This window comes from Colwellia sp. SU-HH00943, from assembly GCF_057546125.1.
In genome coordinates this window covers 1-115,343 of sequence record NZ_BAAJLW010000002.1, presented here as the reverse complement: position 1 = coordinate 115,343, position 115,343 = coordinate 1, and the positions used below count along the sequence as shown (strand labels likewise).

Sequence of the window (115,343 nt, the reverse complement as noted above, 5' to 3'; positions counted from 1 at the left end):
TAGTAGAAAGCTTCATAACAATCTCAAAATAAACTTATTTTTTATAGGGTTATTTTATCAAATTAAGCGGTAAATAAAAATGCATTAGACGTAAAATTAAGACCAACCATCTCACTTTCTGGGCACTATTCATTGCTCTAATGTACTCACTTTATAAGCATAAAAAAGGCGATAACATTACTGTTATCGCCTGCTATTTGTTCAATCAATATTGGTGATTATTAATGGTTTTCACTGACCATATTCACCGTATATTTTGGAATTTCTACCACCAAATCTTCGTCAGCAATAATTGCCTGACAACTAAGGCGAGACTCTGGCTCTAAACCCCACGCCTTATCAAGCATATCATCTTCTAACTCATCACTTTCTTCTATCGAGTCGAAGCCTTCACGGATAATGACATGACATGTTGTACAAGCACATACTTTTTCACAGGCATGCTCTAAATCAATATCATTTTTTAAAATAGTATTTAAAACACTTTCACCTGTATCAGCATCTAATACTGCACCTTCAGGGCATAACTCTTCGTGAGGTAGTACAATAATTTTAGGCATTTTTTAATCTCTGTTTAATTTACAATTTTTCAACTGACTGACCGCTTAATGCTTTATTGATAGAACTATCCATACGGCGCTCTGCAAATACAGCAGTTGCTTGGTCAAGCTTTTCAATTGCCGCTTCAATGGCATCAGCATCTTCACCTTGACTAATATCAGCCAAGGATTTTATTACAATTTCTATTGCAACTCTCTCATCACTACTTAGTAAGTGATGATCTAACGAAAGAGCTGCCTGAATAGACTCAATAACACGGGCCGCTTCAACTTGCTGCTCTTTTAGCATACGCGCATCAATATCAGCTTTAGCATTACTCATCGAGTCTTTTAACATTTGGGCAATTTTCGTATCGTCTAAACCAAAAGATGGCTTCACTTCGATGCTAGATTCAACACCCGATGACTTTTCCATGGCTGATACTGACAGCAAACCGTCAGCATCAACTTTGAAGGTTACACGTATATGTGCCGCACCAGCTGTCATTGCAGGAATACCACGCAATTCAAAGCGTGCTAAAGAGCGACAATCATCCACTAATTCACGTTCTCCTTGCAATACATGTACTGCCATTGCAGTTTGACCATCTTTAAAGGTAGTGAACTCTTGTGCCTTGGCCACAGGGATAGTGGTATTTCGCGGAATAACTTTTTCCACCAAACCGCCCATAGTTTCTAAACCTAGCGAAAGAGGGATCACATCAAGCAAAAGCATATCACTTTCTGGCTTATTGCCAGCAAGGATATCTGCTTGAATCGCAGCTCCTATAGCAACAACTTTATCAGGATCTATCGAGGTTAATGGGGTTTTATTAAAGAATTTCTCAACTTCACTACGCACTAGTGGTACACGTGTTGAGCCGCCTACCATCACTACTTCAATTACTTCATCAACACTGATGTTGGCATCTTTTAAACTACGACGACAAGCACGTAAGGTCTTTTTCACTAGTGATAAAATCAAGCCGTCAAAAGTTTCTTTATTTAAAGAGCTAGTCCAAGCTTTATCATCCGCTAAAGTGAGAGAAACATCGACGCTATCTTGGGTAGTTAATTGCTCTTTTGCATGACAAGCTTGCGCCATCAATTGACGTTCAAGCGCAGGGGATAAAGGACGTGTTAATTGTGCTTGCTCAACTAAATAATCAACCAGAGCTACATCGAAATCATCACCACCAAGCGCTGAGTCACCGCCTGTAGCAAGCACTTCAAAGACACCTTTATTAAGTCGTAATATTGAAATATCAAATGTACCGCCACCTAAATCATAAATGGCAATGACCCCTTCCTGACCAGAATCTAAGCCATAAGCTACTGCTGCAGCGGTAGGTTCATTAAGCAAACGTAAAACATTCACACCTGCTAGTTTTGCTGCATCTTTTGTACTTTGTCTTTGAGCATCATCAAAATGCGCAGGAACAGTCACCACAACACCAGTAAGCTCACCACCTAACGCTTCTTCAGCGCGTTGATTCAAACTTTTCAAAATTTCAGCTGAGACTTGTACTGGGTTAATTTTACCTTGGCGGGTGACTATTTCAGGATGGTTTTCATCACCACAAAATTGGTAAGGTAAAGAGGGGTACTTGCTTTGAATATCACTTAAAGAGCGACCAATTAAACGTTTAGCTGAAACCACCGTATTTTCGGCATCATTAATACTCAGCGCTTTAGCCTCATCACCAACAAGGATATTATTTTCTTGAAAAGAGACGATAGAAGGTAAAATATCATGCCCTTGATGATCTGGTAAGGTTGTCGCTACGCCACTTTGCACACTGGCAATTAATGAATTAGTGGTGCCTAAATCAATACCTGCGGCAAGTCTATGTTCATGAGGGACTGTACTTTGCCCAGGTTCTGCTATTTGTAAAAGTGCCATTGTTAATTATGTTCGTTTGTTAAGGTAATATGTGCGATCAAAATATCGCCTACTTTCGCTATTAAATGTTTTAGTCATCAAACAAGCTATCTTCAAGACGCTCAACTTCAACATTCAATTTTTGATAAAACTTCAATTTACGCAAATTATCGCATGCCAGTGAATTCGCTGCTGCATTATTTTCAAGCATTTGATTTTGCAATAAGTTAAAATGTTGTTGGTATTCACGGCTAAGCACCTGTTGAGCATTATCTAAGGCTTCATCTACATCTGCCGCTGACTTTACCTCTTCCAACATCTCACGCAACTCCATCTGTCTCATTAAGAAGCTATTATCACCAAAGGTATGTTGCTCATTGGGCAAATCAACACCACGCAAGGTCAGTATATATTCAGCACGCTTTAAGGGCTGTTTCAAAGTTTGATAAGCATCATTAATTTCTGCTGATTTTTGTACAGCGACAAGTTGTTCTTGACTTGAAGCATGTGCAAATTTATCTGGGTGTACAGCTTTTTGTAGGTTTTGATATGTTTGCGAAAGTTGATTTAAATCGACATCAAAAGAGACTTTAATGTCGAATAGTTGGAAGTAATTCACTTTGTTACCTAAAGAATCATTGTGCTAAAACATAAGGTTAATTACAGGTTTTTCTACTTAGCTCAAAGCTAGTTTGTTGTGATGCAAGGCGAAAGCACGGAGTTAACTTTAATCAATGAATACTTTCAACGATGCATTTGGACAAAATAGCAAAGAAATAGATTGAAAAATTATACGTTAAAGGACTCACCACAACCACATTCACCTTTGGCGTTAGGGTTAGTGAATTTAAAACCTTCGTTCAAACCTTCTTTAACAAAATCAAGTTCAATACCATCAAGGTATACTAAACTTTTAGTATCTATAATGATTTTTACGTTTTCGATATCGAAAACATTATCATCTTCATTCAAGTCATCAACAAACTCGAGTACATAAGCCAACCCAGAACAGCCTGTAGTTTTAATACCTAAACGTAAACCAAGGCCTTTGCCTCGGTTTAACATAAAAGATTTTACACGCTCTGTTGCCGCTGGCGTCATGGTTACTGACATACTACTTATTCCCGTTTTCTTTAAGTACTATGGCGATTAACCATTTTTACTTTTATAGTCTTCGATAGCTGCTTTGATAGCATCTTCAGCTAAAATTGAACAATGAATTTTAACTGGTGGTAATGCTAGTTCTTCTGCGATAGCCGTATTTTTAATTTCGCCAGCTTCATCAATTGACTTGCCTTTAACCCACTCGGTTACTAAAGAGCTTGACGCGATGGCGGAGCCACAACCGTAAGTTTTAAACTTAGCATCTTCAATGATGCCTTCATCAGATATTTTTAATTGTAATTTCATTACATCACCACAAGCTGGTGCTCCAACCATACCTGTTGCTACGGATGGATCTTCTTTATCCATAGAGCCAACATTGCGAGGGTTTTCATAATGATCGATTACTTTTTCACTATAAGCCATTTTTCTCTCTCCTAACTGTCACTGATGGCAGAGCCTAGTGTCCAGCCCATTCAATTGAGTCTAAATCGATACCGTCTTTGAACATTTCCCAAAGCGGTGACATGTCACGTAAGTGACCGATAGATTTTTGTATAATTTCAATCGCATAATCTATTTCTTCAGTCGTAGTAAAACGACCAAAACTAAAGCGAATTGAGCTATGTGCCATTTCGTCATTAAGGCCTAATGCTCTTAATACATATGAAGGTTCTAAACTAGCTGAAGTACAAGCACTACCTGAAGATACTGCAAGATCCTTAAGTGCCATAATCAACGATTCGCCTTCAACAAAGTTAAAGCTTACGTTTAAATTACCTGCATAGCGCTTATCAAAATCACCGTTAACAAACACTTGTTCCATGTTGTTTAAACCAGCCCATAATCGATCACGCATGGCTGTTACATGTTCAAGATCTTGTGCCATTTCTTCTTTAGCAATACGACACGCTTCACCCATACCGACAATTTGATGTGTTGCAAGTGTACCTGAACGCATTCCACGCTCATGACCACCACCGTGCATTTGAGCTTCAAGGCGGATACGTGGTTTACGGCGCACATATAATGCTCCAATACCTTTAGGTCCATACATTTTATGTGCAGAAATAGACAATAAATCGACTTTCAAGTGCTGCAAATCAATGTTAATTTTTCCTGCACTTTGTGCGGCATCAACATGGAAAATGATTTTTCTTGCGCGACACATTTCACCAATTTCGCTGATATCTTGAATAACACCCACTTCATTATTTACATGCATGATGCTGACAAGAATAGTATCGTCACGCATTGCTGCTTCAAGTTTATTCAGGTCAATTAAGCCATTATCTTCTGGATCAAGGTAAGTAACTTCAAACCCTTGTCTTTCTAATTCACGACAGGTATCTAATACTGCTTTATGCTCTGTTTTACAGGTAATAATATGCTTACCTTTTTTACTGTAAAAATTGGCCGCGCCTTTAATGGCTAAATTATCTGATTCAGTTGCGCCTGATGTGAAAACAATTTCACGAGGATCAGCATTAATTAAATCTGCGATCTGATTACGAGCTATATCTACAGCTTCTTCGGCCTGCCAGCCGAACTTATGCGAACGTGATGCTGGGTTACCAAAATGACCGTCTGTAGTCATAAATTGTACCATTTTATCTGCAACACGCTTATCAACTGGGGTAGTAGCTGAATAATCAAAATAAATAGGAAGCTTCATTTGCTCTCTTTCTCCACTTATACGAATTCTTTTAAATCTTCTAAAACTAATAATTTACATATTAATTGGAATAATAGTTTCTAACGTTGGCTCTTTCTTAGTCGAAATATAATTTTCATCTTGTCGTTTAGAGACCGTTTTCACATCATTTTTTGCAACCAATTCTGCCAAAGTAATGTTCTGCAAAAACTCTTCTATACGTTGACTTAACCCTTCCCATAACGAGTGAGTTAAGCATTGTTCTCCACCTTGGCAATTCCCCTTACCTTGGCATTTAGTGGCATCAACACTTTCATTGACGGCACTGATAACATCCGCTACCGCGATTTGTGCTGAGCATTTACCTAAACGGTACCCACCACCAGGGCCTCGAATACTGATCACTAAGCCATTTTTACGCAGTTTGGAGAATAACTGTTCTAAATAGGATAAAGATATTTCCTGTCGTTCTGAAATATCAGCTAGAGATACAGGGCCGTACGCTGCGTGAATGGTAACATCAAGCATTGCTGTAACGGCATAACGCCCTTTAGAAGTTAGTTTCATAGGTTGCTCTTTTGCACATTCAATTAATATATTGCTTAACTAATAATGTTATCAATCGCGTAAAATAGTTGCTTAACAGCAAATTTGGGCGCAATTTTACATAACCTTAAAATTTAATCAAGTATATACCCGAGTAATATACTCAAGTATTATATACTAAGAACTGAAAAGCGAAAAGCAATAGTTGACTATTTTAGTCAACTATTGCTTTTTTTAAATGTACTCTTGCTTTATTTAGCTAAGTTAGATTTCAGGATCAAAGCTTTCTACTTTACTTTCGCGGCGTTTAGCGGCAGCTATTTCATCTTCAACAAACTCACCTACTCTCAACTCTGGTAAACCTTTAGGGCAAACATCACCACCTAGGCTATTTACCTCTTTGCATAAATTGTCAACTCTGTCGTCCATTAAATGCATATGATCGAGCAAACGGCCAATAGCTTTAGCCACAGGATCAGGGTTATCAGCCGATACGGCATAGGCATCAAAGCCAAATTTTTTCGCGGCTTTATCACGTGATTCTTTATCTTCATGGCCGTTAAGTTGCTCACCAGAATCAGAATCTAACAATGAATTACCATTACTATTTTTAGTATTTACAATACGGGCAGGTATACCAACTGCGGTAGCATTTTCTGGCAGGTCTTTAACAACAACAGAATTTGAGCCAACCTTCCCTCCTTTACCGATAGTGATTGGGCCAAGTACTTGTGCGCCGGCACCAATAACAACATTATCTTCAAGAGTAGGGTGTCGCTTACCGGCATTCCAACTTGTTCCGCCTAACGTTACTCCGTGATATAAGGTAACGTCATCACCAATTTCAGCTGTTTCACCAATAACAACGCCCATGCCATGATCGATAAAAAAGCGTCTACCTAATTTAGCGCCAGGGTGAATTTCAACCCCGGTTAACCAACGAGAAAAGGTGGAAAAAATGCGTGCTAACAGCTTCCAATTTGCACGCCATAAGCGATTGCTTAATCTATGAACCCAAATAGCATGTAACCCGGGGTAATTTAGCAATACTTCAAAAGTAGTGCGTGCTGCGGGGTCTCGGTCAAAAACACTGTTAATGTCTTCTTTCATGCGGGTAAACATATTTTTTCCTTTCTTACTGCTTTAATATAATTAGTTCTTTTTTGCGGCTCTTTCTATTGAAGCCAAGATGCCACGCATCATTTTAATTTCTTTTACATCGGGACGAGCACGATTGTATAAGCGTCGTAGTTTGGTCATCACCAACCCAGGGTGTTTATCGCCAATAAACCCTGTTGCTTTCAGAGCATCTTCAAAATGCTGATAAAAACGCTCAGTTTCTTCTGTTACTGGATACTGCTCTTCATCATCACTTTCATTGTTAACCGCTTTTTTACCGATATAGTTTCCATTACCTGTACTGTGTTCTTGATCTTTTTCATCTAAAGATAATAAATAGCTAGTACGCACTTCATAACTTAATGTTTGTACTGCCATAGCTAAATTAAGTGAACTGTACTCAGGGTTAGCAGGTATTTGTACATGAAAATGACACAGCTGTAATTCATCATTAGTTAAACCACTACTTTCTCTGCCAAACACAAGTGCCACAGGGTAATCATTAGCTTCTTCGATCATTTTTTCGCCACAACCTCTAGGCTCCAACATTGGCCAGGGTAGTGTTCGTGAACGTGCACTTGTACCAACAACTAAGCCACAATCACTAATTGCTTCACTTAAGGTTTTAACCACTTTAATATTGGCTAAAACATCTGTTGCTCCCGCAGCCAATGCCTGCGCTTGTCCATTAGGCATTTCAATTGGATCAACTAATATCAGTTGGCTTAATCCCATGGTTTTCATTGCACGTGCAGCACTACCAATATTGCGGCAGTCTGAGGTGTTTACTAATACAATACGTACTTGATCTAATAAATTACTTTGCTTTGAATCCGACATTTTTACTCTTTGCTTTTATTTAGCTAATACATGACTATGACAGCCCATTTCTCTGTCCGAGATTCTATCATAGAAGATTACTGCTGTACTGGTTAAAAAGCACGATAAATCACTAAACAAAGTTTGCTTAACTTAGTTTATTTTTCTATATAAAAGCATAGAGATTAAAATCACCTTTTAAGATGCGCATACTTTTTAAGCAATTTATTTAATATCTATATCGCCAACGCTGTTAAATTTTGCTATAATCCGCGCGCTTGAATTTTGGAGACTCTTTATCGTCATTATTCGGCATCGTTCTTTTAAAAGCCATTTACAAATAGGTACTCTATTATGCATCCCATGCTAAATATTGCCGTGCGCGCTGCGCGCAATGCAGGAAAAGTTATTATTCGCTCTTTTGAGCAACTTGATAAAGTAGAAGTTGAATCTAAAGGTTCAAACGACTTCGTAACCAGTGTTGACACTGCTGCTGAACAAGCAATTATTGAAACTATTCGTAAATCATACCCTGAACACACTATTGTGGGAGAAGAAACAGGTGTATTAACTGGCTCAGAAGACGATTTCCAATGGGTTATCGATCCACTTGATGGCACAACCAATTTCATAAAAGGCATTCCTCACTTTGCCGTTTCTATTGCATTAAAAGTAAAAGGCAAGCTCGATCAAGCCGTCATATTTGATCCTATACGTGGCGAGCTTTTCACGGCAAGCCGTGGTAAAGGCGCACAACTCAATGGCATGCGCATTCGTGTAAAAGCGCATAAAGACTTATCTGGCACTGTATTAGCCACAGGCTTTCCATTTAAACACAGACAACATACCAAAGCTTATATGGCTATGTTAACGTCGATATTTGAAAAAACGTCCGATTTACGCCGTGCAGGCTCAGCAGCACTTGACTTAGCTTATGTCGCTTCTGGCAGAATTGATGGATTTTTTGAAATTGGCTTAAAACCTTGGGATACAGCAGCAGGCGAGTTATTAGTAATTGAAGCAGGTGGTTTAGTAACTGACTTTGTTGGTGGTCACGGACACGTAAAATCAGGTAATATTGTTGCAAGTAGCACACGTTTACAAAAAGAAATTTTAAAAAACATTCGCCCACATTTGGGTGAAGCGTTAAGTAAGTAACGTGTATAAGTTATAATTTTAAAAAAGCGCCTTATGGCGCTTTTTTTGCTTTAATAGTCATTCAAATTAATACTCTTATTAAGTTCACCTTTAAATATAGTTAGTGCAATCATGAATATTTCTCAGTATATCCCTCCTCAACATAAACAATCTTTTAACGCTGGCGAAGTAGCTCTAGTCGGTGCAGGGCCTGGCGATCCTGACTTATTAACTTTGCAAGCATTTCGATTTATTCAACAAGCTGAAGTAGTTATTTATGACCGCCTTGTTAGCGCTGAAATAATGGCAATGCTACCTCAAAGCTGTGAATTAATTTATGTTGGTAAAAAACAAGCAGATCATCGAGTTCCGCAAGAAGGTATTAACCAGCTACTCGTTGATTATGCAAAACAAAATAAGAGAGTTTTGCGCTTAAAAGGTGGTGATCCCTTTGTTTTTGGTCGAGGTGGAGAGGAAGCGCAGTTTTTATTAACTCATGGGGTTTCATGCCATATTGTACCTGGCATGACAGCAGCTTCAGCTTGCTCTAGTTATGCGGGGATTCCGTTAACCCATAGGCAAGTCGCACAATCTTGCACGCTTATCACTGGTAATGTGCAAGATAATGGTGCATTAGACTTACCTTGGCAAACCCTCAATGATAAAAAACAAACTGTCGTTTTTTATATGGGTATAAAAAGCCTTCCTATTATTACCGAGCAATTAATTCAGGCTGGCCGTAGTGGAATGACCCCTGCCGCTTTAATTCGTAAAGGCACCCATAGTGACCAACAGGTTATCAAAGGTACACTTGATAACTTGAGTGAGTTGGTTAAAAAACACAATATTAAGCCGCCAAGCTTAATTATTATTGGCGAGGTAGTGAATACATTTTCTTCAAACGCTTTACTCAATTTAGGTTATTTAACACCCGACAACAACTAAAACTGACGATAAAAAAAGCACCAAAGTTACAATTAAGTAAATAAAAGTTATAAAATTGTAATAAAAAGCTAGAAAATTCAATCCTTTTTTCGTACAGTATTTAAACGTTAATAAGACTTTGGTCTATTAAGGTTTAGCGAGTAAAAGGATGTTGTGTAATTTTATCACCCTTAGATAATTTTGTAGTTGCAGCTTTAACAGACTTAAATTATGTAGTAACCATCTGCCAAAGAGCAGAGAGAATATAATAATAAGATAGTTAGTCATGGCTGCCCAACTGAGTGAAGATTTATCACAATTTAGAACGATCATTCTAAGTTTAATTACTTATGCAACTCATCCTAAATTAAATACTTTAATAGAAAAACTCACCCCAAAACTTGCTGATTCAAAGCGATTTCTAATAAAAATGGAGATCAAACGCTTAGCAAAGCCTTGCTCCTTAATCATGGATTTCCGCGCCTATTTCGATAATTGCGAACCTGTTGAACACCAAAACGTTTGTCACTATCTCGATAAAATATCCAAAACCTTGTTTCTAGATAGCGTTAAAAAAAACAATGGCCTGTTTAGTTTACATATTTATAATGAGTTAAATGAAAAAGCTAAGTTACGACATCGCGCCATAGTCAATGCAGAAAAAGAAGCTAACGCACATAGCAAAATAGCCATTGAAGAAGTTCAACAAGTTAGTTTAGTGAATAATGAGTTTTTTAATGAGCCACAAGTAAAAGCTAAATCCAAATGTCGTCTATTCACTTATGATCCCTTAGGTATGTCAAGAAAGGGTCGATTAGAAGTGGGCATTGAAGTCACTCCCCTTGATGTAAATGCGAGCAGTTGTGTTATTAAAGCTCCGCTACATGCCGTAGCAAATACTAACAGCCAAGTATTTTTATGGTTTTACGATCATGACTCTATTTTAGATTTTCAAGAAGACATTATTCTCGAATATACGATTGAAGCCCATAAGAAACCGCAATCAGGAAAGTGTAGCCACTATCTACTAAAACTAAGTCAAATGTCAGAGAGTAAAATGGTCAGTGCATTGAATGACTTATTAGCTAAAAGACTTCAACTACTTAACCAATCCCAAAGTAAGCAAATCCAACCTTTAATCGCTTCGATTAATGCTAAGTGTCATGAACAATACTTACTCAGTAATACGCTAGATATTCCTATGCTATGCGCTAAGTTCCAATCGGGTTGGCGACCATCCATCAGTTTACAAACGCCTAGCAACCTAGATACTTGGCAATTTTTTAACGATGAAAATAACTATGCGCCCCTAACGCGTTTATTTGGCAGCAAAAATATACAAGAAGCGATAAATAACGAGCAAGCCTTTGATGACTATGCTTATGTTTTAAAGCACCAATACCTTGAAGGTGCTGAAACTAAACAACAGTTTGTGATAATTTGGCAAAGCCAGCTTGAAAATGATTATGGGGCCAGTAATTATTTAAGCAAATATATTCTCACAGGTAATTATCGCTATTTCCGTTTAAGAATTTTGACAATAAACGCCCATCAAGATGCTTATGTACCTAGTGCTTTACCTGACTATGTAAGCCCAGCAATGGCTATTTTAAATCGTCCTCACAATAAGCAAACCGCGAGCTTATTAAAAGCGAGTACTCAACTAGCTATTTTAACCGATGTTACTGAGCTCAATGAAGTATTAGCTTTACCTGAAATTCTTTCAAGTCAGCATTCTCAAGAACAGCATCAACTAAAACTCAACTGCCCTGATAAATTTACCTTGCCTAAGTCATCTCGTAAATCGACCATGGAAATAGTGTCAATTAACAATGAAGATTTACGCTCAGAAGATAGGTTTGAATATGAAATAGATTTAACGTTAACTAAAAATAACAATCAAATCATTAACATAAAGGGTAAAAGTAAAAACATTTCTACTTGCGGTATGTTAGTTGAGTTAGCACAGCCAATAAAATTGAAAGCTGGGGCAGACCTTCGCTTCAAAATGGACATACCTTACCGAGGGAAGTTACTGACAATGCCTAATCAAGCATATCAGCTTTTAGGTTGCACGGATGATCGTCTGCTACGCTTAGCGATTAATGGCCAAGAAAATAAACATGCTGCTTGCCAAGCGTTACGTGAATTTATTTACCACAATATGGATAACCTGCCCTATTGTGGTTTTGAGCAAGATAGCATTTATGGCTTACAAAAAGCTATGCGAAATGTTTATGCAAATAACCACTTATCCGTACCGTTTTTTATCCATCAAGACAAACGACAATGGCATATTAGTTCAGTGGCCATGAATCAACATACACAAATTAAGCCCTTTAACGATGAAGATGTTTGTGCAAAATTTTTACTATTAAAAATGGTAGAGCAAGAAAAATTCCGCAATTACTGTCTATCGTTACTTAACAAAGTTTCAGAAACTAATCCGGTGGAAGTTTTTTATATTTTAACTATTCCTCGAAAATCTCAAACCAGTGATACCTTTACTTTTTGGTTTAGTGATATCAAACAGTTACAAAAAAATGGCAAATTGAACAATGCCTTAGAAAAAATACGCATGATCAAAAAACCTAGCATATTGCGTGTACAATTATCTAAACCGAGTAAAATAGTCGATAAGTATTTTCGTGACGAATTAAATTACTTAGAGCAAATATCATCAGACAGTGCACAAGAACTCACTAATGCCATGTCATTAATGACTGGTATAGGTGAAATAACAGATCACACTGAACAAGTGCTACAGTTATTCGACAACTTCATTGTTAAACAAGAGCTTGCCAATACCGGCTAAGCCCACCGCTTAGTTATTATTGTTAACTGGCTTAGCACTATTAGAAGGTGACTTAGCGCGACGCGGTTTCTTTTTTTTTGCAAATGGCTTAGCGTTACTATTATTTTTCGACTGCGTTTTATGACTCTTAGATAAATGCTGGCCATCTTTATGTTCAACTTTATTTTGCTTAGGCTGCTTAATTTTTTTTGGCTTTTTAGGTTTTAAAGGCCTTAACTGGCGAGATTCCCCTAATTCGTTTACTGGAATAAACTTATCTAGTACTTTTCGCTCAATGTGTTGTTGAATAACATGCTCAATATCCCACAATAGCTTTAATTCATCAGCACAAACCAATGAAACCGCTTGACCACTATTGCCTGCTCGGGCAGTTCTTCCTATACGGTGAACATAATCTTCAGGGACATTGGGTAAGTCAAAATTAACAACATTGGGGAGTAAATCTATATCAATGCCGCGAGCAGCTATGTCTGTAGCCACTAAAACCTGTACCTCACCCTCTTTAAAAGCAGCTAGAGCTTTGGTTCGCGCACCTTGGCTTTTATTACCATGAATTGCTGCCGCAGTTAGGCCTTCAGACTCTAAAAAGCGGGTAAGTTTGTTGGCGCCATGTTTGGTTTTAGTGAACACCAATACTTGTCGCCACGCATTTTCTTTGATTAAGTAAGACAAAACCGTAGGTTTACGTTTTTTATCCACGGCTGTAAGCCATTGACTTACCTTCTCGGCAGTAGAGTTTTCAGGATTAACCGATATTTCTAAAGGTTTATGTACTAAGCCTTTAGCTAAAGCACGAATATCAGGGGAGAATGTCGCAGAAAAAAGTAGATTTTGACGCTGCTTAGGCAACAAGGCGATAATTTTTTTTATGTCTCGAATAAAGCCCATATCAAGCATACGATCTGCTTCATCAAGAATTAACACTTCAAGCTGAGAAAACTTCACGGCATTTTGATTATATAAATCCATTAAACGCCCAGGAGTAGCAACCAACACATCCACTCCTTGGCGTAAACGCATCATTTGCGGGTTAATTTTTACTCCACCAAACACCACGGTTGAACGCAAATTCAAATATTTTCCGTAATTTTCAATGCTATCACTAACCTGTGCAGCAAGCTCTCTTGTAGGGGTTAACACAAGTGCTCGTACATTATTAGCGCCAACCTTAACGCCTTTATTACTCATTAAACGCTGCAATAAAGGTAAAGTAAAGCCTGCCGTTTTCCCCGTACCCGTTTGTGCTGCTGCCATCACGTCTTTTCCAGAGATAACCGCTGGAATAGCCTGCGCCTGAATCGGAGATGGTGTCTCATAACCTTGATCACGCACTGCTTTTAATAATGACTCAGATAAACCAAGATCGATAAAATTGACCGTTTCGGTACTCATAGATAATCTCTTGAAGTGAAGCTTCAGTTAGTAGGTTAAAGTTACCTTATTAAGTAACCAATGATGAACAACAAGTTTAGTACTCGTAAAGGCGTGCAGCATACAGTAAGGCAAGGTAAATTGGTATAAGTGTAATGTAAAAATTTAGCTATTTCACAGGCAAATAAAAAGGCAGTGAGGATTCCCTTACTGCCTTTGATATATTTTTATACCTTGTGATTATTTTTGTATAGTAATTTACAATGTCATTACTGCGCTTCAAAAATAGCTTCAATAGATAAGTTTTGTTGGCTTAAAATATCACGTAAACGTTTCAGTGCTTCCACTTGAATTTGGCGAACTCGTTCTCTTGTTAAACCAATTTCATAACCAACATCTTCTAAAGTAGCGGCTTCATAGCCCATTAAGCCAAAGCGTCTAGCTAACACTTCTCGCTGCTTTGAATTCAATTCGTTAAGCCAATTAATAATATTGTTACTCATATCATCAGCTTGTAAGTCACCTTCAGGACCAGCGCTTTTATCATCAGCAATCACATCAAGTAAAACTTTATCTGAATCTCCAGCAAATGGGGTATCAACAGAAGCGATACGTTCATTTAAACGCAGCATCTTATTTACATCAGCAACAGGTCTATCTAGCGATTTTGCGATTTCTTCAGCGCTTGGCTCATGATCAAGTTTTTGAATAAGCTCTCGTGAAGCGCGTAAATAAATATTTAATTCTTTAACAACGTGGATAGGTAGGCGGATGGTACGAGTTTGATTCATTATCGCTCGTTCGATAGTTTGACGGATCCACCATGTTGCATAGGTTGAAAAACGGAACCCTCTTTCAGGATCAAATTTTTCTACAGCGCGGATTAACCCTAAGTTGCCTTCTTCTATAAGGTCAAGCAAGGGAAGGCCTCTATTGTTATAGCGCCTAGCAATTTTAACAACTAAACGTAAATTGCTCTCAATCATACGTTTTCTTGCTGCCTCATCTCCCTTTAAGGCCAACCGTGAAAAATAAACTTCTTCTTCTGCACTCAACAAAGGCGAAAAACCAATTTCGCTTAAATAAATTTGAGTTGCATCTAAATTCAGTGATGCTTCTTCCTTTTCATTCAGTACTGCAGTTTGTTGTTTTTCTTTTACCATGCTGCTCTCCCGTCTAATACGTAGCAAAGTTAAATTAAGTATTAAATATTCACACTATCTCCAGGTTAATTAATTATTGGAACGGTATTATTGATGAGAAAACTCACTTTAATACACTTGTTATTTTTTCGGTAAATACTTCAATGGGTCAATAGACTTTCCACGAAAGCGAACTTCAAAGTGAAGCATGACTCTTTGCGCGTCAGTATCTCCCATTTTTGCAATGACATCACCAGTATTAACATATTGCTGTTCTTTAACTAGTATTGTGTCATTGTGAGCATAAGCACTAAGGTAATCATCATTATGACTAATTATGATTAACTTACCGTATCCTCGTAAAGCACTACCCGCATATACAACTTTACCACTTGCTGCAGCGCTAATTTTAGTGCCGCGTTTCCCTATGATATTTATCCCTTTATTTCCGTAAACTTTAGAAGAAAACCCTTCAGTAATTCTGCCTTTAACAGGCCATTGCCAACGACTAATTTTTTGAGAAAAATCTTTCTTTGGTAAGCCACTTTGTAATGTTTTCTTTTTAGTTACATTTTTACCATACTCTTGCTTTTTTGTAGATGCAAGTGCCTTTTGTGAAGATTTTTTACTGGTCTGATTAGAGCTTTTAATCTGGTTTTTACTAGAGTGCTTATTATTACTAGCGTTCGCTTTTTTTGAGGAGTTTTTTGCAACTAAAATTAATTTTTGATTGGGATAAATATTATAAGGAGGTGAAATATTATTCAATTTAGCTATTTGGTGTACATCTGAATTGGCTCGCCAAGAAATGGAGTATAGGGTTTCTCCGGCTTTCACTATGTACTCACTGCCATCAATACTATTTTTCACCCGATCTTTTAAGGGTGTACTGCCATAAACACTAACCACAGGTGCAGGCTTATCCCTTGATGAACAAGCAAAAAGGCTTAAACATAGCAACATACAAGATATTAAACGAACAAGTATTCTAGGTAAGTTACCAAGTTTAGTATTAGCCAAACATTTAAACCTCATCACTACAGCCAACGCTCCATGTTAACGTAAAGCAAAATACGCAATAACAATTAAAACGACTAATCCCCAACCTAATACATCAACCCATTGACGTAGTTTTTTCTCCATTGCACTACCACCCCATTGAATTAAGCCTGCAACCAAGAAAAACCGCATACCTCTACCAATAGCTGAAGCTAAGAGGAATGGCACAAAAGCCATATGTAAGAAACCAGCACTAACCGTAAATATTTTATAGGGAATCGGGGAAAATCCGGCAATAAATACCACCCATACCCCCCACTCACTAAACCAAGCCATAGCTGTATCAAAACGTTCTTGATAACCAAACTCAGTGATTAAAGGCTGTATCCATGGCTCAAACATCAAATAGCCAAGCAGGTAACCAACGACACCACCTGCGATAGAGGCAATAGTCGTTAAGCTAGCTAACCGCCATGCTTTTTCAGGTTTTGCTAACACCATAGGCGCTAATAAAACATCAGGTGGAATGGGGAAAAAGACTGATTCAGCAAACGTAATAAGTGCAAGCATTCTTGGCGCAAACTTGTGCTCAGCCCACTTTAGTGTCCAATCATAAATGGCAGAAAACAATTTCATTACAACAACTCTCCTGGTACCAAAGGTACAAATCTAACAGCTTCCACTTGCTTTTCATTAAAACTATCACCCTGTCGAGTTATTATTTTAAGAATTTGTGTTTGTTCACCAACCGGAATGACTAATCGGCCGCCATCATTGAGTTGTTCTAATAGTGCTTGCGGTACACTTGCTGCGCCTGCAGTGACAATAATGGCATCAAAAGGCGCTTTGCTTGCCCATCCTTGCCAGCCGTCGCCATGTTTCATTTTTATATTGTGTAAGTCCATGGCTCTTAAACAGCGTTTGGCTTGAAACTGTAATGATTTAATACGCTCAACTGAAAATACGGTCTCTGTTAACTGCGCCAAAATAGAAGTTTGATAACCAGAGCCTGTGCCAATTTCCAGAATACTTTCTGGGCGACCATCTGCAAGCAATAGCTCAGACATTTTAGCTACGATATAAGGTTGAGAGATAGTTTGTCCCTGCCCGATAGGTAAAGCCGTATTATCATAGGCTTTATGCGCTAAAATTTCGGGAATAAATATATGGCGCGGTGAATTAGCAATGGCCTGTAAAACCTGAGGATTGGTTATTCCTTCAGCTTGTAGCTTTTGTGCTAATAATTCGCCACTGCGCTTTGACTTTCCTGCAGCGCGATTATTATTTGTGTGAGTGATCATAACGTTACTTTATTTATCCATTCTTTCATATTATTTATACTGCTATGAGCGGTCATATCGACTGTTAACGGAGTTACCGATACATAGTTATTAGCAACGGCATGAAAATCAGTGCCTTCACCACCATCAAGCTCTTGCCCTAGAGTTCCGTACCAATAAATATCTCGCTGCCAAGGATCTTGCATCTTTTTCATCATTTCAGCTTTATGACGATGCCCAAGGCGAGTTACCTTGATACCTTTGATATCAGCTATGGGAACATCGGGTACATTAATATTCAAAATTTGATCCACCGCGAGTGGATGCTTTTGAATATGTTTAATGAGGTTAGCTGTAATAGTTGCAGCCGTTTGGTAATATTTTTCATGTTTACCTAATAAGGAAACTGCAATCGCTGGAATACCCATATGTCTGCCTTCCGTAGCGGCTGCCACTGTACCAGAATATAGGGTGTCATTTCCTAGGTTTGGCCCTTTATTTATTCCGGCGACAACTAGATCTGGTGGTGATGTAACTAGCTGACTAATACCTAAGTGAACTGAGTCAGTTGGTGTACCATTTACAGAAATAAACCCGTTTTCTAAAGTTTGTGCTCTTAGAGGGTTAAGTAATGTTAATGAATTACTTGCGCCACTGCAGTTTCTGTCAGGAGCGACTACAGTCACACTAAAGTGTTTAGCTAACTCTTGATAGAGAACACTGATCCCCAAAGCGTGCACACCATCATCATTACTTAATAAAATATTCATTAATGTGCCTGCTCTGTGGTTACTGATTCTTTAATATCTACACGTTTCGTGCAATCTTGATAGTCAATAAGCTCACGTAAAACGGTAGTCGCATACGCGCCTGCGGCTAAGGTAAAACTAACTTTAACCTTGGCTAAGTTATTATTGTTTAATGCTTCATCCTCAGCATTGCTATCAGTCAACACTTCAATATCTGCATCGTTAATAACTAATCGAATTCGGCGACGTTCCTGTTTTAAGCCGAATCGTGGTAAGCCTTGTGAGAATTCACTGTGGTTATTAGCTACACTCTGCTCTAATTCATTTGGCTTGGCTGTAGTCATTAACTCACCGGATCCCCACATGCTGGCGGTAATATCAACATCTTTTTCAATTAAGCGTTGTTTAAGCGTGTCATCAATGTCATCGAGATGGAAAACAGATTGAGTGCCAGCAAGCATTAACACATCGCCTACTTGCAGTTGAGAAAAAAGGTTGTTTTGAATGCGTTCGCTAATAATATCATTAAAAATGACAGATCGAGCTGCCGACAAATACATGCCACGCTTTTTTTTATCTTTTACTTTAGTACCTGAAAATAACGACAAAGCTTGTGCTATATTACCGCCATCAATACCAAAACGTTGCTCACCAAAATAATTAGGCACCCCAAGCTCAACAATTTTTTGCCAGCGCTCATACAAGCTTTTAAGCTGAGTAACATCACGTAAAATCAACTCAAATCGATTACCCGTTAACGCACCTGTGCGCAGTTTTTTATTATGTCGTTTATATTCTAGTACCTCAACGCCTTCAATCGTTAAGTCACTTAAGTCATAGACTTGCTTACCGGGGACATGAACGCCAAACCACTGTTCGGTAACGGCAAACCTATCTTTTAAACCAGCATAAGAGATCAACGACTCTTTTACTTTAAAATACTTAGCAAGTTCACGGGCAACAAAAACCGTATTCGCGCCAGTTTTACGAATATAAATATACAAATGTTCACCTTCTCCACAAGGAGAAAATGGTAGCTGTTCAAATACTTTAAAATCGCTTACTTGGCTTCTTAATAAGCCAGTAGATTTGGGTTTTCCATGTAAAAAACTAAGTACGGGTAACATTATTCTCTCTTAACAATCCAAATTGAGGCCAACAAAAATATCAACTAGGCATTTTGTACTTCATGCAACGGCGGCATAGCCGGAGCACTTGGTGTAAGTAGCACAACACTGTGTACTGAAATACCCTCTTGTCGACCAACATACCCTAACTTCTCAGTGGTAGTCGCTTTTACATTAACTTGCTCTATATCACAGTTTAAATCTTCAGATAAACACGCTCTCATAGCGAGCAAGTGAGGTGAAATTTTAGGCGCTTGAGCAACAATAGTTATATCTGCATTGCCTAACTGAAAGCCCTTTTCTGCCATTAACCTTACAACATGGCGCAATAAAATACGGCTAGATATATTCTCATATTCTGCCTCCGTATCTGGGAAATGATTACCAATATCCCCCAAACATAACGCTCCTAAGATGGCATCACAAAGTGCATGAATAGCCACATCCCCATCTGAATGGGCAACAAATCCATGCTCAAAAGGTATAGCAATACCCGCTAACACTATAGGTCCTGAGCCTCCAAATTTGTGAACGTCAAAGCCATGTCCTATACGCATATTTTATCCTTAGGTTGTTCTTGTTGATTTAAATAAAAAGTTGCTAACGCTAAATCTTCCGGGCGAGTAATTTTTATATTTTCTCGGGAAGCTGAAATCAATTGACTAGGTAAACCTGCTTGCTCAATAGCTGACGATTCATCGGTAATTGCCAAACCTTTAGATTGCGCTTGCTCAATGGCTTGTTTTAATTCATGGGTCTTATACATTTGCGGGGTTAATGCATGCCATAACTGGCTTCGATCCACCGTTTTAGCAACGAGTGTTTTCCTTTTATCTTGGCTAGCTTGCTTAATAGTATCCACCACAGGTGCAGCCAGTAAGCCGCCAATATTGGTTTGCAAACATTGTTCAATAAGTAAATCAATATCGTAATGACTCAAACAAGGGCGAGCAGCATCATGAACCAACACCCAGGGGAAAGTATGGCTATTGACAGCATTTAAACCATTTAATACTGAGTCAACCCGTTCAGCGCCTCCTGATACTCTAATAATATCAGGGTTATTCACTAAGCTTGTTGTTGCAAAGTAACTATCATCTTCGCTTAAGGCGAGAATAACTTTGCTTATTCTGGGGTGGCTGAGCAGGCGGTTGACTGTAATAGCTAAAATTGTCTCACCGTGAATTTTTAAATATTGTTTAGGGCAGTCAGCCAACATACGTTTACCAACACCTGCCGCAGGCACAATAACAACAAACTGTTGCTCGGAATCTGACACGCTTATCGCTCCCCATTAGGTGACAAAGCAGCAGAAGCAGTATCATCGAGAGTTTTATCTTTATTTGGAATAAGCCTAAAAAAAGTTTCGTTTTCTTTAATCATCCCTAACTCATTTCGAGCACGCTCCTCAATAGCTTCACTACCAAGCTTTAAATCATCGGTATCTGCGTATAATAATTTATTGCGTTGTTTAAGTTTTTCATTGGCAATTTGCTGACGGCTTACTTCGTCTTGTAGCGAATAATAGTCAGGCACACTATTTTTACCGAACCACAGTCGATATTGTAAGAGTGATAATAAAACCAGCAAAAGCGCTGTGAATGCCCGCATATGAATTAGAAAAAACAAAAGTGTGATTAATTAGCACCATTATATAAAGCTAACAGCAAGAGTAAATGTTTATATAAGTAAACTCACTTAAAATAACTACTCATAATAAGAATAAGTTTTTCAACAGTCGTCTGCAGTTTTTACACATTGCATAAAATATCTCTATTGATAAGATACTTATCTTTTAAAACAATAATATGCGGCACTTAAAAGGACTTTGCATGTATAAACAATTATCTTTCTCAATTATTATTGCTCTTATACTTTGGGTTCCTAACTTTCAGCTCTTTGCTTTTTACGACTCTGACAAACAACTCCCTTGTTTTGCCAAAGAAGTGACAGAAGCGAATGAAGTTCAAAGAGCAACAGTAATTGAGAGAGTTAAACCTATATACCCAATCAACGCAGCTAGAAATGGACAAGAAGGCTGGGTAAAATTAAGCTTTGTTATCAATGAAGATGGGAGTGTTGGTCATCCTATAATTGAAGACTCTTCAGGAATTAAATCTTTCGAAACAGCAGCGGAACGCGCAGTAAAATCTTGGCGCTATAACCCAGCTACAAGAAATGGTGAAACCATTCAACAATGTAGAAATAGCGTACAGTTAAATTTTCGAATGAATACAAAAAGCAAAGGAGCTTCACGAAAATTTGTTAGGCAATATAAGAAAACCACCAACTTTATTATTGATGAAAAATTACCTGAAGCAAAAGAGTCTTTAGATAAGCTGGCTCAAGAACCTAAACAAAACTTTTATGAAGATCGCTTTTTCTTCAGCCTCAGCGCTAGTTATTATCAAGCTACTGGTGATTATCAAAAAGAGTTTAGCAATTTAAAAAAACTTATCCCTCAAGGGAAACATTATTTACCTAAAAACTCTTATAGCCAATCTGTGGCGAGAGCTTTTCAATTGGCAACATCAAACAACCTACTTTCTAGTGCTTTGTATTATTACAACGATTTAAAGAAGTTTGATGAAGATAGTAAATACGTTGAACAACTTCTTCCTTATGTTGAACAAATAAAGGCTATTATTGATAGCTCAGAGCATATTTTTATTGCTGCACAAATTAATGAACGTTCACAATGGCATCACTACCTTGCAAGAAAAAGTTTCACTTTTACAAGTCTTGATGGAGAATTAGACTCAGTCGATATACGTTGTGCCAATCACTTTTCTACTCACAAAATAGAGCCAAGTAAAGAATGGAAGATACCTAAAACTTGGGGAAAATGTCAGCTATTTATCAAAGGCGAACAAGGTGCAAAATTTAACCTAGTTGAATTAGCAAACAAGCCAGTTTAACGACTTCCTATATTGGATAAACTAACTCAAGGTTTTATGAAAGTGTTTCCAATCAATGACACAAGACAGTAATAATTCTCGCAATGATGGAATAATAGGTCTTAACTTTTTATTATGTTGAGAGCTCTGCCAGCGATGCCCTGCACAGGCAGCAAGCATGACTTTTTTATTCGGTTTAAGTAGCCGTCTCTCGTTAACCTCATTCTCAGGGTTTTCTGTACTTTTTGTAAGTTCAGTAGTATTAGGGACTAATGAAAACCAGCCTGATTTATTTGTTCTCAAGCGCTTTTTCTCAATATCTATTCTATCAATGCAATCTAAAACGATATGATCACCAACCAAAATGGGCACAACTAACCCTAATAGAGGTTTACCTTCTTTCTCTAATAATTGTGTATACCAAGTAAAGACCGTTTCATCTTCTTCACCGGTAAGCGGTAATTGCCCAGATTGTTTGGCCGACCAAGTGGCATTTTGCACATCTAATGTCAGGGGGGAATTACCTTGCTCATTGACTTGCGTCATTAAATTAGCCGTTTTAGTAATATAATAAGACAAGCTTTTCAATTGCCCTTGCACTCCTTGCGCTGTTGCAATATCTGCATTGGCGATCAAATGTAATTCACGCTCGTAGAGTGCATTGCACACTTCGGCATAATCATTACTATTTTTATTGTGTTGCCACAAAGATGATTGAGTCACAGGGATTATAAATCAAGAACTTACTAACTATATAAGGTTAAGCATACTTGATTGTGGTGAAAAGATAAAATTTCCCATAAAAAAACCGACACAATAATGTATCGGTTTTTCAAGTAAGACAAAATTACTTACATCAATAGAGGCTTATTGGCCTTTAACTTCACTTAAACCATTAAAGATAGCTTTATCGCCTAAATATTCTTCAATACGTAATAATTGGTTATATTTAGAAACGCGGTCTGAACGACATAAAGAGCCTGTTTTAATTTGACCAGCAGCAGTACCTACCGCTAAATCAGCAATAGTAGCATCTTCAGTTTCACCACTACGATGAGAAATTACAGCTGTAAAGCCAGCATCTTTAGCCATTTTAATTGCTGCTAATGTTTCAGTTAATGAACCAATTTGGTTAAATTTAATTAAAATTGAGTTACCAATACCTTGCTCAATACCACGCGCTAAAATTTTAGTATTCGTTACAAATAAATCATCACCAACAATTTGTACTTTGTCGCCGATTAATTTTGTTTGGTAAGCAAAACCATCCCAATCAGACTCATCTAAGCCATCTTCAATTGAAACAATTGGGTATTCTTCACAAAGTGTTGCTAAGAAGTCAGAAAATTCATTAGCAGTAAATTGCTTACCTTCACCAGTAAGATCATAAATACCTTTGTCGCTATCGTAGAATTCAGAAGCAGCACAATCCATCGCTAAAGTTACATCTGTACCTAGTGTGTAGCCAGCAGCTTCAACAGCTTCTTTAATAACAGCAAGTGCGTCAGCATTAGAGGCTAAATCAGGGGCAAAACCACCTTCATCACCAACAGCTGTATTTAACCCTTTGCTTGATAATACTTTTTTCAAGGCATGAAAGATTTCAGCGCCCATTCGTAAGGCTTCACTAAAGCTTTTAGCGCCTACTGGCTGAATCATAAACTCTTGAATATCAACGTTATTGTCAGCATGTTCACCACCATTAATGATATTCATCATAGGTAATGGCAGGCTATAAACACCTGAAGTACCATTTAAATCACTGATATGTTCAAATAATTGAACGCCTTTCGCTGCAGCTGCTGCTTTAGCTACCGCTAATGAAACAGCTAAAATAGCATTTGCACCGAAGTTCTCCTTGTTTTCAGTGCCATCTAAATCAATCATGATTTGATCAATGTTCGCTTGCTCTAAGGCATCTTTTCCAAGAAGCGCTGGAGCAATGCTGTCTTTAATGGCTGCAACGGCTTTTAATACGCCTTTACCTAAGTAGCGTGACTTGTCGCCATCACGTAATTCAAGTGCTTCGCGAGAACCAGTAGATGCACCTGATGGAGCAGCTGCACGTCCCCAAGCACCTGATTCTAAATATACATCAGCTTCAACAGTTGGGTTGCCACGAGAATCCATGATCTCACGTGCTAAAATTTTACTAATCTTTGACATTATCTTTCCTTTACAAACTTTAAAATTAATTTTTAAGTATTCTTAAAAAACAAAGCCGCAACACAATGGCTCCGGCTTATTATTCGTTATGAGTTAGCTTGTTTGCTGTTTTTGATATTCAAAAGAAGCAGCAACAAAGCTTTCAAATAGTGGGTGACCATCACGAGGAGTCGAATTAAACTCGGGATGGAACTGCCCAGCAATAAACCATGGGTGATCTGCAATTTCTATCACCTCAACTAAACTTTTATCTGTAGATAAACCCGAGAAGGTTAGTCCGGCTTGGCCTAATTGTTCACGGTAGTTATTATTTACCTCAAAACGGTGGCGGTGTCTTTCATTAATTGTTTCACTGCCGTATACGTCACATACCTTGGTTCCTTTCAAAAGGTGACACAATTGTGAGCCTAAACGCATAGTTCCACCTAAGTCAGAGTCACTATTTCGATACTCAATTTGTCCTTCTTCATCTAACCATTCACTGATCAAACCTACAACAGGATGTGGCGTTGCTTCGTTAAACTCTGTACTGTGCGCGTCTGTTAAACCGGCAACATTTCGAGCAAACTCAATTAGCGCAACCTGCATACCTAAACAGATACCTAAATAAGGCACTTTATTTTCGCGAGCGTACTGTGCAGTTAAAATTTTACCTTCAACACCGCGCTCACCAAAACCGCCAGGCACAAGAATTGCGTCTAAATCTTTTAATATATCAGTACCTTTAACTTCAATATCTTGCGAATCTACATATTGAATATTAATGGTTAACTGATTTTTTAGTCCAGCATGCTTTAGTGCTTCATTAACTGATTTATAAGCATCGGGTAATTCAATATATTTACCAACCATACCTATGGTTATTTCACCTTTAGGGTTGGCTTCACGATAAAGCACTTCTTCCCATTCAGTTAAATCGGCTTCTGGAACCTCTAAACCAAAACGCTTGACAACTAATTCATCTGCGCCTTGAGATTTTAACAAGGCTGGAATTTTATAAATACTGTCAACATCACGCATTGAGACAACAGCTTTTTCTTCCACATTACAAAACAAGGCAATTTTCGCACGTTCTCCCGTAGGAATAAGTCGGTCTGAACGGCACACTAAAATGTCTGGGAAGATACCAATAGAGCGTAAATCTTTTACTGAGTGTTGTGTTGGCTTGGTTTTAATTTCACCTGACGCTGCTAAATAAGGCACAAGCGTTAAGTGCATAAACATAGCACGCTCACGACCAACCTCAGTGGCTAATTGTCGAATAGCTTCTAAGAAAGGTTGTGACTCAATATCACCCACAGTGCCACCGACTTCTACCATAGCAACATCGTAACCTTCAGCACCTTCAATAACGCGACGCTTGATGTCGTTAGTGATATGAGGAATAACCTGAATAGTTGCCCCTAAGAATTCACCTTTACGCTCTCTCGCTAAAATATCTTGATATATTTTGCCTGTGGTAAAGTTATTACGTTTAGTCATTTTGGTACGAATAAAACGCTCATAGTGACCTAAATCTAAATCGGTTTCAGCGCCATCTTCAGTGACAAATACTTCACCATGTTGTATCGGACTCATAGTGCCGGGATCAACATTAATATAAGGGTCAAGTTTCAGCATGGTTACTTTTAAACCACGAGCTTCAAGAATTGCTGCTAATGAAGCTGCGGCAATACCTTTACCAAGAGACGAAACCACGCCGCCAGTAACAAAAATATATCTAGTTGTCATGTCTACACCGATGTAAAGAAAACAGAAATTTTGTGCTTTTTTATCATTACCGAATTGAATGACTCATTTATCGCCAGCAATTGTTTTCAACTGTAGTCAAAAAACAACCAAAAAACGAATAAAAGATAAGGTAAATTTAAATAAAGCAGGACGGGAAAGTATTATACTGAAAAGCATCGCTAACAACAATAACTACAAGCGATCCAATAATAGAAATAACTATTTTTTTATTATTAGTAAATCGTTATTATAAAGAATTATTCTCCACAGAAAGTAGCTTATGACAAATCAATTAGACAATGTTTTATCAGCCATTGATGAGATAAACAGCCAAGACATTAATGTCACGGTAGATAACGGTACAGAGCACCCTAAAGAATTAATTTATGGTCAGCGTATGACTGCTTGTTTGTTGCAATATTGGCCGCAAGCTAATGAGTTATTACAAATAGCTGTGCGCGCTCAACATATAAAACGTTGGTATTTAAAACGTGCAGAATTTCCAGAAGGTAAAGCAGGTTATTACCAGTGGCGAATTGCACTAGGTAAATTTCATGCGGAGTTAACGGCTGAAATAATGCTTGAACATGGTTACCAGCAAGAACAAGCAGAGCAAGTAGCCAGTATTATTCGCAAAGAGAATTTAAAAAGTAACTCGGATAGCCAAACACTAGAAGATGTCGCTTGTTTAGTATTTCTTATTTATTATTTTGATGAGTTTGCAAGCCAGTACTTAGCACAAGACAATGAAGCCAAAATTATCCGCATAGTGCAGCTAACCTGGAAGAAAATGTCTAGTGACGCTCATGACATTGCCTTATCGTTAACATTGCCAGATCATTTAGCTGCCATCGTTGGCAAAGCATTAAGTTAACTGTGTTTTCCATACATTTTAAAATGTACAAGCCTTAAGATTAGCAAAGTACTGGATTCTTATTATTATGATGATTAAGAAAAGCCTCTAACTCTAGCGGCGGAATAGCTTTACTAAAGTAATAACCTTGCGCAATGTCACAGCCCATTTTTTTGAGTAACTCAAAGTGGGCTTTGGTTTCAACACCTTCTGCGACCACTTCCATGTTTAATTCATGTCCTAAAACGATACATGTTTTAACAATTGCCCTAGCCTCTTTATCTTCTAATATCGAACCGACAAAGCTTTGATCAACTTTCAATTCTGTAAACGGTATTTTATGTAATTGTGATAAAGAAGAGTAACCAGTACCAAAATCATCAATAGACAAACCGAAACCTTTTAACCTTAACCGCGTTAAAATATCTAATGCAGTAACTAACTCTCCCATTAAGGCACTTTCTGTCACTTCTAAAGTGAGCATGGTAGGCGTAATTCTATTTTCCGCTAACAAAGCCGTAATTTGCTCCGGTAAAGACAGACTGGTAATGTTGTCGGCAGAAACATTAACTGATATTCGAATTTTATACCCTTTTCGGCTCCAAACATGCTCTTGTTCAACAGCTTGTCTTAAAATTTCATTGGTTAAGATGCCCATCCAGCCATTTGTTTCAGCAATACCAATAAACATGTCTGGAAACACTAAGCCTCTTGTTGGGTGCTGCCATCGAACCAGCGCCTCACAGGCATAACAGTTACCATCAAGTATATTAATTTGAGGTTGGTAAAATAACACTAACTGCCTTTCTTTGATTGCGACAAGCAGTTCTTCAGGGCATATATCGTAACAGTGAATATTAGGACTAGGTTGCTTATGTTTCTTTTCTCTACTGGATAGAATGTTTGCATAGTATTTTAATAAAATTTGCTGGAAGGCTTTCAATTGGATGGGTTTAGTAATAGTGCGAATAATATTTAAATTATGCACTTTGCCGAGCTTTTGCGCCGAGCGTAAAACGCCTTTATCGTGGCCGCTGATTAAAATAATATCTGGCGCATTTTCCATAGATGCCAATCGACGCATAACTTCAATACCGTCCATTTCCGGCATATGTAAATCAAGTACCAGAAGGCTATTTTCTTCAAAATTAGTTATCTGTTCAAAAAATGCTTTACCGTGAGAAAATGCGATGCAGTTGAGGCCTGTACTTTCGATCATTTCCTGAATTAAAACGAGCATATCCTCATTATCATCAAGCAAATAAACCTTTTTTAATGACATTTTCAACACTCCTTATCAATAAAATGATCAGTATCCTATTTAAGGTTTACCTAATAACTAAGCTATTTACATCACTAAATTTGCAACTTCATCGCTTGGTTATGATACCAATTGAATTAAACATTCGAACATTCAGTGAGAATTAATTTAGCTTGTGCTAACTTCCCTGACACAGCGCTGAATTGGTCAAATTATTATTTCACTTGATACTAAACCAAAGTGTAGAAGCATTTTTATATTTTTCCATGTTAAATAGTGATTTAAGCCTTTTAAGCAAGGGAGAGAGGATTCTTTGTGGGTAAAGTCGTTAGACTTTCTGACAAGTTCACTTGCTAAGCGGTAAGCGCCATAAAAAAATAAATGGCCCAGTCACTAATAAAACAACTAACAAAGTTAGCCAAATATTTTGAAGTAAATAGCCTGACCAGGCAACCGACAAAATAATAGTAAGTAAAGCAACCCTTTTAGCTTTCCTTGGAATACTGCGGTGTTGCTGCCAATCGTGAATTAATGGCCCAAAAGTTTTATTGTTAAGTAGTTTTTTCTGTAATCGAGGCGAGGATTTAGCAAAACAGGCTGTGGCCATTATTAAAAATACAGTGGTGGGTAATATAGGCAAAATTGCACCTAAAATAGCCAAACCAACACAAAATACCCCCGCCGCCTTCCATAAAAAAATTTTAACCTTACTGCGTGTCGAAACAGGCAATGGGCACTCATCTAAAACGACGCTAGGCTTTGCTATTGATTGTTGGTTTTGAGTCACCTTGCCTCCTTAATTTTCCCTGTCTAGGTTAACTTGGCTGATACTTTTACTTTGTTATTAGTATCTCTACTTTTTCTGATCAACGCCGTATCACTTTGCGTTTTATTATTTTTAATCAGTGATTTAGCTAATCTGTCGTACAACAAAACATTGACTGATGCAGCCAAATTCATACAGCCTACAGTTGGTACGTAAACCACGTCATCAGCATTATTAATAACTTTTTGGCTAATCGTGCCATCTTCTGGGCCAAAAATATAAACCGCATGTTCTGGGTGCTGAAAGTGCGGCAAAGGTAGAGCACCTTCAATTAAGTCTACACAAATAACTTTAGTTGTTTGTGGCATATTTTCCAGTTGTTCTTTAACCTTTTCAAAATTATCAACCGCAAATAAAGGAATATTATCTCGCGCTTTTTTTGTATCAGTATTTAATTTTGTTCCACTGTGCTTTGCTGCCTGAGCATAGCGATTACCAGTATAAATAACCTGATCAACTTCATAACAGCCCGCGGCACGCATCACAGCTCCAACGTTACTTGGGCTTTTAGGGTTTGTTAGTGCAATAGTCACTTTTTTAGATGAATTATCTTTTATGCTGTTCAATTTAATCACGCCTTTCTAAAAATAAGTCGTCAATGAACAATGTTGTAGCACTATTACTTTTCAAGGGATTTTACCTGTTGCCAATATTGTTCTAATTGCGCTAAATCATGTTCTGTAAAACTTTTACCTGATGAAGCCACTTTTTCCTCCACTCCATGAAAACGTTTAGTGAACTTTTGATTAGCTTGACGCAATAAAGTTTCAGGATCTTGCTTAGCATGTCTACACAAGTTCACTACGGCAAACATTAAGTCGCCTAACTCTTCACCTAAAGCATCTTGGTTAATTTCTGCAGCATCTAACTCTTCTTTGACTTCAACAACTTCTTCCTCAATTTTTGCAAAAACATCATGGATATTATGCCAATCAAATCCGACATGAGCGCAGCGTTTTTGAATTTTCGCCGCTTGAGACAAGGCAGGAAGGTTTTTTGGAATATCCGCAAGAATACTCAGGTTTTCTTGATTGTTCTTTGCTTGACGTTCTTTGGCTTTTTCATTTTCCCAGTTAGCTTTAATTTGCGCATCAGATCGTAAATCAGCATCAGCAAAGACATGAGGATGTCGTCGAATAAGCTTTTCACATACCGCTTCAATGACAGTATCAAAATCAAACAGTTGTTGTTCTTCACCTAGCTGGCTATAGAAAATGATTTGAAACAATAAATCACCAAGCTCTTTATTCAACTCAGTGAAATCTTGTTGCTCAATCGCATCAACAACTTCATAAGCTTCTTCAATTGTGTGAGGCACAATTGAGGCAAAATTTTGTTTAATATCCCAAGGGCAACCAGTTTGAGGATCTCTCAGCTTGGACATAATCCAACGCAGTTTTTCAATGGAAGCTTTCTCGTTTAACATTGCTTTCTCTTTGATTTATTTAAACTTATAGTGTTAAGTGTTATAAACGTTTCACTTCAATCACATCATCTAATTGACGTAGTTTATCCAAAACTCTGGCTAATAAGGCACTACTCATGACTTCCATTTTCACTACCATACTCATGGTTTGCTTTGCTTTATCGGAGTGACTCTCAATACCAACAATACTAATTTTTTCATTCGCGATGATGGTGGATATATCACGAAATAAGCCTTGTCTATCACTGGCAATAATTTGCGTGCTGGCTTGATAACTTTGCTTATCGTCAATCCCCCACTGTACATCAACCTGCCTTTCAGGTTGTTGGTGTAAAGCGTTTGCTAGCTGTTCACAATCTTGCCTGTGTACTGAGATACCGCGCCCTTGGGTAATGAAGCCTTGAATTTCATCGCCAGGTACAGGAGAGCAACACTTCGCCATATGAGTCATCAAATTACCAACACCTGAAACGGTAATACCGTTAGCATCTGATGACTGTTTTTTTTCTACCGATGGTTGTCTAATTAAACTTTGCGGATCAATTTCTTCAACAGGTTTAAACTTACCGTCAAGCTGAACAAAATAATTAACCACCTGCTGTAAACGCGCATTTCCAGAGCCTATTGCCGCATATAAGTCATCAATACTTTTCACATTAAACCGCTCTGCCGCAGTTTTGAAATCAGCTTGGCTAAGTGTCATGTGGGTTAATTTGGCTAATTCCGCATCGAGTTGCTCTTTACCTAAAACAAGATGTTTATCTCTATCTTGTAATTTAAAGAAATGCTGAACTTTCGCTCTTGCTCTTGATGAATGAATATAATTTAAATTGGGGTTTAACCAATCACGACTTGGATTGGGCTGTTTGCTGGTTAATATCTCAATTTGATCCCCTGTTTGTAGCCTATGAGTGAAAGGCACAATTTTGCCAAAGATTTTAGCTCCAATACAGCAATGGCCAACATTAGAGTGAATATAATAAGCGAAATCTAGTGGTGTAGACCCCATAGGTAAATCAATAACATCGCCACTTGGCGTGAAGACATAAATACGATCTTCAAAGACTTGGCTACGCAATTCATCAAGTAATGCACCACTTTCTGAAACATCATCTTGCCATTGTAATATTTTTCTTAACCAGCCCACTTTTTCATCAAAACTCGTTGATTTATCTTGGCCTTTACCCGTAGCAGAGCCTTCTTTATAACGCCAGTGAGCAGCAACGCCAAGCTCTGCATCATCATGCATTTGCTCGGTTCTTATTTGAATTTCAATCGACTTTCCTTCAGGTCCAAGCACAACCGTATGAATTGATTGATAACCGTTTGGCTTAGGTGTGGCTACATAATCAGAGAATTCATTTGCTAAATGACGCCACTGGGTGTGAACAATTCCTAAAGCAGAATAACAATCTTGAATTTGATCAACGACAATACGCACAGCTCTTACATCAAACAATTGCTCAAAATCGAGAGATTTTTGCTGCATTTTTTTCCAAATGCTATAGATGTGTTTGGGTCTTCCATATACAGTGCCTTTAATTTTTAGCGCCTGTAATTCTTGGTTTATATGGCTAACAAAATCATCCATATATTGCTCACGTTCAAGCCGGGTTTCATCAAGCAATTTAGCAATTTTTTTATAGACTTGTGGATGAAGGTAGCGAAAAGAAACATCTTCTAACTCCCACTTTAATTGCCCTATGCCCAAGCGGTTTGCTAAAGGTGCGTAAATACTTGCACTCTCTTTAGCGGCTAAAACTCGGCTTTCTTCATCATTATTTTTTTGACTACGCAAATCGCATAATCGTTCTGCAAGCTTAATCACTACGGCTCTAACGTCTTCAACCATAGTTAATAACATGCGACGTATGTTATCGATATTACCGCTACTAGCTTGACTAGCATTTTGTCCTTTACTTAATTCTTTAATTGCCGCCATTTGCTTAACACCTTGGCAAAGCAATCCAACTTCATGACTAAAGTGCTCACTCAGCAAGTCATTGGTGATAATGTCGTTTTCTAAAAGCGGCGTTAAGAAGGCAGCCACTAACGAGTTTTTATCTAAATTAAGCCCCGATAAAATTTCTACCATTTCCATCGATTTTAACAAGTAGGTTTCCCGCTGCTGAAAATGAACAGCCACAACCTGCCACAATTGCGTTAAAGCTTGATGCTTAGATTCAGATAAAGATAGCTCTTGCAACCATTGCTGAAAATTTATATTAACGACTTGATGTGACTTACGCACCGAAACCATGGGTTTTCCTTGTTCTAACGATAACAACTACAATTTTTATTTAGTAAACAATACCATAGTCTCAACGTGCTTTGTTTGAGAAAAAATATCAACTAAACCAATTTTGACAATTTTATAGCCTTGCGCCAGTAATAATTGACTGTCTCGCGCTAACGTTGCAGCATCACAGCTAACATATAATATTGTCTTTATCGCGAGAGTAATCAGCTGTGATACTGCTTGCTCTGCGCCAGCTCTTGCTGGATCAAGTATTGCTTTTGTATAAGCAATATTTACCCAATTTGCATCCAACCAATGGCTATTTAGGTCGGCCTGATAAAACTGGCAATTATCAAGTTGGTTTTGTACGGCATTTTGCTTGGCTTTATCAACCATTGATTGTACACCTTCAATACCTACAACCTCATTAACTTTTTTTGCTATTGGCAAACTAAAATTTCCTAAGCCACAAAATAAGTCTAATAATTTATCGTCTTCTTCTAGCGTAAGCCAATCAATAGCTTGCGCTACCATAGTTGTATTCACGTGTTGATTTACTTGCATGAAATCATCGTGTGTAAGGGTTATATCAATCTCCTGATTGACGCTATAAGTCAGCGGTTGATAGTCTGCCAATGGCTCAATAGTATTTTTTCCAAAATCGAATAACACTTGCCATTGATGTTCTAGTGCATATTGCTGCCAAAGTTGGCGATCATTTTCATTAAGTGTTCTTAATTGCCTAACGACCAAAGTAAGTAAGGGCTGACAATCTTGTTTTTGAGTACTAACAACTTCAATATGACCAATGGCTTTACTAACAGTTAGCTTAGCTATCAAGGTTTTTAACGTAGGAAAAATATCATTAAATGGCTCAACCAACGTTGGACATGACATGATTGGTACTAACTGGTTTGTGCCCCTTTGACGAAAACCAATGATTGCTTGTGATTTTTTATCAAACTGCACACCAATTCGCGCTTTTCTTCTGTAATGCCAAGGCTGACCTTGAATCGGCTCTTGCCATACCAGCTCATTAAGAATATTACTTTCAATACCCTGCCGAGAAAATAATTCAGATATTTTTTGCTGTTTAAATACAAGTTGCTCTTTATAGTCAAGGTGTTGCAAATCACAACCACCGCACAAATGAAAGTGACGACACTGCACTTTAACCCTGTATTCACTGGGCTTAATAACCTTCAATAGCTTGCCACGAACATATTTGTTTTTTTGCTCAACAAGGCGTGTTTCTACCATTTCATTAGGTAAGCTACCATCAATAAAAATTGATTTTTTTTGGTAACTGCCAACACCACAACCATTAAAGTCAAGTTTATCGATTCGAACCGACAAACTTGCAGTAGATTTGGTTTTCGTTGTTTTTTTAGGGCTGGCCTTAAAAAAGTTTGCCACAGGTGATTTTTCCTTGATTTATAAACTATATATTTAGATGTGCTTATGCCATTATAAGCATTGTTACTATGATTAATATTTACTCAGCACAAATAAGATTTAAATAGTTAATTTATATCGCTATATTAAGTTAATATTTTACACTAATTTCCCCATGGGTTCTCTTATAAAGTAATAGGGACTGTTGACAAATAATGTATAAGATAAGTCTAAAAGACTGGGTGATATTACTCACTATTGTACCTACAACCTTAATTGGTTTTGGTCTTGCCGGGTATTTTTCTTATAGCCGCAACGCTGAAATGGATGAAATATTAAATTTACGCGCCAAAAGTATTATTGAACCATTAGCCGTTGCTGGTAAAGAACCTTTAATCAATAACAACCGTGAAATGCTGCGTCGTATCATTAGCTTTGCTCATCGTAATCAGTCAAGTATCATCAAAAGCATCGCAGTATTTACGCTCGATAACCAAGTCTTTGTCACTAGTGCTTATCATGGTGATACCAACACGATGAGATTAAAAGCAGGAGATAAGCTGCCAAGCCATACACAATCAGAAAACATCAATGACTTTATAATTTATCGTAGCCCGATCATTGATGAATATAGCCCAAACACCAGTCAAAATACTGCAGATAATTCCCCATTAGTACTCGGCTATATTGCCATTCAAGTAGATCAAAGCAATATGCAATTTAGGCAGCAAAGTCAGTATATTATTGCTTTCACCATGGCATTATTAGGTGCAATTCTCAGTAGCATTTTTGCAATGAAGTTAATTTCAAGCGTTTCCAAACCCGTAAATTCGATGGTACAGGCCATTGACAGGATACGTGAAGGTAAGCTTGAAAGCCGTGTAAGTGGCAGATTAATAGGTGAATTAAACTTTCTTAAAAATGGTATTAATACCATGGCACAATCTTTAGGTAATTATCAAAATGAAATGCAAGGAAGTATTGACCAAGCCACGATTGATTTACGCGAAAGTTTAGAACAATTTGAAATACAAAATGTTGAGTTAAGTATCGCCAAGAAAAAAGCGCAAGAAGCCAACAAAATTAAATCAGAATTTCTAGCAAACATGAGCCATGAATTGCGAACACCACTAAATGGCGTTATTGGTTTTACACGACAAGTATTAAAAACACCCTTAAGCGATCCACAGCGCGATTATTTACAAACCATAGATAGATCGGCAAATAACTTACTCGCCATTATCAATGATATTCTTGATTTCTCTAAACTAGAAGCAGGTAAAATGGTCATTGAAAGTATCCCTTTTTCTTTTCGAGAAGCCATTGAAGATAGCTTAGTTTTGCTTGCCCCGAATGCTCATAAAAAACAAATTGAGTTATCAATTAATATTGATCAATCTATTCCCGACTCATTACTCGGCGACGCAATGCGAATTAAGCAAATCATCAGTAATTTAGTTAGTAATGCCATTAAGTTTACTCAACAAGGTTCAGTCACTATTGATATTACTTGTCAAAAAATTAGTGGTAAAAAAGCGACGATAAAAATTACCGTAAAAGATACGGGTATCGGGATGAATAATGAGCAACAACAAACAATATTCAAAGCCTTTACTCAAGCCGACCAAAGTATTACGCGTTTATACGGCGGTACGGGTTTAGGTTTAGTGATTTGTCAGCGCCTTGCTTATGAAATGCAAGGTGAGATTGGCTTTGAAAGTAATACCAATCAAGGTTCCACCTTTTGGTTTGATTTTGAATGTGGTGTCAACGCTCTTTCGCTTAATGATGAACTCGATACACACCAATTAATCAATAAAAGTATTCTCTACTTTGAACCTCACGAGCATACTCGATTATCAACCAGTGCTATTTTAACAAGTTGGAAAATGGCCGTTACCTGTGTTGATAATTTATCTGATTTAAATAAAGCCATTGCGGAGAAAGCATCTCAAAATGAGAGCTTTGAATTTGCACTTATTGGCCATGACAATACTGCTACGGCTTTAAGTGAATTAAAGAAAATCATTGCTAAAATTAAAACAAATGTGGGAAAAATTCACCTTACCATTAATAGCAACTCACCTAGTTTACAAGACGCATTGATTTCTAGTGGCGCGTTAAGTTGCTTGAGTAAACCAGTTACAGCTAAAAAACTTGGCTCTGCACTACTCTCGGAGCAAAAAACCTTACTCGATTCAAACAAAAAAATTCTGCCAATTAAAGTGTTAGCCGTTGATGATAATGAAGCCAACTTAAAGTTGATCAATGCCTTATTATTAGAGCAAGTTGCTGAAGTTACCTTGGCTGAAAATGGTGTCAAAGCCGTAGAATTATGTAAACGAGAAAGCTTCTCGATTATTTTTATGGATATTCAAATGCCTGTAATGGATGGGATCAGCACTTTAAAAGCCATTAAGAGTGAAACCATCAATGATAAAACCCCTATTATTGCAGTTACTGCACACGCCTTAAATGGCGAAAAAGAAAAAATGCAGCAGCAAGGGTTTAATGCTTATATGACTAAACCTATTGATGAAACAATGTTAAGCCATATTATTTATGAGTATTGTGATGTTAATAGTTTCATTGCGCTTGATGACATTACTTTATCGCTAGAAACCAGTGATGAGCAAAAAGCCTATAAAAGTAGCGTAATAGACTGGCCATTGGCGCTGGAACGAACTGGCGGTAAAGTCGGCTTAGCAAAGGAGATGTTCTTAGGATTAATAGATGATTTAGTAGCGACACAGAAAGAAATAAACCTAGCACGTCAGCAAGAAGATAGTGAACTACTTAAACAGTTAATTCATAAACTTAATGGTTCATGCTGTTATACGGGCGTACCAAACTTAAATCAAATATGCCAACAATTAGAAACACAACTAAAAAAAGACGTGTGTTTAGATAATTTAGAGCCTGAATTCTTAGAGCTTTCTGAACATATAGAACAAGTTTTAGACGCTGCGCCTAAAGTACTTGAAGTAATAAATGAGGAAATATCTTAGCTTTAGAGCAGAAGATGATAAGATTATTAATTCTAAATCAGTCTCTAATTTTTATATTTGGGGATGTATTAATATCACCATCTTCAGTTATAACAGCAACACCAGAGCTGCAGGTTAGTACCGCCAAGCTTCGCCCTTGTTCACTTCGAACAAAGGAGAGTTCATAACCAAACTTACCTAAACTACTTGCGGAAAACTTTTGCGCCAATGACAATTTATTCCACCAAATGGACTGTTCAGGCGCAATTTGCCGTCTTTCCAGCATAGGTTTTTCTTGTGCTTGCATTATCGCCACTCCCGCTACAGGACACATTCCTTGTCTGAATTAAAAATAAACAGAGCAATATAAAATTGCAACAACTCTAGAGTAAGTGTAGTACAAAAAACATGCAAAGAAAAAGTAAGATACTAAAAAGTTTTTAACTTGTTCGTAGGTATGAAGGTAACATTATGAAAGCGTTACAAAAGCTGTTGCATAATGTTTTTCATCGGCAAGAGAGATATGCCAATGACTAGCACCTAAAGTCTCAGCAACAACTAAAGCGCGTTCACTAAACTCTAAGATAGGTTGTCCACTTGCTAAAGATGATATAGCAATATGCTGAAAAGAAACACCATCGGCAATTCCGGTGCCTAAAGCCTTCGCCGCGGCTTCTTTTCCAGCCCAACGTTTGGCTAAAAAATTTACCGGGTGACTGGTTTGCTGGTAGTACTGATATTCGTTGGGTGTTAATACCCGCTGAGCTAAACGGTTGCGAGTAGCTTCAGCCATATCCCTGATACGGCTGATTTCAATAATATCAGTACCAATACCAACAACAGGCATATTAAAGTCCGCGCCTTGCTTCAAGCATCAATGTTTTCATATCACGAACGGCCTTGTCTAAGCCATCAATAGCAGCGCGAGCAATTATAGCGTGGCCAATATTCAACTCTATAATCTCTTCAATTGCCGCAATAGGTTTAACATTAAAATAGTTCAAGCCATGGCCTGCGTTAACTTTTAGCCCTATGCTATGCGCATATTTAATACCATCGGTTAAACGCACTAACTCTGCTTGTTGCTCATGCTCTGTGGTTAAATCTGCATAGTGGCCGGTATGAATCTCGATATAGGGAGCACCACTTGCTAGTGCCGCATCAATTTGTGCTTTGTCCGCATCAATAAACAAGCTAACTTGCGTACCAACAGCTGAAATTTGCTCAACAGCCTTTTTAACCTTCGCAAGTTGACCCACAACATCTAGGCCACCTTCAGTCGTTAACTCTTCACGCTTTTCAGGTACTAAGCAACAAAACTCAGGCTTTACTTCACATGCTATGGCAACCATTTCATCAGTTACAGCCATTTCAAAGTTCATACGAGTATGAAGCGTTTGCTTTAGTACATAGATGTCTCTATCTTGAATATGGCGTCTATCTTCACGTAAGTGAACGGTAATACCATCAGCACCAGCATGTTCAGCAACACTAGCCGCATAAACAGGATCAGGGTAATTAGTACCACGGGCTTGGCGCAATGTGGCAATATGATCAACATTAACGCCTAAGAGTATTTCATTCATACTTTTTCTCTTTTTTCTTAAATAATTTTCGGCTATTCAGTGGTTTACCATCTAGTAAATGGTTAATCACCTCACGCATCAATAGTTTAAATGTTTGCTGTGCACCACTATCATTTAGTGGTTTATCATGATGAATATACTCAGCAATGTCTCGTATATGTTCTGTTTTATAGTAGTGCGTCGTAATTGTATTTACACCATAGCTATATGCCGGAATAAAGCCTTGCTCAGCAATATAATAAAAACCTGCAATATTTTCATTGTCATCAAATACAGGAGCGAAATCAAATGATAAGCCTAACTCATCAAGCAAAGATAATTCAAATTGTCTTAAGGCTGACGCAATAGGTGTTCCACTGGCAAGTGCCGCTATGGTGATTTTGTATTGAGCAAATAATGAATCACACGTTATGTCGTTGGTTAACAAACGGACTAATAATTCATTGACGTAAAAAGCGCTATATAAGCTGTCTTTTGTTAACTCATAAGATTTTGCACTGGCTTCGACAGTCGTAATTCTTTTTAACGCTGTCCCCTTCCCCTTAAAGGTCAGCTTTAATGGCAGAAAAGGTTGTAATACACCTTTTTTAATGGAACGTTTAGATTGACCAACATACACCAATGCAGAAACTTTACCCTCATGTTCAGTAAGTAACTCAACCAGTTGTTGGTTTTCTTGAAAAGGCCTTGTATGAAGTACAAAAGCATTTTGCTCGATCAGTGTATTTGACATACCGTTAACATGCTACCTAGCCCGAATAATCGTCACCATAACCTAAACTGCGCAAAGCTCGTTCATCATCAGCCCAACCAGATTTAACTTTCACCCAAGTTTCTAAGAAAACTTTACTGTCGAAGAGCTCTTCCATATCTCGTCTAGCTTCTTGGCCGATAGTTTTTAAACGCTCACCTTTATTGCCAATCACCATTCGTTTCTGACTATCTCGCTCAACTAAAATTAGCGCATTAATATGAATTACGCCTTTTTCATCCATTTTAAATTGTTCAATTTCAACCGTAGTTGAGTAAGGTAATTCATCGCCGGTAAATCGAATCAGCTTTTCACGAAGAATTTCTGAAGCCATAAAGCGGCTTGAACGATCAGTAATATGGTCTTCAGGAAACCAGAAATCACTTTCAGGTAAACTGTTTAAACAAAGTTTAGCGATGGTATCAACACCATTTCCCTTACTGGCTGAAATCGGGACAATATCACTAAAATCATGCATAGCTCCAAGCTTTTGCAAGTGCGGAAGTAATTCATCTTTATCAGCAATATTGTCAATTTTATTCACCACTAAAATGCAATTTGAACCACTTTTTTTGACTTTATTTAAAACCAACTCATCATCAGCCGTCCAATGTGTCCCTTCGACAAGAAAAACAATTAATTCCACCTCGGCAATTGAGCTAGCTGCGGCACGGTTCATCAAGCGATTAATGGCTCGTTTTTCTTCAGAATGTAAACCTGGGGTATCAACTAAAATAGCCTGCTTGTTTGCTTCTGTCAGGATACCTAATATACGGTGACGGGTAGTTTGTGGTTTTTTAGAGGTAATACTAATTTTTTGACCGAGCAAAGCATTTAGCAGAGTCGATTTACCTACATTAGGACGGCCAACAATTGCAACTAATCCAGCATGTGTTGTTTCTTGTGTCATGATTTATTTGACCTTTTATTCACGGTAGATTGTTGCTTTTTGGCCTTTTTTAATTCATTTTCTTTTTCAATGATTTCAAGTACCTGCTGTGCTGCTTCTTGCTCTGCCTTTCTACGGCTTGTCCCTTTAGCTATAACCTCATGATCAATTACTTGGGTACAGCAGCGAACGGTAAATTGTTGATTGTGAGACTGCCCTGATGTATCTATAACATCATAAGCTGGTAGAGGAATTTTTCGACCTTGTAGGTATTCTTGCAAACGCGTTTTAGGGTCTTTTTGCTCTTGACCGGGCTTAATTTCATTCAAGCGTTTATCAAACCAAGTTAAGATCAGAGATTTACAGGTAGCAATATCCGAATCTAAATAGACTGCACCTATAATAGCCTCAATAGCATCTTCCAAAATAGACTCACGACGATGACCGCCACTTTTTAATTCACCAGGCCCTAATATTAAATATTCACCTAAGTTAAAGTCTCGCCCAACTTCCGCTAAAGTAACACCTTTAACTAAGCTAGAGCGCATACGCGTTAAATCGCCTTCATCCTGCTTTGGAAACCTTTCAAAAAGCGCCTCAGCAATGACAAAACCGAGGATGGAATCTCCTAAAAATTCCAATCTTTCGTTATGTTGGCCTTTCGCACTACGGTGGGTAATAGCTTGAACTAATAAATTGGCATCATTAAAACTATAGCCAATACTTTTCGATAAGCGCGCAATAGCTTGCTTAGTATTCGCTTTAACATGCAATGCCATTAGTTAATGGCACCAATACGTTCAAAACGTACATTAGTTGGTACCCAGCTCGGTAAGAAGCTATCCTCTGAACGTTCAAAATCAAAGCTCATCCAAATAGCTACCGCTTCGCCAACAAGATGCTCTTCGGGAACAAATCCCCAAAAACGACCATCTAAGGAGTTATCTCTGTTATCACCCATGACAAAGTAGTGACCGGCTGGTACAACAAACTCATCTTTTGCTGTACCAGCTTGTTGGAAATAATGGTTGGTTCTTGGCATAGTATATTGATCATTCAAAATATTATGTTTCCTATCAAACATAACTGCTTCAAATTGATTCATGCCAGTCTCGGCATCAGGCCCTTGATATTTATTGGTAAAAGTATTTGTAACTTGAGAATAATCAGGGCATTTAGCATCTGACTCTTGGCAAGCAGGTTTAATAAAAACTGATTTATTTCTGTAAATAACTCTATCGCCCGGTAAACCAATAACACGTTTAATATAATCAATACGCGTATCTCTAGGGTATTTAAATACCACTACATCACCACGTTCAGGCAAGCCAATTTCCACAAACTTGTTGCGAGCAACAGGATCTCTTAAACCATAATTAAACTTATTAACCAATATAAAATCACCATCAAGTAATGTTGGCATCATTGAACCTGATGGGATTTGGAATGGTTCGTATAAAAAGGAGCGTAAAACTAAAACAAAAGCAATAACTGGGAAGATTTGCACTGAAGTATCTACCAGCGGCGAAGGCTCCATTAATGTTGAAATAGTTTCATTAGGTAATTCAACAGCACCTTGCGCTTTTGCAGCTTTTTGCGCCTCAATGACATTTAACCGGCGTTGCGGGGCTAAATAAAATTTATCGGCAAGCCAAACAATACCTGTGATTACGGTTATTGCGACTAAAATAATTGAAAAATAAACTGCCATAGTATCCTAACTTTATTAATTATCTGACAAGCACTAAGTAAGGTAATTGCTTTCTTTTTACTTGCTGAACATGAACTTACTTTAAATTACTTCTCTAATTTAAGTACAGCTAAAAACGCTTCTTGAGGCACTTCTACATTACCTACTTGCTTCATGCGTTTTTTACCTTCTTTTTGTTTTTGTAAGAGTTTCTTCTTACGGCTAACATCACCACCGTAACATTTAGCCGTTACATTCTTACGTAATTGTTTCACTGTTGTTCGAGCAATAACGTTATTACCAATAGCCGCTTGTATCGCAATATCAAACATTTGACGATGAATTAACTCTTTTAATTTATCAACCAACATACGACCGCGAGAAACGGAATTACTGCGGTGAGTAATCATAGCTAAGGCATCAACCCTATCACCATTTATCATCACATCAACACGCACCATATCAGCGGCTTCAAAGCGTAAGAAGTGATAATCAAGCGAAGCATAACCACGGCTAGTTGATTTCAACTTGTCAAAAAAGTCCATTACAACTTCTGCCATAGGCAATTCATAAGTTACCGCGACTTGATTACCGTGATAAATAAGATCTTTTTGTACACCGCGTTTTTCAATACATAGTGTGATAACACTGCCTAAAAACTCTTGTGGTACTAAAATATTCGCTTGTACAATTGGCTCTCTGATTTCATCAATATTATTAATAGCTGGTAAATCAGCCGGATTATCAATCGATAATATTTCACCATTAGTACAAGCAACTTCATAGTTTACTGTTGGCGCTGTCGTAATTAAATCAAGATCATATTCACGGGCTAAGCGCTCTTGAATGATCTCCATATGCAACATGCCAAGGAAACCTATGCGGAATCCAAAGCCAAGCGCTGAGGAATTTTCCGGCTCAAAAAACAATGAAGCATCATTTAAGCTCAGTTTATTCAAGGCATCACGAAAGTTTTCATAATCATCAGAGCTGATTGGAAAAATACCTGCATAAACTTGAGGTTGTGCTTTTTTAAATCCAGCTAACGGCTCTGCAGTCTCTTTTTTACTGATAGTAATGGTATCACCAACTGGCGCACCATGAATTTCTTTAATACCTGCGATAATAAAGCCAACTTCACCGGCGCGTAACACATCGGTTTCTGTTTGTTTAGGGGTGAAAATTCCCACTTTGTCAATTTGATGTACCTGCCCAGTTGACATCACTAACATTTTATCGCCACGCTTGACTTCACCGTTCATAATACGAACGAGAGATACAACGCCTTGATAATTATCAAACCATGAGTCAACAATGAGTGCTTGTAAATTAGCGCTTGGATCACCTTCTGGAGCGGGAATATTCTTAACTATGGTTTCTAATACATCGTCAATACCAATACCTGTTTTCGCAGAACATGTCACCGCATCAGTCGCTTCAATACCAATAATGTGTTCAATTTCTTCACATACACGATCAGGATCTGCCTGAGGAAGATCGATTTTATTTAAGATGGGTAATACTTCTAGATCCATTTCAATTGCGGTATAACAATTGGCTACTGTTTGAGCCTCAACACCTTGTCCGGCATCAACAACCAATAACGCTCCTTCACATGAAGCAAGGGATCTTGAAACTTCATAAGAAAAATCAACATGCCCAGGAGTATCAATAAAGTTTAATTGATACGTTTCACCGTCTTTAGCTTTATAATCTAAGGTAACACTTTGAGACTTGATGGTAATGCCTCGTTCTCGCTCAAGGTCCATTGAATCAAGTACTTGCGCTTCCATTTCACGTTCTTGTAAACCACCACAATGCTGAATTAAACGATCAGACAAGGTTGATTTACCATGGTCAATATGGGCAATGATTGAGAAGTTTCGAATGTTTTTCATAAATGGGAATTCAAATAAAATGCTACAACGATAGCGAATAAATCGGGAATGGCGTAATTTTAACGAATTTAGCGCGCTGGGGCTATCTTTTGTTCAGAATTTTAAAGTACTACTCGTGTTTATCACGTCTTGTGTCAGCTATATCAATCAGCTTAGGTAAAACTTGCTTAATTTTAGGTTGCAATTTATTCAGGTTAACTGGCAGATTTTGCCAGTACTTCGCTAATCTATAGCCTAAGTAACCGCCTAAAACACCTATAGCTAAAGCCTGTAACTCATGGCTTAATAACTGCTCTGATAACATTAACTGCCCTATGGCAGAAAAGGATAATAACCCAGCTATTGGCAGCAAATACACTTGCCATGCGCTTTGCAACACATCCGTTTCAGGCAGTGATAAAACAACACAATCACCTACCTTAACTTCAACACTTTCATTAGAGCCTGCTACGAAGGCTTGAGGGTAAGGTAATACAAATGATAGTTTTTTATGAGGGATGGCTTTAGCCACTTGGCCACTTGCACAAGAGTCAACCTGTTTACAACTGCTACAACTAGATTTTACTTGGCTCATCACCGTGATATGAGTATCGTCAATAGATACTACTTCAGCTAACTCTTCCATTATAAACCTACAAACAACCCGGTTAGTTTTGTGCTTTAGGCGGTAAACTTACTGAGTTGGCAATTTGTTTTGCTGTCGCTAATGGTATTTTTCCAACCACACTAATTTCAATAGTATTCACTACTTGAGTTAACACTAAAGTGGCACCATCACTCGCGTATTCGATCGCTCTTTGTTGCTCGTGGCTTGGATTAACATAAACAGAAATATCCACTAGTCCATCATTAAACAACATAAATTCAACAGCTTGCTTACTGCTATTTAGGCGATGACGATCTGATTTAACGACTTCAAAGCCTTCTGGTAACCAATTCACTTGCCAAGCTAACTCAGTAGCATTTTGCGTTGCAGAGAATTCTATCACCTTAGGTAACTCCGTTATATGTAACTGTTTTAAGTTATCAGACAAAGTGTCGGTAATTTCTAAATGAGTAAATTGGATCTGTTCAAGTAATTTGCCTTTGCGAGTAATAACTGCAAGTTTGAGCATCAAGCCACTGTCTTGATCTAACCATAGCCAATAACCATATCGATGTGCATCTTTCGGCACTATTCTAATAAGCTGTGCCGCCCGACCTAACACCCTACTTTTCCCAACAGATACGAAATGGTAGTTATCCTCTAACTCATTAATATCTCGACCAAAAACTGGAGGGATAGGGCCACTTATTTGAGAAGAAGTAATAGAATAAGGGGCATACTCTGGTTCAATATAGCTAACCGTATTACCTACTCGTAAAATATCACGACGTGGTCCATTTAATAAGGCTAATATTTCTAATTCAACTTTTTGCTCTTTAGTAGCTGACTTTTCCTGGCTTTCATCTTCAATAGCGAAAGGGGCATTAACCACACCATGTTGCCAGTGATAGGGCTCAGCTTGATTGTTTTTCACAACAACAAAAGAGGTATTAAAGTTGAGTTGGCGTAATGATTGAGATAATCGCTCCAATAAAAGCTTTGCTTGCTCTGGACCTGCGGCATGAACCGCATGACTGTAACAAGAAAGCACAAAAGCGAATAAAAAGAATAATTTGGTGGAACAGTGTGAAGATAAGATTTTCATGCGTTCTCAAAGCAAGGTTGCAGCATAAACTACAGACAAGTGAATAAAATTAATTATTCACTATTTACTCATCTTTTTCTAGCGATGATTGCTCTGTATCTTTAGATTTAGCTGCGCTCAATTTTACTTGTTGTTGATGATCAGACAGTAAAGCTTGGAAACGTCGTTGCTGTTCAATTCTCTCTTCAATTGCTGCCTGCTTTTGAGTTTGACTATTTTGTTGGTAGTTGAAGCTAACAGGGTTAGCAAATCCTGCTAAAGGTTTAGTTTGTACGACTTGGCTAGGAGTAATAATTTCATTGGTATCAGCGGTATTTTGTTGAACACCTATAATCATTAAACCAGCTGCAGAAGCAGCAATAGCTAATTGACCAACAGGCTTAATTAATTGCACTACTTTAGCTTTAACTTTTGACGGTAATTGACTAATGTTACTGCCATTGTTTGGTGCCAATATACTAGGCTCATCAGCAATAGCTTCTGCAATTTGCGCTGATAGATCTAATTGTATCGTTTGTGGAATTTCATCACGCATCACGTCACCAATAAGGTGATATTGCTGCCATGTTGCTGATAAGTGTTCATCCTTGAGCATGTCATCAATAGCTTGCTCTGAATTTTCGTCAGATGCACGATAGTTATCTACTAATGATGATATTGTCTCAAACTTACTTTCACTCATATTTAAACCTTAAAACTCACAAAAATTTACGAAAACACTTAACAACAAAAACTTAGAAAAGAAACCAGTTATTTATGTAGCAATGGCGATATTTTTTTATCAATTGCATCACGTGCTCTAAAAATACGAGAACGTACTGTACCTACGGGACAATCCATTATAGTAGCTATTTCTTCATAACTTAAACCTTCAATTTCTCGAAAGTTTATGGCAATACGCAAGTCATCTGGTAATTGCTCAATAGTTTTAAAAATAACCGCTTTAATTTCCTCTGTAAGTAACACTTTTTCAGGTGAAGCATTTTCTCTTAACGCATCTCCACCATCATAAAACTCTGCATCTTCAACTTCAACATCATTACTTGGTGGTTTACGACCAAGAGCAACACTATGATTTTTAGCACAATTAACTGCTATGCGATATAGCCAAGTATAAAAAGCGCTTTCCCCTCTAAAATTAGGTAAAGCTCTATAAGCCTTAATAAAAGCCTCTTGCACTATATCGGGTACATCACTATGGTTGCTAACATAACGTGACACTAAGTTAGCCACTTTATGCTGATATTTAGTTACTAACAAATTAAAGGCGTTTTTATCGCCTTTTTGTACCTTTTCAACCAATACCTGGTCGACGTTCTGTTCGCTCATTTGAGCCATATCTCCTATACATACCACCACACTCTACATGGGGCACAAAAACATTCACTACATTTGGCTCATAACAAACGCATCAATTAAGACTGTGCTTTAGAGAAAAAGTTCTAAATTAATTTATTTTTTTTTCAATTTTAAACTTTATCGCCCTCGATAACCCTATTATCAAACGCTAATAAAAGTTAATATTAGCCTATAATACCTGATTATCTTTTATATATGAATCAACAAAATAATTGTGACGTGTTAATTATTGGTAGTGGAGCTGCTGGTTTAACACTTGCCTTGCATTTAGCCAAAAACGCCGATGTAGTTATTCTCAGTAAAGGTCCCTTAAATGAAGGTTCAACCTTTTATGCGCAAGGTGGTATAGCCGCTGTTTTTGATGAGAATGATAGTATATCAGCACATGTTTCTGACACTTTGGTTGCCGGTGCTGGTTTATGCGATGAAGAAGCGGTTCAATATACAGCAGAAAATGCAAAAGCTTGTTTAAATTGGTTGATAGCACAAGGCGTTGAGTTTGATAAAGAAGAAAATAATCAAGGCGAAGAGCAGTACCATTTAACCCGTGAAGGTGGTCATAGTCACAGACGCATACTGCATGCAGCTGATGCAACAGGTAAAGTAATCCAAACCACACTTGCTCAGCGTGTTAAGCAGCATTCAAGGATACGTGTATTTGAACGCTACAATGCCATTGACCTTATTTGCCAGCCTGATGAACATAATGCGGAAAAAAAACAGTGTATTGGTGCTTATTTATGGAACAGAAATACTGAAAAAGTTGAAAGTATTTATGCACAAAAAACCATCTTAGCAACAGGCGGTGCCAGCAAGGTTTATCAATATACTTCTAATCCAGACATAGCTAGTGGAGATGGAATTGCAATGGCTTGGCGCGCAGGTTGTCGTGTTGCTAATATGGAGTTTAATCAATTTCATCCAACCTGCTTATTCCACCCAGATGCTGGCAACTTTTTACTCACCGAAGCATTACGTGGTGAAGGGGCGAAATTAAGACGACCAGACGGCAGTCGTTTCATGCCTGCCTTTGATGAAAGAGCTGAGCTAGCGCCAAGGGATATTGTTGCACGAGCTATCGATTTTGAAATGAAGCGCTTAGGCGCAGATTGCATGTACCTTGATATCAGTCACAAACCTGCGGAATTTATCAAACAACATTTCCCAACCATTTATCAACGTACAAAAGCGTTAGGCATAGATATAACCAAACAACCTATGCCAGTTGTACCTGCAGCCCATTACACTTGTGGCGGTGTAATGATTAATCAACATGGGAAAACTGATGTTGAGCAACTATATGCTATTGGTGAAATGTCTTACACTGGTTTACATGGTGCAAACCGCTTAGCAAGCAATTCACTATTAGAATGTTTAGTTTTTGCTCGCGCAGCTGCCCTTGAGATCAGCGAGTCTATTTCACAAAGCAATAGTTTCCCAACATTACCACGCTGGGATGAAAGCCGAGTAATAGACTCTGATGAAGAAGTGGTTATTCAACATAACTGGCATGAGTTAAGACTATTTATGTGGGATTATGTCGGTATTGTTAGAACCACAAAACGACTTGAGCGAGCACTACACAGAGTTGAATTATTACAGCAAGAAATACAAGATTATTACCAACACTTTAGGGTGAGTAATAACTTACTTGAATTAAGAAATTTAGTGCAAGTGGCTGAATTAATTATTCATTGTGCGTTACGTAGAAAAGAAAGTCGTGGATTGCACTATACCTTAGATTACCCCGACACTTTAGAAAAAGCAGAGCCAACCATTCTTACCCCAAAGATAAACAGTCAAAATCAAAAGAGTTAACCCTGAGCAGTTAAGTTATTTAAAACGGCAGAGATGCGGGAAAAGTCAAGCTCAGATAAGCTATCTCGAAAAATAAAAAGCCGCTTTTGTTTACACATAAGCGGCGAGTTTGTATCACCTATCGGCACAAGTGTTAGCCAACATCCTAAAAAGCTTATTCGACTACTAGGCTGTATCTGAAAATAGCGATCATATTCAAAAATGCACTGCCCTTGAGCTGTTAATTCAAATTGATAAGCAATAGTTGCTTGAGCTGATTTTAAGTTGGCATAGACAATGCCAAAAATCAAAAGACTAACAACAGAAAGGGCTTGAGATAACAGATACTCATAACTCAACAATACCCAAAAGAGTAAACAAGCAAACACTAAAAAACCTATAATAAGAAGCCGTTTATTATAAGATTTTTTTACTTGAATATTATACTTTGACGCGATTGAGAATAAATTGCACCATGGCGTTAAGTTCAGGGTCTTCACAAGTTTTATGTCCCATAAACCAAGCGAATAAATCTGGATCTTGCTCAGTCAATAATCGTTCGAAAATACGTTGTTCTTTGGGTGCTAAATCATCATAAGCTTCATCAACAAAAGGAATAAAAAGTACATCAAGCTCTAACATACCACGGCGGCAAGCCCACTTAAGTCGCGCCTTATTTACAACGGGTTGAGTATTTGTTTCTGTTGACATATCAAATTACCTAAAAATAAAGTTAGCGTTATTGTAACAATAACGCTAGTTTACTCGCCAATAAATTGTGTGTTTTTTTACTGTTAAACTTGATATTTGTTCACTTAACCCTCACCTATGCCTTAACAATCACACTATAGTGCCTTACTTATGCTAACAAACCGTAACGATAATTTGCTTTCTCCTTCGCAATTACCCAGTACCTATTTAATTTCTTTAGATCATTACAGCGCTATTTCATTAAGTGGCGAAGAACAAACAAGTTATTTACAAGGCCAAGTAACTTGTGATGTAAATAGCAGTACAAATGACAATGTATTAATTGGCGCTCACTGTAATGCCAAAGGTAAAGTCTTTAGTGTGTTTCGATTAATTAATCGCAATAATGCTCACCTTTTGATACAACCCAAAAGCAGCATTACAGCCTCTATTGCAGAATTAAAAAAATTTGGTGTGTTTGCCAAAGTAGAAATTACCCAAGCTGACAATATAAATATTTTCGCCCTTGTCGGTGAACAAGCCAGTGAATTATTAAAAGCTAACTTTACTCAAGTACCTGATAGCCTAACTCCCGTTGTCAACAGTGATGGAACTACCCTCATTTATGTTGCAGGAAAACAAGCCCGTTATTTATTAATAGATGAAGCAGATAATTTAGCTGTCAAACTTGAAAAGCTAAACTTAAACACTTTCACGGCGCCCGTTTGGGACTTATTAGAAATCATCGAAGGCTTTGCACAATTAAACGAACAAACAGCCAGTGAATACGTACCGCAAATGCTTAATTTACAAGCTATTCATGGTATCAGCTTCACCAAAGGATGTTATCTAGGTCAGGAAACCGTTGCTCGCATGCAATACTTAGGTAAAAACAAACGCGCACTGTTCTCATTATCTTTACAAACAGATGAGCCCTTATTAGCAGACGAAGTGATTGAAAAACAACTTGGTGATAACTGGCGAAAAGCGGGAGATATCCTCATCAGTTATCAAAGTAATGATGGCAATGGCTATTTACAAGCAGTACTAGGCAGTGATGTTGACGAGACAACGGCATTACGTCTGAAATCTCAACCTAATATTAGTATCAAAGTAGAGCCATTACCTTATTCACTTGTGACAGAATAATTTTATTAACATACTCAATTTACATAGTTGGAACCTATATGAAAATCACCAAAAACTCAGTCGTTGTAATGCATTACGCCGTATCAGACAGTGAAGGCACACTGATTGATAGCTCTTATGATCATAAGCCTATGGCAATTATTCAAGGGACAGGTTATTTAATTCCGGGCTTAGAAGATGCCCTAATTGATCATCAGCAAGGTGACAAGTTTGAAGTGGATGTACCTTGCGACCAAGCCTATGGTCAACGTCATGATGAATACGTTCAAAACGTACCTAAAGAATTATTACAAGGTGTTGAAGAGCTTGCTGTTGGCACTCAACTACGTGCAACAACCGACGATGGCGAGCAAACCGTCATTGTAATTGATGTTAGCGATGATGAAGTAACTGTTGATGGTAACCATCCTTTAGCGGGGATAGATCTAAGTTTTGATGTTGAAATTCTAGAAGTACGTGAAGCAACTGAAGAAGAGCTTGCTCACGGCCATATCCACGCTGAAGGTGAAAGTTGTGGTAGTCACACTCATGAACACAGCGAGAGTGACGAAGAAAAAAATGATTGCTGTGGTAGCAGTAGCTGTAGTAGCGATAAACATTAAGACCGCGCAATTTAAAGCGAGTATAGAGCACTGATAACGAAGAATGTTGACGATAAAAGCAAACCTAGGTAAACAAACTGTTATCAGTATTCGACACTCGCAATGGTTAAACTTTAAAGACTAATTAATTTGAATTAGTCTTTAAAGTTAGTAAATTGGAAAGATTGCTCTAATTCTGCTTTACGTATCATGGCCATAACAGCTTGTAACTCATCACGTTTTTTCCCTGTGACGCGAACTTGCTCACCTTGAATAGCCGCTTGCACTTTAAACTTTTCCGCTTTAATCAGTTTGACTACTTTTTTAGCAACATCTTGCTCAATGCCTTCTTTAAAAGTAACCTGTTGACTCCAATTTTTACCAGTGGCTGAAGCCGTACCTAAGGTCATTGCCTTAGCATCAACATTACGTTTAGTTAGCTGACTACGTAACATATCGCTAAGCTGCTTTAACTGAAAATCACCTTCAGCTTTTATAGTAACCACAGGCTTCTTCCACTCAAAGCTCGCTTCAACACCACGAAAATCAAAGCGATTAGTCAGTTCTCGGTTAGCGTTTTCTACCGCATTGCGTACTTCTTCAATGTTAATCTCAGACACAATATCCATCGATGGCATAATTTTATCTCATTAAATTTCACAAAATTGTTGGCAATATTATACCTAGCAAGAAAAGGCAAACAAGCCTTTATCAACCATGATATTATCCTTATATAAAAACTCAAGTTAAGCTATTTTTGTGAAAGCTCGCCATCACCTACTATTTTTTATATTACTGCTCAGTGCAGCAATTGTACTGTTTTTTTCCAGTGCTTTATTTTTGCCAACAGAATTGAAAAACGCTATTTTTAGATCACCACAAATTGATACTATAGGCCACTTTATAGGTTTTTTTGTATTAGCCTGGGTTATGCACTCGTTTCTCAAAGTCAATTTACTGTTAACCTTATTTACTCTTTCTTTTTATGGGGCGCTCAGTGAATTGGGGCAATCTTTTTTAGGTTTTAGAAATGGTGAGTTCAGTGACTTTTTTGCAGATCTTGCTGGCATAACTTTGTTTATTTTACTGAAATTACTTTATCTCGCTTATAAAAAGTCATTTATAACTAAATCTCAGTCAGAAGCGATTTTAGAATGTCAAAAATGAATATCGTTATTGTGGGTCAAGGTGCGATAGGGTTACTCTGGTATCACCATATCGAGCAATTAACGAAAGTTACTGAAGCAGAAACTAATCATGCTGCAATTCAGCTTAGTTTACTTGCATCAAAGCGGCAGGACCTTGAGAAAAATCAATATCAGTTCACCTCATTAACAAAGAAAACAATAACTGGCGAAATAAACTACGCACAACAAGAACAACTTCGAATAGCTGACTGTGTATTACTGTGTTTAAAGTCTTATCAGATAGAGTCGGCAATTAAACAAGTAGCAAATGATTTACCTACAGGCTGCAGTATAGTACTAGCACACAATGGTATGGGAACTATCGAAAACTTACCAAAAACGGTGTTAGAAAAGCATAATATTTATACCTTACTAACCACACATGGTTGTTTACGACATAGACCTTTAGCCATAACACATACCGGTACTGGAGAATCAAGTTTAGGCTTAATATCAGGTACACAAAACAAAGAATTAGAGCAGTCTTTAACTACTTTACTTAACAGCGCTTTACCTTCAGTTATATTTAATCAAAACATCAAAAATATGCAGTGGCTGAAACTTGCTATTAATTGTGTAATAAACCCGATAACCGCTTTATATGATATTAATAACGGGCAAGTGAATGACGAAATCTTTACTCGAGTAACTCAAAATTTAATTGCAGAAATTGTGCAAGTCGCTAAGGCTGAGAATATTTGTTTAGATAAGACTGAGCTGCAAAAAAAGGTTCAACAAGTTGCACAGCTTACGGCAAAAAACTGCTCTTCAATGCGTTGTGATATTTTAGAAAAGAGAAAAACTGAAATTGACTATATTAATGGTTACATTCATCGCTTAGGTTTAAAACATAATATTGCTACACCTGAAAATACCAAAATGTGGCAAGCGATAAAAAACTTAAATTCACACCTGTAGTCTATTTTTAGTCAAAAAAACAGCCCAACACTATACCGCGATGAGCTGAATCATATTGATTGGCCAGAGCACTTACGGACGATACACTTTGACATTTGTGAAGCCATTATCAAGTAAGTAAAGCGCCTGCAACTTACTCATCACACCATGATCGCAATACAGCAAATAATCTTTACTCATATCTAAATCGCCAAATTGTGTAGCAAGTTTATAAAAAGGGATATGCTTCACTTCAACATTATCAATTTCTAAAGGATTTTCATCTTCTTCTTCAGGAGATCGAATATCAACTACAACAGCTTTGTCACTAATGTTCTCAACTAAATCTACCGCGGTTATTTCTGCTTCGGTTTCTTTAGCAATATCACGAATATCAAAAACACGTGTTTCTGCAACGACCTTATCTAAAATAGAAAAATCAAAGTTACCTTCTTCTTCTTCTATTTTTGACAAAACAGCTTTCACGGTAGGTTTTTTAGAAATAACGCCACAGTACTCAGGAATGGTTTTCGCAAAATCTTCTGTACCAATGTTACGGGCAATATCAATGATATCTTGCTTGTCATAGGCCGATAATGGCCTAAGAATAAGTGTTTCCGTGACACGATTAATTACATTTAAGTTAGTTAAGGTTTGGCTGGAAACTTGCCCTAAACTTTCGCCAGTTACTAACGCTTGAATTTTAGCGCGATCAGCAACTTTACTCGCCGCTCGCATCATCATGCGCTTAAGCACAACACCCATTTGGCTATTTTCTACTTTTTCTAATATTTCAGCCACCACGGGCTCAAAGTCTACCGCAAAGAACTTCACCTTATGAGAAGCGCCAAACTTATTCCATAAAAAATAACTGACTTGTTTAACACCCACTTCGTGAGCTGAGCCGCCTAAGTTAAAAAAGCAATAATGGGTACGAGCCCCTTTTTTGATCATTTGATAACTAGCAACACCCGAATCAAAACCACCAGACATCAATGATAAAACATCTTCTTGAGTCGCTATTGGGAAGCCACCTAGACCTTGATGACGTTCTGTGACAATAAACAAATCATTATTTTTAACTTCTAAATGAATGGTCACGTCAGGTTTTTTCAGTTTAACTTTTGCACTTTCAACCGCTTGGTTCAAACCACCACCAACATATTGCTCTACTTTAAGCGAATTAAAGTCATGACTTCCTGTACGCTTAACTCGCACACAAAAAGTTTTGTTCTCAATGGTTTTAGCGTGAACAGCTAAAGTTTTTTCATAAATATCATGCAAATCGGTAAAAGGATATTGTTGAACCTCTAAAAATAAAGGTACGCCCGGAATGCACTTTAAGGCTTCAACTAAACGTTCACGGTTTTCTGGGCTATTGTCTTTGGTGTTAACTTCAACATTATCCCAATTCATGCGCGTAGTAACTTGTTCATCGACACGGCGCAAAACATTCTTAATGTTTGAGTCTAAAATTTTGGTAAAACGTTTACGCACGGGGCGTGACTTAATGGTGATTTCAGCTTGCAGCTTTACGATAAATTTCATCGACAAATAACCTAAATAATAACGGCTGGGAATTGGCGCGCATTATATACTATTAAAAAGCGACAGGCGACTAGAACAAAGCAGCAAACTAACGGGAAGTTAATTTGCTGCTTGGGGTTTAAGTATTTATTGAGTGACTTGAATGGGTTCTGTTTCTTTCGCTTTACCTTGGTTAATTGCAATTTCAACACGACGATTTCGACGACGATTCAATGCATTTGTATTTGGCACTAGCGGGCGAGTATCGGCATGTCCGGCAACCACTAATCGCGTTTGATCAAAGTTAGGCACTTTAATTAACTCATGGGCAATAGCCACGGCACGTTTACTCGATAAGTCCCAATTAGAGCTGAACAATTCTGAATCAAGCCCTCGGTTATCGGTATTACCCGAAACCATAATTTCACCAGGAACCGTATTCAACAATTCACCAATTTCTCGAATAATAGGCCTAAATTTAGGTTGTAAAAATGCTGAACCTGACGGGAAAGAGCCGTTTTCTCGAATGCGAATAATCACCTGCTGACCTAAAGATTCTAATTCGATTGCACCATCTTGAATTTGCTGTTCAAGCTGCTCTGCAATTTTCTTCACTAAATCATTTACCTGTTCTTGAGCTGCGCTTTCCATTTGCTCTTTAGCTTGTTGTAATGATTCTGCAGACATAGCGTCTTCAGTATTTTGCGATTGACCACCACGTTCAGTACCTCGTTGCTCTTGACGACCACCCGCAGAGGTTTCATCACCTGCTTGAAACTCTAACATTTGTTGAGTCATTTCCATGGTTTGCTGTTGGATCACCTCTATCGGTGTTGGCTCAGGCTTACCAGGACGGAATTCTTGCGCAATAATACTTGTGCCTTTAGGGATATCTTTTACTTCTATTTTATTCTGAACACCGAAAGCAAACTTCATTGAGCCAGCAATTTGTTTAAACTTAAGTACATCCATTTCTGAAAAAGAAAGTAACAGTACAAAGAAGCACATAAGTAAGGACATAAGATCTGCAAAAGTCCCCATCCAAGCGGGAAGGCCCGGTGGTGGGCACTTACATTCTTTTTCAGACATATGCCCTCCTTACATTTCTCACAGTTAACAGCTCAAGGGATTGCATCATCAACTACTCGTCACCTGTGGTATCAATAGCGCGCTTACCTTCAGCTAAATAGTTTTTCAATAACCCTTCGATTACACGCGGATTTTGCCCGTCTTGGATACCTAAAACCGCATCAAGCACTAGTTCTTGGTTCATCTTTTCTTCAGCTAATCGTAGCTTTAACTTTGAGGCAATCGGAATGGCAATAACATTTGCTAGAAAAGCACCATAAAGCGTAGTTAATAAGGCAACAGCCATCGCTGGACCAATAGATTTAGGATCATCCATGTTCGACAGCATAGCTACTAAGCCTATTAACGTACCGATCATCCCCATTGCTGGCGCTACATCAGCTAAGGCCATCATCATATTTGAACCAGTTTCGTGACGTTCTGTGGTAAGGTTTATATCTTTTTGTAAAGTAGCACGAACAACGTCAGCATCATGACCATCCACTAGCATATCAACACCCTTTTGCATAAAAGGGTTTGTTATTTCAGCTTCTTCTAAAGCTAAAAAGCCACCTTTACGCGCAGCGTCAGCCATATCAACCGCTTTCTCAATTAATTCTTCTGGTTTTTCCAGTTTGAACATAAAGGCTTTGCCGATAATTTTACCAATACCGAAGAACTGACTTAAATTATAATTTGATAATACGATGAAAATTGAACCACAAAATACAATTAATACTGACTGAGTATCAGCGAACATCATGATGTCGCCAGATAGTATCATTGCCATAACAAGTAAACCGATGGCGCCAACAATACCAATTAACGTTGCTAAATCCACAAATCTCTCCTAAAACTACCAAATCCAAATAGCACTAATAAAATAATAGTACATGAAGCAATAAATATTCGCTAATACTTATGTTATCGCCCATGCAGTCAATAACTTAATAGCTTGTTTTAAATAAATATAGTCTGAACTTGAGATAAGAAGTAGTTAACGATTGAAATATGCACAGATTTATTATTTTTGATTTTTCTTTACAGAGAAACTGACGCAGTAAAAAGTACCTTTTTCGGTAAATAACAAGCTTGTTACAAATAAATGTAAGCTAATAGAAAGGAAAATAGTAACTAGAAAGTAAGTCTACATTGACCAACGCGCTTAGCTAAGGTAAGTTTGCGCCTAGTCCTAAAATGTTAGCGCCCCAGAGAAATTTACATGGCAAAGAAAAAATTAGAAAACCTCAGTTTTGAAGAGTCTCTCGTTGAGCTCGACACTATTGTACAAAACCTTGAGCAAGGGGAGCTAAGCTTGGAAGAATCTATGGCTTTATTTGAACGAGGCCTAAACTTAAGCCAGGTGAGTCAAACTAAACTGCAAGCCGCTGAACAAAAAGTGAAAATTTTATTAGAAAAAAATGGCGAGCAACAATTAACTAACTATACAGTCTCAAATGATGAGCATTCATAGGTAAAATTTGTGAGTAACTTAGTTAATTATCAACACCACCAAATGCAAATTAATCAATTTCTAACCAAACAACTTGATCAATTAGCCATCAATGATGAAAAATTACTTGCTGCGATGCGTTATGGTTTACTGATTGGTGGCAAAAGAATGCGACCTTATTTAGCCTATATCACAGGTGAAGCCCTAGGCACTGAGCAATCTGATATAGATGCCATTGCAGCTGCCCTTGAATGTATTCATGCATATTCCTTATTACATGATGACTTACCAGCCATGGATGATGACGATTTAAGACGAGGCAAACCAACCTGTCATAAAGCCTTTGATGAAGCGACGGCTATCTTAGCTGGTGATGCACTGCAAACCCTTGCTTTTGACATCCTCGCTAATCATCAATTTTCTGAAGCAGTACAAAGCAAACAAATCAAACTTATCCAACAGTTGGCAGCAGCTTCCGGCTACCAAGGCATGTGTGGTGGTCAAGCGCTTGATTTATCAGCAACCGATCAAGCAATTGATTTACAGCAGCTTGAACAATTACACATGCTAAAAACTGGGGCGCTATTGAAAGCCTGCGTATTAATGGCTGCAGAGTGCTCTATGCAAGTTAATTCAGCAGAAAAACAAGCATTAGAGCAATACGCACAACTTATTGGCTTAGCTTACCAAGTGCAAGACGATATTATTGACATTACCTCTAGCGAAGAAGAACTTGGTAAGCCAAAGGGCTCAGACCTTGCCGCCAATAAAAGTACTTATCCTGCCTTGCTTGGTTTACAAGGCGCGCAAGAAAAAGCTGAAAACTTATTGCAGCAAGCGCTTCAAGCTTTAGCTAGTTTACCGTACAATACGCAGTCTTTAGAGGAATTTGCTACCTTCATAGTTAAGCGTAGCCACTAACCCTAAATTTAATATACCAATAATAGCGACTTGAATATTACACTATGACTACAAACCTTGCTGACTATCCATTACTTGCTCAAATTGATTCGCCAAAAGATCTGCGAAATATAGTACAAGAGCAATTGCCAAAAATCAGTAATGAACTTCGTAGCTATTTATTAAATTCGGTTAGTAAAAGTAGTGGTCACTTTGCTTCAGGCTTGGGTACTATTGAGTTAACTGTGGCACTTCACTATGTATACGACACGCCTTTTGATCACCTTATTTGGGATGTTGGTCACCAAGCCTATCCTCATAAAATTTTAACGGGTAGACGTGATCAATTGCATACCATCAGACAAAAAGATGGTCTGCACCCCTTCCCTTGGCGCGAAGAGAGTGAATATGACACCTTAAGTGTTGGTCACTCAAGCACGTCAATTTCAGCTGCACTTGGCTTAGCGGTTGCCGCCGAAAAAGAAGGCTTAAACAGAAAAACTGTTGCTGTTATTGGTGATGGAGCCATGACTGCAGGTATGGCTTTCGAAGCATTAAACCATGCCGGAGACATTCGTAAAGACATGTTAGTTATTCTTAATGATAATGAAATGTCTATTTCGGAAAATGTTGGTGCTTTAAATAATCATTTTGCAAAAATGCTTTCCGGTAGTTTATATACAGGTCTACGCGAAGGCAGTAAACGTATTCTCAATAACTTACCGCCTATAAAAGAGCTAGCAAGCCGTGCTGAAGAACATATAAAAGGCATGGTTGTGCCAAGCACCTTTTTTGAAGAACTTGGTTTCAACTACATAGGCCCTATTGATGGACATGATGTTAATGGTTTAGTTGATACCATTAAAAATATGAAAAGTCTTAAAGGACCACAACTCCTTCATATTGCCACTAAAAAAGGTAAAGGCTACCACGCAGCTGAGCAAGATCCTATTAAGTACCATGCTGTGCCTAAATTTAATCCAAGCGATGCCAACCTACCAAAATCCAAGCCTACATTACCAACCTATTCACAAATTTTTGGCGATTGGTTATGTAAAACAGCTGCTGTTGATAAAAAACTAGTCGCCATTACGCCTGCCATGCGCGAAGGTTCAGGCATGGTAGAGTTTAGCCAACGTTTCCCTGACCAATATTATGATGTTGCGATTGCAGAACAACATGCTGTCACCTATGCTGCAGGTCTTGCTATTGGTGGACAAAAACCTGTAGTGGCAATTTATTCAAGCTTTTTACAGCGTGGTTATGATCAACTTATCCATGATGTTGCTATTCAAAACCTCCCCGTTTTGTTTGCAGTAGACAGAGCCGGAATTGTCGGCGCAGATGGCGCTACTCATCAAGGTTCATTTGATTTAAGTTATTTACGTTGTATCCCTAATATGACCATTATGACGCCAGCAAATGAACGTGAATGTCAATTGATGCTCAATACTGGTCATCAGTTAGATACACCAGCTGTTGTGCGTTACCCTCGTGGAAATGGTACGGGTGAAGAATTACCCTCTACCGAAGAAACCATTGAGATAGGCAAAGGCGTTACCTTGTTAGAAGCAAGTCAACAAGAGACAACCAAAATCGCATTATTAAGCTTTGGTACAATGCTAGCTGAAGCCAAGGCAGTTGCAGAGCAGCTCAATACTAGCCTTGTTGATATGCGCTTTGTTAAACCCTTAGATACCACATTAGTTGACAATTTAGCTCAATCTCATGATGTGTTAGTGACTATTGAAGATAATGCCATTGCTGGTGGTGCTGGCTCAGCGGTAAACGAATACTTATTAGCCAATGGCATTAACATCAAAGTACTCAACATCGGCATTCCTGATCACTTTATTAAGCACGGTACACAAGCCGAAATTCATCATGAATTAGGAATTGATGCTGAAGGCATGCTGAAACGCATTAAACAATTTATTGCTTAAATTTATTTATTAAACTTATTCCTTAAACGAAAAACGCCAACTTAAGTTATTAAGTTGGCGTTTTTTAACTTCTCTTAAACCCGTTTCAGCTTAAATGTTTTTAACGTCTATACGTTGTTTTTCTTGTGCTGCTACACGCTCTCGCTCTTGACGCTTTTCACAAGGGTTCTCACAATCGCATTCTTTTTCTATTCCGACACTAGCTAAGCCGCCACAACTGCCTGAAAGAGTTTTATGTTGGAAAATATAACCTACTGCCATTGCAGCACCAATGAGTAAAAAGAAACCTAAGGTAATCAAAAAAATCATCATAATATTACTACTCTTACTTACACCTGCGGGTTAATCTTAATACAAAGAACATTACTTCAAATACTGTTTGAATTTTACCGTAAACTGCTCATTAAAGCCATGCTCTGTTTTAGTGATGAATAATGCTGCCAAATCATTTTGTTGAGCAAAAATCATCCCTTGTTCTGCCCCCATCACCATTAACGCAGTCGATAACCCATCTGCGGTCATTGATGAAGGATGGATAACAGTAACTGATACTAAATTATGATCGATAGGCTTTCCTGTAGATGGATCAATAATATGAGAAAAACGCTGACCATCACTTTCAAAATAATTACGATAATCTCCAGACGTGGCTACCGAATTATCTTTAGGGATCACCACCTGATGAACTGCTCGTTGCCCACCAGAGGGATCTAAAATAGGTTTTTCAATTGCAATAGCCCAAAGCTCACCAGTATGCTTAAAGCCCTTTAATCGCATTTCTCCGCCAATTTCTACCAAGTAGTTTGAAATACCATTAGCTTCAATTAACTCAGCGACAACATCAACACCATAGCCCTTCGCTATCGTTGATAAATCGATATAAAGGTTAGGAATATTTTTAGATAATAAATTGCCTGCTAAGTGCAAATGCTGTAAACCAATACGTGCACGTGTATTTGTTAAGACGTCATCACTGGGTACTGTCTCTGGCCTTTGCTCTGGCCCAAAACCCCATAAATTCACCAAAGGCCCTACCGTAATATCTAACTTGCCTGAACTTAATTCACCTAAGCGAATAGACTCAGCTAAAACACGCTTAAAACCTTCTGATATTTCCACTGTTTCTGTGGAGCTAGATTGATTAAAACGTGATATTTCCGAGTCAGGCATATAAGTCGACATCTCTTGATTAACTTGCTCAAGAGCTGCATCGATTTGTTGCTGTAATTTAAGCGTTTCAACATGAGTAATCGTCGAAACGACCTTAATATTATAGGTTGTACCCATAGTACGCCCTTGCAGCAGTACTTCGGTTTTTGGTGAATCATTACTGGGGAAACAAGCAGTTAATGCTATAGCCAGCAAACTAGCTAACATTAGTTTGAATTTATTCATGTAAGGCGTCCAAAATTTATCATTTACATCAAGGTACTCATTAATACCTTGATGTAAATGATAAAGACGACCGAAGTCGTCTTTAAATAGTAACGATAATTAACTGAAATTTGCAGCTAATTTGCTCTAGAGCAAAGAGAAGGCGCGGAGTTGACGTTAGTCAATGAGCACCTTCGATGCAGCTATTGAGCGAAGAAGCAACAAACTAAAGTAAAATACTAGCCACCGAAGTCATCTAGAAGGATATTCTCATCTTCTACACCTAAATCTTTCAGCATGCCTATTACAGCAGCATTCATCATAGGTGGACCACACATGTAGTATTCACAATCTTCTGGTGCTTCATGATCTTTTAAGTACTCTTCATAAAGGACATTATGAATAAAGCCTGTTAAACCTTCCCAGTTATCTTCTGGTTGAGGATCAGATAAAGCTACATGCCATTCAAAGTTATCATTTTCAGCAGCTAGGCCGTTATAATCATCTTCATAGAACATTTCACGTAAAGAACGTGCACCGTACCAGAAGCTCATCTTACGTTTAGACTTAAGACGCTTAAGCTGATCAAAGATATGTGAACGCATAGGTGCCATACCAGCACCACCACCGATAAATACCATTTCATTATCAGTTTCTTTAGCGAAGAATTCACCAAATGGCCCTGAAATAGTTACCTTATCACCTGGCTTCAAGTTAAAGATAAAGGATGACATTTTACCCGCTGGTAAATGCAACTTGCCAGGAGGAGGCGTAGCGATACGCACGTTAAGCATGATGATGCCTTCCTCTTCTGGGTAGTTAGCCATTGAGTATGCACGTAAGGTATCGGTGTCTACTTTAGATTCTACATCAAAGAAGCCAAAATGCTCCCAATCACCACGGTATTGCTCTTCAATATCAAAGTCTTTGTACTTAACATGATGCGCTGGTGCTTCTATTTGAATATAACCACCGGCTCTAAAAGGTACAGACTCACCATCAGGAATACCAAGTTTAAGCTCTTTGATAAAAGTTGCTTTGTTATCATTAGAGATAACTTCACATTCCCACTGCTGAACACCAAAGATCTCGTCTTCAACTTCAATTTCCATGTCTTGCTTTACAGCAACCTGACATGCTAAACGACAGCCTTCTCTAGCTTCACGTTTAGTAATATGACCTTCTTCTGTTGGTAAAATATCGCCACCACCAGAATGAACTTCTACACGACACTGACCACAAGTACCGCCACCGCCACATGCTGAAGGAATAAAAATTCCTTTATCAGCTAAGGCACCTAATAACTTGCCACCCGCAGCAGTAGTCACTGCTTTTTCTGGATCGCCGTTTATATTTATCGTAACGTCACCACTTGATACTAACTTCGATTTAGCAAATAAAATTACTAATACCAAGGCTATAACTATCGCTGTGAACATCGATACGCCGAGAATAATTTCCATCGACCTTTCCTTAAACTTCTCTAAAGGTGCAACACAAGTTTTTTTGTATTACACCGCTAAAATTTATAACGAAATACCACCGAAAGACAAAAAGCCAAAAGCCATTAGTCCAGAAGTAATAAATGTAATCCCCAAGCCTTTAAGGCCATTTGGCACATCAGAATATTTCATCTTTTCGCGTAAGCCAGCTAATAACACAATAGCAAGTGCCCAACCAATACCTGAACCAATACCGTAAACTACACTTTCACCTAATGTTAAGTTTTTTGCTACCATAAAAGATACAGCACCAAAAATTGCACAGTTTACCGTGATAAGTGGTAAGAAGATCCCTAATGCTTGATAAAGCGCAGGGAAATACTTATCTAACACCATTTCTAAAATCTGAACTAATGCAGCAATAACACCGATAAAGGTAATAAATGATAAGAAGCTTAAATCGATAGACTCATTTGGATCTGTTATACCCATTAATGAATCTAAAGCACCTGGCGCTAATATAGCTTGATATATAATTTGGTTAACTGGTACCGCTAAACCAAGTACTACAATTACAGCAACACCTAGGCCAATAGCAGTATCAACCTTCTTAGATACAGCAAGGAAAGTACACATACCTAAGAAAAACATTAAAGCAATATTTTCAATGAAAATAGCTTTAACTAATAAAGAAATATAATGTTCCATACTATTAATCCTTCTCTACTTGTTCTGGTTTCCATTGGCGAATAGCCCAAATGATTAAACCAATAACGAAGAATGAACTAAATGGTAAAACTAATAAGCCATTACCTTGATACCAACCGCCATTTTGCGTTAATTGCAAAATTTCGACACCAAATAAAGTACCAAAACCAAAAAGTTCACGAATGAAGGCAACAGTCATCAATATGAAACCGTAACCTAAACCATTACCTATACCATCAAGGAAACTCACACCTGGCTTTTCTTTCATCGCAAAAGCTTCAGCACGACCCATTACAATACAGTTAGTAATAATTAAGCCTACAAATACGGCTAACTCTTTCGATAGCTGATAAGAAAAAGCTTTCAATACTTGGTCAACTACAATTACTAATGAAGCTATAATCGCCATTTGCACAATAATACGTACACTTGATGGAATATAGTTACGAATAATTGAAATAAATAAGTTTGAAAAAGCTGTTACGAAAACAACCGCTAAGGTCATAACTAAAGCATTCGCCATAGAGCTTGTAACAGCTAACGCAGAACAAATACCCAGTACTTGTAATGCAATTGGGTTATTATCAAAAATAGGACCCGTTAATACTTTTTTAGCATCTGAAGACATTATTGAACTCCTTCTGCGCGGTATTTAGCAATGAAGTTTTCATAACCTTCTTTACCAAACCAAAATTGCAATGTGTTAGTAACACCGTTACTGGTTAATGTTGCGCCCGATAGGCCATCTACACCGTAAAGGTCGCCTGCTTTAGCACCGCCTTTAACTAACTGTATTTTTACATCACCATTAGCATCATAAATTTTCTTGCCTGGCCATAATGCTTTCCATTTAGGGTTAAGTACTTCAGCACCTAGTCCTGGAGTTTCCTTATGATCAGAATAAATCACGCTTTTAACCGTGTTTAAATCAGAAGCTAAACCAACATAACCAAACATTAGATCCCATAAACCAGAACCAACGATAGGTAATACAACAGTATTCACTGAGCCAGCATCATCTTTAACTAAATAAACAACCGCTGTATTTGAGCGACGGTTAATACCCGCGATATCATTTTCAGGTTTAATTGAAAGTGCTTTATCACGAGAGTTACGACGTTCATCAAAGTTAAGAACATCACCTTCGATAAAATCGCCTGAGTCTAAATTAATTAAACGTGCTTCAACAAGTTCATTATAAGTACCAACAATATCTTTACCAGCACGCTCTAATAAGCCTGCAGCTTCAAGAATTTTAGTTTGTTGATCTAATAGTTTATTCGCTTTTTGTAACGGCTTTAACTGTACTGCAGAAAAAGACACTAACATGGCACAAACCACACAAACGGCTAATACGAAACCAACCGTTCTACCAAATGATTCTTTATTACTAGACATTGCGTGCAAGCCTCCGTTTTATGTTGCCTTTCACTACAAAGTAGTCAAACAATGGCGCAAACAAGTTAGCAAATAAAATAGCTAACATCATGCCTTCTGGGAAGGCTGGGTTTACTACACGTACTAGTACAACCATGACACCCACTAGCGCACCAAACCAATATTTACCAGTATTAGTAAATGAAGCTGATACAGGGTCTGTTGCCATAAACATCATACCGAAAGCAAAACCACCAACAACTAAATGCCAGTACCAAGGCATAGCAAACATTGCATTAGTGTCACTACCGATAGCATTGAATAAGAAAGATGTTGCGACCATACCACCGAAAACACCGAGTACGATACGCCATGATGCAATTCCCTTATAAAGGATATAAGCACCACCTAATAAAATAGCGAAAGTTGATACTTCACCCACAGAGCCTGGAATAAAGCCCCAAAAAGCATCCCACCAATCAGCATTCATTGAGTAATCAACTAAACCTTGGTTTGCAGCACTTAACGCCGTAGCACCAGAGAAACCATCTGCAGCAACCCAAACGGTATCACCAGAGATTTCAGCCGGGTAAGCAAAGAATAAAAACGCACGACCCGCTAATGCTGGGTTTAAGAAGTTTTTACCTGTACCACCAAAGACTTCTTTAGCAATTACAATACCGAAGGTAATACCAATAGCGACTTGCCATAAAGGAATTGTTGCCGGTACGATTAACGCGAATAGAATAGAAGAAACAAAGAAACCTTCGTTTACTTCATGTCCGCGAACCGCTGCAAATAACACTTCCCAGAAACCACCAACAATAAAGGTGACAGCATAAATAGGTAAGAAGAACACGGCACCATATAGCATCATGCTAAACCAACCGGAATCAGCTGTAAGCGTTCCACCTAGCATTGCAAATAAAGCAGTTTGCCATGTATCAGGAGTAGCAAATCCTTGGCCTAATGCAGCAACAGCTTGAAAGCCAATGTTGTACATACCAAAAAACATTGCCGGGAAAACAGCTAACCATACAGTGATCATGATTCGTTTTAAATCAATGCTATCACGTAAATGTGTTTTGCCCTTATTTACATAACCTGGAGTAAATAAACCAGTAGCGACTGCTTCATATAACGCAAACCACTTCTCATGTTTACCGCCTTTCTCAAAATGCGGCTCAATATCTTCAATAAACTTTTTCAAGCCCATGACTAACCTTCCTTCTCGATTGTGGTTAGGCAATCACGAAGGTGAACGCCGTAATCTGTTTTGCCTGGGCAAACAAATGTACATAGCGCTAAATCTTCTTCGTCTAGCTCTAAGGCACCAAGTTTTTGTGCAGTATCGGTATCACCGGCTACTAAATCACGTAATAACATGGTAGGTAAAATATCTAACGGCATAACACGTTCAAAGTTGCCAATTGGCACCATGGCGCGTGAACTACCGTTTGTGGTAGTGGTCATATTGAATAATTTCTTCGGGAAGAAATGTGACATATATGCACGAGTGACTGAGAACTTATTCGGTCCTGGATACATATAACCAATGAACTCTTTCTCGCGTCCTTCAAGGATCAAACCAACTTGTACATGATAACGACCTAAATAGCCATGAACAGCACTTGCTGTAGAACCCATTAATAATGAACCAGAAACAACACGTAATTCACCTTCAATAGCTTCACCTGCGGTCAATTCCTCAGTACTAGCACCCAAAACAGTACGAACTAATCTTGGATTTTTAGCGGCTGGGCCGGCGAGAGAAATAACACGGTTAGTATCAAGTTCACCTGAAGTGAATAGCTTACCGTAAGCGATAACGTCTTGATAACCAAGGTGCCAAACAAACTTCTCTGCACTTGCAGGTTTTAAGAAATGAATATGTGTTCCGACTAAACCTGCTGGATGCTTACCAGCAAATTCATTAACTTGCACAGTATCAGTAACAGGAATATCAGCACCTGGCGCTTTACTGACGAAAACTTCGCCATCAGTTAAACGCGATAAAATGGTTAAACCATTTTTAAATGCTTCACTTTGTTCGCTGATAACCACTTCTGGGTTTGCCGCCAGAGGGTTAGTATCCATAGCGCTAACAAAGATAGCTTCAGGGGTTGAATCGATAGCAGGAATTTTACTAAAAGGGCGAGTTCTTAACGCAGTCCACAAACCAGATTCAACTAGGTTATTTATCACGTCTTCACGCGATATTGACCCTAGTTCACTGGCTGAGTAACTTGTAAATGTTTCTTGATCATAGCCATCAACTTCAACAACTACAGATTGTAAAACACGTTTCTCGCCGCGATTAATTTCTTTAACAACACCGGCTGCTTGAGATGTGAATTTAACGCCTGGATTCTTTTTATCGCTAAAAATCACCTGACCTTTTTTAATGCGATCACCCACTTTTACAAACATGGTTGGACGCATACCCACAAACTCTTCACCGAGTGTTGCTACGGTTTTGATGGACGGACCATCATGGATTACCTGCTGTGGTGCACCTTTAACAGGAACATCTAAGCCTTTTTTTATTGTAATCATAAACACTTGCACTACTTTTGATGGGAGTATTAAAACCAAAACTTTCTAGTTTATAGCTTAAAAGCAAAAGAACCTAAGCCATAAAACCATAAGTTATTGATTTCAGTGTATTTCAGTGAATAAGCTATTTATCCTTTCGAAAAAACAGAATTCACTGGCTCTAAGTTAAATTTTTCTGGCGCGAATACTACCATAAAAACTCCTTTTTATTCTATGGTCATGATCAACTTTTCATTACAATTTAGACTATAGTGGCATGTTTTGCTTGAAAATCAGCCAAATTTTCATATTCAATACACAGCTTGCTCCAAACTACAGCCTTTGCTATTGGCTTTCACACCAATAATTTAAACTTTCCAACTTAGCTAAAAAATTAGTTTTCCTTAAAATTAAATACAGTCAAAATTCAAATCCCCACCAATAATAACTCCAAGTTTTTAAATAAAAATTGATTAGCATTAACACTTTATTAACTATTGAGCATATAATCGCCTATGAGAGCAGTTTAATTGGAATACCAAAGATGATAGAGCTAAATGAAGAAAAAATGGAAAGCATCGTTGCTAGCTTCCAAGTACCTGTAAAACCAAAAGTTTTAACAGACATGCAATTATTAATGGATGAGAGTGAACCTGATATTGATCAAATTGCTGAATTAATTAGCAATGATGTTGGTTTATCCGCAAGTATATTAAAAATCATCAACTCACCTGTTTACGGCATGAATCGTCGAATATCAGAAATTAAACAAGCGGTAATGATGTTAGGACTAAAAACAATTAACGCTCTAGTTACTGCTGTACTTTTAAAGCAATCCTTTCAAGGGGATGCCTCTATTTCACTAGAGCGTTTTTGGGATGATGCTCTTGATGTCGCTAACGCAATGACATTTTTGGGTAGTAAAATTAAAAGTAAAATACCTGTAGAGATGCTTTATACCATTGGTCTATTTCATGACTGCGGCATCCCATTATTGGCGCTCAAACATAAGAATTATAAAGATATTTTAATTGAAGCTAATAGTTTAGGCATTGATTCTACTAGTTTAGAGGAAAAGCACTATCAAACTAATCATGCTGTCTTAGGCTATTACATTGCCTCGTCATGGAATTTACCCAAAGAAATCTGCATGCTTATATTACAACACCATGAAGTAAATTATTTAAAGAATATCTCAGGCAACCAAGAGCAGTTAGCCTTCGCAGCATTAAAAGCTTCTGAAAACATAGTAGAAAAAGCCAAGCGTTTTAAATTAACACCTGGCTGGGAAAAGCTGCAAGACGATGTACTCAATGTACTAGGTATAACAATAGATGATTACACAGACATAGAGGAAGATTTTAACAATACTTTTTAGTATTTATTCCCCTTGACTTCACTGTTTTATCATTCAACGAGAACAAAAAAAGAGGCACAAATATGTGCCTCTTTTTTATGAGATTTTTCTAACAAACGTTAAGGTTTTATAAGTGATTTATCTCAACAACAGGGCTAACATCAGCGTCGTAGTCAACACCATCAACACCAAAGCCAAAGAGTTTTAAGAATTCATTATGATAGCCAACGTAATCTGTTAACTCATCAATTGTATCCGTTTCAACCGTATTCCAAATATCTGTCACACGCTGTTGAACACTATCTTCTAGCTCTTTATAGTTTTGGCGGAAACGCCCTTCTTCATCAAGACGCGGACTATCACTATAGATATTTTCTTTAAATAAATTAGCAATTTGCTCAATACAACCTTCATAAGTGCCATCAGCTTTCATCACTTTAAACATAGCTGAAATATACAAAGGCATAATAGGAATAGCTGAACTCGCTTGCGTTACAACAGCATTCAATGAAGTAACACGCGCTTGACCATTAATACTAGAGGTAGCATCATTAATCGCTGTCGCCGCTCTATCTAAATCTTCTTTTGCTTTACCTATGGTAGCTTTTCCATAAATAGGCCATGTAAGTTCTTTACCAATATAAGTATACGCAACCGTTTTTACACCTTCAGCCAATACATCAGCTTCTTTTAAGGCATTCAACCATAATTCCCAGTCAGCACCGCCCATTACATCAATAGTACCTTGAATTTCAGCTTCGCTGGCGGCCTCAACAGAAACAGAGTCAATAATTCGTTTCGATGTATTTAAGTTTTTAGTCGTTACACTTTCACCTATAGGTTTAAGTGTTGAAGAGTATACTTCACCTGTATCAGGATCAGTTCTACGTGGTGACGCCAAAGAATAGATAACTAAATCAATTTTCCCCATATCAGCTTTGATAGTTTCAATTGCTTGAGCTTTCACTTCATGAGAAAAAGCATCACCATTGATGTTTTTTGAATAAACACCTGCTTCATCAGCGGCTTTTTGAAAGGCAGCTGTATTATACCAACCTGCTGAAGCTGTTTTCTTTTCTGTAGGCGGTTTTTCAAAGAAAACCCCTAAAGTACTAGCATTGTGACCAAACGCGGCGGTAATACGTGAAGCTAAACCATAGCCAGTAGAAGCACCAATAACTAATACATTTTTAGGACCACTCTCACTTACAGACTGGCTTTTGACATAAGCAATTTGCTCGTTAACGTGCGCTTCACACCCCGTAGGGTGAGCATTAGTACAAATAAAACCACGAATTTTTGGTTTGATTACCATAAGAAAACCTTTTAAATGACTTTTTAAAGAATAAACGTATATAGAAATGTGCCGCTATTGTACCTTGCTAATAAATTAAAGAGGTACGAGCAGTTATTAAGGATAACTAGGAGTGTATTTAAAAAAAGCGTTACTCGCAAGAGTAACGCTTTCACTAGCGTTAGAAACTATGTAGAAAAGTTATTTACCACCACCTAAACAGTTAGGTGAAAGCGGCGTATTCTCAGCATAATAATCATTCCACTCTTTTTCAGTGTAGGTATGCAACGCCAAGGCATGGATTTTTTCAGCAAGCTCTTCAGATAATACTGAATTAACGGCGCGGTGACGTTTAATTAAGCGTTCATCTTCAAAGTTTTTAGACACTATGGTTACTTTAAAGTGGGATTCACTACCTGGAGGGACATTATGATTATTGCTTTCATTAATAACATCTAAATGAATTGGTGAAAAAGCAGACAGTAGTTTCTCTTCTATAGCAGCGGCAATAGTCATTGTTATTCTCAATCAGTGGGGGATACTCATAAGTCTAGCTAATCTAATTCTATATGCCATATATAAAATGTAAAAAGAAAGCGGTTATGAGTTAACTCAATGGCATTACTAAAATTTTATTTTAATAAATTTTGTCGCTATCAATCAAGAAATATAAGCCTAGTTATGACACAATAGCCACTAAATTTAAAACCTTCTTGATTATCTATCGTTATGTTAAGCCCTTTTTCTATATCTGGTAAACCACTCACTCTCAACCGTTTCCCCCTTGCTCAGGTTAATCGTAGCCTACAAGCTTGGGATGCTGCAGATGAGTATATTATCAATTACCTCAATGAGCAGGATGTAATCAAAAATGACAGCAACATATTAATTTTTAATGATGCTTTCGGCGCCTTAACCACTCAATTTTGCTCTTTAGAAAATACTGAACGCCCTAATAACGTTAAGGTTCATTGCATTAATGACTCTTTTATTAGTCAACAAGGGATTAACCACAATATAAAACAAAACTCTCTTGATAAGAGTAATATAAATTTTCTCAATTGCTTAGACGAATTACCTCGCGATGTGGATGTTATTTTATTTAAAATTCCTAAAAGTAAATCATTATTAATCGAACAATTAATAAACATTAAAAACACAGTTGCTAAACACACAGTCTTTATTGCTGCAGACCGCGCCAAAGACATTCATAGTTCAACGCTAAAATTATTTGAAAAATATTTAGGGTCTACCAAAACATCACTTGCAGTAAAAAAAGCGCGCTTGGTTTTCTGTCAGCTGGATAATCCTGATGCCGTAAAAACCTCGCCTTTTCCTACCATCTGGACAATGCCCAATAAAGCTTTAGCATGTGACTTTACCATATCAAACCATGCAAACGTATACTCGAGAGAAAAGCTTGATATTGGTGGTCGGTACTTTATTGAAAACCTCCCTAAAATCAAACCAAATAGCCAAGTTATTGATTTAGGGTGTGGCAATGGTGTTATTGGTTTAAGCGTATTAGCTAGTGAGCCAAGTGCTCAAGTACAGTTTTTCGATGAATCGCATATGGCTATTACATCAGCCAAAGAAAATATCCAACAAAACCTGCCTAAGCTCGTTAGTCAATGCCAATTTCAAATCAATGATTGCTTAAACAATGTGAACAGTAACAGTGCTGATTTGATTTTGTGTAATCCACCTTTTCATCAACAAAATGCCACAACCGACCATATTGCTTGGCAAATGTTTAAAGATAGTCATCGGGTATTGAAAAAAGGTGGTGAATTGCGCATTATTGGCAATCGCCAATTGGCTTACCATATTAAACTTAAGCGGATTTTTGGTAATGAAACCCTCATCGCTAGTAATGACAAGTTTGTCACTCAATCAGCGATAAAACGTTAATAACTCAGTAAAGAAAGTGAACTGCCCCCAATGAAAATTAAATTGTTAACCACATTATTATTAGCCACTTTACTTAGTGCCTGTAGTAACACACCAAGTCACCTTATTATTGCGCCAGAGATCCTCGCAAAGTCCAATTTACATTATGATAATATACACGCAAAACTTGACGTTGTTGATATGCGAATTGCTAATCATATCGTACAAATATTACAAGAAGATGAGCCAGCAACCTTGATTTCAGCGCAAACGCGTATAGAAGATACTATTAAGCAGACGTTAACAAAGCATTGGAAAAAGCAAGGCTTGGAAATTTCACCATTAGCAACCAATAGCATCAATATTACCGTTGAAAAAGCGGTAATAAGTGTCAACCAGCTATCAATGAACTATCAGTCACAAACAGAGATCATTTTAAAAGTCTCAGTCAATAACGGCTCTCAAACATTAACTAGTACCTTTAAAAATCGCGGTAATTCAAAGGGACCATTAACAGCTGACATAGCCGTGCTTGAACGTAACTTTAATCAAAGATTATCTAACTTAATCAATCAAATTTTAGCGAATGAAAAAATACATGCTTTTATGAAGTAACCTGCTATTAAGAGAATAAACTCATGACTTGTGTAACTAAATTTTTTAAATATGTAGCCATACTGTGCTCGATGTTAGTAGTGCAACAGAGCTTGGCGAAAAACGTCGCTATAGATCCAACAAATATATTTCCAAAAGTAAAACTAGAAACTTCAATGGGTATAATTATTGTTGAGCTTGATAGGGTTAAAGCACCTCTGACAGTAGATAACTTTTTAATGTATGTTGTGACAGGAGAATACGACAATACTATTTTCCACCGCATTGTCACCGACTTCATTGTGCAAGGCGGAGGTTACGATGCAGACTTTACTCCCAAAAAAGTAAATGAAGATATTTTTAATGAATCTGGTAATGGCTTAAAAAATGAAATTGGTACCATTGCTATGGCAAAAGAAAGTCGTCCACACACGGCCAATAGACAATTCTTTTTTAACATCAATGACAACACAAACTTAGATCCGGGTCGTCGCTGGGGCTATGCAGTGTTTGGCGCTATTGTCGAAGGAGAAGAAGTGCTCGAAGCAATAGCACAAGTGAAAACTGACTATAATGAATCGCTAGGGTGGGAAAACGTTCCTTTAGAACCAGTCATGTTAATTAAAGCAACATTATTACCTGAAGAATAGATAACAAGCTTTCACCCACAAAGCGTGAGATAAAAAATAACGCTAGCTAACCTTTACAATATCCATACAAAAAATACGTGATTTTTTTTGACAAAAAGCGGTTTATCAACAATAACTATAGATGTACGTTAATCGTTGTAGCACGTAGTTCTTTCTTAGTTTTGATTTTGTACAAATTCTTGTTCTAAGCAATAAGCATAAAAGTTCACCAAGCTAATCGGTTTATTTCACTTAAAATTTTAAGGGCACTGATACCTACAAATAAGGTTCATCATGATAATTGAGCAGTTTATCAATGACAAAATAGTACAGATGACCGCCTATATTAGCGCTGTTATCAATGAGTCTATACATTACACAGAATTAGATAAGTTTATTCTTGATACGATGGAAGAATGGGCTAGTTTACAGGTAGTTGATGAAACACCCAGTAACGCTCAAGAGCGGGTTTTTTGGCATTTAATGCATGAAGTGAGTTTACATGGTGCCCAAGCTTTACATACTAACCTCTTTTTCAAAAGTGAAATGAATACCTGTTTAGACTTTTTTAAGGGTATTGGCAGCTACCCAATTGATTGCATTGGTTGGCGACCCATGGCATAACTTCTCAAACAACTGACACTAATTAGTTGGGTTTAGCCATCAGCTTTGATAACCTAACACTTCCTTCTTAGCAATAACCATTTATTAATGTCGTCCTCTACCTTTAAACAAGCCATTTTAAATAAGCGAATGCTCATTTGCATTTTCACTGGCTTTAGCTCCGGTATGCCTTTGTTTGTCCTTTACCAATTAGTTCCCGGTTGGCTTAGAGACCAAGGTGTGAGTTTAGCTGAAATTGGCTTATTTTCATTAATAGGTATTCCCTACGTATGGAAATTTCTTTGGTCTCCACTAATGGACAGGTATTCATTGGGTGGCTTAGGCCGAAGACGCAGTTGGATGCTAGCAACACAATTACTTTTACTTTTTTCAATCGCGGCTTTTGGTTGGGTTAACCCTGTCGATAATATTTGGTCAGTTGCCTATTTAGCTGCAGCTGTTGCCTTATTTAGTGCCAGCCAAGATATTGTACTGGATGCGTATAGACGTGAACTATTGCCAGATAACGAATTAGGGCTGGGTAACTCTATCCATGTTCAAGCTTATCGTTTATCAGGCTTGGTACCTGGCTCATTAGCGTTTATTTTAGCCGATCATATTAGTTGGCAATCTGTGTTTATGGTGGTAGCAGCTTTCATGATCATTGGTGTGTTATTGACATTGTTTATTAAAGAGTTAGACACTGAACACGATGCTCCAAAGTCACTAAAAGAAGCAGTTATCCTTCCTTTTAAAGATTTCATTCAAAGCAACGGTCTCAAGTCAGCTTGTTATACGTTAGCTTTTTTAGTGTTGTATAAGCTGGGCGATAACATGGCTACCGCCTTACAAACCCCATTCTTTATCGATATGGGTTTTAGTAAAACTGAGATAGGCGTCATTGCTAAAACGGCTTCTTTAGTTGCCATGACGGTCGGTATCATTGTAGGCGGCCTTGTCATGATAAAGCTTAGTATAAACCGTGCATTATGGTTGTTTGGCTTTGTGCAAATAGCCAGTATTCTTGGTTTTGCTGCTCTTGCTGAAATAGGACATAATAACTATGCTTTAGCCATAGCAATGGGCTTTGAATATTTAGGTGTAGGCTTAGGTACGGCTGCTTTTACAGCGTTTATTGCACGCACAACAAACCCAGCGTTTGCAGCAACTCAAATTGCGTTATTTACCGCGTTAGCAGTACTACCAAGAACGTTTGCCAATGCTACGACCGGCTTCATTGTAGAGCAAATAGGTTGGACTCAGTTTTACTTTTTATGTACCGTATTAGCAGTGCCAGGCATGTTAATGCTCTTTAAAGTTGCTCCATGGAATGAGCCAATAAATAACGCAACAATAGAACAAAAAAGTTAATTAAAAAAAGAAATAGGAAGTTTATATGATCAAATTGTTCTTTTTATTACCAATTCTTATGTGTGCTATTTGGTGGTGGTACCTTAATAATCACGGCTATACCCTAAAAGAAGGGCTAAAAGGCTTTATTTATATTTTGTCTTTTAATGCTGTCATTGTACTTTTTTTCGTCACTATGCTTTATGTCACTCACAGTTAACTTATTCGCTTAACAAATGCGTTAGCAAATCGCATAGCTGCTTTATCGTCCATATTAAAATATAAAGATGGCTCTATTAATTCAGCTTCCATTAATGCAAATTCAACTCCCTGCTCAGCAACACGAACAAAATCAAGACGAGCGTATAACGGCATTTCACCCACTTGCTGGGTTATAGCAAGCAATGCTGCTTGTCCTTGTGTCAATAATGACTCTTCAGGAGTAATAGATTGTAGTCGCCCGCCATGTTCTTCTTGTACTCTAAAATCATCCTTTTTCGGCGTTTTTAAAATAGCGTGGCTATATTGACCATTGAAATAAAATAATGAAAACTCACCTTCATCGATAACACTAGCAATAAAGGGTTGAACCATAAAACTACTCGTTGAAAATACAGTTTCTAGCTCTGCAATAACTTTTTTGCTAATTGATTTTTGCAGCCAAAAAGTATTATCCGCATTAGCACTAATTCTTGGCTTAATGACCAATTGCTGACAAGTAAAATGCTCGAAAAAATCTGCTAAATCTTGTTCTGCGAAGTTTGACTGCCATAAGGTAGGGACAATATGAACATTTTGTTCAGCTAACGATTTTAAGTAGATTTTATCAATATTCCAACGAGTTGTAGCTAGCGAATTAAGTAATGGTGTTTGTGATTGTTCTATTTGCGCTAATACGGCTAAAAAAGCCGTTGCATCATCTTGGTAATCCCAAGGGCTACGTATGATAACCGCATCAAAAGCCTGCCATTGGACATTATTTTCTCGCCATGATACTAACTGAGTTTGCCATCCCAGTTCAGCAAGCGGTTTATCCAATAAACTATCATAACATTCAAAATCAGACAGGTTATCCATAGTCAAAATTGCGCAACGCTTCATTAAACCTCTCCCCAAAAAACTGGTAAATCTGAAAAATAATAACAAATAATCAAGCTGTTATTAAGCAATATCCACTAAGGTGTATTATTATTTAACTACTCAATGATTAAAGTTTTCTAGATAAAAACAATTAGGATTGCCATGATAATTATTGATCAAAATGTGTTAGACGATATCTCTCGTGGTTTTTCAGTGCCCGCCCAACCCAAACTACTTCTTAATTTATTGAAGCTGATGGCTGAAACAGAGCCTGACATCAATGCTATTTCTGAATGTATCAGTAAAGATATAGCTGTGAGTGCCGCTGTTTTAAAAGCAGTAAATTCTCCTTTATATGGATTAAGCAGAACAGTTACCGACATAAAAATGTCAGTTAATTACATAGGCATTTATGGCATCGTTATGTTGGTCACAGGGAGTTTATTGAAAAAAAGCTTCGATCCAAAAAGCTGTAGTATTGATCTCGAAGATTTTTGGGCTGCCGTTACCGATACCTCTAATGCCACAATGACTATTGGCAAACTATTTAAAAAAAATATACCTATAGACAAGTTATCTAGCTTAGGTTTATTTCATGCCTGTGGCATTCCTGTTATGGCGATGAAATATCCAAATTATCAAGATATTATCGATCAAGCCTTAGTCACTTCTGAACTTTCACTCATTGAATTAGAAGAAAAACATTACCATGCTAATCACGCTACCATTGGCTATTACGTTGCGAGTTCATGGCGTTTACCCAAAGATGTCTGCCAAATAATTCTCCAACACCATGAACGAGATTATCTAGATAAGCTAGATGGCTCCGTTGAACAAGATTTATTCGCCATTTTAAAACTTGCCGAGCATGTTATTTCATTAAAATATTTAGATTGCTCATCGCCTGACTGGCCATATTTAGAAGAAGCGGTACTGAAAGTACTGGCAATAAAAGTAGAAGAGCTGCCTGATATTTTGCAGCAAATAACAAGCGCTTTATAAGACACTAGGAAGGTAGGCTATTAGTGAACTTAGCCCATGACAACAACATGGTTCGAAAATCAACCAAACCACAATCAGCGCTTTCATTTTGATCAATATGAATATGCTCTGAGGTTAGCATATCAGATAAAGGCTCTGCGCCATTTAAGCTGACATTAGTTTGAATGGCAACATCATGTTGATTTATTGCCACGGAATATTCGTGACCAGGGATAACAACTTCACTTTTCAAGCCTTTTTCTACTTGATCTATCGCCGTTAAAAGCTGTGTTAATTTATGGCTATCATTCCCTAATTCAACCTCAATCCATGGACCAACTATTTCGTGTTCTAGTGAAAAGCGTGCTTTTGCTTCACCGGTTATTGCATCATGTATAAATTCATATTCCATAAGCGTTCACTTTCTTTTGACATTAGCTACTCTCACTCTTAATTGTAGCAAAAATTAACCTTTGCAATGCTTAATTACCGCTAAAAAACTGCAAGCTATTCATTAACCGATGAATTAATTTTCTTTAAGGTTAGGTAATACAAAGTCATTGCTTTATACATCAGTATCAATAAGTAACTAAATTCAAGAAAAAGCAAACCTGCCAATAACCAAAATAGGTTTGGTGCTATAACCGTAGTAAACAATATGAACCCTGTTACAAGGTGTAAATTAAACAGCCATTGGCCATGTGATTTAGGCATAAATTCATGCATATGTGGAATATATTGCATTGCTGAAAAATCAGTTAAACACAACTGTTGTAAGTGGGTATAACTCAAAAAGGGTATTATCTTTAGCAACATCCCTTGAATAACAGACACTAAATAGAAAAAAATAAAGATAACTGTCATCAATAGCGTTTTATTTTCAATAAATATAAGGCTTAAATATTGGTTAGGGATGAAATAAAAAACATTCAATACAAGCAAACTAATGGCTGATAATTGCCAAAAATAAATACTGGTATCGGCTACTTTGCGTTTTCGGTTACTCGTTATCAAAAGTACACTAATTGCATAAATGCTGTGTAATAAGAACATCACAGTCAGTGACATTGTTGGCAGAAAGATATAGCAAAATAGTAAAACCAATAGAGTAACAGGTAAAAATCTACTAATAACTTTTGGAAAACTGGGAGCCACATGAAACATAGGAATAACCTGAAAGCTAACCGAGATAATCAACATACTTCCCCAACCAACTAGCCCCCATAAGGCATGCATATTCGTTAACTGTTTTGAAATGAGTGTTATCTTTAAATATTCAGGCAAAGGAATTTCAGCAATATTTATTTGCGTACGTATCAGCAAAAATAGTCCTATCACTAACAACAAAAAAAGCGCAAATATCGCAAAACGTACACCTAAAATAGTGTCACCTTGACTAAGTTTTTTCATCAAAACCCAAAGCAAGGCAATAATATAAAGACTTACACCGATTCCTAGCAACAGAATACTTGTGTGTAATATCCAAGTAGCAGGTATCATAAAGTAAGCCATTAAGCACAGTGTGCCAACAGTCAGCAATGCATGACTAGTCATAGCAGTAAAACGAGGGTTTGGCACGCCGATACCGCCAACCACGGGTAGTATTTGTAATAGCGCGCCCATCATTACCATAGTAATAAATCCAAGAACAAAACCATGAGTGACTGCTAATGTGCTAGGGTGCCAACGACTTAGCCACATTGCTTGTTCTGAAAAAAGCATGATTCCCGCACAAATAACGACAAATAACGGGGCCGTTGCAAAAAAACGAAAAGGTAAATCGATGGGAGGAAGCGCATTAAAAGATAAGCCAGATATTTTCATTGACCATCGCCTTGGTTGATTTCCCAATAATGCTCAAAAATTGCTTGAGCTTCAGCAAAGAAAATATATAAGGTAACATCATCTTGGCCATGCACTTCACAATGATATGAAAAGCCAGCCAAAGTCAGTTTTTCATAAAGAGGGAAAGGTTGTCGCCTGTGTTTCACAAGCAAGCATTCATGCTCTGATAACTGGGCTAAATGCGATAATATTACCGTCATGGGCTCTGGTGGTGCTAATTCGCTCACATCAACCGAGATAAACGTTAAGTTATCCGTCATAACAATTTACCAGATGTTGGTTTTCTCTTATTAACACAAGCATATTGTTACCTGTATTCAGGTACCTCTTTATGTTAACTATAATAAACTCAACTTAAGCAGCGCTAAATTGCGCGACCAAATCCTGAGCATCAGTAAGGTGTTGTGACATCATAGGATAAAGCATCATTTCCTCTTTCATATTATGTTGCTGCATCATCACCATTAAAGTTTCTGACAATCCTAAATATTCATCTTTCTCTTTTGCAGCAAGGGCATTATCTAACTCTTGCACTAAGTTTCTCATTTGCTGGTGCTCCATACGCATAACTTGAGTTGGCCCTGCTGTCATACCCGTAGCTTGTTCAAACTTTGGAAATAAAACATCTTCTTCCTGCTCAAAGTGTTGAATTAGCTCTTGTGCAAAACTTTGCCACTTTTCAAGCGCTAACGGCCAATTTTCTTGTGAAACATAGGTTTCAGCTTCAGAAAAAATATCATCACATTCTCGATGTTTTGTTGTCATATAGTCAGTAATAGAAGTCATAATGGCTCTGTCTTATATATAAAAAGTTAAACGCAAAACCATTTTGCTATAGTCAATCAAGTGCAACCTTGACCTGCAATAAGAAAATTCAAATTGATTGTAGAAATCATTCCTTTAAACAATTTTTTCAACATTGTGATTAGCCAATCATTAAACTGAAAAAACTAACATATCTAACTTAAGTAACATAAGTAAAGGCGATGTATCATGTGAATATTGATGCTATAGTAATGACGGAAAAAAGATATAAGTTGCAAAAACAAACACTTTATCGGCAGCACAGATTAGTTACCACTTACAACACTATGAAATAACGCAAGGAATTAACGATGAAAAAAATACTTTTACTTATAGCCATTATCTTATTCACTCAACCTGTTTTAGCCGATGATAACGCTAAAACAACAATTGCTAACTTCAAAAAATCTGGCCAACTAGATAACTTTTTCAAGAAAGCATATGGTTATGCTGTTTTTCCTTCTATCGGTAAAGGTGGCTTTGGTATAGGCGGCGCCTATGGTAATGGTGTTGTGTACAAGCAGGGGAAAAAATCTGGCACCGCATCAATGACCCAAGTAACAATTGGCTTCCAAGTGGGTGGCCAAGCATTTAGTGAAATAATATTCTTTCAAGATAAAAGAGCATACGACAAATTCACAAGTGGTAATTTTGAGTTTAGTGCCCAAGCTTCTGCAGTGGCAATAAATGCAGGTGCTAGCGCTCAAACGAGTACGACAGGAACTTCCGCTGGTGCAGGAACAAAGCAAGAAAACAGTAAACAAAAAGGTACTTATCAAAATGGTATGGCTATCTTTACTTACATAAAGGGTGGCTTAATGTATGAAGCTGCACTAGGCGGTCAAAAGTTCAGTTTCGAAAAGCTTGATAAATAACTTCAAAATTTTTTGATAAGTCAGAACCTAAGCAAAAAAACAAAAAAGGAGTAACTGATAAGTTACTCCTTTTTTTATGAACTTTGATTATATCTATTGAATAATTGATCATTCAGCTAGAACAAGTGAAATACTTATTTCAATAGCTATTATTCTCGAAAGTTTTTCTTTGCGGTCATTTTCCTAAATGTATTTGGAAACAGGCGCGCAATGGTAGGCGCCCAATAACTAATACCTTTACCAATAACAACCTCATCTTTATCCTGCTCAATAGCCTTCACCATTTGCATCGCACAATCTTCAACGGGGATACCATGTTTGATTGAACCCGCAACTCTACCAAATTGACTACCGTCAGCAACCATTGCATTGACTGAAATTTGAGTTTGTACAAACCCTGGGCAAATAGTTAGCACTTGCAAGCCATTAACACTTTCTTCAGCACGCAAACAATCCATATAGCCTACAACAGCATGTTTAGAAGCACTATAACCTGACATACTTTTACCACCCACTTTACCTGCCACAGAGGAAACCGTGACTATCATCCCCTGTTCGCCTTTTTCTATGGCATTAAGCATACTTGGCAATACGGCTTGCGTCATAGCGACAGTACCAAAGTAATTCACTTCCATTACTTGTCTTTGCACGGCAAGCTTGGTTTCTCTTGCGGTGCCACGCTGGGCAATACCGCCATTATTCACAAGAATATCTACAGGGCCATTTTCACTAATAAACTGTTGAACTCGTTCTGTAACTTGCTCTGCATCCGCTAAATCGATAGCAACCACTTGATGGCGATCACTATTCACTAAACGCGCTTTTAATTCATTCAGTTTATCTGTATTACGAGCAGACAAAACTAGAGAAGCGCCTTTGTTCGCACAAGCTATCGCTAACGCTTCACCGATTCCTGAAGATGCGCCAGTGATCCATATTTTTTTATTATTTATATTCATGAATGCTACCCACCTACAGGTTATTAACTGCTTTTAACACCTAATAATTCACGTATAGATAGCGTTATTTCTTCAATTTTACTGGCATCGGCAGGAGCAATAAAAATAGTATCATCGCCAGCTAAGGTGCCAAAAAGGCCCGCTGATTCTCCCATACTATCCAGCATTCTTGAGATAAGTGATGCACCACCAATACCCGTTTTCACAACGATCAGCATGCCGTTATGCTTTACACTCAACACTACTGATTCAATAGCGTGTTTAGATTTAGGCACAGCTAATTCATCAGGTAAAATATAAATCATCTTATTATTAACATTACGCGTTTTAACAGCACCTAGTTTTGACAACAAACGTGAAATTTTAGCTTGTGACATATTTTCAAAACCTTGTTTAGACAAAGCTTCAGCTAATTGCCCTTGTGAGCCATAACATTGCTCTTTTAATAAACGTTTAAAGGCTTGTACAAGCTTTGATTCATTTTGCTTTCTAAGTGTGGTCATTGATATGACATCTCGCAGTAATTGTTCGTTAAATAAGAAGTATAATAGCTGGTCTATTCTACATCAGTAAATTGTCATTCTACACGAAAAAAACCTTTAGACACAACTCGCTTTAGCAGGAGTAATAAAGATCTTTTCTAGTAATCGACAAACAAAAAGGTCGCCATGATAGGCGACCTTTAATAAGATTAATAAAGCATTATACCTAAGCGAAAATGCCTTTCATCATCCAGAAGAAAATAATCGACAAACCAGCACCTACCGGTAAGGTAATTACCCAAGAAACCACAATATTACGTACTACTGACAAGTTAATTGCTGCAATACCACGTGCCATACCTACACCTAATACAGCACCAACAAGTGTTTGTGTTGTAGAGATAGGTAAACCAGCACCTGATGCTATAACCACGGTACAAGCCGCTGCTAACTCAGCCGCAAAACCACGACTAGGAGTTAAGTGCGTTATGCCTTTACCAATAGTCGCAATAACTTTATGTCCAAAAATAGCAAGACCGGCAACAATACCAAAACCACCTAGTGGTAAAATCCACCAAGCAAGTGTTGATTTAGCTGCAATTTGTCCACCATTATCAACAATACTAACTACTGCTGCTAGTGGCCCAATCGCATTTGCTACATCATTAGAGCCGTGAGCGAATGCCATACAACATGCAGTGACAATCATGAGTATCGCAAAAACTTTCTCAACATTAGCATAATGAGTTTTAACCGCGGCTGACTCATCGAAATTAATACGACTAATAAAGACTTTACCTATAAGCGCTACAATAAAGGCGGTAATAATCGCGTAGATATAACCTTCTGTTGAATCAATATGTAAATTTAGGTGTTTTAAACCTTTTTTGATGGTTACTAGCGCAAGTACAAAGCCTGCTAAAAACATATAAAGCGGTACCCAGCGTTTAGCTTGCTGTAGTGGCTTGTCTGTATCAAAAATAAGTTTCTGCGCACTGTTAAATATGAAGAAGGCAATCACACCAGATATTAACGGCGTTATAATCCAGCTACCTACGATGCCACCTACTTTAGACCAAGTAACTGCATCAACACTGACACCCATAGCAGCAAAACCTACAATAGCACCAACAATTGAGTGAGTAGTCGATACTGGCCAACCTAAAGCTGAAGCAATAAGTAGCCAAGTTGCAGCGGCAAAAAGTGCTGAAATCATACCGAAAACAAGTAATTCTGGGGTATCAACAAAGAAACTGGCATCAATGATGCCTTTACGAATAGTTGAGGTAACTTCACCACCAGCTAAATATGCGCCAGCAAATTCAAATACCATAGCGATAAGAATAGCTTGCTTAATAGTTAATGCTTTCGAGCCAACTGATGTACCCATTGCATTTGCAACATCGTTAGCACCAATACCCCACGCCATAAATAAGCCAACTAGCGCGGCAATAATAACCAAGGTTGAACCTGAGTTAAGTAAAATTTCCATCAGTTAAACCCTATTTTCTAGCTAAAAGAATTTCTAAACGTGCACCAACACGCTCAGCAAGATCGGCTAAATCACCAACCCAATCAATAATTTGATATAAGAACATGACATCGACTGGATTTAAATCGCTTTCCAGAGCTAATAACTCTTTACGTAAAGCTATTTGCATAGAATCAGTGTCATTCTCAATATCATCCAATTGGTTGATCATTTTTTCAACAAGCTCTACTTCACGACCTCGAAAACCTGTTTCTAACAAGTCATCTAACTCATTAATCGCTTCTGCAGCTTTTTCTGTTGCCGCAATACACTGAGCTAAATAAAGGTTAAATTGCTCTTGTAAACTTAATGGTATTTCTAATTTTCTTCCTAAAATACGACCTGCAATATCCTTTGCTTTATTTGCTATTTTGTCTTGCTGAGTAAGTAGCTCTAACAAGTCAGCTCGCTCAACTGGCATAAATAAGCCACTAGGTAACTCTAAACGTAACTGACGTTTTAATGCATCAGCATCTTGTTCAAGCTTAGAGATTTTACGACGAACTTTGGCGGCTTCACTCCAATTTTTATCGCTACAAGCGGCAAAAAAAGGAATAAGTTGATTGCTACACTTAACAACCAATTGGATATGTTTTTCTAACGGTTTAATGGGCGACTTTGCAAAAACACCCAATATTGAATTTCTGGCCATAATATGTTTCCAGTTTTTGTTGCAGATGATTCGCGGCGGATCATAACGCATTTATTTTGCAATTACTAAACGCAAGCAAATCTATTTTCACTATACTCGTTCCGGCAAATTATATGACAGAAATATGACAGAAATATGACAGAAATAAAACTGTTATATTTCAATTAAATACAATAATTTCATTTCAGATGAACAACCATTACAGCGATTAAAGCCCAGAATTATTTCAAGAAAAACTTATAAATTAATTTGTGAATTAATTTTCCATAAGGAGGCAATGCCAGAGAGGTTGAGTTAATTTTTCCTTTTTGAAAAACTGACTTTGCTTTTGAGAAAGTCAAGAAGCCTTCATGACCATGGTATTGCCCCATACCTGAAGGCCCTATACCACCAAAAGGTATATCCTCTTGAGCAACATGCATAGCTGCATCATTTATACAAACACCACCGGCATGCGTTTGCGATAATACTAACTGTTGTGTGTCGCTGTCATGAGAGCATAAATACAATGCTAATGGCCTTGGCCTAGCGTTAATATAGTCAATAGCTTCAGTTATATGCTCATAACTAACTATGGGTAATAACGGGCCAAAAATTTCATCCTGCATCAACAACATTTCATCATTAACATTATTGATTAACGTTAAGGGGATTTTACCAACCGTAATGCAGTCCTGTTCACTATCATTACTAAGCTTTGTAATCACAGCGCCTTTAGATTCTGCGTCACTCAATAATTCGGTTAATCGCTGCAATTGTGCTTCATTAATAATACTGCTGTAATCTTTATTATCAGCAACACTTGGATACATTTTGCTAAACTGCTTACTTAATGTCTGTTTCAGTTCATCAATACGTGTAGTAGGACAAAGAATATAGTCTGGCGCGACACAAGTTTGTCCCGCATTTAAAGTTTTTCCCAGAATAAACCGTGACACGGCATCTTTGATATCAATACTATCATCAATAATAGTTGGCGATTTTCCACCTAATTCCAATGTGACAGGCGTTAGATTTTTAGCAGCTGCCGCCATGACTATTTTTCCAACCCGGGTAGAGCCTGTAAAAAGTAAATGATCAAAAGCTTGCGAGGAAAAATGTGCCGCCACATCAGATCCCCCATGAATCACAGCGACTTTACTACGAGGAAAAGCACTCTCTATAAGCTTTTTAACAACTTCATTGGTCTCAGGGGTAAATTCAGACATTTTAATCATAGCCCTATTACCAGCAGCAAGTGCCGTTGTTAGTGGGCCAAGAGACAAAAATAATGGATAATTCCACGGGGTAATAATACCTACTACTCCCAGAGGCTGATACATAACAAACGCTTTAGCAGGTTGAAATAATAAACCGACATGGCGTTTAGACGGCTTCATCCACTTCTTAATATGCTTTATCGCATAATTAATCCCCATAATAGTCGGCATTAAATCACCCATTTTACTGTCATCAATACTGCGACAACCAAAATCTTTTGACAGGGCATCAAGTAAAGCATCTTGATGTTCAAGAATGGCAGACTTTAAGCGTAATAAATCATCGATACGCGTCTCCAATGATGGATATGGTTGTTTTGCAAAAGCTTGTTTTTGCTCAACTAACGCTTTATCAAGTATTGAAATTTCTTGTTGATCATCTTCTGAACTATATAAATTATTAGCCATAATCAGCTGCCTTAAATTTGCGCTTGTCATCAAAGACTTTGTGCAGTTACTATATCAATTACCTATAGATAGTTAGTATACCTAACTGCTCCGATGAGCCATATAAGCATAATATTTGGCTATTGGCGACAGTTTTCTCAACATGATAAAAATAGAATAAATGTATGAAAATTGAAAATATAATGAGTAAAGATTTAATTACCCTTTCAATGGATACTCCTTTAAGCAAAGCAAAGGAAGTATTTGAAAATAATAATATTCATCATTTACTGATAACAGACGACGATGAATCATTAGCTGGGGTGATTAATGACAGAGATCTATATAAACATTTAAGTCCTACGGTTGGAACAAGTCAAGAAACTCACAGAGACACGGCATTATTACAAAAAAAATTACACCAAATAATGAGCAGAAGCCCAGTTACAGCAAGGCATACAATTCCTGTAACAAGCGCGGTACTTTTGTTTGATGAAAAGCATATATCTTGCCTGCCCATTGTTGATAAAGACAATAAACCCATAGGCATTATCACCTGGCGAGATATTCTAAAAGTATTAGCTTTACGCTATAAAAAAAAGCTAACCGCGAAACAATAACGCACTGTTAGCTTTTCGAAAAAGTTGCGTATTAGGTTGAACTAAAATAACTTAAATCCAACCTAATACTCATTAATCTTCAGTGGGCTCTAGCCCATCAATTGTAACCCCAGCTAAGCCACCAGCACCGCCTTGCTCATTACTGCGAAGTTTAATCATCAAGCGTAAATCGTTAGGTGAATCAGCATGATGTAAAGCATCAGCATAAGTTATTAACCCTTGCTGATATAAAGTAAATAGCGCCTGATCAAAGGTTTGCATACCTTGTTCATTAGACTTCTCCATTACCTCTTTAATGCTGCCTACTTCGCCTTTTTTAATCAGTTCACCGATATAAGGGGAATTCAATAAAATTTCAATGGCGGCAACGCGGCTATTACCATCTCTGGTTGGTACTAATTGCTGAGCAATAATACCGCGTAAATTTAGTGCTAAATCGAACAATAATTTGCCATGCTGCTCAGCTGGTACTAAGTGCATAATACGGTCAATTGCTTGGTTGGCATTATTAGCATGTAACGTGGCAATACATAAATGGCCTGTTTCAGCAAAACTTAACGCATGTTCCATAATTTCCTGACTACGAATCTCACCAATTAAGATAACATCAGGGGCTTGACGTAATGAGCTTTTTAGCGCGGCATCAAAAGACTCAGTATCTAAGCCGACTTCACGCTGGGTGATCATACTTTTACCGTGTTCATGTACAAATTCTACCGGGTCTTCAATAGTTAAAATATGGCCTCGAGAATTACGGTTACGATAACCAATCAAAGATGCCATAGAGGTTGATTTACCTGTACCTGTACCACCGACAAACAGTACTAAACCACGTTTAGACATCACAACATCTTTAAGTACCGACGGTAATCCAAGCTCATCAACATCAGGAATTTCAGTAACAATGCGACGAATAACCATACCCGCCATATCACGTTGCCAAAAAGCTGAAATACGAAAACGCCCTATGCCGTCAATTGAAATAGCAAAGTTACACTCTTTTTCTTGATCGAATTGGTTCTTTTGCTTTTCATTCATCGCATCATGCACCAGACCAAGTGACTCATCTGGCGTTAAAATATGATCAGATATAGGCTGTAGCTCACCATTAATTTTTGCACTTACGGGTAATTTGGCGGTAACAAACATATCAGAAGCGTCTTCTGAAACCATTTTTTCTAATAACTGATGAAAACTCATATAATGTCCTATTTATGCTAGTAAACTAGTAACTGCTAAATTGATTTTTATCTACTGCTTTTTCCATCGCTGCGCCTTTAGAAATCATGCCGCGATTAACTAAGTTTTGTAAACATTGATCCATAGTCTGCATACCATTAGACATACCTGTTTGAATAGCACTATACATTTGCGCAATTTTATCTTCACGGATCAGGTTACGAATAGCAGGAGTACCTATCATAATTTCATGCGCAGCCACTCGACCACCACCAGTTTTCTTAATTAAGGTTTGTGAAATAACCGCACGTAAGGATTCTGACAACATAGAACGAACCATAGATTTTTCTTCGCCTGGGAAAACATCAATAATACGGTCAATGGTTTTAGGTGCAGAAGTCGTATGTAAGGTACCAAATACCAAGTGACCCGTTTCTGCAGCGGTCATGGCTAGGCGGATAGTTTCTAAATCACGCATCTCACCAACAAGGATAACATCGGGATCTTCACGTAACGCTGAGCGTAACGCCGCTTCAAAGCTCAAAGTATCACGGTGTACTTCCCTTTGGTTAATCAAACACAATTTATTTTCATGCACAAATTCAATAGGATCTTCAATGGTCAAAATATGATCATGTTTTGCATTATTTATATAATCCACCATCGCAGCTAAAGTTGTAGATTTACCAGAGCCCGTTGGCCCAGTCACTAACACCAAGCCACGTGGAGTATCGGCAATGTCTCTAAAAATATCAGGGCAACCTAAGTCATCAAGCGATAATATTTTACTTGGAATGGTACGAAACACCGCTGCTGGACCACGATTTTGATTAAAAGCATTTACCCTAAAGCGCGCTAAGTTAGGTACTTCAAAAGAGAAATCCACTTCTAAATTTTCTTCGTATTCTTTACGCTGCCTATCATTCATTATGTCATACACTAAAGCATTCACATCTTTAGCATCGAAGGCTGGAATGTTAAGTTTTCGCACATCACCATCAACACGAATAGAAGGCGGAGTGCCTGTTGATAAATGTAAATCTGATGCATCATGCTGCACACTAAATGCTAGTAGTTCGGTGATATCCATAAAAAACCTCGGTGGTGTTATCTGTTAAAGTATCAAGTGTTAAAGTATTATCTATAAAAAATATGTTTGTCAAAGCCTTAAAATCAGCAGCTTTCGCTTAAAACCATGAATAATATTAAAGAAAACATTACTAAAATAAACGCACAAATTCAGCAAACTTGCCTCAATAATAATAGGCAAAATTCTGTCACTTTGCTCGCCGTTAGCAAAACCAAACCTATCTCTGCTGTAGAGCAAGCTTATCTTGCTGGACAACGAGACTTTGGCGAAAACTATCTGCAAGAAGCGATAGAAAAAATCACCAGCTTGTCAAACTTAACGGATATTTGCTGGCACTTTATAGGTCCTATCCAATCTAATAAAACTAAGCAAATAGCACAACATTTTCACTGGGTTCACACCGTAGACAGAGCTAAGATTGCACAGCGACTTGACGCCCATTTAAGTGAACAAAGCCAGCAAAATAATTGCCAAGATACTCCGCTAAACATTTGTTTACAAGTGAATATTAGTGAAGAGCCATCAAAATCTGGCATTATGGCTAATGAGATGTTGTCACTCGCCAAAGTGGTTGATAATTGTGATAATCTTACCTTACGAGGTTTAATGGCGATTCCGGCTAAAAATGCAGCAGATGATAGTTATCAAAAAATGCAACACTTGTTTAAACAGTTACAAGCCCAATATCCAACAGTAGATACCCTTTCTATGGGCATGTCGAGTGACTTAGATATTGCTATAGAGCATGGCTCTACCATAGTAAGAGTGGGCACCGCTATTTTTGGTCAAAGAGAGAAAAAAGCAACATAATTGAATTGATATAAAGAATCGATTCATATTTTAAAAAGGTGAGCGAAAGTTTTCGCTATGAGAAGATAATGAAAAAAATAGCATTTATTGGCGCTGGAAATATGGCACGTGCCATCATCATAGGCTTAGTAAATTCAGGTGTTGACGCTAACGACATCATTGTTGCTAACCCTTCTGCTGAAAAAAGATTACAACTCGCCAAGGAATTTGGCGTTCATCAAACCGACGATAATATTGAAGCTGGTGAGTTTGCTGACATTATCGTGTTAAGTGTTAAACCACATTTTATTTGTGATGTGTGCCAACAATTAACCAATGCGATTGATATTAGCAACAAGCTTTTCGTCTCTGTTGCTGCAGGTACAACCGTTGCACAAATCCAACAAGCACTTAACTCAAAATCTCCAGTAGTAAGGGTGATGCCCAATACTCCATCTCAACTAGGTTTAGGCATGAGTGGGCTATTTGCTTCTGCAGAAGTTAATGATGAACATAAAGCTGCCAGTAATAAATTAATGTCAGCCGTGGGTAAAGTGATTTGGCTGGCCACTGAAGATAAAATTAATGATATCATTGCTGTTGCTGGCTCTGCGCCAGCTTATTTTTTCTTGTTTATGGAAGCAATGGAAAAACAAGCCCAGACACTTGGCTTTACTGTTGAAGAAAGTCGAATGCTTGTACAACAAACCGCATTAGGTGCCGCCCAAATGGTTGAGCATAATAATGTCCCAATCAGTACCTTAAGAGAAAATGTAACTTCCAAGGGAGGCACAACATTTGCTGCTCTTGAGCAATTTAGAAAAGATGGTATTGAAGAAATGGTAAGCAATGCAATGAATGCAGCAATTGCTCGCGCTGAAGAAATGGCTAAAGAAGGTTAACATAATGGAAGCTATAATATATTTACTAAGATTCGCCTTTGACGCACTACTCATGATTTTAATCATGCGCGTATGGCTACAATGGGTGAAAGCAGATTTTTATAACCCATTAAGCCAGTTCATTGTAAAAGTATCAAACCCATTAGTGATACCGCTTAGACGGATTATACCTGGTTTAGGTGGCATTGACTTAGCTACTATAGTTGTTGCTTATATTGTTGCCACATTAAAGTTTGTGACCTTAGCCGCATTAGCTGGTGAAAGTCTAGGAACACTCGCTTTTTACATTGGTTTATTAGTATTGATTAAGCAAGCTGGCTTTATGCTATTTGTCATCATGATCATCATGGCAATCATGAGTTGGGTAGTACAAGGTTACAATCCAACACTCATGATTTTCCATCAACTAACTGAGCCCTTCTTAAACCCAATTAGACGTATTATTCCTAACATGGGTGGATTAGATTTATCCATGATAGTGGCATTTTTAATCATGAATGTGATTAATATATTGTTATCAGGCTCACTACCTTACTGGGGTGCTTTGTAGCACTTACTCTTAGGTATAAAGCAGGATTTATAGCTTTTAAAATCACCTCTGACAAAATGAGCTTAAAAATAAGGCAAATAAGATGAAAACACTAAGTAAAATAGTCATAGTGCTTGGTTTAACTATCGCTTTTATCACTGGCGCTAATGCCGAAAATATGAAAAAGCTTGGCTCAATGAATGTGCATTACATGGCCATTGGCTCAACCTTTTTCACACCTGAAATTGCCAGAGCATACGGTATAACGCGAAGCCGATATAATGGGCTAGTGAATATTTCTGTGCTTGATAATACCAAGCCCAATACCCCAGCTAAAAAGGTCAGTATTACTGGGCAAGTTAAAAATAATTTAGGGCAGTTTAAATCGCTCGAATTTAGTGAAGTAAAAGAAGGCAGTGCCATTTATTATTTAGCACAAGTGAGTTTCAATCACGAAGATACCTTGCACTTTGACTTACTTATCAATGATGGCAAAGAGCAACAAACGTTGAAGTTTTCACAAAAATTTTATATCGACTAACACTCGCATAACAGCCATTGCGTAAAGTCACTCTAACTATACTCATTGGCTGACATTCATTCTCCTCCCTTACGACAAGTGAATCCTTATCAGTGAATCCTAGAACCTAAGCTGCTTTTACCGTATCATTAGCAGCCATTATTTCTTGTTAAAGTTGAACCCTTCAATGTCCAAAATAGTTTTAGCCACAGGTAACCAAGGCAAAGTTAAAGAGTTAGCGAGTTTACTGGCCGAACATAATATTAGCATTGTCCCTCAAAGTGATTTTAATGTACCGGAAGTAGCTGAAACAGGTACTACTTTTGTAGAAAATGCCATCATAAAAGCGCGTCATGCTGCTAAAGTTACCGGCCTTCCTGCTATTGCTGATGATTCAGGGCTAGAGGTTGACGCTTTACAAGGAGCACCTGGCGTATATTCTGCCCGCTATGCCGGTGACATGCTTGAAAACCCTACCGATAATGACAATACTAATAAATTACTGATTGCCTTAGAAAGTGTACCGGATGAAATGCGCACTGCACGTTTTCACTGTGTTTTGGTATATATGAAGCATGAACATGATCCCACACCTATTATTTGTCACGGAGTATGGAATGGCAGTATCAGCCGAGAAAAATTTGGTGATCAGGGGTTTGGTTATGATCCTGTTTTTTGGCAAGAAGATCTACAGCTTACATCAGCCCAATTACCTCGCGACGTAAAAAATAAATTAAGTCATCGTGGTCAAGCGTTAGCGCAACTAGTAAAACAGTTAATTCAATCTTCTTGACTATAATTCAAGCTTCATCACCAACAGAAACTTTCTTATCGACAGGAAAAAAGTGAGTACTAACTTGTTAACAACACCGCCTTTATCTTTATATATTCATATTCCCTGGTGTGTGGAAAAATGCCCTTATTGCGATTTTAATTCTCACGCATTAAAAGCAGCAATACCTGAGCAAGAGTATGTCGCAGCACTCATTGCTGATTTAGATGCTGATATTGAGCGTTTTAATTTACACAAGCGAACACTTCACTCTATTTTTATTGGCGGTGGCACACCTAGTTTATTTTCAGCCTCAGCCATTGAGCAGTTATTAAACCAAGTGCTTGCAAGATTTTCCTATGAGCAATCACTTGAAGTAACACTAGAAGCTAACCCTGGCACTGTGGAAGCAGATAAATTTAAAGCATTTGCTAAAGCTGGCGTAACACGGTTATCCATTGGTATTCAAAGTTTTGAATCAGAAAAGTTAATCAAGCTAGGTAGGATACACAATGTTGAGCAAGCAAAACAGGCTGCTCATCTTGCCAAAGCTTCAGGTGTTAAAAGTTTTAATCTAGATTTAATGCATGGTTTACCCAACCAAAGCATAGAAAATGCCCTTGATGATTTGAAAACAGCAATAAGTTTATCGCCAGATCACCTTTCATGGTATCAGCTAACTATAGAGCCAAATACAGCATTTCACTCAAAGCCTCCGAAACTTCCTCAAGATGAAACCTTATGGGATATACAAGAGCAGGGTTTTAAACTATTAGCCGATGCAGGTTATCAACAATATGAAGTTTCTGCCTTTAGTCAAGCAGGTAAACAATGCCAACATAATCTCAATTATTGGCGATTTGGTGACTACCTTGGAATTGGCTGCGGTGCCCATGGCAAAATAACCAATGCAAATACTGGTGAAATACAACGAACCATTAAAGTTAAGCACCCTAAAGGTTATCTTGATGCTACACGTGACCCATTAGATCACTTAACAAGCGTCACGGCACAAGAGTTACCTTTTGAATACATGATGAACCAACTTAGATTGTTTTCTAGCTTTACCCTTGAAGATTTTCAACAAGCTACCCATTTATCTCCACAGGCTATTTTACCGACACTAGAAACAGCACAAACCAAACAGCTTATGCAATGTAATAACAATGAATGGCAAGTGACTCAATTAGGACATCGTTATTTAAATGACTTATTGGAGCTCTTCCTATAATGACTAACATTACTGAGCAAGCTGATCATGCTTTTATGCAAAGAGCATTTGCATTAGCTCAACAAGCTGAAAAAATAAATGAAATACCTGTTGGGGCTGTTGTTGTTCATCAAGGAAAAATTATTGGTGAAGGCTATAACCAATCCATCACATTGAACGATCCATCCGCACATGCAGAAATGATCGCAATACGTCAAGCGGGTGAGTACCTACAAAACTACCGATTAATTGATTGCACACTCTATGTTACGCTCGAGCCTTGCCCCATGTGTGCAGGCTTGTTAGTTCATAGCAGAATAAAACGTTTAGTGTATGCCAGTGATGACTTTAAAACTGGCGCTGCAGGCAGTGCTTTTAACCTAGTGAATTGTGAGCAACTTAACCATCAAATTGCTGTAGATAATGGGCTTATGTCTGGTGATTGCAGTGAATTGTTATCTGGCTTTTTTAAGCGTCGTCGCGATGAAAAAAAGCGTAAAAAAAAGGCCGCTAAAGAGCAATCTAAAACTTAGTGCTCTTTAGCTTGAGTTAGTTCTTGGGCTTGTGCAGATTGTGATGAAAGTTGATTAAAATAAAACTGTCTACGTGCGTTTACTTTATGGTGTTGAATTTTTAAATGCTTTTTTCGTGCATTGGCTGATTTCTGTCTTCTAATGCTCATCATTAGTCTCTCTTACTTTGTGCTTTAATTAAGTTCTTAGTCATTATTATCTTTAAATATGACAGTGAAATGACATTAAGGTAAAAAAGTTAAAAAATTATCGACAAATTGTAATTAGCAATTAACGCGTCATCTAAGAAATAGCAATTAGACAAATTACTCAGTCGCTTCTGCAGTTCCAGTCTGTTCACTATCAGATTGAGTTGCTTCCTGCTCTATGTTCTTTTCATCTTGAGATTTATTGTCCAGCCAAGTGAGCGTGTCATAATAGCGACGAATATTTTCAACATAACTGACCGGCTCTGCACCACGAGCATAACCATACTTAGTTTGTTTATAATATTTTTTCTGCTGTAGAAGAGGTAAGCGTGTTTTCACTTCTACCCAGCGATCGGGATCACCACCCTGCTGACGAGTAATAATTCTGGCATCATTTAAATGGCCAAAGCCGACATTGTATGAAGCCAGTGCAAACCAGACACGATCAGGGCTTGGAATCCTATCAGGCATTCTATCTATCATTCGTTGGAAATATTTAGCGCCACCACGAATACTTTGCTCAACATCTAAACGGCTTTTGATGCCCATTTGTTTAGCCGTATCAAGTGTTAACATCATCATGCCTCGCACACCGGTATGAGAACGAGCATGAGGCCGCCAATGTGATTCTTGATAGCTTATTGCTGCTAATAAACGCCAGTCAATCTCTTGCCCATATTTTTCAAATAACGGCTGATATTGAGGTAATTTATTTTCTACTGCTTTGATAAAAGTACGGGTTTCAACATAATTAAATTCTTCAATATGACCGTAATATTTATCATCAAGTGCTAGCAATGTACCGTCATGATGAACCTCACCAAAAAATTCAACTAAGCTAGCCATTATACTATCGTCACTGTTTTTACTTAACATCCAGGCTAAAGGCTCAGCCTCACTGATACTAAAAGCAATACTAATTTCCGGATAATAGCGTCTGTTGATGGCTAAAATATTACTATCAATCACGGTATAGTCTATTTCTTCGTTAAGCACTTTTAATAGTAACTCTTCACTGTCGAAATCTTTATTTTCCTGCCAAGTTAACTCAGGGTTGGTTTGTTTTAAGCGCTCTAAATTTTCTACATAACTGGAATCGGCAGTTACCATTAAAGTACCGGATAAGTCTTTTAATTTTCTTGGCCACTTTTTACCTTGCTTAAACACTAACTTTTGAGTTGCCTCTTGATAACTAGGCCCAAAACGAAAACGCTGTAAACGCTTATCAGTAACAGATAAACCGGCAGCAAGAAAGTCAACTTCACCATTATTGAGTTTAATAAAGAGCTCATCTAGGTTATAGCTAGGCACAACTTTCAGCTCAACATCAAGCCATTGCGCATACTTTTTCGCTAACTCATATTCAAAGCCGGCAAAGCCTTCTCCTTGAATGCCATCACCCTTAATATAAAAACTATTCGGGCCATATAAAGTGCCAATGGTGACATAACCTTGCTCAATAATTCGAGAAAGACTTGCAGATTGTTTTTGATCATCACAAGAAAATAGCGTTACTAACAATAAAAACGTGACAAAAAGTCGTTTTAAATGCAGCGGCTTCTGGTGAGTAAAGTTAATAATTTTCATTACTTAATTGTGGCGCGTATTCCCTTGTTAGCCAAGTACTTTTTTTTATCATAACTTTTTAATGAAAACATAGTGTTTTAACGCTTACTAAACGATTAAAAAACAACTATAATACGCGCGAAATTTTCGCTTAGGCTAAACTCAACCATTAGCCTGATCAAAAACCTACATAAATATGGTGATTACCCTATGACGATGCCTAAGACAACGTTAATAAAAAATCTTCGTGGCGCTCCTGCTCTTTCTGACTTTAGAATTAAAAAACTATTGGCTCAATGTGCTGATTTAGCACTACCAGTAGCAGATATTTATGCTGAGTTTGCGCACTTTGCACAACTTAATGCTGACTTATCAACCGACGAAGAAAATGTTTTAAAGCAATTATTAACGTACGGACCAACTATTGAAGAACATGAACCACAAGGTCAGTTTTTACTAGTAACACCGCGTCCGGGTACTATTTCACCTTGGTCATCAAAATCAACAGACATTGCTCATAACTGTGGTTTAGCAAAAATTGAACGTTTAGAGCGCGGTTTAGCTTATTACATTACCTTAGCTGATGGCGCTAACTTAACGGCTGAGCAAAAGCTACAGCTTAGTTCGCTGCTTCATGATCGCATGATGGAAAGTGTGTTTACTGATTTTGAAGATGCTCAACAATTATTTGCTAGTGCAGAGCCCGGTAAACTTACTGCAATAGATATTGAAAATGGTGGCAAAAATGCCTTAGTGCAAGCTAATATCGAATTAGGTTTAGCTCTCGCTGATGATGAAGTTAATTACTTATTTGAGAACTTCACAAAATTAGGCCGTAATCCACATGATATTGAACTGTACATGTTTGCTCAAGCAAACTCAGAGCACTGTCGTCATAAAATATTCAATGCCGATTGGACCATTGATGGTAAAAAGCAGCCAAAATCATTATTTAAAATGATCCGCAACACGCATGAAGTTAACGCTGACTTTGTGTTAAGTGCTTATAAAGACAATGCTGCGGTAATGGTTGGTAATAAAGGTGGCCGCTTCTTCCCTAACCCTGAAACCAATATTTATGGTTATAGTCATGAAGATATTCAGGTATTGATGAAGGTTGAAACCCATAACCACCCTACCGCTATTTCTCCATACCCAGGCGCTGCAACAGGTAGCGGTGGTGAAATTCGAGATGAAGGAGCAACAGGTGTCGGCTCTAAACCCAAAGCAGGCTTAGTTGGTTTTTCAGTATCAAACTTACGTATCCCTAACTTTGAACAGCCTTGGGAAACAAACTACGGCAAACCAAGCCGCATTGTGTCCGCTTTAGACATAATGTTGGAAGGCCCACTTGGTGGCGCAGCCTTTAATAATGAATTTGGCCGCCCTGCTATTTTAGGTTATTTCCGCACCTACGAAGAGCAAGTTAACTCGTTTAACGGTACTGAAGTTCGTGGTTATCACAAGCCTATTATGCTTGCCGGTGGTTTAGGTAATATTCGTGACGAACATGTACAAAAAGGTGAAATTGTTGTTGGTGCAAACTTAATCGCCCTTGGTGGCCCTGCCATGAACATAGGTTTAGGTGGTGGTGCAGCTTCATCAATGGCTTCTGGTCAATCAGCTGAAAACCTCGATTTTGCTTCGGTACAACGTGAAAACCCTGAAATGGAGCGTCGCTGCCAAGAAGTTATTGATAAGTGTTGGCAGTTAGGTGACAAAAACCCTATTTTATTTATTCATGATGTTGGTGCTGGTGGTTTATCAAACGCCTTTCCTGAGCTAGTGTCTGACGGTGGTCGTGGTGGCGTTTTTGAATTACGTAACGTACCTAATGATGAGCGTAGCATGACGCCTCATGAAATTTGGTGTAACGAATCTCAAGAGCGCTACGTACTTGCTGTTTCAGATGAACAGCTAGCACAATTTACTGAAATTTGTGCCCGTGAACGCGCACCATTTGCTGTTGTAGGTCGTGCTACTGAAGAAGAGCACTTAACCGTTACTGACGAGCACTTTGCTAACGACGAAGAACTCAATACGCCGATTGATTTACCCCTTAATGTCTTATTGGGTAAAACCCCAAAAATCATTAAAAACGTACAAAGCACAACCGCAGCAGGTGATGCGCTAAAAGTAAGTGACATTTCAATCACTGATGCTGCTGACCGTATTTTAAGCTTACCGACAGTGGCTGAAAAAACCTTCCTGATCACCATTGGCGATCGCTCTGTTACCGGTATGGTTAACCGCGATCAGATGGTTGGTCCATGGCAAGTACCGGTTGCAGACTGTGGTGTCACCGCTGCTAGTTTAGACTCTTACCATGGTGAAGCAATGTCATTAGGTGAACGTACACCTGTTGCACTGCTTAACTACGGCGCTTCAGCTCGCTTAGCGGTAGCTGAATCACTGACTAACATTGCCGGTACTGATATTGGTGATTTAAACCGCATTAAATTATCAGCTAACTGGATGTCGCCAGCAGGCCACCCAGGTGAAGATGCTGGTTTATATGAAGCGGTAAAAGCCATTGGTGAAGAATTATGTCCAGCCCTTGGTTTAACTATTCCAGTGGGTAAAGACTCAATGTCGATGAAAACCCAATGGCAAGAAGACGGTGAAGATAAGTCAGTAACCTCACCACTTTCATTAGTAATCACTGCTTTTGGTGTCGTTGAAGATATTCGCAAAACCGTAACACCACAATTACGCACAGATAAAGGCGATAGCCGCATTGTTGCTATTGATTTATCTAAAGGCAAGAACCGTTTAGGTGGTTCATGTTTAGCGCAAGTTTATAAACAATTAGGTAATGAAACACCCGATGTTGATTGTCCTGAAACGTTAAAAGGCTTTTTCAATGCTATGCAAACACTTGTTCGTGAAGAAAAGTTAATTGCCTATCATGATATCTCTGACGGTGGTTTATTCACTACGGTAGCTGAAATGGCATTTGCAGGTCACACAGGTGTTGATATTGATTTATCGAGCTATTCTGGCGATAACGTGTCTGTATTATTCAATGAAGAGTTGGGTGCCGTTATTCAAATTCGTGAGAGCGATGTTGATGCAATTCACGCTATTTTAGATGCTCATGGCATTTTAGATTGCTGTAAAGATGTTGGTCGTATCAACAACGACGATACTATTCGTTTTAGCCGTGATAATGAAATTGTACTTGAAAACTCTCGTACTTATTTCCGCACAACTTGGGCACAAACCACTTTTAAGATGCAATCTTTACGTGACAATCCAGCTTGTGCTCAAGAAGAGCATGATGTGAAGTTTGATACTGAAGATCCAGGTTTACAAGCTAACTTAAGCTTTGATATTAATGAAGATATCGTCGCAGATTTAATTGCCAAAGACGCCCAAAATAAAACCAACCCTCGTGTTGCTATTTTACGTGAGCAAGGGGTTAACTCGCATGTTGAAATGGCGGCTGCTTTTGATCGCGCCGGCTTTACCGCTGTTGACGTTCACATGTCTGATATTTTATCAGGCAGAGCAGATTTAGCTGATTTCAATGGCTTAGTTGCTTGTGGCGGTTTCTCATACGGTGATGTATTAGGCGCAGGTGAAGGTTGGGCAAAATCTATTTTGTTTAACGACAAAGCACGCGCTATGTTCAAGGCCTTCTTTGCACGTGAAGATACTTTCTCATTAGGTGTATGTAACGGCTGTCAAATGCTATCAAACCTAAAAGATATCATCCCAGGTAGTGAGCACTGGCCTCGCTTCGTGCAAAATGAATCAGAGCGCTTTGAAGCACGTTTTTCATTAGTTGAAATTCAAGAAAGTCCTTCAGTTTTATTTAAAGGCATGGCGGGTTCAATGATGCCAATTGCTGTTTCTCACGGTGAAGGTCGTACTGAGTTTAGCTCGAATGAAGCAATTGATGCCGCTAACAACTCTGGTACTGTTTCAATGCGCTATGTTAATAACTACGGTGATGTGACTGAAACTTACCCTGCTAACCCGAATGGCTCAGTAGATGGTATTACTTCATTAACGACTACTGATGGGCGTGTCACGATTATGATGCCTCACCCTGAACGTGTATTTAGAACCGTTGCTAATTCATGGCACCCAGATAGCTGGGGTGAAGATTCACCTTGGATGCGTATGTTCAGAAACGCGCGTAAATTTATCGGCTAATCTTTTTGCTGATAAGACCAATTTCTTTGTCGAAAGTGCTCATTGATTAGTGTCAACTCCGCGCTTTCTTCGTGAACTTGGCCTAATCAGCTTCAAGAGTTCTGATACTGCTTTATTACAGTAGACACTAAAATCATGATAAAAAACCGACAACTTTCTCTTGAAGCTGTCGGTTTTTTTTTGATGCTTTTATCTGTTAGGCTAAGCTCATTACAAATATAATTACAGCACAGAGTTACAATGAAAGATCACGACTGTTCTCCTTTAGACGATTTTATTGAATACCCCAAAGCAGAAATGCTTGAACGATCAGCGCAATTTTATCAAGACATTAAACGCCGTCATTCCATTCGAAGTTTTAGTGATAGAAGTGTTGATAAAGCCGTTATTGAAAATTGTATCAAAGCGGCAGGCACAGCGCCAAGTGGCGCGAATCATCAACCTTGGCATTTTGTTGCCGTAAACTCAGCTGAAATTAAAAAGCAAATTAGAGAGCAAGCTGAGCATCATGAACGTGGTTTTTATCAAGGTCGTGCCGGTGAAGAATGGCTAGATGCATTGAAAGATTTAGGCACTGATGCCAATAAACCTTATTTAGAACATGCCCCTTGGCTTATTGCCATTTTTAGCCAAAAAAAAGGTGGTATACATGAAGAAGATAAAAACACGAATTATTATGTGCATGAATCAGTAGGTATTGCCACGGGCTTTTTAATTACGGCCTTACACAATGCGGGACTAGCGACATTAACCCATACACCTAAGCCAATGTCTTTTTTAAATAAAATTTGTCAGCGAGGAGATAATGAGCGCGCTTATATGTTACTTATAGCCGGTTACCCCAACGAAGATGCAACCATTCCCGCTCATGCACAAGTGAAAAAGTCATTAAATGATATAGCGACTTTTTTATAAGCCTTATTAACTAAGACAAAACTGGTAATGACAAACTAGACAAAATCTAGCTGAATGTCTGTGCAACCTTTATCACAGCGAATACCTGTATTTTCGCCTGCCTCTGGTGTTGATAGTTTCAAAGGTTGCTGGCATGTTGAGCAAAGTACCGTTTGCCCTGCCATAACTTTTTTCATTAATTGCTTCTGGGCAACAAAAGAACTTTTACTCTTATTTTTTAAGGCATCGAACTGCTTAAGATCTATCATATCTTTGTGTGGCCATTAACTTTATATGCAATAAAAACCATCAAATTGTCCTTGAAGTGGTGCGCAACTGGTTTCGAGCAGTTCTTGATAGGCTGTAATATTTTCATAGCTTAACGGCATTTCAGGGTAGGCCGTAATTTCCCATGGAAGTTCTTCATTATCGGGAAAGGGTGTGAAAGAAAGTTTTTGGTTGTTTTCTAGGAGTAACTGGCCAAACTGTAAAGCAAGCGCTTGTGAAGGAAACAGTACTGAAAACTCTACTTCTCTTGGCTGGTCAAGATCACCACCAGCTTGTTGCATCTCCCATAGAGCATCACCTATTTTATCATTGGGAAAAAGGGTTAAATCACGACTCATCTAAAACTCAACTTTTATTTATACTGTGAAGAAATTACCGACATATTACCTGATAACCGATAAAAGTGTTAAGCTAACCCGTATTATTTTTACTAATTTATCTCCTTAAATGACCAGCATTTTTGAGCACCATATAAAATTTACTGAAGTAACTGAACCACCAAGTAATACAGCACTGAATTTTTTATTTGCGAGTCTAGAAAATACAGATAACGCATTAACAAAAGCTCAATTAAAGCAAGCCATTGCCAAAGGTGCATTATGGTTAACACGGGGTAAAAATACACAACGTTTACGCCGAGTGAAAAAAAACTTACAACCAGGTGACGAGTTGCATTTTTACTATAATGAAGCGGTGTTGGCTACTGAAGTTCCACAGGCAAGTTTGATTAGTGATCAAGGTGACTACAGTGTATGGTACAAACCTTATGGTATGCTTTCTCAGGGTTCAAAATGGAGTGATCATTGTACCATCATGCGCTTTGCACAGCAGCACTTCAATGCTGAGCGAGCCGTCTTTAGTATTCATCGCCTAGATAGAGCAGCAACAGGATTGATCCTAATCGCCCATAGTAAAAAAGCGGCAAGTGCGTTATCGACCATGTTTGAAAATCGTACCAGCAAAAACAATGCGCTTGAAAAGTACTATCAGATTATTGTTCACGGTGATTTTAGTCAGCAGCAAAATCTCGATAAAAGTACCAGTAAAATTGAGGTTAACCATAACCAAACACATGTGATCACAACAAAAGTTGACGGTAAAAATGCGCGTAGTCACTTTACTTATTTAGCGTATGATAAAAGCAAACATCAATCACTGATTGAAGTAAAAATTGATACAGGAAGAAAGCATCAAATTCGTATTCATGCCGCCAGCATTAACTTTCCCGTGGTCGGTGATAGATTACATGGCAAAGCTGATAACAACGAGAGTCAAAACTTACAATTATGTGCAATTCGATTAACCTTTAATTGCCCTATTTCCGGCAAGGTGAAACACTTTGAACTGCCCGATAACCTAAAGCCTCAGTTTTTAGACGAATAATTCTTATCTAAGACTGCTAGTTGTTTATCATGGTATTTGGATAGCACTAACAGCGCACAAATAGCACCAATTAAGGCGAGCATCATATCTGACTGAGTATCCCAAACATAACCTTGTGTACCTAGAAAGGCTTCAGCATTTTCACCTGTAGCCGCAGCAACCCACCACTCAAGAAGCTCATAAAAAGCACTAAAGGCTAAGCAAATAGAAATAACAAAAAGGTTTAACCAGGCTCGACCATTCACCGCATTTTTTCGAATCAAAATTTCACGAGCAATAATAGCGGGCACAAAGCCCTGTGCAAAATGCCCAACTTTATCGTAATTATTACGCTCTAAATTAAATATTTCTTTAAGGGTATCGAATAACGGAACTTCAGCGTAGGTATAATGACCACCAACCATCAGAATGACGCAATGGCATAAAATCAAGACATACAAGACTGGTGTTAATCTAAAGGAGTGATAGGTGTAAAGCACAAGCCCTGCACCAACCAGTGCAGGAAGCACTTCTAAAAACCAAGTAAAATAATCTTTCGGTGTGATAGCTGACCAAATAAAAGTCGCTAGAAAGATAAAAGCCCATAAATATTTGATGATATTACTCATAACCAATTATACCAAGTTGATTAAGTTCTTTCCCACTCAGCGAGAATTAAAAGGCTTAGAGGCAAAGCATTGATTGAAGAGAATGGTTATTCCCTTGTCAAAATCAATAACGCAGCATGTAAGCCTTTTAAACTCGCCCTTTGGGAGCTTGCTCGATGCCCACTAACTTCATTAAATTTATTTGATTTAGAATGACTAAACCTAAACAAATTTGCCTTGTTATTGAACATCGAGCATAGCTCTGAGTAGGGAAGAAATTTAATCAAATTGGTATTAATCCCTAATAAGCCCAAAATCCAAAAAGCTCATGGTCAATACTAAAGTAATACCATAGATACTAACAAAAAGACTATTAATTATACGCAGTAATTGAAATCATCATCGTTAAGTACAGAAAGTGCTGGCCCTACTCTTTCATCGCTACTTAATGCACTCAACAACTCAAAGCCCTGCTGGCGTTGCTCTTTTGATAAAGCTATATATGGTAAACGAAAGTTGGCTTTAACAGCACCAGTCATCATCAAAGTCGTATTAATTGCCACTGGATTAGGCTCGCAAAATAGCCATTGCATCAGATCTTGTAAACGATTATTTAACTCAACATTCTCATTATCCATTAACTGACGCATTAATGAAGGAACTATATTTGAAGTCACAGAAATAACACCATGAGAGCCATATTTGTGTCGACCGTCATGCGACTCATCATCATTACCTGACCAACACGCAATACCTTGTTTTTCATAATAAGCAATACGCTCATTACCACTACATTCTTTTACACCAATAAAGTTTTTGTGTTTAGCCAGTACTTCAATAATATCAGGGGTGAGATCTTGGCCAGTACGTCCTGGCACATTGTAGATAAATGCAGGGCCAATATCTAAGGTGCGAGTAAAGTGCTCAAGAACACCTGCCGTTGATGTTCTGCCATAGTATGGATTAATCTGTAAAGTTGCATCCATTCCCGCAGCAAAGCCATTTTTAGTGGCTTCAATAGCTTCACTGGTATTGTTACTGCCAGTATTACCAATAATTAACAGCTTATCACTAAATTTATGTACGCTATGCGCAATTAGAATCAGATGCTCTTCCCAACTAAGTAAATGCCCTTCACCCGTAGTGCCTCCAACAATAATACCATCAACACCTGCATCAATTTGATTTTGCACAAGCGTATCGTATGTTGCTAAATCAACGTCACCGGAATCGGTATATGGTGTTTTAATTGCGGTAATTAAACTAGCTGCTTTTAACTGCTTCATTATTTTCCTAATTTTTATCTTAAATTTGTGGGTAGTACCAACTAGCAGAAATAGCTATGTTCAAGTAACTATTTCCAAGTTACAAAGTCCAACTAACAATGTCCCATACTATCAGTAATTCTGCGCATTATAAAAACTTCATTCGTTTCTAGATGCTGATATTCAAAGGTTTGGTGATTTAGCTGTAATACTCGATACGCTTGATAGTTGTTCGCATCATTAAGATCAACACTATATAACTGCTCATCTATTAGTTCATTTTTGGTAATAGTAAAATGAACATCTGCTACTAATCCCCAATCGCCTAACTCAGTTACCTGCTCAATAACTTGCTCAGCCCCACCTTTAACTTTTTCATAAGTAATAAAAGTAAATTCAAAGCTACCGTCTGCACTTAATTGGGCATACTCAACAACTTTTCGATTTTGAGTATCTATATCACTTCTAAACCAACGGCCGAATAATAATTCTCTATCAAATTTCACGTTAATTTGCTCAGTAATAATTGAGTAAAGTAAAACAAAAAACACCATCCCTTATGTTTTTAAAAAGAGATGGTGTTATTTTAAAGATAATTTAGACTAAAGCCAATCTGAATAGCTTATTTAACTACAAGTATTTTGATTACATTCGGTTTTCAGTGTTAAATCGCTCTAGTATTAACTGTAAAAAAATAATTAATTCTTCAGTACTTTTATACTGCCATTAACACTTTCCATAGTGATATTTATATCTCCTGTTCCCACATCACCACGTAAGTGATGGCCAGCAAAAATATTTTCTTCTGAGCTTAAGCCAAACTCGGTTTTAATACTGCCATGCATAGTTTCTAGATCAAAATTAGCGTTAAGATCATCTGGCAAATACAGCTTAATACTACCATTTACAGTTTCAAGCTCGATTTCCTCAATACCTTCGCTGAGTGATTGATAAGTCACTTTAATACTGCCATTAACTGAACTTATTTCACTGTTTTTAGTAAGTCCGGTTGCTTTTACTGAACCATTAACCACTTGAGCATTCACCTCACCACTTACATTGAAAATTTTCAAACTACCATTTACCAATTCAATCTTATCTAGTTGAGTTTCACTAGGAAGCCATACTTTATATTCAACTTGAGCTGAATGATGGTTGTTGCTACCTGAACGCTCATGATAATGTGTTTCTACATTCACTGATTGACCATTTTGCTTCATTTTAACCTCAACCAAATCGCGTTGTTGCTGAGTATCAGCTTCAATTGTGGCTTCAATTTTTATACTTTGCTCATTCCAGCTATTAATCTCAACTGCGCCATTAATATTTTCCAAACTAAAACGACTATCCTTAGCTACCTCAAATGTGCGCTCGATATTATCGACAACTTTTGCCTCTACAAACAAAGAACATGTACTGATAAATGCACACACTAATAAACTACTTTTTAATAATATCTTCATGTTTTTCCTAGTCCTGTTTTTCATGTCTTAAAATGATTAGATGAAAGATGCATTAAAAAGGTTTAAATTAGCTAGAAAAATAAATTAGGAAATAAAATGATTGCGCCCAAAGTACAGCTACTTTTAACTGGCAATGAGTTAATGACGGGAGATATTGTTGATAGCAATTCAGCTATGATTGCAGAGCAATTAAAAGAGATTGGCTTAACCATAGCGCGCAAAGTGACCATAGCAGATGACCTTGATTTATTAGTCAGTGAAATCAATCAAATTGCAGCACAATCAGACATTCTCATTATCAATGGTGGCCTAGGGCCAACTATTGATGACTTAACCGCTCAAGCACTAGCACTAGCAAGTGAGGTAGAGCTCACAGAACACCCACAAGCGTTAGCTCATGTTATCTCATGGTGTAAAAAACGCGGGGCCAAATTAAATGCGCCAAACTTAAAGCAAACAATTCTTCCTCAAGGCTGTGAGATTGTTGCCAATAGACAAGGCAGTGCAGTCGGCTTTAAAGTGAATCATATGAATTGTGATATTTATTGCACTCCCGGTGTTCCTCGCGAGCTAAACACCATGCTTGCAGAGCAAATAAAGCCCGATATTATTAAAAATATTCCCAATGAATTAATTACCGACGTTTCTCGATTACAAGTATTCGGTTTAGGTGAATCGAACTTACAAAAACTGGTCGACGAGCAATTACCTGATTGGCCAAACGATATAGAGCTTGGTTTTCGTGCCGGTATGCCTTTATTAGAAGTAAAACTATCAACGAATACTCAACAGGGTCATCAACAAAAGATACATTGGCAACAAAAAATAGCAGATCTACTGGGGGATCACTTAATCGGTCAAATACAAGACAAACCAAAGAGTTTAGCTAAACATGTATTGGAAGAATTGGCTAAGCAGAACTTACAAATAACCACAGCAGAATCATGCACAGGCGGCTTAATTGCGAGCTTGCTTACTCAAGAAGCAGGTTCATCACAATGTTTTGAAGCTGGTTTTGTCACCTATAGCAATACAATAAAAACACAATTACTCGAAGTTGATGAAACCGTGATTGAAAAGAACGGCGCAGTGAGTGAGGCAACAGTTCTTGCGATGGCTAAAGGTGCTTTACATAAGTCATCCGCTGATATGGTCATAGCAGTATCTGGCATAGCTGGGCCTGATGGTGGTTCTGAAGATAAACCTGTAGGTACCGTTTGGATTGCTTGGGGAAGTAACACTAAACTCAATGCTGTTTGCTTATTAATGCCTTTACCACGTGTATATTTTCAAAAATATGTTGCGAATATAGGTTTAGATTTAATTCGTAGAGAGTTGATAAACAGCCAACAAATACCTCAATATATTATTGATAAGCAAGTTAACTAGGTTTTTTTTTACAACGCATTGCTAAGCCAATAAAAAGTTTATATATTTAAACAAATGTATGGTTAATTTCTGATGCTAGTGCAGTAAAATTTAACACTATAGCAATTAGCCTTATGATAGCATTAATTAAAATTAAACCATCAATAAAAATCCATACCATTTCAAATGGTTAAGAACTTATTCTATGGTGATAAACATAACTAAAAACGACAGTATTTAGTATTGGAGTCTATTTTGATAGAGAAAAATTTCATAACTAGTGGCCGAAACACGATCATTCATAAAGTAAAAAAGTTCGATCTACTCATTGTTAATGGTGAAAACCCGGTTGTTATTGTAAGTAACAGAGGCATTGGTATATACAAAGGTGAAATTCCTGCCAAGCGTTCCCTAGCAAAAAAAGCATATCAAGATGTAGTACATGTTGAATCTTCGGAGCTATTTGGTGAGGAAAAAACTTTGTTGTTTGTACAAGCATTAGACGGCAGAGAATACAAAATCGATTACAGCAAAACAGATACCAAATCTTTTATCAAAATACATCAAGATAATTATATTTAGCAGCCAGTTAAGATTAGTAAAAACACTATTATGCCATCTAAGTAGTTCATTAATCACTTTAATGATGATGTCGGAGAAAACCTTTTATGACTCAACTAAGTTTAGTCGTTAACGCCAAAGATAATATTGATTTACACTTAACGCCGATTAAAGGTGGTGATGCAGTCAATGAGGCGAGTGTACTTGAGTTAGTAAAAAACTCTCAGTACGCAGATTTAGCTATTAATAATGCAAATATTAAGAATGCTATTGCTGAACTTAATGACATACTAAAACCGTTACAAGATAAACAAACGGGCCGAGAAATCACTTATCAAATATTAGAGCGGATTGATGCCACAATTACAGTCACGATAGATGATGATGAAATGGGTGCTACCGCTGAAATATCTCCTGCACAAGGCGGCAAAAATTTATCCGCTAAAGCTATATTAAATGCTGCCCAAGAAATGGGCGTTAAAAAAGGTTTTAGTAAAGAAGAGTTAATAAAATTAGCCCATTTAGCCGCTAAAGCGCCACCAAACACACAAGTAAATTTACAGATAGCAACGGGTAAATTTGCCATTAATGGCAAAGACGCTGAGATAAAGCCACTCGTTGAAAGTGCTCAATCTCGTATCCTACGACCTAAAAAGCGTGAAGATGGTAGTGTTGATATGCGTGATTTAGGCGACATTATCTGCGTTAAAGTGGGTGACCCTCTCGCAAAGAAAATCCCATTAACTACGGGCAAACAAGGTTATACAGTTACCGCAACGCCCTTACCTGCTGAACCTGGAAATGATGTAGAGCTCGTGCCTGGAGAAGGTACAAGCATTAGCCCAAAAAATGAAAATATACTAGTTTCTGAAATGGTTGGCTTGCCTAAACTGATTCCGAATGGCATGGAAGTTGATGAAATTTATAAAATTAAAGACGTTACTATTGGAACAGGGAATATCAATTTTACCGGCAGTGTTATGATCGAAGGTGATGTTACTGAAGGCATGAAAGTCATTGCCAGTGGTGATATTACAGTCGGTGGCTTTGTTGAGTCAGCTATGCTAGAAGCAGGCGGCGACATTACTATATCTGGTGGTATTATTGGCCGTAAGCATGATATCGAAAAAACCAAAGTTACTGATGTAAAAATGAGCGTCAGTGTCAATGCCAAAGGTAGTATTTATGCAAAATATTGCCAATACGCTCAAATCAACTGTGGTAAAGATGTACGCATTGAAAATCAGCTATTGCATAGTTTACTGAATATTAATGGTCAGTTAAAAGTAGGCACTGAAGAGCAATCTAATGGCAAGCTTATTGGTGGTTATATTAAAGCAGGTACATCGGTTAGTGCCGGTATTGTTGGCGCAACAGCAGGCAGTAATACTATTATCAATTTTGAGCATGAGATAGTTAAACTAAAAGAACAAATGCACGATATTGAATCGCGCCTAAAATTTGATTCAGAAAAAACAAGTGAATTAAAAGAAGCGGCGAATAAATTAAAAAAACTTCCCAAAGAAAAAGCAAAACCAGAAATGTTAGCTAAGGTAATTTCCACTTATCAATTTCACGCTAAACGATTGGGTGAAATTCTACTGGAAAAAGAGGAGCATGAAAAAGCTACTCAAGAATACATGGAGAGTGTATATATTGAAGCAACTGAAAAAATTTATCATGGTGTTGAGCTTATTGTTGGTGACTTTCATGATAGATCTCGTCGAGAATATGGTCCAAGTAAGATGATTTATAAAGATAGAAAAATTCATATTGAGCCGATAGTAAATACATAGCAATGACATTTAAAACTCAACTAATACTCATACCCCTGCTATTTTTCATAGCCTTTAACAGCCAAGCTAAACAATGCTCGGTAAACTTAAATTACGGGGTAATCATAGATCCTAGTCATATACGCATCATTGATGAAGGTAAAACAATTATTCAAATTAATGGCGCTGCCCAATTATTTATTGAAGGGCGAGAAGTTGAATTAGATCACAATCAACAAGCTGTTTTAAGTGACTTCTCAAACGGAATTAGAAAACAAATTCCAGAAATTGTATCAATTGCTATTGAAGGCGTTGATATTGGCCTGAAAGCGGTGAACGAAGTCATTGGCGGTTTAACGGGAGAAAACAGCGCTACACAACAAAAAATTCAGACCAAATTTGATGAATTAAAGTGGCGAATTCGAACCCGTTTTAACCACAGTGCTAATAATTACTATATTGCACCTCAAGATTTTGCTGATTTCGATGAAATTTTTACTGGTCAATTTGAGCAAGAAATAGAAGAAATAATCTCAAATTCAATTGGCACTATTTTATTAGCCGTTGGTGAAGCAATCATTAATAGCTCTGATAGTGAAAATGCTAGAAATAGTGAACACCGAATTTCAACATTTGATGAACGCTTAAATAACATTAACAAAGATCTAGAACTTGAAATTAGTGCTAATGCCAAAACACTCAAAAAGAAAGCAAAACAGTTTTGTACGCACATGAGAGCACTAAATGATACGGAAAATAAAATGCATCAATCCATTAGTGTTTTAAGTCAATTCAATATTATTAAAGTCAATTAATACCAATTGAATTAACTATTTTATCGCCTCACTAGCATTAAAAAATAAAAAGCTGCAATATTTACAATACTGCAGCTTTCTTCTCATTACACTAAAATCAATACTTACATATTCGGATAATTTGGACCACCAGTGCCTTCTGGTGTAACCCAAGTAATATTTTGACTTGGGTCTTTAATATCACAAGTTTTACAGTGTATGCAATTTTGGGCATTTATCACAAATTGATCACCCTCTTGAGTTTTTTCAACTTCATATACACCTGCGGGACAATAACGCTGAGCAGGTTCATCATATTTAGCTAAATTAACCGTAATGGGAATTTCATTATTCGTTAATTTTAAATGGCAAGGCTGCTCCTCTTCATGGTTCGTATTAGACAAAAACACAGAAGAAAGCTTATCAAAACTTAACTTATTATCAGGTTTGGCGTATTGAATAACGGGAGCATCAGCTGCAAATTTCATTTGTGCATAATCTAAACTGTCATCTTTAAAATTAAACGGTAATTTCCCGCCAAAGAAGTTTTGATCAATAGTGTTATAAACACCGCCCATAAAGGTACCAAATTTGTGCATAGCAGGACCAAAATTACGGGTATTATATAATTCATCATATAACCAAGAGTCTTTGAATTTACGCGTAAAACTCGTTAACTCTTGCTTACCTTCCTCCGCGATACCATCACTAGAAATTAGTGCTTCAACAATAGCTTCAGCAGCTAACATACCTGACTTCATAGCCGTGTGGTTACCTTTGATTTTAGCAAAGTTAATTGTGCCTGCATCACAGCCAACCAATAAAGCACCTGGCATCGTCATTTTAGGTAAAGAATTAAACCCTCCTTTAGCCATAGCACGAGCACCATAAGAAACACGTTTACCACCTTCAAGGTATTGGCTTATTTTAGGATGATGTTTATAACGCTGAAACTCATCGAACGGACTCAAATGAGGATTTTGGTAGTTTAAATCAACAATTAAACCTACAAACACTTGGTTATTTTCAGCATGATATAAATAACCACCACCTGTAGTCTCTTTATCTAATGGCCAACCAGCCGTATGAACAACTAAACCTTCTTCATGCTTGTCAGGATCAATATCCCAAATTTCTTTAAAACCAATACCATAATGCTGTGGTGATTTATCTTCATCCAAATTAAACTTAGCAATTAACTCTTTACCTAAATGTCCACGACATCCCTCTGCAAACACAGTATATTTAGCTCGAAGCTCCATACCCGGCATAAAAGAATCTTTTTCATTTCCTTGAGCATCTAATCCCATGTCTCCAGTAATAATACCGCCAACACTGCCATCATCATTATAAATAACACTTTGTGCTGGGAAACCGGGAAAAATTTCGACACCTAATTGCTCCGCTTGTTCCGCAAGCCAGCGGCACACATTTCCCATGCTGGCAATATAGTTACCTTCATTATGCATGGTTTTTGGTACAGCAAAATTAGGTAACTTAATACCATTACTATCACTATTAAGAAGGTAAATATCATCGCCAGAGACTGCTGTCTTTAAAGGCGCACCTTTATCTTTCCAGTCAGGAAAAAGCTCATTCAAAGTACGAGGTTCAAAAACAGCCCCTGATAAAATATGAGCGCCCACTTCTGAGCCTTTTTCAACAACGCAAACCATCAACTCTTGCTCTTGTTGTTGTGCTAACTGCATTAAATGACATGCTGTCGATAAGCCTGCAGGGCCAGCACCAACAATAACTACGTCAAACTCCATTGATTCCCGTTCCATGCTCTCTCCTCATATTACAGGGTAATAGGTAAAAAATTCAAACAGGTGTTTGATATTCAAACAGGTGTTTGATAATATCTTAATAAAGGTGATCGAGCAAGATACAAATAGCTTATTTTTATTCAGCTTAACCTAGCTAAATTACCGGTTACTACTATGCTCTATTGATAGTAGTTTTAAACGACTTTCAACTTACCTTTGATATTTAACAAACAGATATCTGTTAAATATTGTATAGCAGTTTGAAAGTTTTCACCAAGACTACGTTGACGTAAACGTCAAATATAGATAGTCTTTTGAGAATAAACAAGAAACTTTATTTTTCGACATTAAAAAGCAAAACCAGAGGCAGCGATGAAAGTACTAGTTCCAATAAAACGCGTCATTGACTATAACGTCAAAGCACGTGTAAAACCCGACAATTCCGATGTTGATCTTGCCAATGTGAAAATGGCAATTAACCCTTTTTGTGAGATTGCCGTTGAAGAAGCTGTTCGCTTAAAAGAAGCAGGTACAGCGAGTGAAATTGTTGTTGTTTCTATAGGTGACAAATCGTGCCAAGAACAGTTACGTACAGCATTAGCCTTGGGTGCTGATCGCGCCATTCAAATTGAAGCCGCAACAAACCTAGACTCTCTAAACATTGCTAAGTTATTGCAAAAAGTAGTTGATGAAGAGTCGCCGCAGTTAGTTATCCTAGGTAAACAAGCTATAGATAGTGATAACAATCAAACAGGACAAATGCTCGCCGCATTAACCGGTATGGCTCAAGGTACGTTTGCTTCCGAAGTTAAAGTTGAAGGTGATAAAGTAAACGTAACTCGCGAAATTGATGGTGGCTTACAAACTGTTGCCCTTAACCTGCCTGCAGTTGTCACTACCGATTTACGTTTAAACGAACCGCGTTATGCATCCTTACCTAATATTATGAAGGCAAAACGTAAGCCTTTAGAGGTTAAAGATGCTGCAGATTATGGTATTGATTTATCTGCAAGAACTAAATTATTAAAAGTAACCCCACCTGCGGATCGCCAAGCAGGCGTTATTGTAGAAACTATTGACGAATTAGTTGAAAAACTTAAAAATGAAGCCAAGGTGATCTCATGAGTATTTTAGTATTTGCCGAACACGATAACAGCACCTTAAAAGCTGAAACGTTAAAAACCGTCGCTGCTGCTCAAGCTATTGGTAGTGACATCACAATATTGGTTGCTGGTTTTAACTGCCAACCTGTCGCAGAAGCTGCATCTCAAATAAACGGTATCAGTAAAGTACTTGTTGCAGATAATTCTGCTTATGAATATCAGTTAGCGGAAAATATCAGCTTACTAGTAACCGAACTCGCAAGTGACTACGATCACATTATTGCTACAGCATTAAGTACTGGTAAAAATTTCATGCCACGTGTTGCTGCGCTTTTAGATGTAACCCAGATATCTGATATTATTGCCGTTGAATCAAACGATACATTCGTTAGACCTATTTACGCAGGCAATGCCATAGCAACAGTTCAAAGCCTAGATAGTAAAAAAGTTATTACTGTACGTTCGACGGCTTTTGATGCCGTCGCAACAGATGGTAGTGCAGAGATTATTACACTAGATACAGTAACAGATGCAGAAATTTCAAACCATGTCAGTGATGAACTGACAGAATCAGAACGTCCTGATTTAGGTGCAGCTGGTGTTGTTATTTCTGGTGGCCGTGGTATGCAAAATGGTGATAACTTCAAGCTACTTGAAGGTATCGCTGATAAGCTCGGTGCAGCAATTGGTGCTTCACGTGCAGCTGTAGATGCTGGCTTTGTTCCTAACGATATGCAAGTAGGACAAACAGGTAAAATTGTTGCTCCTGATTTATATATTGCTGTAGGCATTAGCGGTGCAATCCAACATTTGGCCGGTATGAAAGATTCTAAAATTATCGTCGCTATAAACAAAGACCCAGAAGCGCCTATATTCCAAGTTGCCGACTACGGTGTAGTAGCAGACCTATTTGAGGCACTTCCTGAGCTTGAAGCCAAACTTTAACCTATGAAAATAGGTAAAGTTTAATAACTTCAACTGTTATACTAAAGCCACTCGTTGTAGTGGCTTTTTTATACCCTAAACAACTTCACTACACAACATTGATTACCAAGGTACAAATATTATGAGCGATAAATTATCAAGTCTTGCAGATCTTGCTGCTGCATTTGGGAAAGCTCCTGTTAAAACTTCGCATGATAATTCAATTAACAGTGAATCATTAGTATATTCAACGGACTCTGGACGTATTAAACAAAAAAAACAAACTAAAGAAGTTACTGCCAGTGATGGTTACGCGCATGTTCGCCGTGAAACGAAAGGAAGGAAAGGCAAAGGAGTTGTAACAATAAGTGGTTTAGGGCTAGATTCAAAATCATTGAAAAAATTAGCTAAAAAGATTAAACAAACATGCGGTACAGGTGGTTCAGTAGTTGATGAAACTATTGAAATTCAAGGCGATAAAAGAGAAGAAATAAAATCAGTACTTGAAGAAGAGGGTTTTAAAGTTAAATTTATCGGCGGATAACAACACATAATATATCATGCATGTATATCTGACTTACTTCTGCTCATCTACTTTTCCATTATTTATTAGTTACTTTGAACTCACTAATAAATTTTTACCCAGACAGCAAAAAGCCCGACTCTTTCGAATCGGGCTTCTCTTAATAGAAGTATAGCAATGTCCTACTCTCACATAAAGAGAAGAACACCCACACGCTTTCTACCATCGGCACTACTGCGTTTCACTTCTGTGCGCCGTGACATTTATTGTAGCTAAAAGCGAATGGAGTCAGGTGGGCGCATTGTGCTATTGGTTTGTTTTATTAAACCCCTGACAGCAAAAAGCCCGCACAGTGTGCGGGCTTCTCTTAATAGAAGTTTAGCAATGTCCTACTCTCACATAAAGAGAAGAACACCCACACGCTTTCTACCTATCGGCGAAACTGCGTTTAACTTCTGTGCGCCGTGGCATTTATTGTAGGTATAAGCGAATGGAATCAGGTGGGGGCATAGTGCTATTGGTTTGTTTTATTAAA

General features: G+C 37.8%; 119 protein-coding genes (1 of these 119 running past the window's edge). 41 read left to right on the top strand and 78 right to left on the bottom strand.

The genetic code is table 11. The annotated features are described in order from the left end of the window. From AC27GZ_RS05740 to trmJ, 10 genes are all read right to left on the bottom strand, one after another. Positions 1–16, bottom strand: the start of a protein-coding gene (locus AC27GZ_RS05740) for a cytochrome b (protein ID WP_487093954.1). Its footprint begins 521 nt before the window's first position; 16 of the gene's 537 nt are visible here — the first part of the coding sequence; the start codon lies at positions 14–16; its stop codon lies beyond the left edge, outside the window. A gap of 205 nt (positions 17–221) precedes the next feature. Beyond that, on the bottom strand, positions 222–560 hold the full coding sequence (gene fdx / locus AC27GZ_RS05735) for an ISC system 2Fe-2S type ferredoxin (protein WP_487093953.1): 339 nt from the start codon (positions 558–560) through the stop codon (positions 222–224). Positions 561–579: 19 nt separating this feature from the next. Continuing rightward, a complete protein-coding gene (gene hscA / locus AC27GZ_RS05730) occupies positions 580–2,442 on the bottom strand; it encodes a Fe-S protein assembly chaperone HscA (protein ID WP_487093952.1) in 1,863 nt (620 codons plus the stop codon). Between the two features lie 70 nt (positions 2,443–2,512). Continuing rightward, positions 2,513–3,040 carry a co-chaperone HscB gene (hscB, locus tag AC27GZ_RS05725; protein ID WP_487093951.1) on the bottom strand — a complete coding sequence of 176 codons (528 nt, stop codon included), beginning with the start codon at positions 3,038–3,040 and terminating at the stop codon, positions 2,513–2,515. Positions 3,041–3,210: 170 nt separating this feature from the next. Beyond that, positions 3,211–3,534 carry an iron-sulfur cluster assembly protein IscA gene (iscA, locus tag AC27GZ_RS05720; protein ID WP_487093950.1) on the bottom strand — a complete coding sequence of 108 codons (324 nt, stop codon included), beginning with the start codon at positions 3,532–3,534 and terminating at the stop codon, positions 3,211–3,213. 36 nt (positions 3,535–3,570) lie between these two features. Further along, positions 3,571–3,951 (bottom strand): Fe-S cluster assembly scaffold IscU, encoded by a 381-nt coding sequence (iscU, locus tag AC27GZ_RS05715; RefSeq protein ID WP_487093949.1) that lies wholly within the window; start codon positions 3,949–3,951, stop codon positions 3,571–3,573. Between the two features lie 34 nt (positions 3,952–3,985). Beyond that, entirely contained in the window at positions 3,986–5,200 is a 1,215-nt protein-coding gene (locus AC27GZ_RS05710; RefSeq protein ID WP_487093948.1) for an IscS subfamily cysteine desulfurase, read from the bottom strand. Positions 5,201–5,254: 54 nt separating this feature from the next. After that, positions 5,255–5,746, bottom strand: coding sequence for a Fe-S cluster assembly transcriptional regulator IscR (iscR, locus tag AC27GZ_RS05705; RefSeq protein WP_487093947.1), 492 nt, complete (start codon positions 5,744–5,746; stop codon positions 5,255–5,257). 243 nt (positions 5,747–5,989) lie between these two features. Beyond that, on the bottom strand, positions 5,990–6,847 hold the full coding sequence (cysE, locus tag AC27GZ_RS05700; protein ID WP_487093946.1) for a serine O-acetyltransferase: 858 nt from the start codon (positions 6,845–6,847) through the stop codon (positions 5,990–5,992). A 30-nt stretch (positions 6,848–6,877) separates the two neighbouring features. Further along, a complete protein-coding gene (gene trmJ, locus AC27GZ_RS05695; RefSeq protein WP_487093945.1) occupies positions 6,878–7,684 on the bottom strand; it encodes a tRNA (cytosine(32)/uridine(32)-2'-O)-methyltransferase TrmJ in 807 nt (268 codons plus the stop codon). Positions 7,685–8,017: 333 nt separating this feature from the next. Here trmJ and suhB point away from each other — a divergent pair, with 333 nt between their 5' ends. From suhB to AC27GZ_RS05680, 3 genes are all read left to right on the top strand, one after another. Next, positions 8,018–8,821, top strand: a complete 804-nt coding sequence (suhB, locus tag AC27GZ_RS05690) for an inositol-1-monophosphatase (protein ID WP_487093944.1) — start codon at positions 8,018–8,020, stop codon at positions 8,819–8,821. Between the two features lie 111 nt (positions 8,822–8,932). Then, positions 8,933–9,745: a uroporphyrinogen-III C-methyltransferase gene (gene cobA, locus AC27GZ_RS05685; RefSeq protein ID WP_487093943.1), complete on the top strand. Its 813-nt coding sequence runs from the start codon at positions 8,933–8,935 to the stop codon at positions 9,743–9,745. Between the two features lie 265 nt (positions 9,746–10,010). Next, positions 10,011–12,539, top strand: a complete 2,529-nt coding sequence (locus AC27GZ_RS05680) for a hypothetical protein (protein ID WP_487093942.1) — start codon at positions 10,011–10,013, stop codon at positions 12,537–12,539. Between the two features lie 9 nt (positions 12,540–12,548). On the opposite strand, the gene AC27GZ_RS05675 is transcribed toward AC27GZ_RS05680, so the two are convergent. The 10 genes from AC27GZ_RS05675 to ftsB all read right to left on the bottom strand — a co-directional run bounded on the left by AC27GZ_RS05675 (position 12,549) and on the right by ftsB (position 20,818). Then, positions 12,549–13,931, bottom strand: a complete 1,383-nt coding sequence (locus AC27GZ_RS05675; RefSeq protein ID WP_487093941.1) for a DEAD/DEAH box helicase — start codon at positions 13,929–13,931, stop codon at positions 12,549–12,551. 248 nt (positions 13,932–14,179) lie between these two features. Beyond that, entirely contained in the window at positions 14,180–15,073 is an 894-nt protein-coding gene (gene rpoS / locus AC27GZ_RS05670) for an RNA polymerase sigma factor RpoS (RefSeq protein WP_487093940.1), read from the bottom strand. A gap of 120 nt (positions 15,074–15,193) precedes the next feature. Then, a complete protein-coding gene (locus AC27GZ_RS05665; RefSeq protein WP_487093939.1) occupies positions 15,194–16,072 on the bottom strand; it encodes a peptidoglycan DD-metalloendopeptidase family protein in 879 nt (292 codons plus the stop codon). A 36-nt stretch (positions 16,073–16,108) separates the two neighbouring features. Beyond that, positions 16,109–16,687 carry a YqaA family protein gene (locus AC27GZ_RS05660; RefSeq protein WP_487093938.1) on the bottom strand — a complete coding sequence of 193 codons (579 nt, stop codon included), beginning with the start codon at positions 16,685–16,687 and terminating at the stop codon, positions 16,109–16,111. Then, a complete protein-coding gene (locus AC27GZ_RS05655; RefSeq protein WP_487093937.1) occupies positions 16,687–17,352 on the bottom strand; it encodes a protein-L-isoaspartate(D-aspartate) O-methyltransferase in 666 nt (221 codons plus the stop codon). The genes AC27GZ_RS05660 and AC27GZ_RS05655 overlap by 1 nt, the downstream gene beginning before the upstream one ends. Next, positions 17,349–18,101 (bottom strand): 5'/3'-nucleotidase SurE, encoded by a 753-nt coding sequence (gene surE, locus AC27GZ_RS05650; protein WP_487093936.1) that lies wholly within the window; start codon positions 18,099–18,101, stop codon positions 17,349–17,351. The genes AC27GZ_RS05655 and surE overlap by 4 nt, the downstream gene beginning before the upstream one ends. Next, entirely contained in the window at positions 18,101–19,207 is a 1,107-nt protein-coding gene (gene truD / locus AC27GZ_RS05645; protein ID WP_487093935.1) for a tRNA pseudouridine(13) synthase TruD, read from the bottom strand. Before truD ends, surE begins: the two co-directional genes overlap by 1 nt. A 44-nt stretch (positions 19,208–19,251) precedes the next feature. Then, on the bottom strand, positions 19,252–19,764 hold the full coding sequence (gene ispF, locus AC27GZ_RS05640; protein WP_487093934.1) for a 2-C-methyl-D-erythritol 2,4-cyclodiphosphate synthase: 513 nt from the start codon (positions 19,762–19,764) through the stop codon (positions 19,252–19,254). After that, on the bottom strand, positions 19,755–20,486 hold the full coding sequence (gene ispD / locus AC27GZ_RS05635; protein ID WP_487093933.1) for a 2-C-methyl-D-erythritol 4-phosphate cytidylyltransferase: 732 nt from the start codon (positions 20,484–20,486) through the stop codon (positions 19,755–19,757). Before ispD ends, ispF begins: the two co-directional genes overlap by 10 nt. Before the next feature lie 2 nt (positions 20,487–20,488). Next, positions 20,489–20,818: a cell division protein FtsB gene (ftsB, locus tag AC27GZ_RS05630; RefSeq protein WP_487093932.1), complete on the bottom strand. Its 330-nt coding sequence runs from the start codon at positions 20,816–20,818 to the stop codon at positions 20,489–20,491. Between the two features lie 221 nt (positions 20,819–21,039). On the opposite strand from ftsB, the gene AC27GZ_RS05625 reads away from it, so the two are divergent. Beyond that, on the top strand, positions 21,040–22,125 hold the full coding sequence (locus AC27GZ_RS05625; protein ID WP_487093931.1) for an energy transducer TonB: 1,086 nt from the start codon (positions 21,040–21,042) through the stop codon (positions 22,123–22,125). 21 nt (positions 22,126–22,146) lie between these two features. Here the strand turns inward: AC27GZ_RS05625 and AC27GZ_RS05620 are convergent, their stop codons facing one another. The 3 genes from AC27GZ_RS05620 to pyrG form a co-directional block, all read right to left on the bottom strand. Next, a complete protein-coding gene (locus AC27GZ_RS05620) occupies positions 22,147–22,827 on the bottom strand; it encodes a hypothetical protein (RefSeq protein WP_487093930.1) in 681 nt (226 codons plus the stop codon). Positions 22,828–22,971: 144 nt separating this feature from the next. Beyond that, positions 22,972–24,270 (bottom strand): phosphopyruvate hydratase, encoded by a 1,299-nt coding sequence (gene eno, locus AC27GZ_RS05615; protein WP_487093929.1) that lies wholly within the window; start codon positions 24,268–24,270, stop codon positions 22,972–22,974. Positions 24,271–24,363: 93 nt separating this feature from the next. Beyond that, on the bottom strand, positions 24,364–26,001 hold the full coding sequence (gene pyrG / locus AC27GZ_RS05610) for a CTP synthase (protein ID WP_487093928.1): 1,638 nt from the start codon (positions 25,999–26,001) through the stop codon (positions 24,364–24,366). Between the two features lie 280 nt (positions 26,002–26,281). Here pyrG and AC27GZ_RS05605 point away from each other — a divergent pair, with 280 nt between their 5' ends. Beyond that, positions 26,282–26,875: a DUF4202 domain-containing protein gene (locus AC27GZ_RS05605; protein ID WP_487093927.1), complete on the top strand. Its 594-nt coding sequence runs from the start codon at positions 26,282–26,284 to the stop codon at positions 26,873–26,875. 40 nt (positions 26,876–26,915) lie between these two features. On the opposite strand, the gene AC27GZ_RS05600 is transcribed toward AC27GZ_RS05605, so the two are convergent. The 6 genes from AC27GZ_RS05600 to rlmD form a co-directional block, all read right to left on the bottom strand. Continuing rightward, complete coding sequence (locus AC27GZ_RS05600; protein WP_487093926.1) at positions 26,916–28,136, bottom strand: two-component system response regulator; 1,221 nt, start codon at positions 28,134–28,136, stop codon at positions 26,916–26,918. Positions 28,137–28,461: 325 nt separating this feature from the next. Further along, the gene (locus AC27GZ_RS05595) at positions 28,462–28,902 is read right to left on the bottom strand and encodes a YbaN family protein (RefSeq protein WP_487093925.1); all 441 of its coding nucleotides are present in this window, start codon (positions 28,900–28,902) and stop codon (positions 28,462–28,464) included. A gap of 23 nt (positions 28,903–28,925) precedes the next feature. Next, positions 28,926–29,513 (bottom strand): RNA methyltransferase, encoded by a 588-nt coding sequence (locus AC27GZ_RS05590; RefSeq protein WP_487094525.1) that lies wholly within the window; start codon positions 29,511–29,513, stop codon positions 28,926–28,928. 47 nt (positions 29,514–29,560) lie between these two features. Next, positions 29,561–30,367 (bottom strand): nucleoside triphosphate pyrophosphohydrolase, encoded by an 807-nt coding sequence (gene mazG, locus AC27GZ_RS05585; protein WP_487093924.1) that lies wholly within the window; start codon positions 30,365–30,367, stop codon positions 29,561–29,563. Positions 30,368–30,407: 40 nt separating this feature from the next. Next, the gene (relA, locus tag AC27GZ_RS05580) at positions 30,408–32,627 is read right to left on the bottom strand and encodes a GTP diphosphokinase (protein WP_487093923.1); all 2,220 of its coding nucleotides are present in this window, start codon (positions 32,625–32,627) and stop codon (positions 30,408–30,410) included. Positions 32,628–32,663: 36 nt separating this feature from the next. Next, entirely contained in the window at positions 32,664–34,022 is a 1,359-nt protein-coding gene (rlmD, locus tag AC27GZ_RS05575) for a 23S rRNA (uracil(1939)-C(5))-methyltransferase RlmD (RefSeq protein ID WP_487093922.1), read from the bottom strand. Positions 34,023–34,216: 194 nt separating this feature from the next. Here rlmD and barA point away from each other — a divergent pair, with 194 nt between their 5' ends. Continuing rightward, positions 34,217–37,009 carry a two-component sensor histidine kinase BarA gene (barA, locus tag AC27GZ_RS05570; protein WP_487093921.1) on the top strand — a complete coding sequence of 931 codons (2,793 nt, stop codon included), beginning with the start codon at positions 34,217–34,219 and terminating at the stop codon, positions 37,007–37,009. 37 nt (positions 37,010–37,046) lie between these two features. Here the strand turns inward: barA and AC27GZ_RS05565 are convergent, their stop codons facing one another. From AC27GZ_RS05565 to rpoE, 12 genes are all read right to left on the bottom strand, one after another. Then, positions 37,047–37,295, bottom strand: a complete 249-nt coding sequence (locus AC27GZ_RS05565; protein ID WP_487093920.1) for a hypothetical protein — start codon at positions 37,293–37,295, stop codon at positions 37,047–37,049. A 162-nt stretch (positions 37,296–37,457) separates the two neighbouring features. Next, on the bottom strand, positions 37,458–37,835 hold the full coding sequence (acpS, locus tag AC27GZ_RS05560; protein WP_487094524.1) for a holo-ACP synthase: 378 nt from the start codon (positions 37,833–37,835) through the stop codon (positions 37,458–37,460). Position 37,836: 1 nt separating this feature from the next. Next, on the bottom strand, positions 37,837–38,574 hold the full coding sequence (gene pdxJ, locus AC27GZ_RS05555) for a pyridoxine 5'-phosphate synthase (RefSeq protein ID WP_487093919.1): 738 nt from the start codon (positions 38,572–38,574) through the stop codon (positions 37,837–37,839). Beyond that, positions 38,567–39,307, bottom strand: a complete 741-nt coding sequence (recO, locus tag AC27GZ_RS05550) for a DNA repair protein RecO (RefSeq protein ID WP_487093918.1) — start codon at positions 39,305–39,307, stop codon at positions 38,567–38,569. The genes pdxJ and recO overlap by 8 nt, the downstream gene beginning before the upstream one ends. A gap of 16 nt (positions 39,308–39,323) precedes the next feature. After that, positions 39,324–40,235, bottom strand: coding sequence for a GTPase Era (gene era / locus AC27GZ_RS05545; protein WP_487093917.1), 912 nt, complete (start codon positions 40,233–40,235; stop codon positions 39,324–39,326). Beyond that, positions 40,232–40,993 carry a ribonuclease III gene (rnc, locus tag AC27GZ_RS05540; protein WP_487093916.1) on the bottom strand — a complete coding sequence of 254 codons (762 nt, stop codon included), beginning with the start codon at positions 40,991–40,993 and terminating at the stop codon, positions 40,232–40,234. The genes era and rnc overlap by 4 nt, the downstream gene beginning before the upstream one ends. Next, complete coding sequence (lepB, locus tag AC27GZ_RS05535; RefSeq protein WP_487093915.1) at positions 40,993–41,925, bottom strand: signal peptidase I; 933 nt, start codon at positions 41,923–41,925, stop codon at positions 40,993–40,995. The genes rnc and lepB overlap by 1 nt, the downstream gene beginning before the upstream one ends. 86 nt (positions 41,926–42,011) lie before the next feature. Next, complete coding sequence (gene lepA, locus AC27GZ_RS05530) at positions 42,012–43,802, bottom strand: translation elongation factor 4 (protein WP_487093914.1); 1,791 nt, start codon at positions 43,800–43,802, stop codon at positions 42,012–42,014. A gap of 109 nt (positions 43,803–43,911) precedes the next feature. Further along, positions 43,912–44,427, bottom strand: coding sequence for a SoxR reducing system RseC family protein (locus tag AC27GZ_RS05525; protein WP_487093913.1), 516 nt, complete (start codon positions 44,425–44,427; stop codon positions 43,912–43,914). A 22-nt stretch (positions 44,428–44,449) separates the two neighbouring features. After that, entirely contained in the window at positions 44,450–45,493 is a 1,044-nt protein-coding gene (locus AC27GZ_RS05520) for a MucB/RseB C-terminal domain-containing protein (RefSeq protein ID WP_487093912.1), read from the bottom strand. 64 nt (positions 45,494–45,557) lie between these two features. Then, entirely contained in the window at positions 45,558–46,175 is a 618-nt protein-coding gene (locus AC27GZ_RS05515) for a sigma-E factor negative regulatory protein (protein WP_487093911.1), read from the bottom strand. Positions 46,176–46,243: 68 nt separating this feature from the next. Next, entirely contained in the window at positions 46,244–46,822 is a 579-nt protein-coding gene (rpoE, locus tag AC27GZ_RS05510) for an RNA polymerase sigma factor RpoE (protein ID WP_487093910.1), read from the bottom strand. A 225-nt stretch (positions 46,823–47,047) separates the two neighbouring features. Between rpoE and nadB the strand changes: the two genes are divergently transcribed. After that, positions 47,048–48,670: an L-aspartate oxidase gene (gene nadB / locus AC27GZ_RS05505; RefSeq protein WP_487093909.1), complete on the top strand. Its 1,623-nt coding sequence runs from the start codon at positions 47,048–47,050 to the stop codon at positions 48,668–48,670. Here nadB and AC27GZ_RS05500 read toward each other — a convergent pair. Both AC27GZ_RS05500 and AC27GZ_RS05495 read right to left on the bottom strand, forming a co-directional pair. Continuing rightward, positions 48,667–49,038, bottom strand: a complete 372-nt coding sequence (locus AC27GZ_RS05500; RefSeq protein ID WP_487093908.1) for a protein YgfX — start codon at positions 49,036–49,038, stop codon at positions 48,667–48,669. The two genes, nadB and AC27GZ_RS05500, sit on opposite strands and share 4 nt — an antisense overlap. Positions 49,039–49,090: 52 nt before the next feature. Further along, entirely contained in the window at positions 49,091–49,360 is a 270-nt protein-coding gene (locus AC27GZ_RS05495) for an FAD assembly factor SdhE (RefSeq protein WP_487093907.1), read from the bottom strand. A 150-nt stretch (positions 49,361–49,510) separates the two neighbouring features. Here AC27GZ_RS05495 and ygfZ point away from each other — a divergent pair, with 150 nt between their 5' ends. Next, a complete protein-coding gene (gene ygfZ, locus AC27GZ_RS05490) occupies positions 49,511–50,488 on the top strand; it encodes a tRNA-modifying protein YgfZ (protein WP_487093905.1) in 978 nt (325 codons plus the stop codon). A 38-nt stretch (positions 50,489–50,526) separates the two neighbouring features. Beyond that, entirely contained in the window at positions 50,527–51,090 is a 564-nt protein-coding gene (locus tag AC27GZ_RS05485; protein WP_487093904.1) for an FKBP-type peptidyl-prolyl cis-trans isomerase, read from the top strand. A gap of 134 nt (positions 51,091–51,224) precedes the next feature. Here AC27GZ_RS05485 and AC27GZ_RS05480 read toward each other — a convergent pair whose 3' ends face one another. Further along, on the bottom strand, positions 51,225–51,707 hold the full coding sequence (locus tag AC27GZ_RS05480) for a YajQ family cyclic di-GMP-binding protein (RefSeq protein WP_487093903.1): 483 nt from the start codon (positions 51,705–51,707) through the stop codon (positions 51,225–51,227). A gap of 121 nt (positions 51,708–51,828) precedes the next feature. Between AC27GZ_RS05480 and AC27GZ_RS05475 the strand changes: the two genes are divergently transcribed. Together AC27GZ_RS05475 and AC27GZ_RS05470 are read left to right on the top strand one after the other, a co-directional pair. Then, a complete protein-coding gene (locus AC27GZ_RS05475; protein WP_487093902.1) occupies positions 51,829–52,236 on the top strand; it encodes a VanZ family protein in 408 nt (135 codons plus the stop codon). After that, the gene (locus AC27GZ_RS05470; protein ID WP_487093901.1) at positions 52,224–53,174 is read left to right on the top strand and encodes a ketopantoate reductase family protein; all 951 of its coding nucleotides are present in this window, start codon (positions 52,224–52,226) and stop codon (positions 53,172–53,174) included. The genes AC27GZ_RS05475 and AC27GZ_RS05470 overlap by 13 nt, the downstream gene beginning before the upstream one ends. 72 nt (positions 53,175–53,246) lie before the next feature. Here AC27GZ_RS05470 and thiI read toward each other — a convergent pair whose 3' ends face one another. From thiI to pomA, 3 genes are all read right to left on the bottom strand, one after another. Then, on the bottom strand, positions 53,247–54,701 hold the full coding sequence (gene thiI / locus AC27GZ_RS05465) for a tRNA uracil 4-sulfurtransferase ThiI (protein WP_487093900.1): 1,455 nt from the start codon (positions 54,699–54,701) through the stop codon (positions 53,247–53,249). Between the two features lie 126 nt (positions 54,702–54,827). After that, complete coding sequence (locus AC27GZ_RS05460) at positions 54,828–55,769, bottom strand: flagellar motor protein MotB (RefSeq protein ID WP_487093899.1); 942 nt, start codon at positions 55,767–55,769, stop codon at positions 54,828–54,830. Between the two features lie 52 nt (positions 55,770–55,821). Continuing rightward, positions 55,822–56,589 (bottom strand): flagellar motor protein PomA, encoded by a 768-nt coding sequence (gene pomA / locus AC27GZ_RS05455; protein WP_487093898.1) that lies wholly within the window; start codon positions 56,587–56,589, stop codon positions 55,822–55,824. 381 nt (positions 56,590–56,970) lie between these two features. Between pomA and AC27GZ_RS05450 the strand changes: the two genes are divergently transcribed. From AC27GZ_RS05450 to dxs, 3 genes are read left to right on the top strand one after another with little or no spacing between them, the layout of a single operon-like run. After that, positions 56,971–57,222, top strand: coding sequence for an exodeoxyribonuclease VII small subunit (locus tag AC27GZ_RS05450; protein WP_487093897.1), 252 nt, complete (start codon positions 56,971–56,973; stop codon positions 57,220–57,222). Between the two features lie 9 nt (positions 57,223–57,231). Continuing rightward, positions 57,232–58,122, top strand: coding sequence for a (2E,6E)-farnesyl diphosphate synthase (ispA, locus tag AC27GZ_RS05445; protein WP_487093896.1), 891 nt, complete (start codon positions 57,232–57,234; stop codon positions 58,120–58,122). 44 nt (positions 58,123–58,166) lie between these two features. Next, positions 58,167–60,044, top strand: coding sequence for a 1-deoxy-D-xylulose-5-phosphate synthase (gene dxs / locus AC27GZ_RS05440; protein WP_487093895.1), 1,878 nt, complete (start codon positions 58,167–58,169; stop codon positions 60,042–60,044). Between the two features lie 90 nt (positions 60,045–60,134). On the opposite strand, the gene nqrM is transcribed toward dxs, so the two are convergent. The 8 genes from nqrM to AC27GZ_RS05400 form a co-directional block, all read right to left on the bottom strand. Then, positions 60,135–60,356, bottom strand: a complete 222-nt coding sequence (gene nqrM / locus AC27GZ_RS05435; RefSeq protein ID WP_487093894.1) for a (Na+)-NQR maturation NqrM — start codon at positions 60,354–60,356, stop codon at positions 60,135–60,137. Between the two features lie 51 nt (positions 60,357–60,407). After that, on the bottom strand, positions 60,408–61,439 hold the full coding sequence (locus AC27GZ_RS05430) for an FAD:protein FMN transferase (protein ID WP_487093893.1): 1,032 nt from the start codon (positions 61,437–61,439) through the stop codon (positions 60,408–60,410). A gap of 218 nt (positions 61,440–61,657) precedes the next feature. Further along, on the bottom strand, positions 61,658–62,881 hold the full coding sequence (gene nqrF, locus AC27GZ_RS05425) for an NADH:ubiquinone reductase (Na(+)-transporting) subunit F (protein ID WP_487093892.1): 1,224 nt from the start codon (positions 62,879–62,881) through the stop codon (positions 61,658–61,660). A 63-nt stretch (positions 62,882–62,944) separates the two neighbouring features. After that, positions 62,945–63,568 (bottom strand): NADH:ubiquinone reductase (Na(+)-transporting) subunit E, encoded by a 624-nt coding sequence (nqrE, locus tag AC27GZ_RS05420; RefSeq protein ID WP_487093891.1) that lies wholly within the window; start codon positions 63,566–63,568, stop codon positions 62,945–62,947. Between the two features lie 4 nt (positions 63,569–63,572). Then, on the bottom strand, positions 63,573–64,196 hold the full coding sequence (locus tag AC27GZ_RS05415; RefSeq protein ID WP_487093890.1) for an NADH:ubiquinone reductase (Na(+)-transporting) subunit D: 624 nt from the start codon (positions 64,194–64,196) through the stop codon (positions 63,573–63,575). Next, on the bottom strand, positions 64,196–64,966 hold the full coding sequence (locus AC27GZ_RS05410; RefSeq protein ID WP_487093889.1) for a Na(+)-translocating NADH-quinone reductase subunit C: 771 nt from the start codon (positions 64,964–64,966) through the stop codon (positions 64,196–64,198). Before AC27GZ_RS05410 ends, AC27GZ_RS05415 begins: the two co-directional genes overlap by 1 nt. Next, complete coding sequence (locus AC27GZ_RS05405) at positions 64,959–66,161, bottom strand: NADH:ubiquinone reductase (Na(+)-transporting) subunit B (protein ID WP_487093888.1); 1,203 nt, start codon at positions 66,159–66,161, stop codon at positions 64,959–64,961. The genes AC27GZ_RS05410 and AC27GZ_RS05405 overlap by 8 nt, the downstream gene beginning before the upstream one ends. A 2-nt stretch (positions 66,162–66,163) precedes the next feature. Next, positions 66,164–67,501 (bottom strand): Na(+)-translocating NADH-quinone reductase subunit A, encoded by a 1,338-nt coding sequence (locus AC27GZ_RS05400; RefSeq protein ID WP_487093887.1) that lies wholly within the window; start codon positions 67,499–67,501, stop codon positions 66,164–66,166. A gap of 523 nt (positions 67,502–68,024) precedes the next feature. On the opposite strand from AC27GZ_RS05400, the gene AC27GZ_RS05395 reads away from it, so the two are divergent. Further along, positions 68,025–68,858 carry an HDOD domain-containing protein gene (locus AC27GZ_RS05395; RefSeq protein ID WP_487093886.1) on the top strand — a complete coding sequence of 278 codons (834 nt, stop codon included), beginning with the start codon at positions 68,025–68,027 and terminating at the stop codon, positions 68,856–68,858. Between the two features lie 106 nt (positions 68,859–68,964). On the opposite strand, the gene fabV is transcribed toward AC27GZ_RS05395, so the two are convergent. Both fabV and bolA read right to left on the bottom strand, forming a co-directional pair. Next, positions 68,965–70,152: an enoyl-ACP reductase FabV gene (fabV, locus tag AC27GZ_RS05390; RefSeq protein WP_487093885.1), complete on the bottom strand. Its 1,188-nt coding sequence runs from the start codon at positions 70,150–70,152 to the stop codon at positions 68,965–68,967. A gap of 180 nt (positions 70,153–70,332) precedes the next feature. Further along, a complete protein-coding gene (bolA, locus tag AC27GZ_RS05385) occupies positions 70,333–70,647 on the bottom strand; it encodes a transcriptional regulator BolA (RefSeq protein WP_487093884.1) in 315 nt (104 codons plus the stop codon). A 213-nt stretch (positions 70,648–70,860) separates the two neighbouring features. Here bolA and AC27GZ_RS05380 point away from each other — a divergent pair, with 213 nt between their 5' ends. The 6 genes from AC27GZ_RS05380 (at position 70,861) to AC27GZ_RS05355 (ending at position 75,417) form a co-directional block, all read left to right on the top strand. After that, positions 70,861–72,042 carry a methyltransferase gene (locus AC27GZ_RS05380; protein WP_487093883.1) on the top strand — a complete coding sequence of 394 codons (1,182 nt, stop codon included), beginning with the start codon at positions 70,861–70,863 and terminating at the stop codon, positions 72,040–72,042. Between the two features lie 30 nt (positions 72,043–72,072). Further along, positions 72,073–72,636, top strand: a complete 564-nt coding sequence (locus AC27GZ_RS05375; RefSeq protein WP_487093882.1) for a YajG family lipoprotein — start codon at positions 72,073–72,075, stop codon at positions 72,634–72,636. A 23-nt stretch (positions 72,637–72,659) separates the two neighbouring features. Next, positions 72,660–73,265: a peptidylprolyl isomerase gene (locus AC27GZ_RS05370; RefSeq protein ID WP_487093881.1), complete on the top strand. Its 606-nt coding sequence runs from the start codon at positions 72,660–72,662 to the stop codon at positions 73,263–73,265. A 273-nt stretch (positions 73,266–73,538) separates the two neighbouring features. Beyond that, positions 73,539–73,868 (top strand): hypothetical protein, encoded by a 330-nt coding sequence (locus AC27GZ_RS05365; protein ID WP_487093880.1) that lies wholly within the window; start codon positions 73,539–73,541, stop codon positions 73,866–73,868. An 87-nt stretch (positions 73,869–73,955) separates the two neighbouring features. Next, positions 73,956–75,218 carry an AmpG family muropeptide MFS transporter gene (locus tag AC27GZ_RS05360; RefSeq protein ID WP_487093879.1) on the top strand — a complete coding sequence of 421 codons (1,263 nt, stop codon included), beginning with the start codon at positions 73,956–73,958 and terminating at the stop codon, positions 75,216–75,218. Between the two features lie 25 nt (positions 75,219–75,243). After that, positions 75,244–75,417, top strand: coding sequence for a hypothetical protein (locus tag AC27GZ_RS05355; protein WP_487093878.1), 174 nt, complete (start codon positions 75,244–75,246; stop codon positions 75,415–75,417). Here the strand turns inward: AC27GZ_RS05355 and AC27GZ_RS05350 are convergent. Further along, the gene (locus AC27GZ_RS05350; RefSeq protein ID WP_487093877.1) at positions 75,414–76,298 is read right to left on the bottom strand and encodes an ATP-grasp domain-containing protein; all 885 of its coding nucleotides are present in this window, start codon (positions 76,296–76,298) and stop codon (positions 75,414–75,416) included. The two genes, AC27GZ_RS05355 and AC27GZ_RS05350, sit on opposite strands and share 4 nt — an antisense overlap. Positions 76,299–76,439: 141 nt before the next feature. Here AC27GZ_RS05350 and AC27GZ_RS05345 point away from each other — a divergent pair, with 141 nt between their 5' ends. Then, entirely contained in the window at positions 76,440–77,279 is an 840-nt protein-coding gene (locus tag AC27GZ_RS05345) for an HDOD domain-containing protein (protein ID WP_487093876.1), read from the top strand. Between the two features lie 4 nt (positions 77,280–77,283). Here the strand turns inward: AC27GZ_RS05345 and AC27GZ_RS05340 are convergent, their stop codons facing one another. The 4 genes from AC27GZ_RS05340 to AC27GZ_RS05325 all read right to left on the bottom strand — a co-directional run bounded on the left by AC27GZ_RS05340 (position 77,284) and on the right by AC27GZ_RS05325 (position 79,889). Continuing rightward, positions 77,284–77,670 carry a YacL family protein gene (locus tag AC27GZ_RS05340; RefSeq protein ID WP_487093875.1) on the bottom strand — a complete coding sequence of 129 codons (387 nt, stop codon included), beginning with the start codon at positions 77,668–77,670 and terminating at the stop codon, positions 77,284–77,286. 95 nt (positions 77,671–77,765) lie between these two features. Further along, complete coding sequence (locus AC27GZ_RS05335) at positions 77,766–79,082, bottom strand: hypothetical protein (RefSeq protein ID WP_487093874.1); 1,317 nt, start codon at positions 79,080–79,082, stop codon at positions 77,766–77,768. Then, the gene (locus AC27GZ_RS05330; protein WP_487093873.1) at positions 79,079–79,363 is read right to left on the bottom strand and encodes a DUF2249 domain-containing protein; all 285 of its coding nucleotides are present in this window, start codon (positions 79,361–79,363) and stop codon (positions 79,079–79,081) included. The genes AC27GZ_RS05335 and AC27GZ_RS05330 overlap by 4 nt, the downstream gene beginning before the upstream one ends. A gap of 94 nt (positions 79,364–79,457) precedes the next feature. Next, the gene (locus tag AC27GZ_RS05325) at positions 79,458–79,889 is read right to left on the bottom strand and encodes a hemerythrin domain-containing protein (protein WP_487093872.1); all 432 of its coding nucleotides are present in this window, start codon (positions 79,887–79,889) and stop codon (positions 79,458–79,460) included. Positions 79,890–80,218: 329 nt separating this feature from the next. On the opposite strand from AC27GZ_RS05325, the gene AC27GZ_RS05320 reads away from it, so the two are divergent. Further along, positions 80,219–80,782 (top strand): lipid-binding SYLF domain-containing protein, encoded by a 564-nt coding sequence (locus tag AC27GZ_RS05320; RefSeq protein ID WP_487093871.1) that lies wholly within the window; start codon positions 80,219–80,221, stop codon positions 80,780–80,782. Positions 80,783–80,931: 149 nt separating this feature from the next. On the opposite strand, the gene AC27GZ_RS05315 is transcribed toward AC27GZ_RS05320, so the two are convergent. The 5 genes from AC27GZ_RS05315 to AC27GZ_RS05295 form a co-directional block, all read right to left on the bottom strand. After that, positions 80,932–81,741, bottom strand: a complete 810-nt coding sequence (locus AC27GZ_RS05315) for an SDR family oxidoreductase (RefSeq protein ID WP_487093870.1) — start codon at positions 81,739–81,741, stop codon at positions 80,932–80,934. A 23-nt stretch (positions 81,742–81,764) separates the two neighbouring features. Next, complete coding sequence (gene argR, locus AC27GZ_RS05310) at positions 81,765–82,244, bottom strand: transcriptional regulator ArgR (protein WP_487093869.1); 480 nt, start codon at positions 82,242–82,244, stop codon at positions 81,765–81,767. Between the two features lie 205 nt (positions 82,245–82,449). Further along, the gene (locus tag AC27GZ_RS05305) at positions 82,450–83,715 is read right to left on the bottom strand and encodes an inorganic phosphate transporter (protein ID WP_487093868.1); all 1,266 of its coding nucleotides are present in this window, start codon (positions 83,713–83,715) and stop codon (positions 82,450–82,452) included. 10 nt (positions 83,716–83,725) lie between these two features. Further along, positions 83,726–84,406: a TIGR00153 family protein gene (locus AC27GZ_RS05300; RefSeq protein ID WP_487093867.1), complete on the bottom strand. Its 681-nt coding sequence runs from the start codon at positions 84,404–84,406 to the stop codon at positions 83,726–83,728. Between the two features lie 221 nt (positions 84,407–84,627). After that, positions 84,628–86,073, bottom strand: coding sequence for a coniferyl aldehyde dehydrogenase (locus AC27GZ_RS05295; RefSeq protein WP_487093866.1), 1,446 nt, complete (start codon positions 86,071–86,073; stop codon positions 84,628–84,630). A gap of 164 nt (positions 86,074–86,237) precedes the next feature. On the opposite strand from AC27GZ_RS05295, the gene AC27GZ_RS05290 reads away from it, so the two are divergent. Beyond that, a complete protein-coding gene (locus tag AC27GZ_RS05290) occupies positions 86,238–86,672 on the top strand; it encodes a CBS domain-containing protein (RefSeq protein WP_487093865.1) in 435 nt (144 codons plus the stop codon). Positions 86,673–86,744: 72 nt separating this feature from the next. Here the strand turns inward: AC27GZ_RS05290 and AC27GZ_RS05285 are convergent, their stop codons facing one another. Next, positions 86,745–87,872, bottom strand: coding sequence for a PilT/PilU family type 4a pilus ATPase (locus AC27GZ_RS05285; protein ID WP_487093864.1), 1,128 nt, complete (start codon positions 87,870–87,872; stop codon positions 86,745–86,747). A gap of 25 nt (positions 87,873–87,897) precedes the next feature. Continuing rightward, a complete protein-coding gene (locus AC27GZ_RS05280; RefSeq protein WP_487093863.1) occupies positions 87,898–88,941 on the bottom strand; it encodes a type IV pilus twitching motility protein PilT in 1,044 nt (347 codons plus the stop codon). Between the two features lie 105 nt (positions 88,942–89,046). Here AC27GZ_RS05280 and AC27GZ_RS05275 point away from each other — a divergent pair, with 105 nt between their 5' ends. The 7 genes from AC27GZ_RS05275 to tadA all read left to right on the top strand — a co-directional run bounded on the left by AC27GZ_RS05275 (position 89,047) and on the right by tadA (position 94,196). Next, positions 89,047–89,751 carry a YggS family pyridoxal phosphate-dependent enzyme gene (locus AC27GZ_RS05275; protein ID WP_487093862.1) on the top strand — a complete coding sequence of 235 codons (705 nt, stop codon included), beginning with the start codon at positions 89,047–89,049 and terminating at the stop codon, positions 89,749–89,751. Positions 89,752–89,819: 68 nt separating this feature from the next. Continuing rightward, positions 89,820–90,632 carry a pyrroline-5-carboxylate reductase gene (proC, locus tag AC27GZ_RS05270; protein ID WP_487093861.1) on the top strand — a complete coding sequence of 271 codons (813 nt, stop codon included), beginning with the start codon at positions 89,820–89,822 and terminating at the stop codon, positions 90,630–90,632. A gap of 4 nt (positions 90,633–90,636) precedes the next feature. Further along, positions 90,637–91,182 (top strand): YggT family protein, encoded by a 546-nt coding sequence (locus tag AC27GZ_RS05265; protein WP_487093860.1) that lies wholly within the window; start codon positions 90,637–90,639, stop codon positions 91,180–91,182. Positions 91,183–91,264: 82 nt separating this feature from the next. Further along, positions 91,265–91,702, top strand: a complete 438-nt coding sequence (locus AC27GZ_RS05260; protein WP_487093859.1) for a DUF4426 domain-containing protein — start codon at positions 91,265–91,267, stop codon at positions 91,700–91,702. 166 nt (positions 91,703–91,868) lie between these two features. Further along, on the top strand, positions 91,869–92,474 hold the full coding sequence (gene rdgB, locus AC27GZ_RS05255; protein ID WP_487093858.1) for an RdgB/HAM1 family non-canonical purine NTP pyrophosphatase: 606 nt from the start codon (positions 91,869–91,871) through the stop codon (positions 92,472–92,474). Between the two features lie 52 nt (positions 92,475–92,526). Continuing rightward, the gene (gene hemW, locus AC27GZ_RS05250) at positions 92,527–93,684 is read left to right on the top strand and encodes a radical SAM family heme chaperone HemW (protein ID WP_487093857.1); all 1,158 of its coding nucleotides are present in this window, start codon (positions 92,527–92,529) and stop codon (positions 93,682–93,684) included. Further along, positions 93,684–94,196, top strand: coding sequence for a tRNA adenosine(34) deaminase TadA (gene tadA, locus AC27GZ_RS05245; RefSeq protein WP_487093856.1), 513 nt, complete (start codon positions 93,684–93,686; stop codon positions 94,194–94,196). The genes hemW and tadA overlap by 1 nt, the downstream gene beginning before the upstream one ends. On the opposite strand, the gene AC27GZ_RS05240 is transcribed toward tadA, so the two are convergent. Together AC27GZ_RS05240 and mltF are read right to left on the bottom strand one after the other, a co-directional pair. Next, positions 94,193–94,348 (bottom strand): hypothetical protein, encoded by a 156-nt coding sequence (locus tag AC27GZ_RS05240; protein WP_487093855.1) that lies wholly within the window; start codon positions 94,346–94,348, stop codon positions 94,193–94,195. The genes tadA and AC27GZ_RS05240 overlap by 4 nt on opposite strands. A gap of 153 nt (positions 94,349–94,501) precedes the next feature. Beyond that, positions 94,502–95,971 (bottom strand): membrane-bound lytic murein transglycosylase MltF, encoded by a 1,470-nt coding sequence (mltF, locus tag AC27GZ_RS05235; RefSeq protein WP_487093854.1) that lies wholly within the window; start codon positions 95,969–95,971, stop codon positions 94,502–94,504. Between the two features lie 195 nt (positions 95,972–96,166). Here mltF and purL point away from each other — a divergent pair, with 195 nt between their 5' ends. Both purL and AC27GZ_RS05225 read left to right on the top strand, forming a co-directional pair. Then, positions 96,167–100,111: a phosphoribosylformylglycinamidine synthase gene (gene purL / locus AC27GZ_RS05230; RefSeq protein WP_487094523.1), complete on the top strand. Its 3,945-nt coding sequence runs from the start codon at positions 96,167–96,169 to the stop codon at positions 100,109–100,111. Positions 100,112–100,351: 240 nt separating this feature from the next. Beyond that, positions 100,352–101,026: a nitroreductase family protein gene (locus AC27GZ_RS05225; protein ID WP_487093853.1), complete on the top strand. Its 675-nt coding sequence runs from the start codon at positions 100,352–100,354 to the stop codon at positions 101,024–101,026. Between the two features lie 35 nt (positions 101,027–101,061). Here AC27GZ_RS05225 and AC27GZ_RS05220 read toward each other — a convergent pair whose 3' ends face one another. Together AC27GZ_RS05220 and AC27GZ_RS05215 are read right to left on the bottom strand one after the other, a co-directional pair. Continuing rightward, positions 101,062–101,274, bottom strand: coding sequence for a hypothetical protein (locus tag AC27GZ_RS05220; protein WP_487093852.1), 213 nt, complete (start codon positions 101,272–101,274; stop codon positions 101,062–101,064). A 21-nt stretch (positions 101,275–101,295) separates the two neighbouring features. Beyond that, complete coding sequence (locus AC27GZ_RS05215; protein ID WP_487093851.1) at positions 101,296–101,631, bottom strand: ribonuclease E inhibitor RraB; 336 nt, start codon at positions 101,629–101,631, stop codon at positions 101,296–101,298. A gap of 109 nt (positions 101,632–101,740) precedes the next feature. Between AC27GZ_RS05215 and AC27GZ_RS05210 the strand changes: the two genes are divergently transcribed. Continuing rightward, entirely contained in the window at positions 101,741–102,676 is a 936-nt protein-coding gene (locus AC27GZ_RS05210; RefSeq protein ID WP_487093850.1) for an RluA family pseudouridine synthase, read from the top strand. On the opposite strand, the gene AC27GZ_RS05205 is transcribed toward AC27GZ_RS05210, so the two are convergent. The 4 genes from AC27GZ_RS05205 to AC27GZ_RS05190 form a co-directional block, all read right to left on the bottom strand. Next, the gene (locus AC27GZ_RS05205) at positions 102,658–103,272 is read right to left on the bottom strand and encodes a DUF2238 domain-containing protein (protein WP_487094522.1); all 615 of its coding nucleotides are present in this window, start codon (positions 103,270–103,272) and stop codon (positions 102,658–102,660) included. The two genes, AC27GZ_RS05210 and AC27GZ_RS05205, sit on opposite strands and share 19 nt — an antisense overlap. Before the next feature lie 368 nt (positions 103,273–103,640). Further along, positions 103,641–104,549: a 4-hydroxy-tetrahydrodipicolinate synthase gene (gene dapA / locus AC27GZ_RS05200; protein ID WP_487093848.1), complete on the bottom strand. Its 909-nt coding sequence runs from the start codon at positions 104,547–104,549 to the stop codon at positions 103,641–103,643. Positions 104,550–104,641: 92 nt separating this feature from the next. Beyond that, a complete protein-coding gene (locus tag AC27GZ_RS05195; protein ID WP_487093847.1) occupies positions 104,642–105,034 on the bottom strand; it encodes a hypothetical protein in 393 nt (130 codons plus the stop codon). Between the two features lie 192 nt (positions 105,035–105,226). Further along, positions 105,227–105,991 (bottom strand): DUF4097 family beta strand repeat-containing protein, encoded by a 765-nt coding sequence (locus AC27GZ_RS05190; protein ID WP_487093846.1) that lies wholly within the window; start codon positions 105,989–105,991, stop codon positions 105,227–105,229. Positions 105,992–106,087: 96 nt separating this feature from the next. Here AC27GZ_RS05190 and AC27GZ_RS05185 point away from each other — a divergent pair, with 96 nt between their 5' ends. From AC27GZ_RS05185 to AC27GZ_RS05170, 4 genes are all read left to right on the top strand, one after another. Continuing rightward, positions 106,088–107,380, top strand: a complete 1,293-nt coding sequence (locus AC27GZ_RS05185; RefSeq protein WP_487093845.1) for a CinA family nicotinamide mononucleotide deamidase-related protein — start codon at positions 106,088–106,090, stop codon at positions 107,378–107,380. A 234-nt stretch (positions 107,381–107,614) separates the two neighbouring features. Beyond that, the gene (locus AC27GZ_RS05180) at positions 107,615–107,941 is read left to right on the top strand and encodes a hypothetical protein (RefSeq protein ID WP_487093844.1); all 327 of its coding nucleotides are present in this window, start codon (positions 107,615–107,617) and stop codon (positions 107,939–107,941) included. Positions 107,942–108,027: 86 nt separating this feature from the next. Continuing rightward, positions 108,028–109,716, top strand: coding sequence for a flagellar assembly protein A (locus AC27GZ_RS05175; RefSeq protein ID WP_487093843.1), 1,689 nt, complete (start codon positions 108,028–108,030; stop codon positions 109,714–109,716). A 2-nt stretch (positions 109,717–109,718) separates the two neighbouring features. Beyond that, a complete protein-coding gene (locus tag AC27GZ_RS05170) occupies positions 109,719–110,510 on the top strand; it encodes a DUF2884 family protein (RefSeq protein WP_487093842.1) in 792 nt (263 codons plus the stop codon). Between the two features lie 104 nt (positions 110,511–110,614). On the opposite strand, the gene AC27GZ_RS05165 is transcribed toward AC27GZ_RS05170, so the two are convergent. Beyond that, on the bottom strand, positions 110,615–112,276 hold the full coding sequence (locus AC27GZ_RS05165; protein WP_487093841.1) for an electron transfer flavoprotein-ubiquinone oxidoreductase: 1,662 nt from the start codon (positions 112,274–112,276) through the stop codon (positions 110,615–110,617). Positions 112,277–112,630: 354 nt separating this feature from the next. Here AC27GZ_RS05165 and AC27GZ_RS05160 point away from each other — a divergent pair, with 354 nt between their 5' ends. The 3 genes from AC27GZ_RS05160 to AC27GZ_RS05150 all read left to right on the top strand — a co-directional run bounded on the left by AC27GZ_RS05160 (position 112,631) and on the right by AC27GZ_RS05150 (position 114,829). Further along, positions 112,631–113,383 carry an electron transfer flavoprotein subunit beta/FixA family protein gene (locus AC27GZ_RS05160; RefSeq protein ID WP_487093840.1) on the top strand — a complete coding sequence of 251 codons (753 nt, stop codon included), beginning with the start codon at positions 112,631–112,633 and terminating at the stop codon, positions 113,381–113,383. Then, complete coding sequence (locus AC27GZ_RS05155) at positions 113,380–114,306, top strand: electron transfer flavoprotein subunit alpha/FixB family protein (protein ID WP_487093839.1); 927 nt, start codon at positions 113,380–113,382, stop codon at positions 114,304–114,306. Before AC27GZ_RS05160 ends, AC27GZ_RS05155 begins: the two co-directional genes overlap by 4 nt. Positions 114,307–114,508: 202 nt before the next feature. Beyond that, positions 114,509–114,829 (top strand): SUI1 family translation initiation factor, encoded by a 321-nt coding sequence (locus tag AC27GZ_RS05150; protein ID WP_487094521.1) that lies wholly within the window; start codon positions 114,509–114,511, stop codon positions 114,827–114,829. Positions 114,830–115,343 lie beyond the last annotated feature (514 nt).

Bases quoted from the DNA above. Each gene is read 5' to 3' on its own strand.
- fdx (WP_487093953.1), bottom strand. From the start codon at position 560: ATGCCTAAAATTATTGTACTACCTCACGAAGAGTTATGCCCTGAAGGT.
- hscA (WP_487093952.1), bottom strand. From the start codon at position 2,442: ATGGCACTTTTACAAATAGCAGAACCTGGGCAAAGTACAGTCCCTCAT.
- iscA (WP_487093950.1), bottom strand. From the start codon at position 3,534: ATGTCAGTAACCATGACGCCAGCGGCAACAGAGCGTGTAAAATCTTTT.
- iscU (WP_487093949.1), bottom strand. From the start codon at position 3,951: ATGGCTTATAGTGAAAAAGTAATCGATCATTATGAAAACCCTCGCAAT.
- AC27GZ_RS05710 (WP_487093948.1), bottom strand. From the start codon at position 5,200: ATGAAGCTTCCTATTTATTTTGATTATTCAGCTACTACCCCAGTTGAT.
- iscR (WP_487093947.1), bottom strand. From the start codon at position 5,746: ATGAAACTAACTTCTAAAGGGCGTTATGCCGTTACAGCAATGCTTGAT.
- cysE (WP_487093946.1), bottom strand. From the start codon at position 6,847: ATGTTTACCCGCATGAAAGAAGACATTAACAGTGTTTTTGACCGAGAC.
- trmJ (WP_487093945.1), bottom strand. From the start codon at position 7,684: ATGTCGGATTCAAAGCAAAGTAATTTATTAGATCAAGTACGTATTGTA.
- suhB (WP_487093944.1), top strand. From the start codon at position 8,018: ATGCATCCCATGCTAAATATTGCCGTGCGCGCTGCGCGCAATGCAGGA.
- cobA (WP_487093943.1), top strand. From the start codon at position 8,933: ATGAATATTTCTCAGTATATCCCTCCTCAACATAAACAATCTTTTAAC.
- AC27GZ_RS05680 (WP_487093942.1), top strand. From the start codon at position 10,011: ATGGCTGCCCAACTGAGTGAAGATTTATCACAATTTAGAACGATCATT.
- AC27GZ_RS05675 (WP_487093941.1), bottom strand. From the start codon at position 13,931: ATGAGTACCGAAACGGTCAATTTTATCGATCTTGGTTTATCTGAGTCA.
- rpoS (WP_487093940.1), bottom strand. From the start codon at position 15,073: ATGGTAAAAGAAAAACAACAAACTGCAGTACTGAATGAAAAGGAAGAA.
- AC27GZ_RS05660 (WP_487093938.1), bottom strand. From the start codon at position 16,687: ATGAAATTGTTTTCTGCCATTTATGATTGGACACTAAAGTGGGCTGAG.
- AC27GZ_RS05655 (WP_487093937.1), bottom strand. From the start codon at position 17,352: ATGATCACTCACACAAATAATAATCGCGCTGCAGGAAAGTCAAAGCGC.
- surE (WP_487093936.1), bottom strand. From the start codon at position 18,101: ATGAATATTTTATTAAGTAATGATGATGGTGTGCACGCTTTGGGGATC.
- truD (WP_487093935.1), bottom strand. From the start codon at position 19,207: ATGTTACCCGTACTTAGTTTTTTACATGGAAAACCCAAATCTACTGGC.
- ispF (WP_487093934.1), bottom strand. From the start codon at position 19,764: ATGCGTATAGGACATGGCTTTGACGTTCACAAATTTGGAGGCTCAGGA.
- ftsB (WP_487093932.1), bottom strand. From the start codon at position 20,818: ATGCGGGCATTCACAGCGCTTTTGCTGGTTTTATTATCACTCTTACAA.
- AC27GZ_RS05625 (WP_487093931.1), top strand. From the start codon at position 21,040: ATGTATAAACAATTATCTTTCTCAATTATTATTGCTCTTATACTTTGG.
- eno (WP_487093929.1), bottom strand. From the start codon at position 24,270: ATGTCAAAGATTAGTAAAATTTTAGCACGTGAGATCATGGATTCTCGT.
- pyrG (WP_487093928.1), bottom strand. From the start codon at position 26,001: ATGACAACTAGATATATTTTTGTTACTGGCGGCGTGGTTTCGTCTCTT.
- AC27GZ_RS05605 (WP_487093927.1), top strand. From the start codon at position 26,282: ATGACAAATCAATTAGACAATGTTTTATCAGCCATTGATGAGATAAAC.
- AC27GZ_RS05600 (WP_487093926.1), bottom strand. From the start codon at position 28,136: ATGTCATTAAAAAAGGTTTATTTGCTTGATGATAATGAGGATATGCTC.
- mazG (WP_487093924.1), bottom strand. From the start codon at position 30,367: ATGTTAAACGAGAAAGCTTCCATTGAAAAACTGCGTTGGATTATGTCC.
- relA (WP_487093923.1), bottom strand. From the start codon at position 32,627: ATGGTTTCGGTGCGTAAGTCACATCAAGTCGTTAATATAAATTTTCAG.
- barA (WP_487093921.1), top strand. From the start codon at position 34,217: ATGTATAAGATAAGTCTAAAAGACTGGGTGATATTACTCACTATTGTA.
- AC27GZ_RS05565 (WP_487093920.1), bottom strand. From the start codon at position 37,295: ATGCAAGCACAAGAAAAACCTATGCTGGAAAGACGGCAAATTGCGCCT.
- acpS (WP_487094524.1), bottom strand. From the start codon at position 37,835: ATGCCTGTTGTTGGTATTGGTACTGATATTATTGAAATCAGCCGTATC.
- pdxJ (WP_487093919.1), bottom strand. From the start codon at position 38,574: ATGAATGAAATACTCTTAGGCGTTAATGTTGATCATATTGCCACATTG.
- recO (WP_487093918.1), bottom strand. From the start codon at position 39,307: ATGTCAAATACACTGATCGAGCAAAATGCTTTTGTACTTCATACAAGG.
- era (WP_487093917.1), bottom strand. From the start codon at position 40,235: ATGACACAAGAAACAACACATGCTGGATTAGTTGCAATTGTTGGCCGT.
- rnc (WP_487093916.1), bottom strand. From the start codon at position 40,993: ATGGCATTGCATGTTAAAGCGAATACTAAGCAAGCTATTGCGCGCTTA.
- lepB (WP_487093915.1), bottom strand. From the start codon at position 41,925: ATGGCAGTTTATTTTTCAATTATTTTAGTCGCAATAACCGTAATCACA.
- lepA (WP_487093914.1), bottom strand. From the start codon at position 43,802: ATGAAAAACATTCGAAACTTCTCAATCATTGCCCATATTGACCATGGT.
- AC27GZ_RS05525 (WP_487093913.1), bottom strand. From the start codon at position 44,427: ATGGAAGAGTTAGCTGAAGTAGTATCTATTGACGATACTCATATCACG.
- AC27GZ_RS05520 (WP_487093912.1), bottom strand. From the start codon at position 45,493: ATGAAAATCTTATCTTCACACTGTTCCACCAAATTATTCTTTTTATTC.
- AC27GZ_RS05515 (WP_487093911.1), bottom strand. From the start codon at position 46,175: ATGAGTGAAAGTAAGTTTGAGACAATATCATCATTAGTAGATAACTAT.
- rpoE (WP_487093910.1), bottom strand. From the start codon at position 46,822: ATGAGCGAACAGAACGTCGACCAGGTATTGGTTGAAAAGGTACAAAAA.
- nadB (WP_487093909.1), top strand. From the start codon at position 47,048: ATGAATCAACAAAATAATTGTGACGTGTTAATTATTGGTAGTGGAGCT.
- AC27GZ_RS05495 (WP_487093907.1), bottom strand. From the start codon at position 49,360: ATGTCAACAGAAACAAATACTCAACCCGTTGTAAATAAGGCGCGACTT.
- ygfZ (WP_487093905.1), top strand. From the start codon at position 49,511: ATGCTAACAAACCGTAACGATAATTTGCTTTCTCCTTCGCAATTACCC.
- AC27GZ_RS05485 (WP_487093904.1), top strand. From the start codon at position 50,527: ATGAAAATCACCAAAAACTCAGTCGTTGTAATGCATTACGCCGTATCA.
- AC27GZ_RS05480 (WP_487093903.1), bottom strand. From the start codon at position 51,707: ATGCCATCGATGGATATTGTGTCTGAGATTAACATTGAAGAAGTACGC.
- AC27GZ_RS05470 (WP_487093901.1), top strand. From the start codon at position 52,224: ATGTCAAAAATGAATATCGTTATTGTGGGTCAAGGTGCGATAGGGTTA.
- thiI (WP_487093900.1), bottom strand. From the start codon at position 54,701: ATGAAATTTATCGTAAAGCTGCAAGCTGAAATCACCATTAAGTCACGC.
- AC27GZ_RS05460 (WP_487093899.1), bottom strand. From the start codon at position 55,769: ATGTCTGAAAAAGAATGTAAGTGCCCACCACCGGGCCTTCCCGCTTGG.
- AC27GZ_RS05450 (WP_487093897.1), top strand. From the start codon at position 56,971: ATGGCAAAGAAAAAATTAGAAAACCTCAGTTTTGAAGAGTCTCTCGTT.
- dxs (WP_487093895.1), top strand. From the start codon at position 58,167: ATGACTACAAACCTTGCTGACTATCCATTACTTGCTCAAATTGATTCG.
- nqrM (WP_487093894.1), bottom strand. From the start codon at position 60,356: ATGATGATTTTTTTGATTACCTTAGGTTTCTTTTTACTCATTGGTGCT.
- AC27GZ_RS05430 (WP_487093893.1), bottom strand. From the start codon at position 61,439: ATGAATAAATTCAAACTAATGTTAGCTAGTTTGCTGGCTATAGCATTA.
- nqrF (WP_487093892.1), bottom strand. From the start codon at position 62,881: ATGGAAATTATTCTCGGCGTATCGATGTTCACAGCGATAGTTATAGCC.
- nqrE (WP_487093891.1), bottom strand. From the start codon at position 63,568: ATGGAACATTATATTTCTTTATTAGTTAAAGCTATTTTCATTGAAAAT.
- AC27GZ_RS05415 (WP_487093890.1), bottom strand. From the start codon at position 64,196: ATGTCTTCAGATGCTAAAAAAGTATTAACGGGTCCTATTTTTGATAAT.
- AC27GZ_RS05410 (WP_487093889.1), bottom strand. From the start codon at position 64,966: ATGTCTAGTAATAAAGAATCATTTGGTAGAACGGTTGGTTTCGTATTA.
- AC27GZ_RS05405 (WP_487093888.1), bottom strand. From the start codon at position 66,161: ATGGGCTTGAAAAAGTTTATTGAAGATATTGAGCCGCATTTTGAGAAA.
- AC27GZ_RS05400 (WP_487093887.1), bottom strand. From the start codon at position 67,501: ATGATTACAATAAAAAAAGGCTTAGATGTTCCTGTTAAAGGTGCACCA.
- AC27GZ_RS05395 (WP_487093886.1), top strand. From the start codon at position 68,025: ATGATAGAGCTAAATGAAGAAAAAATGGAAAGCATCGTTGCTAGCTTC.
- fabV (WP_487093885.1), bottom strand. From the start codon at position 70,152: ATGGTAATCAAACCAAAAATTCGTGGTTTTATTTGTACTAATGCTCAC.
- bolA (WP_487093884.1), bottom strand. From the start codon at position 70,647: ATGACTATTGCCGCTGCTATAGAAGAGAAACTACTGTCTGCTTTTTCA.
- AC27GZ_RS05380 (WP_487093883.1), top strand. From the start codon at position 70,861: ATGTTAAGCCCTTTTTCTATATCTGGTAAACCACTCACTCTCAACCGT.
- AC27GZ_RS05375 (WP_487093882.1), top strand. From the start codon at position 72,073: ATGAAAATTAAATTGTTAACCACATTATTATTAGCCACTTTACTTAGT.
- AC27GZ_RS05370 (WP_487093881.1), top strand. From the start codon at position 72,660: ATGACTTGTGTAACTAAATTTTTTAAATATGTAGCCATACTGTGCTCG.
- AC27GZ_RS05365 (WP_487093880.1), top strand. From the start codon at position 73,539: ATGATAATTGAGCAGTTTATCAATGACAAAATAGTACAGATGACCGCC.
- AC27GZ_RS05360 (WP_487093879.1), top strand. From the start codon at position 73,956: ATGTCGTCCTCTACCTTTAAACAAGCCATTTTAAATAAGCGAATGCTC.
- AC27GZ_RS05355 (WP_487093878.1), top strand. From the start codon at position 75,244: ATGATCAAATTGTTCTTTTTATTACCAATTCTTATGTGTGCTATTTGG.
- AC27GZ_RS05350 (WP_487093877.1), bottom strand. From the start codon at position 76,298: ATGAAGCGTTGCGCAATTTTGACTATGGATAACCTGTCTGATTTTGAA.
- AC27GZ_RS05345 (WP_487093876.1), top strand. From the start codon at position 76,440: ATGATAATTATTGATCAAAATGTGTTAGACGATATCTCTCGTGGTTTT.
- AC27GZ_RS05340 (WP_487093875.1), bottom strand. From the start codon at position 77,670: ATGGAATATGAATTTATACATGATGCAATAACCGGTGAAGCAAAAGCA.
- AC27GZ_RS05335 (WP_487093874.1), bottom strand. From the start codon at position 79,082: ATGAAAATATCTGGCTTATCTTTTAATGCGCTTCCTCCCATCGATTTA.
- AC27GZ_RS05330 (WP_487093873.1), bottom strand. From the start codon at position 79,363: ATGACGGATAACTTAACGTTTATCTCGGTTGATGTGAGCGAATTAGCA.
- AC27GZ_RS05325 (WP_487093872.1), bottom strand. From the start codon at position 79,889: ATGACTTCTATTACTGACTATATGACAACAAAACATCGAGAATGTGAT.
- AC27GZ_RS05320 (WP_487093871.1), top strand. From the start codon at position 80,219: ATGAAAAAAATACTTTTACTTATAGCCATTATCTTATTCACTCAACCT.
- AC27GZ_RS05315 (WP_487093870.1), bottom strand. From the start codon at position 81,741: ATGAATATAAATAATAAAAAAATATGGATCACTGGCGCATCTTCAGGA.
- argR (WP_487093869.1), bottom strand. From the start codon at position 82,244: ATGACCACACTTAGAAAGCAAAATGAATCAAAGCTTGTACAAGCCTTT.
- AC27GZ_RS05305 (WP_487093868.1), bottom strand. From the start codon at position 83,715: ATGGAAATTTTACTTAACTCAGGTTCAACCTTGGTTATTATTGCCGCG.
- AC27GZ_RS05300 (WP_487093867.1), bottom strand. From the start codon at position 84,406: ATGGCCAGAAATTCAATATTGGGTGTTTTTGCAAAGTCGCCCATTAAA.
- AC27GZ_RS05295 (WP_487093866.1), bottom strand. From the start codon at position 86,073: ATGGCTAATAATTTATATAGTTCAGAAGATGATCAACAAGAAATTTCA.
- AC27GZ_RS05290 (WP_487093865.1), top strand. From the start codon at position 86,238: ATGAAAATTGAAAATATAATGAGTAAAGATTTAATTACCCTTTCAATG.
- AC27GZ_RS05285 (WP_487093864.1), bottom strand. From the start codon at position 87,872: ATGAGTTTTCATCAGTTATTAGAAAAAATGGTTTCAGAAGACGCTTCT.
- AC27GZ_RS05280 (WP_487093863.1), bottom strand. From the start codon at position 88,941: ATGGATATCACCGAACTACTAGCATTTAGTGTGCAGCATGATGCATCA.
- AC27GZ_RS05275 (WP_487093862.1), top strand. From the start codon at position 89,047: ATGAATAATATTAAAGAAAACATTACTAAAATAAACGCACAAATTCAG.
- proC (WP_487093861.1), top strand. From the start codon at position 89,820: ATGAAAAAAATAGCATTTATTGGCGCTGGAAATATGGCACGTGCCATC.
- AC27GZ_RS05265 (WP_487093860.1), top strand. From the start codon at position 90,637: ATGGAAGCTATAATATATTTACTAAGATTCGCCTTTGACGCACTACTC.
- AC27GZ_RS05260 (WP_487093859.1), top strand. From the start codon at position 91,265: ATGAAAACACTAAGTAAAATAGTCATAGTGCTTGGTTTAACTATCGCT.
- rdgB (WP_487093858.1), top strand. From the start codon at position 91,869: ATGTCCAAAATAGTTTTAGCCACAGGTAACCAAGGCAAAGTTAAAGAG.
- tadA (WP_487093856.1), top strand. From the start codon at position 93,684: ATGACTAACATTACTGAGCAAGCTGATCATGCTTTTATGCAAAGAGCA.
- AC27GZ_RS05240 (WP_487093855.1), bottom strand. From the start codon at position 94,348: ATGATGAGCATTAGAAGACAGAAATCAGCCAATGCACGAAAAAAGCAT.
- mltF (WP_487093854.1), bottom strand. From the start codon at position 95,971: ATGAAAATTATTAACTTTACTCACCAGAAGCCGCTGCATTTAAAACGA.
- purL (WP_487094523.1), top strand. From the start codon at position 96,167: ATGCCTAAGACAACGTTAATAAAAAATCTTCGTGGCGCTCCTGCTCTT.
- AC27GZ_RS05225 (WP_487093853.1), top strand. From the start codon at position 100,352: ATGAAAGATCACGACTGTTCTCCTTTAGACGATTTTATTGAATACCCC.
- AC27GZ_RS05220 (WP_487093852.1), bottom strand. From the start codon at position 101,274: ATGATAGATCTTAAGCAGTTCGATGCCTTAAAAAATAAGAGTAAAAGT.
- AC27GZ_RS05215 (WP_487093851.1), bottom strand. From the start codon at position 101,631: ATGAGTCGTGATTTAACCCTTTTTCCCAATGATAAAATAGGTGATGCT.
- AC27GZ_RS05210 (WP_487093850.1), top strand. From the start codon at position 101,741: ATGACCAGCATTTTTGAGCACCATATAAAATTTACTGAAGTAACTGAA.
- dapA (WP_487093848.1), bottom strand. From the start codon at position 104,549: ATGAAGCAGTTAAAAGCAGCTAGTTTAATTACCGCAATTAAAACACCA.
- AC27GZ_RS05190 (WP_487093846.1), bottom strand. From the start codon at position 105,991: ATGAAGATATTATTAAAAAGTAGTTTATTAGTGTGTGCATTTATCAGT.
- AC27GZ_RS05185 (WP_487093845.1), top strand. From the start codon at position 106,088: ATGATTGCGCCCAAAGTACAGCTACTTTTAACTGGCAATGAGTTAATG.
- AC27GZ_RS05175 (WP_487093843.1), top strand. From the start codon at position 108,028: ATGACTCAACTAAGTTTAGTCGTTAACGCCAAAGATAATATTGATTTA.
- AC27GZ_RS05170 (WP_487093842.1), top strand. From the start codon at position 109,719: ATGACATTTAAAACTCAACTAATACTCATACCCCTGCTATTTTTCATA.
- AC27GZ_RS05165 (WP_487093841.1), bottom strand. From the start codon at position 112,276: ATGGAACGGGAATCAATGGAGTTTGACGTAGTTATTGTTGGTGCTGGC.
- AC27GZ_RS05160 (WP_487093840.1), top strand. From the start codon at position 112,631: ATGAAAGTACTAGTTCCAATAAAACGCGTCATTGACTATAACGTCAAA.
- AC27GZ_RS05155 (WP_487093839.1), top strand. From the start codon at position 113,380: ATGAGTATTTTAGTATTTGCCGAACACGATAACAGCACCTTAAAAGCT.